Here is a 113227-nt window from a genome sequence, read left to right on the forward strand (position 1 = left end):
TGGAGACGTCGAACACCAGTTCCATGCTGTGGCCCGGCAGTTTGGCTTCTGTCGGGTGGGTACGGCAGCATACCTTGGTGTTGTTGAGCGAGACAAATACCAGGGTGTCCGGCCCGGTGGGTTCGATCACGTCGATATGGCAGGCCATCACCGGCAGCCCTTCGCGGTAGGCGGTGCGGGCGTCGGTGATTTGCTCCGGGCGGATGCCGAAGATGACTTCGCGGCCCAGCCACGGCTGCATTTTGTCCTGGGCATGCGGCAGCGGCAGGATGACGCAACCCTGGTCGTCGCAGATTTTCACCCCCAGCACCCCGGCGGATTCCACCACCTGCGCCGGGATGAAGTTCATCGACGGCGAGCCGATGAAGCTGGCGACAAACAGGTTGGCCGGGTTGTCGTAGATGTCCTGCGGGCTGCCAAACTGCTGCACGATGCCGTCCTTCATCACCGCAATGCGGTCGCCCAGCGTCATGGCTTCGATCTGGTCGTGGGTGACGTACACAATGGTGGATTTCAGCCGCTGGTGCATCAGCTTGATTTCGGTGCGCATTTCCACCCGCAGCTTGGCGTCCAGATTGGACAGTGGCTCGTCAAACAGGAAGATGGACGGGTTGCGCGCCAAGGCTCGGCCCATGGCCACGCGCTGACGCTGACCGCCGGACAGCTGCGAGGGCTTGCGGTCCAAGAGGTGAGTCATTTGCAGCATCTGTGCCACGCGTTCGACGGTGGCGTCGATTTCGCCTTGCGGCATCTTGCGGATTTCCAGGCCGAAGCTGATGTTCTTGCGCACGCTCATCGACGGGTAGAGCGCATAGCTCTGGAACACCATGGCAATGTCGCGGTCCTTGGGCGACAGGTCGTTCACCCGTTTGCCGCCAATTTCGATATCGCCGCTGGAAATGTCATCCAGCCCGGCAATCATGTTGAGCAGCGTGGATTTGCCGCAGCCGGAAGGGCCCACCAGAATCAGGAACTGACCGTCCTCGATGGCGATGTCGATGCCCTTGAGCACGTCGGTGCCGTTGGCGTAAGTCTTGCAAACATTATTGATGGAGAGAGCAGCCATCGTTCAACCTTTCACAGCACCGGCTGTCAGGCCACGCACAAAGTAGCGGCCGGCAACCATGTAAACGAACAGGGTGGGCAGGGCGGCAATGATGGCCGCTGCCATGTCCACGTTGTATTCCTTCACCCCGGTAGAGGTGTTCACCAGATTGTTCAGCGCCACGGTAATGGGCTGTGATTCGCCGGAGGCAAACACCACGCCGAACAGGAAGTCATTCCAGATCTGAGTGAACTGCCAGATCACGCACACCATGAAAATGGGGCCGGAAATGGGCAGCAGGATGCGGAAAAAGATGGTCCAGAAACCGGCACCGTCAATGCGCGCGGCCTTTACCAGCTCGTCCGGGATGGTGACGAAGAAGTTACGGAAGAACAGCGTGGTAAAGGCCAGGCCGTAAATCACGTGCACCAGGATCAGCCCGCTGGTGGTATTGGCAATGCCCAGCTCGCCCAACAGGCGCGCCATCGGCAACAGCACCACTTGGAAGGGAATGAAACAGCCCACCAGCAGCAGGGTGAACAGCACGTCCGAGCCACGGAAGCGCCACATCGACACCACATAGCCGTTGACCGCACCAATCAGGGTGGAAATCAGCACCGACGGCACCGCCATCTTCACCGAGTTCCAGAAAAAGCCTTTCATGCCGCCACATTCCACGCCGGTACAGGCGCTGGACCAGGCCTTGCTCCAGGCATCAAAGGTGATGGATTGCGGCAGGGCGATCAGGTTGCCACCACGGATGTCATCCAGGGTTTTCACCGAGGTGGACAGCATCACGTACAAGGGCAGCAGGTAGTAAATGGCCATCAGCACCAGTGCGGCATACAGCACGATGCGGCCGGGAGTGAGGTGTTTAGCCACGTTTGGCGCTCCTTGTTTCCATATACATCAGCGGCACCAGTACGGCGACGATGGTCATCAGCATCATCATGGCCGAGGCCGCCCCCAGGCCCAGCTGGCCACGGGTAAAGGCAAACTGGTACATGAAGATGGCCGGTACGTCCGAGGCCGTGCCGGGGCCGCCACCGGTCAGTGCCATTACCAGGTCGAAGCTCTTGATGGCAATGTGCGACAGAATCAGCAATACGCTGAAAAACACCGGGCGCAGGCTGGGGATGATGATGCGCCAGTAGATGACCGGCAGGCTGGCCCCATCCACCTGGGCAGCCTTGATGATGGAGTCGTCGATGCCACGCAGACCGGCCAAAAACAGCGCCATCACAAAGCCGGACGACTGCCACACCCCGGCAATCACCACGGTGTAAATGGCCTTGTCCGGGTCCACCAGCCAGTCGAAGGTAAAGTTGGGAAAGCCCCAGTCATTGATGACTTTTTGCAGGCCCATGTCGGGGTTGAGCATCCATTTCCAGGCGGTGCCGGTCACGATGAAGGACAGCGCCATCGGGTACAGGTAAATGGTGCGCAGTGTGCCTTCGGCGCGGATTTTCTGATCCAGCAATACCGCCAGGAACAGGCCGACCGCCAGCGTGCAGCCGATGAACAGGCCGCCGAAAATGCCCAGATTGGCCACGGCAGTCCACCAGCGGTCATTCTCGAACAGGGCCTGATACTGGATCAGCCCGGCAAAATCCATCTGCGGCAGCAGGCGCGACTCGGTCAGCGACAACCAGCCGGTCCAGGCGATAAAGCCGTAAACAAACACCAGGCTGATCAGCAAGGTGGGCGACAGCACCAGCTTGGGTAGCCAGCGGTCTGCCAGCGCGGACAGGCTGGCTTGTGATCGGGATGAGGACATGATCAATCCTTCATGCAACCGTGGCGTGCTGGCGCAGGCGCGCAGCAGTAACCGTCCATGGCCGCTGTAGCGACATGGAACGAGACGGCATGCATGGTTTGCTTCGGAGTGGGACAGACAACCACCAGGCAGGCGGGCTGCTGGCAGTTGTCCACGGCACAGCGCCACCGGGCGGTCAGCCCGGGGTATGTTGCTGCTCGCTTAACGTACCTTGCCAGCCTTGGCCAGGCGTTCGGTGGCGGTTTTCGGGCTCATGGAGGAGTTCATGAACTGCGAAATCACGTCGTCCATTGCACCTTCGGTGGCCGATGCCATGGCCATCTTGTGGGCAAAGCTGGGCACCAGGCCACCGCTCTTGGAGGCGGCGGTCAGGTCGGCCTTGGACTTCTTGGCACAGTCGTCAAACTTGTCCATCGGCGTGTCCAGGCGGGCCGGGATGGAGCCCTTGTTCAGGTTGAACACTTCCTGGAAGTTCTTGCTCATCACGGTTTCGGCCAGGTCGGCCTGGGCCTTCTGCGCGGCCGGGTCCTTCTGCTTGAACATGGCCAGGCTGTCGATGTTGAAGGTGAAGCTGCCCGCCGTGCCCGGTGCGGCTACGCACAGGAAGTCCTTGCCCGGCTTTTTGCCAGCGGCAGTGAATTCACCCTTGGCCCAGTCACCCATGAACTGCATGCCAGCCTTGCCGTTGATCACCATGGCGGTGGCCAGGTTCCAGTCACGGCCTGCTGCGCCCTTGTCGATATAACCCTTCACTTTTTGCAGGGTTTCAAACACTTTCAGGGTGGTGGGGCCAGCCAGCGTGGCCTGATCCAGCTGCACGAAGGCCTTCTTGTAATAGGCCGGGCCACCTACGCCGAGCGCCACCGATTCAAACAGGGTGGCGTCCTGCCACGGTTGACCGCCGTGGGCAATCGGCTGGATACCGGCTTTTTTCAGCTTTTCGGCAGCGTCAAAGAATTCCGGCCAGGTGGTCGGCACCTTGGCTCCGGCCTTCTTGAAGGCATCCGGGTTCACCCACAGCCAGTTCACGCGGTGTACATTCACCGGGGCGGCTACGTACTGGCCTTTGTACTTCATTACCTGGCTGACGACCGGCGGCAGCTGCTTGTCCCAGCCTTCGGCCTTGGCCACGGCATCAATATTGGCCAGCACGCCTTCGGCACCCCATTCCTGGATGGCCGGGCCCTTGATCTGGGCGGCGGTCGGCGGGTTGCCGGATACCACGCGGGTTTTCAGTGCGGTCATGGCATTGTCGCCACCACCACCGGCCACGGCGAAGTCTTTCCAGGTATCACCCTTGGCGGTCATCATTTTCTTGAGTTCGGCCACGGACTTGGCCTCGCCACCGGAAGTCCACCAGTGCAGTACTTCCACTTCACCGGCAAATACGCTGGCCGGCAGCAGGGCAGCGGCCAGCAGGGCGGCGCTCAGTTGCTTGCGTTTCATTCTCTTGTCTCCGTTTTGTAGCGTTGCATTTCGATTTTTATGTTTCATCCCTTGGCTTCCGGTTAATGGCCGGGATGGGATGTGCAAGAACTATAGCGGCAGATTGTAAGTTTTGTGTAAGGTTTGATCATTATTGCTGTAAGAAAATGACAAAAAACCAGATGCAATGCATCATGACATTTGGAATTTATCAAGTCTGACAAGGCGGTACGCTGCTGCTGCTGTGCAGCAAAATGGTGTGGCGTAGTGTGTCAACTACACTACTTTTCTGGTTTTTCCATGCCGTCTTCTGGTTTGAATAACAGGCTGGCGCACAGGCCATGGGGGATGTTGTCGCTCAGTTCCACCCGGGTGTGATGGCGACGGGCAATCTCCTGCACGATGGCCAGCCCCAGGCCGCACCCCCTGCCGCCGGGCTGGTGGTCAACCCGGTAAAAGCGCTGAAACACCTTGTCACGTTCGGCAGCCGCAATGCCGGGGCCATTATCACGCACGGCTAGGCGCAGCTGCTTGTGCTGGCGATGCAGTTCGACGGTGATTTCGCCCCCGGCCGGGGTGTACTGGATGGCATTGTCCAGCAGATTGGCCAGCAGCTCGCGCAGCAGGCCAGCATGGCCTAGTACCGGCATTTTCTCGTCGCCACTGTCCAGGCCCAGGTCCAGGCCACGCGCCAGCGCGCGCGGTACGGCCTCGGCGGTGACTTCGCGCGTCAGCTGGTTCAGGTCCAGCACGCTGCGTTGCAGGCCGCTTTCTGGTTCTGCCCGCGCCAGCGCCAGCAGCTGGTTCACCAGGTGGATGGAGCGCGCCACGCTGGTTTCCACTTGTTCCAGTTGGCGGCAGGCGCGCGGGATGTCCGGCGTCTGGCCTTGTAGTTCGGCCTTTACCAGCTCGGTTTGCGATTTCAGCCCAGCCAGCGGCGTGCGTAATTGATGCGCGGCATCGCCGATAAAGCGTCGCTGCTGGTCAACCTGTTTGTTGACCTCTTCCAGCAGGCTGTTGATGGCGGCGGTAAGAGTACGCACTTCGGAGGGGGCGTTATTGACTTCAATGGGGGCCATGTCGCGTGGCGAGCGGTTTTCCACCACCCGGCGCAGGCGGCGCAGTGGCGACAGGCCACGGCTGATGCCGGCCCAGACCAACAGGCTGGTGAGCAGCATCAGCCCCAGCAGTGGCAAGCCCATGTCCAGCAGGATCTTGCGGGTGAGTTCGGTACTCAAGGCGCGGCTTTTGGCCACTTGCACCAGCATCAGCTGCGGTTGCTCGGGGCTGCCAGCCTGCAGGTACAGCGCCGCTACCCGCACGTCCTGCCCCTTCATGCTGGCGTTGTAGAAGTAGCTGTTACCGGCCTTGGCCAGCAGATTGCCTGGCGGGCGCGGCATGGCCGGTTCGCCCAGTAAAAATGCGGCTGGTGGCGAACTGACCATGTAATACACCCGGTCGCTGGGGTCTTCTTCCAGGATTTCGCGTGCGGCACGGGGGAAGTCGACATAAAAACCATTGCCAAACGGTTTGACCTGCCGCGCCAGCGCCCGCGAGGTTTGCGCCAGCGTCTGGTCGATGACTTCATTGGTGTAGCGCACTGCCATGGCATGCGCCAGCATGGCGGCAGCCAGCCACAATACCAGCTGCGGCAATAGCAACCACAGCAGCAACTGGCGGCGCAGCGACAGCTGGCGCGGGCGAGAAGCGGCGGGCTCAGCCATAGTCAGCCAGCGTTAGCAGATAACCCAGCCCGCGCACCGCACGGATGCCGGCCCCGCTGCCATCCAGCTTTTTGCGCAGGCGGTGCACATACACTTCCACCGCATTGCTGCCGATTTCCTCGCCCTGACCGGAGAGTTCGCTGGAAATCTGCTCCTTGGTCAGCACTTTTTCCGCCTGGCTCATCAGGATGAACAGCAGTTCCAGTTCGCGGGCGGACAGGTCCAGCGGCTGCGCGCCGGCCCAGGCGCGCTGGGCGCTACGGTCCAGGCGCAAGGGGCCGAAGTGTAGCGCGTCACGTGGCTGGTCGTTAGCGCGGTGACGGCGCAACAGGGCGCGGATGCGGGCTTCCAGCTCGGGAAACTCAAAGGGTTTGACCAGATAGTCATCGGCACCGGCATCCAGTCCGGCCACGCGGTCTTCCATACTGTCCAGTGCGGTCAGCAGCAGAATGGGCAGGGCAGGCCGGTGCACGCGCACATTGCGCAACACTTTCAGGCCGTCCTGGCCGGGCAGGCCGATGTCCAGGATTACTGCATCGAAGTGCTCTGCCAGCAGTAGTTGCTGGGCGTCCAGGCCATTGTCGCAATGGCTGACTTCAAAGCCCAACTGGCTCAGCCGGGTGAGCAGGGCATCGGCCAGTACGGCATCATCTTCGGCCAGAAACAGTTTCATGAGCGGCTGTATCGAAAAATGAAGGCTTGATGGTAGTGCAGATTAGCTGGGCTGTGCCATTGCCGTACGGTGTGCGCTGCAACAAAAAAGCCCGCACATGGCGGGCTTTGTCAGGGCAACCGAGGGCTTATTGCGCCAGCGCACTGGCTTGTTTGGCCAGTTCGGTGATGCGTGCCCAGTCGCGGTTGGCGATGGCGTCTTCCGGGGTCAGCCAGCTGCCGCCAACGGCCAGTACGTTTTGCAGGGCCAGGTAGTCCTTGGCCTTGGCCAGATCAATACCGCCGGTGGGGCAGAAGCGCAGGTCCGGCAGCGGGCCGGCCAGCGATTTGAGCAGCTTGATGCCGCCCACGGCTTCAGCCGGAAACAGCTTGAGGATGTCAAAACCTTCGTCCTGCGCGCGCATGGCTTCCGATGCGGTGGCTACGCCGGGCAGCAGGGTGAGGTTGGCATTACGGGCTGCCGAGGCCAGCTCCGGGGTCAGGCCGGGGCTGACACCAAACTGGGCGCCAGCGTCCAGCGCGGCTTCCAGCTGGGCGCGGTTGCGCAGTGTACCGGCACCCACGATGGCGCCAGGCACTTCATCACGCATGCGGCGCATGGCAGCCAGGGCCGCCTTGGTGCGCAGGGTGACTTCCAACACGCGGATGCCACCATCTACCAGCGCGCGCGCCAGGTCTACCGCCACAGCGGCGTCATTTACCACGATGACCGGTACTACCGGTCCCTGGCGCAACAGGGTCAAAGCGTCCATATCAGTTTCTCCACAGCGGGTGATGGAAGCTCATGGCACCAGCTTCCGCAGCGTCGGCGGATTCGCGGAATACCGCGAACAATTCACGTCCCACGCCAAATTGATTGTGTGTAAGGTCGGTGCTGGCCAGCTCACGTGCCGCCCATTCTGCTGCCGGCACTTTGACTTCCAGCGTGCCAGCCACCGCGTCCAGTTTCACGATGTCGCCAGCGCGAACCTTGCCGATACTACCGCCCAATACTGCCTCCGGCGAGACGTGGATGGCGGCCGGCACTTTGCCGGATGCGCCGGACATGCGGCCATCGGTTACCAGAGCCACGGCAAAGCCGCGTTCTTGCAGGATGGACAGGGCCGGAGTCAGCTTGTGCAGTTCCGGCATGCCATTGGCGCGCGGGCCCTGGAAGCGGATGACGGCGACAAAGTCGCGTTCCAGCTCGCCGCGCTTGAAGGCAGCCAGCATGTCGTTCTGATCGTTGAATACAATGGCCGGTGCTTCCACGATGCGGTGTTCCGGCTTGACGGCGGACACCTTGATCACGGCGCGGCCCAGATTGCCGGATACCACGCGCAGGCCGCCATCGGCGCTAAACGGGTCGGCCACGGTGCGCAGCACGCTGTCGTCGCCGCTTACGGCCGGAGCCGGACGCCATTTCAGCGCGCCATTGTCCAGCCAGGGTTCGTTGGCATAAGCCGACAGGCCACGGCCAACGATGGTGTTCACGTCTTCATGCAGCAGACCGGCAGCCAGCAGCTCGCGGATGACAAAGCCCATGCCGCCAGCGGCGTGGAAATGGTTTACGTCGGCCTTGCCGTTGGGGTAAACGCGGGTCAGCGACGGGATGATGGCCGACAGCTCGTCGAAATCATCCCAGTTGATATCGATGCCAGCGGCGCGGGCAATGGCCACCAGATGCAGGGTATGGTTGGTGGAGCCGCCGGTGGCCAGCAGGCCGATAATGGCGTTGACGATGGATTTCTCATCAATCATGCGGCCAACCGGGGTGAAATTGTCGCCCTGGGCGGCAATATGCGCAGCCTGACGGGCCGCAGCGCGGGTCAGTGCCTCGCGCAGCGGGGTACCCGGATTGACGAAGGCGGTACCCGGCAGATGCAGGCCCATGATTTCCATCATCATCTGGTTGGAGTTGGCCGTGCCGTAGAAGGTACAGGTGCCGGGGCCGTGGTAGGACTGACACTCGGAATCCAGCAGCACGTCCCTTCCCACCTTGCCTTCGGCGAACAACTGGCGCACCTTCGCCTTGTCGTCGTTGGCAATGCCGGTGGTCATCGGTCCGGCGGGTACAAATACCGCTGGCAGATGGCCAAAGGTCAGCGCACCAATCAGCAGGCCGGGGACGATCTTGTCACACACGCCCAGGTACAGGCTGGCGTCGAACATCTGGTGCGACAGCGCCACGGCGGTGCTCATGGCAATCACGTCGCGCGAGAACAAAGAGAGCTCCATGCCCGGCTGGCCCTGGGTCACGCCGTCGCACATGGCGGGTACGCCGCCGGCAAACTGGGCAGTGGCACCAGCCTTGAGGGCTTCTTCCTTGATCCAGGCCGGGTAGGCTTCCAGCGGCTGGTGAGCGGACAGCATGTCGTTGTAGGCGGACACGATGGCCAGATTGGGGCGGTGCGCTTCTTTCAGGTGAATCTTGATATTGTCCGGCATCGCCGCAAAGGCGTGAGCCTGGTTGGTGCAGGACAGCTGGGCGCGCTCCACCTTGCCCTGCTGGGCAGCAGCATGAAGGTGATCCAGATAAGCGGCGCGCTTGGCGCGGCTGCGATCTATGATGCGCTGGGTAACGGTGTGTAGTACCGGGTGCAGGGCCATGGCAGTTCCCGTGATGAATATGGGTAAATGGTAGTTTTACTACACTTAAATTGCAAGAATTCAGCCGTTGGCTGATCGTGACATATTGGAGGTGATTGGCATGAAAGTCTCTCCAGTAAAGGATTTCATTATTTTATGCCCGATTGGACAGGTGTTGCTTTCTGCGGATTGTCCTGGCCGCACGCATGGACATGACAAAATCGGGTGGTAATATAACTACATTGCAAATGCACAAGACGGAAGATCATCATGGATAACCGTAGCACGGCCACCCCGGCCTTCGATATGGTGCTGTTCGGTGGCACCGGCGACCTGGTAATGCGCAAGCTGTTGCCTTCCCTGTATCAGGCCCATGCAGCCAGCCTGCTCAATCAGCAAGGCCGCTTGCTGGCGCTGGGTCGCAAGGCGATGAGCCGCGACGATTACCTGGCGCTGGTGGAAAAAAACGCCCGCCAGCATATCAAGGAACATTTCGATGCGGCGGCGTGGGAATCCTTTCGTACGCGTATTGATTACCTGCAGGTGGATGCCGGTGAAGCCGCCCACTATCCGGCACTGGCCGAAGCCGTCGGCCAGCATCCGGAACGGGTGGTAGTGTGTTATCTGGCCACCGCACCCAATCTGTTTGCCGGCATTTGCGAAAACCTGGCTGCCGTGGGACTTAACCGCCCCAATGTGCGCGTGGTGCTGGAGAAGCCGCTGGGCATCGATCTGGATTCGTCCAACGAAATCAACGATGCCGTGGCCCACTTCTTCAAGGAAGAACAGCTGTACCGTATCGACCACTACCTGGGCAAGGAGTCGGTGCAGAACCTGATGGCCATCCGCTTTGCCAATGCGCTGTTCGAGCCGCTGTGGCGGCGCGAGTGGATTCACGATGTACAGATCACCATTGCCGAAGACCTGGGCGTGGGTACCCGTGGTGACTTCTACGATGGTACCGGCGCGCTGCGCGATATGGTGCAGAACCATCTGCTGCAGCTGCTGTGTATTGTAGCGATGGAACCGCCGGCCAATATGGAAGCCGACGCGGTGCGCGACGAAAAGCTCAAAGTGCTAAAGGCATTGCGCCCGTTCAGCGAGCATGACGTAGCCAACAAGACCGTGCGCGGCCAGTACAAGGCCGGTGCGGTGGCCGGTCAGCCGGTGGTGGGCTACTTGCAAGAGCAAGGCATTCCGGCCGACAGCCAGACCGAGACCTTTGTCGCCATCAAGGCGGAAATCGACAACTGGCGCTGGGCTGGCGTGCCTTTCTTCCTGCGTACTGGCAAGCGCATGCAGGAGCGGCTGGCAGAAATCGTCATCAACTTCCGCGACGTGCCGCACCAGTTGTTCTCCGGCCCCTTGAGCGGCAGCCACACCGCCAACCGGCTGGTGATCCAGCTGCAGCCGGAAGAAAGCATCCGTCTGTACTTCCTGGCCAAGGAGCCGGGCGACACCATGCGTTTGCAACCGGCCTATCTGGACCTGGACTTCTACAAGGCCTTCAAAGTGCGCCGTGCCGATGCCTACGAGCGCCTGCTGCTGGATGTGATTCGCGGCAAGCTGGCCTTGTTCATGCGCCGTGACGAGCTGGTGGAAGCCTGGCGCTGGGTGATGCCCATCATGGAATGCTGGCAGAACAGCAGCAATACCCCGCCCAAGCAATACACCGCAGGCACCTGGGGCCCGGCGGCTTCCAGCGCGTTGCTCAGCCGTGACGGCATCAGCTGGCACGAAGAAAGCTGACCAAGCTGACCCGTCCGGGTCGCCAGTGCGGCGGCGCGGGCCGGACAATTCATAACAAGCCGGCCAGCACGAGCGGCAATCACCCGTTGTGATGCACTGACAATGGCGGGTGCCAGGTGAGGATGACATGCATGCAGTGGTTTGAATTTTCTGATGCACCGGCCGCTGCCGCCGCACTGGCGGCAACTGTGGCACAACGGCTGTCCGTTGCCATCCGCCGTGATGGACATGCAGTACTGGCCGTTTCCGGTGGCAAATCGCCGGTTCCCTTCTTTCACGCGCTGCGCAGCCAGCCGCTGGACTGGTCGCGTGTGCTGATCACGCTGGTGGACGAACGCTTCGTCCCGGCAGATCACCCGGACAGCAATGCCGCGCTGGTGCGCGAGCATTTGCTGCAGGATGCCGCCGCTGCCGCCCGTTTCCTGCCGCTGGTGGGTGATGCCAGTGATGAGCTAGCCGAACTGGCCGCTGCCAACGCCGCCTACCAACGCCCGACTGTTGCCGTATTGGGCATGGGTGAAGACGGCCACACCGCCTCGCTGTTTCCCGGCGCGACGGCCCTGGCGGATGGGCTGGACATGGGCCGCAGCCTGCCCTTGCTGGCGGTGCAGCCGCTCACCGCGCCGCATTTGCGCTTCAGCATGAGCAAGGCTGCCCTGCTGGCATGCGACAGCCTCATCCTGTCCATTCAGGGCGCGGGCAAACGTCAGGTGTTCGATCAGGCCGTACAAGGCATCAACAACAGCCTGCCCATCAGCCATTTCCTGTTGCAGACGGAGTGCCCCATCGATGTCTACTGGACTGCCTAATACCTGGCCGCGCTTGCTGGCCGACATTGGTGGCACCAATGCCCGCTTTGCGCTGGAAACCGGCCCTGGCGTGCTGGAGGACATCATCGTCCTGCCCTGTGCCAGTCACCCTACGCTGGAAGCCGCCATGCGCAGCTATCTGGCCGAGGTGGGCAGCCATGCGGTGGCCCATGCCGCCATCGGCATTGCCAACCCGGTGACCGGCGACTGGGTGCAGATGACCAATCACCACTGGGCGTTTTCCATCGAAGCCACCCGGCAGGCGCTGGGGCTGACTTCGCTGATTGTCATCAACGATTTCACCGCGCTGGCCTTGTCGCTGCCGCAGCTGCCACGCAAGGAGCTGGTGCAAGTGGGTGGTGGCGAGGCGGTCAGCGGCAGCCCGTTGGCCTTGATCGGCCCTGGCACCGGCCTGGGCGTGTCTGCGCTGATGCCTTATCCCGGTGGCTATATGCCGCTGGCGGGTGAGGGTGGCCATGTCAGCTTTGCCCCGTTTGATGAGCGCGAGGCGGCTATCTGGCGCTATGCGCGTGACCGTCACGGCCATGTGTCTGCCGAGCGGCTGCTGTCCGGCCCCGGCCTGGTGTTGATTTACCATGCGCTGGCAGCCCTGGCTGGCGAGCCTGAGCAGGACTTGTCCGCCGCCGACATCACCGCGCGCGGCCTGTCGGGTGACTGTCCGCGCTGCCGCGAAACGCTGGATGCCTTCTGCGCCATGCTGGGTACGGCGGCGGCCAATCTGGCGCTCACGCTCGGCGCCCGTGGCGGGGTATACCTTGGCGGTGGTATCGTTCCACGTTTGATCGACTACTTCAAAACGTCGCCATTCCGCCCGCGCTTCGAAGACAAGGGCCGTTTTTCTGCTTATCTGGCGGGAATTCCGGTGTTTGTCATCAACAGCCGTTACCCTGCGCTGATCGGCGCGTCGGCAGCGCTGGCGGCGCACCTGGAGCACTGACCCATGCTGGAAAGAATCAAGTCTCAGCTAGAAGCCCTGTCTTCGGCCGAACGCAAGGTGGCCGAACTGGTGCTGGAGCAGCCCTATACCATGATGCAGGCTGCGGTGGCGGATATCGCCCGCAATGCTGGCGTCAGCCAGCCCACGGTGATCCGCTTCTGCCGCTCCATGGGCTGCTCCGGCCTGCCCGATTTCAAGCTGAAACTGGCCGGCAGCCTGGTAACTGGCGTGCCTTATGTGCACTCCAGCGTCCGCCCGGAAGACCCGACTTCGGAAATCGTGGCCAAGGTGTTCGACAACACCGTCACCGCCCTGCTCAAAAGCCGTAACGACGTCAACCCGCAGGCCATCGAAGCAGCCATCGAGGCCATTTCCCGTGCGCGGCGGGTGGAATTTTACGGCTTGGGCAACTCCGGCATCACCGCCGCCGATGCCCAGCACAAGTTCTTCCGCTTCGGCATTTCCACCGTGGCCTATGCCGACACCCACATTCAGATGATGGCGGCCTCGGTACTGAATGCCGACGATGTACTGGTGGCCATTTCCAGCTCCGGCCGCTCGCGCGAGCTGCTGGACGCGGTGGAAGAAGCCACTGCCTCCGGTGCCACCGTGGTAGCCATTACCGCCAGTGGCTCGCCCTTGGCCCGTGCCGCCACCATCGCCCTGATGGCGGACACTCAGGAAGACAATGAAACCTACAGCCCGATGATTTCCCGCATCATCCACCTGGTGCTCATCGACGTGCTGGCTGTGGGCGTGGCCTTGCGCCGTGGCCCAGGTGTAATCGGACAACTAGAAAAAACCAAGCACAGTCTCAAAGCAAAGAGACTGGCCGAACGGACAGAAGAGGATTAATCATCATGAGCGAACTGACCCAACTTCCCGCCTGGCAAACCCTGTGGGACCACTTTGCCGATGCCAAGCAGCTGCACATGCGTGAGCTGTTCCAGAGCGACCCGGAGCGGGCCGAACGTTATGGCCTGGAAGTGGGCGGCTTGTTCCTCGATTACTCCAAAAACCGCATCACCGACGAAACCCTGAAGGGCCTGATGCAGCTGGCGCGCGAAGCCGGGCTGCCGGAACGCATCAAGGCCATGTTCAAGGGGGAAAAGATCAACAGCACGGAAAACCGCGCCGTGCTGCATGTGGCCCTGCGCAACCGCACCAATTCGCCTATTTTTGTTGATGGCGAAGACGTGATGCCCAAGGTGAATTCCGTGCTGGAACGCATGGGCAAGTTTGCCCACGCCGTGCGCTCCGGCGAATGGCTGGGTTATACCAACCAGCCCATCACCGACATCGTCAACATCGGCATTGGCGGCTCGGACCTGGGCCCGCTGATGGTGTGCAGCGCGCTGCGCCCGTTTGGTCACCCGCGCATGAACATGCACTTTGTGTCCAATGTGGACGGTGCCCAGCTGAAGGAAACCCTGAAGAAGGTGCATTCGGAAACCACCTTGTTTGTGGTGGAATCCAAAACCTTTACCACCCAGGAAACCCTCACCAATGCGCTGACTGCGCGTGACTGGTTCCTGCAGCGCGCCCGTGACGAAAAAGCGGTGGCCAAGCACTTTGTTGCCGTGTCCACCAACCAGAAAGCCGTGGCAGATTTCGGCATCGACCCGTCAAACATGTTTGAATTCTGGGACTGGGTAGGTGGCCGCTACAGCCTGTGGTCGGCCATCGGCCTGCCCATCATGCTGTATCTGGGTGAGGAAAACTTCACCGAGCTGCTCAACGGCGCGCACATCATGGACCAGCATTTCCGCAATGCACCGTTCGAGCAGAACATGCCGGTGCTGCTGGCGATGATCGGCATCTGGTACATCAACTACTTTGGCGGCGGCAGCCATGTGATTGCGCCGTACGACCAGTATCTGCATCGCCTGCCGGCTTTTATCCAGCAGCTGGATATGGAGTCCAACGGCAAGCAGACCCAGATCAATGGCAACCCGGTCAACTTCGAAACAGCGCCCATCATCTGGGGCGAAACCGGCATCAACGGCCAGCACGCCTTCTTCCAGTTACTGCATCAGGGCACGCATATTTCGCCGATCGATCTGATTGCCTCGCTGGAAAGCCGTGGCAGCCTGCCCGGTCACCATGAAATTTTGCTGGCCAACGTGTTTGCCCAGGCCGAGGCCTTCATGCGTGGCAAGACCGCCGAGGAAGTGCGTGAAGAACTGGCCGCACAGGGCATGAAGGGCGACGCGCTGGAAACGCTGGTACCGCACAAGGTATTTGCCGGCAACCGGCCTACCAATACCTTGCTGATGAGCTTCCTCGACCCGCGCAATCTGGGCTCGCTGATTGCCGCTTACGAGCACAAGATTTTTGTACAAGGGGTGATCTGGGGCATCAACAGTTTCGACCAGTGGGGGGTGGAACTGGGCAAGCAACTGGCCAAGACCATCCACGGCGAGCTAACCGGCAAGCTGAAAACGGCGGAACACGACAGCTCCACCCGCCGCCTGATCCAGCTGTATCGTCAGGCCAACAAGAGCAAGTAAGCCCGATTTACATTAAATCCCTCTCTCGCTTTCCGGAAGGAAAGCGAGGCTCCCTTTCCGGGAAAGGGCGGGGGGATAGGGAATAGACGGAAGGCTGCGGAATCAGTCTTTTAGTCGAAAGGCCGGGCTTTGCCGGGTCCTGTGTCATCGCACCAAATTACATAGTCAGCAGCCTGGCGCCTCCGGATGGAGGCGTTTTGCATGTGTGCGCGGACAGATCAGAAATTGTACTTGGCGCTGTAGATCACGGCGTTCTGGTACTCGGCCGAGCCCAGCTTCTGGTCGGCATAGCGGTATTGCACGCCGGTGGTAAAGCGCTTGTTCACATTCCACCACAGCGCGATGGCACCGTTTTCGCCGGTGTTGTGCTTGTAATTGGCCACAAATTCGTGCTTGCGGGCGAATTCGGTTTCATGCCACTGGGTCACCAGGAAGGACTGACCGAAGGCGCTGAACGGGTACAGCAGCACGTAGCCGGCCATCCAGCCGTTATAGCCGGAGCCGATGCCGAAGGAGTCCAGCTCGTTGTGCGCGCCAATGAAAGGCTTGATGGTCAGGTCGCCGTACTTCAGTTCGGTGCTCAGGCCCAGCACGCGGTTCTGGCTGAAGAAGTTGTTGCCACGGGTGTCGTAGATGTGGGCATACAGCTGTACCGGTACGTTGCCAAGCTGGGTCAGGTTGAAGCGGCCAATGGCCTTGGTGGTGTAGCGGCGGTCGTAGCCGTTCAGGCCATCACCACTCTTGCCCGGGTTTTCCAGGTCGAAGAAGCCATAGACATCCCCCCAGTTGCCACCCATGCCGCCTTCGGCCTCCAGATAGCCAAAGTCTTTCTTGCCGCTTTGCGCGGTGGTGCGCGACGACCAGTCGAGGTAGTTGGCACTGACATTGGCAAAAGACCAGTTGTCGGCATGCGCCAGGGTGGAGCCGCTGATCAGAGACAGGGCCAGCAGCAGTTTGCGAGCTTTCATTTTTTCCGCCTAAGTGAACTTTTTTTATGTAAAACCCGCAGGTCAGGCCATACGGGGGCGCGCAGGGTAGCGCACAACTCTCTACATTGAAAAGTTTCAGTTCAAGCGACGTAACATTTCAGCAACATGATGCAAACGGGCTGTAGTGCTGTTGGACAATATGCAGCAAATGTCACCATCAGCGGACATTGGCTGGCAAGTAGGCGCTATCCGGCCAGCCATAACGCAACAGGCTGATGCTGCCGCTGGCGGAAAACTCGATGCCTTCCTGCTCCAGCAGCACGCGCTGCCAGTCGGCTTGCTCGGTGCCGGGGCGGGACAAGCGGCCAGCGCTGTTTACTACCCGGTGCCAGGGCAGGCCGTGGCCGTCGGGCAGGCTGCCCAGCAATTTGCCGACATGGCGGGCATGGCGCGGGAAACCGGCCTGTGCCGCCAGCACGCCATAGCTGCTGACCCGGCCAGCGGGTATCTGCCGTACCAGCGCCAGCACCGCCAGTTCAAAGGCGGGCGACATCAGCGGAAGCGGGCGTCGGCCACAAAGGGATTGTGGCGCTTTTCGTCGCCAATGGTGGTGAGCGGACCGTGGCCGGGAATCACCACGGTGTCGTCCGGCAACAGGAACAGCTTTTGCTGGATGGCATCAATCAGCTGCTGGTGATTGCCCATCGGGAAGTCGGTACGACCGATGGAACCCTGAAACAGCACGTCTCCGGCTACCAGCACCCCGGCGGCGGCGCTGTAGAACACCACATGGCCGGGCGTATGGCCCGGGCAGTGAATCACCTGCAGCGTTTCCTGGCCGATGCTGACCGTATCGCCCTCGTTCAGCCAGCGCTCAGGGGTGAGCGCCGGGCTGGAGGGAAAGCCGAACATGCGGCCCTGATTGGGCAGCTGGTCCAGCCAGAAGCTTTCGCTTTGTTCCGGGCCCTCAATCTCTACGCCCAGCTGCGCGGCCAGCTCACCGGCACCACCGGCATGGTCGATATGGCCGTGGGTCAGCAGCAGCTTGGTGACGCTCAGGCCTTGTTGCACGACCCAGCCACGGATGCGGTCGATATCGCCACCGGCATCGACAATGGCGGCTTCGCGGCTGACATCGCACCACAGCACGCTGCAGTTCTGGGCAAAAGGGGTAACCGGAATCAGGTGATACTGCAGGGACATGGCGGTGCTCGGTGCAATTGGGATGGCAAATTGTGGCATGGCAGGCTGCTGCGGCCAAGCTTGTCGGGGCGGGGCGGCTGAAACTGGTAAAATCGCGCCATTCCCGCTTTACCGGAGGCCAAGATGAGCCTGATTCCCGAAATCAAACCGCAGCAGTCGCTGGAGTTGCTCAAAGAACTGCATATTCTCACCCGCGACGGCAAGATCAACCAGGACACCCGCCGCAAGCTCAAGCAGGTGTATCACCTGTACCAGTTCATCGAGCCCTTGATGCAGGACGTGCTGCAAAGCAAAGGGGACGTTACGCTGGCCGACCACGGTGCGGGCAAGTCCTATCTGGGCTTCATCCTGTACGACCTGTTTTTGAAGGACAAGGAAGCTGGTCGGGTGTTCGGTATTGAAACCCGGCCCGAGCTGGTCAGCCGCTCGGAAGAGCTGGCCGAACGCCTGGGCTTTGACCGCATGGGTTTTCTCAACCTGACGGTGGAGCAGTCCATCACTTCCGAGCAGTTGCCGGCTCAGGTGGACATCATCACCGCGCTACATGCCTGCAATACCGCCACCGACGACGCCATCCGCTTTGCGCTGGCCAAGGACGCCAAGTACATCGTGCTGGTGCCGTGCTGCCAGGCCGAGGTGGCCGCCGTGCTGCGCCAGAAGAAGAACGAAACCTTTGGCAAGACGCCACTATCCGAACTGTGGCGTCATCCCATCCATACCCGCGAGTTTGGCAGCCAGCTGACCAATGTGCTGCGTTGCCTGCAGCTGGAAGCCCGTGGCTACCAGCTGACGGTGACCGAGCTGGTGGGTTGGGAGCACTCAATGAAGAACGAGCTGATCATTGCCAAGAAAACCGGCAAGGGCAAACAGAGTGCGCGCGAGCGGCAGGAAGCCATTTTGCACGAGCTGAATCTGGACGAGCTGCGCGAACGCTTTGTTTACTGAGTGATGTCGGGCGGGGCGGTGTGTGCCGCCAGCCAGTTATCCAGGTTGCCGTGTGCCACCAGTTGGCGCTTGGCGGCAGCGGACAGACGCTTGAGAGCGTGTTCCGCCTTCAGCGCCTGTGACTTGTTGGCAAAAGCATGCACCAGCGCAATGCGCTGCGGTGGATTAAGGCGGGTGTAACGTGCGCCCTTGCCGGCGCAGTGGGCGGCATAGCGCCGCGCCACGTCATTGCTGATGCCGGTGTACAGCGCGCCGTCCCGGCATTCCAGTATGTACAGATACCAGCAGCCCACCGGGGCCGGACTGCTGCTGACTTCAGTCTTGCTCATTGTCCAGCTTGGGTAATGGACGGATGCTGACCCGCTCGGTACGGTTGCCCTTTTGCTCGGTCACCACAATGTCCCAGCCCGCTTCGCGAATGCTGTCGCCCTGGCGCGGAATGCGTTCCAGCCGGTGCATCAGCAGGCCTGCCACGGTGTGGAAGCCCTCTTCTTCGTAATTGCCCAGCTCGATGTATTGCTCCAGCGTCACCAGCTCGGTGCTGCCTTCCACATCCAGGCTGCCATCCTCGCCTTGTACCAGCGCCGGTTGTTCATGGCGTTCATGTTCTTCCGGGAAGTCACCGGCAATGGCTTCCATCAGGTCTTTCTGGGTGACGATGCCTTCCAGGCTGCCAAATTCGTTCACCACAAAGGCCATGTCAGCGGCTTGCTGACGGAAGGCTTCCATCGCTTTCAGTACCGTCATGCCTTCGGGCAATACCAGCGGCTGGCGCAGCGCAGCCATCACGTCCAGCGTCTGGCCGTCCAGCAGCTGGGCCAGCAAGTCCTTGCGCGCCACGATGCCCAGCGGCTCGTCAATGCGGCCTGCGCCCACCACCAGCAGGCGGGAGTAGGGGCTGTCCCGCAACACCTTGCGCTGCTGCTCGGCATCCTGGCTGATGTCCAGGCGGTGGATGTCCGAGCGCGGGGTGGCAATCACCCGGATCGGCCGTTCTGCCAGGGTCAGTACGCTGTGGATCATTGCCCGTTCGTTGTGGGCAAAGGCTTCTTCCGACTCTTCGTGCGGGCCTTCTTCGTGTTCCTGTTCGCTATGGTTGCCGTGTTGCAGCGGTGCATTGCCCAACAGGCGCAGCACGGTGTCGGCGGTGCGGGAGCGGAAGGTATTGCGGCTGTTCAGATAGCGCTGATGGTTGACGTTGGCAATCTGGTTGAACATTTCGATCAGCACCGAGAAACCGATGGCGGCGTACAGATAACCCTTGGGGATATGGAAGCCAAAACCGTCGGCAATCAGGCTAAAGCCGATCATCAGCAAAAAGCCCAGGCACAGCATCACCACGGTGGGGTGAGCGTTGACGAAGCGGGTAAGCGGCTTGCTGGCCATGATCATCATGCTCATGGCAATCACCACCGCCAGCATCATGATGCCCAGGTGTTCTGACATCCCGATGGCGGTGACGACGGAATCGATGGAAAACACCGCATCCAGCACCAGAATCTGCACCACGACGGTGGCAAAGGCGGCATAAGCTTTCTGGCCGTTGCCCTCGCTGTGCTCCACGCCTTCCAGCCGTTCGTGCAGCTCCATGGTGGCCTTGAACAGCAGGAACAGGCCGCCGCCCAGCATGATGAGGTCGCGACCGGAAAAACTCTGGTCCAGTACCGAAAACAGCGGTTCGGTGAGTTTCACCAGCCAGCTGATGCCCGCCAGCATGAACAGGCGCATGATCAGCGCTAGCGACAGGCCCAGCACACGGGCGCGGTCACGCTGATGGGGTGGGAGCTTTTCGGCCAGGATGGCCACGAAAATCAGGTTGTCGACGCCGAGCACCACCTCCAGCACGATCAGGGTGAGGAGGCCGAGCAGGGCATAAGGGTCAGACAGCCAGGATAAATCCATGATGTAAAAACGGGGTCCTTGAAAAGAAACAGTCAACACAATAACAAACCACGGCCTTCTTGTCCGTGGTGCAGGCAAAGCAAAGCCCCGGCGATGCTGCAGGCCGGGGCTGGTTGTGGGTTACAGGCCGCCGTAGGAATGCAGGCCGGTCAGATACATGTTCACCCCGAGGAAGGCGAAGGTGGTGACCAGCAAACCAATCACCGCCCACCAGGCCAGCGGCTTGCCACGCCAGCCCTTCACCAGCCGGATATGCAGCCAGGCGGCGTAGTTCAGCCACACGATCAGCGCCCAGGTTTCCTTCGGGTCCCAGCTCCAGTAGCCACCCCAGGCATCGGCTGCCCACATTGCGCCCAGAATGGTGGCAATGGTAAAGAACAGGAAGCCGATGGAAATGGCCTTGTACATCATTTCGTCTAGCACCTCGGCGCTGGGCAGGCGGTCTTTCAGCACCCCCTTGAGCACCAGCAGTTCGGCCACGCCCAGCATGGCCGACATGGCAAAGGCACCATAGCCGACAAAGTTTGCTGGAACATGAATCTTCATCCACCACGATTGCAGGGCAGGAATCAACGGCTGGATTTCATGTGCCTGGCGGTCGAAGCTGTACCACAGGATGAAGCCGACCGCAGCGGAGATCACCAGCAGTACAAAAGCACCAGCCTGACGGGTGGCAAAGCGTGCTTCGTAGTACAGATACATCAGCGCGGTGATCAGCGAAAACAGGATGAAGACTTCATACAGGTTGGATACCGGAATATGGCCGACATCACTGCCAATCAGATAACTTTCGTACCAGCGCACGAATAGCCCGGCGGCCCCCATTACTGCCGCCGCCCAGGTCAGGCCGCTGCCCATGCGGGACAGCATGGCCGAGCGGCTGATCAGGCCGGCCCAGTACACCAGGGTGGCCAGGAAGAACAGCGTGCACATCCACATGATGGCGGATTGGCTGGATAGCAGAAATTTCAGCCAGAACGCCGTCTGGCCACGTGCCAGCTGGCCGTGGTACAGGCTGATGCCGGCCAGTGCCACACAGGCGGACAGCGGGAAGAACCAGCGCCAGGCTTTCCAGAACCAGCCAAGGGCTACCAGGCCGATGGCTGAGCCAGCCAGAATGGCCTGTTCATAGCCGTCCATGAAAGGGTTGTACAAGCGCCAGGCTTGGCCGGCGGCCACCAGAATCAGCACGGCGTATAGCCAGTCTGCGGTTTTCAGGCGCTTGTACAGCGGTTGTTCGACAAAGGATTGAGCCAGTTCCATCACTTACCTCGTACCAACTGTTGAATTGCTTCGCTGTGGCGACGGAAGTCCGCATCCAGATCACGGTTGTGCCGGTTGGAACTCATGGCCACCCTGACGCTGCCGGGTGCGCAGCGTATCCACAGGCGGATTTCCCGGATATAGAACATCAGTACGATGCCGATTACCAGCATCAGCGAACCAAGATACACCAGGATCTTGCCCGGTGAGCGGGTCAATTGCAGGCCGGAAGCCTGTACCTGATCAAAACCCTGCAGCTGCAGGAACACCGGTGCGTTGTAATCATGCAGCGCGCTGATGCCAACCAGGCTGTCCAGCAAGAAGCGGTAACGCTTGCCGTCCATGGCCACCGGTTTGATCCCGGCTTTGGCATCGGCGACATCCATCACGTCTACCACTGCGCCTTGCAGAATCTTGACATAAGTCTGGGCCACGGCCTGGCGCTTGTCCTGCGGTACTTTTTCATCCAGAAACTGCTCCAGGGCCACAAAGCCACCCTGAGCAAAGCGGGCCAGAATCCATTTCACGCTATTGGTAAACTGCTGCTGCATGGCCGGACTGATGGCCGAACCCTGCATGGCCTTGGCCGTCGTGCGCTTGGCGATTTCATCATAGAGCGCCGGATTCATGAATGCTGTGCGCAATCGCATGAAACTGTCCAGCGACATGCTGTCGTCCAGCGGCAGGCGCAGGTACTGGAAGGGTTCCGATACCTTGTTGCGTACACCGGCAACCAGGTAGCTGGCGCCATCTTGCTGAATCGGCGCCATGTAATGGTGGAACTCCACCGCCTGACCCTGTTTGTCACGCAGCTTGAAGGTGACGGACGGGCCGATGTTCTTCAGCTGTTTCTCGTGTTTCACCTCGCGGGCATCCTGCATGCGCTGGGACAGGGTCTTGTCGCCGCCATCCGCATTCTTGCCGCCCATGTTCTCGATATTGAACACCCGCAGCTCGCCGAATTCCAAGCTGTAATCCTTGCCGTTGGCACGCAGCGGCTGGCCGGCCATGGAAATTCCCTTGATGGCTACCGGGGCCATTTGCGGGGCGTCCAGGTTCCATGCCTTGAAGCTCATCGGTGAACCACCATCGCCAAAGCTGGCCTGGTAGATGGCAACACCATCCACGATCAGCGGGTGATTGACCTTGACCTGCGCTTCGGTCACCTTGCCTGTGGCCTTGTCGGTGACGACGATGTCACTGGCAAACAGCTTGGGCATGCCATTGCTGTAGTAGTCGACATAGAACTTCTTCAGCGTCACGGTAAAGGGCAGGTCCTGCACCAGATAGCCGTTGCCGGAATTCAGGAAGATCACGTCGCCGCTTTTGCCTTCGGCGATAGTGACATTGCCACGGAAAGACAGGTTGGAAGTGGAAAGCCGGCTTTGCGGCGGAATCTGGCTTTGTGGAATGTCACGGGTTTCCGGTACCACACGGCCCACCATCTCAGCCAGTTTCAGTGGCAGGTTGCCATCCATCAGGCCGCCAATGCAGATCACCACCAGCGCAATGTGGGCAAAGAAATAGCCCAGCTTGCTGGCAGCGCCCTTTTTAGCGGCCAGTACCAGACTGCCGTCTTCGCGCTGGTGCTCACGCCAGCGCCAGCCCTGGCCACGCAAATAGGCACGCAGGATGGTGGGGTCGCTGCTGGCGGCATCGATTTCAACACTGTGCTTCATTGCCGCCAGCGAGTTGTCCGATGCTTTTTCGCGGTAGGCCTTCATGTCCTTGATGAAGCCCGGACCATTGCGCACGATGCACAAGGTGGTAGACAGCACCAGGAAGGCCAGGATGGTCAGAAACCAGCCGGAATGGTAGACATCGTACAGGCCAAGTTGCTCGAACACGGCAAACCAGTACTGGCCGAATTCGAAGGCATAGTTGGGGTAGGGTTCATTTTGCTTGAGTACGGTGCCAATGATCGAGGCAATGGCCAGAATGGTCAGCAGACCAATGGCAAAGCGCATGGAACTGAACAGCTCGTACAGCTTGTAAACAGCGGTGTGGCGGGAGTTTTTAGTCATCTTGGTGCCGAACACAAAAAGGGAAGCCTGTTATGGCTTCCCTTTTGAACAAGGCTATCCGCAAAAGTTGCGATTAGCGCAGACCCGAAATGTATTCGGCCACGGCCTTCATTTCGGCATCAGTCATGCGGGAAGCCACATCAGTCATGGTCACGTTCTTGCGATCGGTAGCCGCCTTGAAATCACTCAGCTGCTTGGCGATATAGGCAGCGTGCTGGCTGCCAAGGCGCGGGAACTGGTCCGGGATGCCCTTGCCCGCCGGGCCATGGCAAGCCATACAGGCCGGGACGTGGGTAACCGGATTGCCGACACGGTAGATCTTGGCACCCAGCGGAATCAGCTCCTTGTTGGCCGCTTCGCGCGCCTTGGGGTTTTGCTGGCTGAGGTAGGAGGCCACATTGCGCATGTCGTTGTCAGACAACGCCGATGCCATGCCCAGCATGATCGGATTCTTGCGATCGCCCTTCTTGAAGGCTTGCAGCTGGTTGTAGATATACACCTCATGCTGGCCGGCCAAGGTCGGGTTTGCCGACGCTACGCTGTTGCCATCAGCACCGTGACAGGCGGCACATACCGTGTCAACGATCTGCTTGCCCTTTACCGGGTCTCCCTTGGCAATGCCTTCTGCCCATGCACTTCCAGCCAGGGTTGCCGCAGCTACAGCCAACAGCATCATCCGTTTCATGATCGCTCCTTGTGAGGAATTCTTAAATATCTGTAAAAGTGGCAATTTCAAACCTGTTATTCTATACCAACTGAAATCAACCTTACTACTATGTCGATTTTTAAAAACGCCACTTTTTATACCACCGTCAACCATTTGAAGGACCTGCCGCCCACGCGGGCCGAGGTTGCCTTCGTGGGACGGTCCAATGCCGGCAAGTCCAGCGCCATCAATACCCTGGCCAACCGGACCCGGCTGGCGTATGTCTCCAAGACTCCGGGTCGTACCCAGCATATCAACTTCTTTGATCTGGGCCAGGAGCGCTTCATGGTGGATTTGCCTGGTTACGGCTATGCCGAGGTTCCGGAAGCCGTGCGGGTCCACTGGGTGCAATTGCTGGGACGCTACCTGCAAACCCGCGACAGCTTGGTCGGGCTAATTCTGATCATGGATTCGCGCCGCCCGTTGCTGGAGCTGGACCGCAAGATGCTTAACTTCTTTCGCGATACAGGCCGGCCAGTACATATTCTGCTATCCAAGTCTGACAAATTATCGCGTAGCGACCAGCAGCAGACCTTGACCATGGTCAGGCGCGAGCTGGCAGATTACCCTGCGGTATCGGTGCAGTTGTTTTCCAGCCTCAAGAAGACTGGCTGCGAGCAGGTTGAGCAGGTTGTCGAAGGCTGGTTTGATGCTGTACTGAAAGAACAGGATTCGCTGCCGGACAGCGAATGATGGAACTTTGCCGGCACAGGCCCTACTAACCGTGCAGGTGCTTTGGCACCTCCCGCTTGCCTCCCTGAGCGGGAGCCTTACGCTGACAATTAAGGCCTTTACCCCGGCGCTTTGTGCGCCGGGTTTTTTATTGCCTGCCGCCGCGCACATCAGACAGAAATAAAAAAAGCGAGAGCATGGTGCTCTCGCTTGCGATCCTGCCCCATCCCGCACGGTATGGCGGGAGGGTGCATCAGTCCTTCATTACCACATTTTCCACTTTCAGGCTTTCCGCAGCACTGCGTACGGCAGCATCGTTCGGAAAGGGCCCCAGGCGGACCTTGTAGTTGCCCTGCTGGTTGATGATGCCCAGTTTGGCGTCGTAATGATCATCCATCTCGTCCAGCATCTTCTTCAACAGCGCTTCTGCATTGGCCAGCTTGTTGAAGGAGCCCAGTTGCAGGAAGCGCGGATTGTCTTCCTTGCGGATTTCCGGGCTATTGCTGGCAACAGCTTCACCACCGGCTACCGGCCATACACGTTCGATGCTGACACGGGCGCTGCCTTGCTTGACGAAGCCAAGCTTGTAGGCGGCAGCATAGGACAAGTCCATGGCACGATTCCGGTGGAAAGGACCACGGTCGTTGATGCGAACGATCACCGACTTGCCATTGGACGCATTGGTCACCCGTACATAGCTGGGAATCGGCAGGGTCGGATGGGCCGCTGTCATGGCGAACATGTCGTAACGTTCACCAGAAGTGGTTTTCCGGCCTTGAAACTGTTTGCCATACCAGGAGGCCACGCCAGTGGCCTTGAATGGCTTTTCACTAGTGTCAGGGCGGAAACTCATGCCCATCGCCGAATACGGCAGGTTGGCTGACTTGATCAGCGGTTCTGACTGGGGTACTGCATCCGGTACCAGATTCAGGTTGACCGGGATATGGTCGGCAGGGCCATCTTTTTGAAAATAGGCACCGCCCTTGTTGTTGGCTACGGTGGGCTTATTGGTCGGCTTGGCCGACTGGCTGGTGGCGCTCGCCGTCTTCACGGTGGAGCAGGCCACGAGTACGAGACTGACAAAAACAAGCCACAGCCATCGGAGTACTGGTTGCATAGACCTCCCTTATGCTGTTGGGCACATCAAAAAACGTCGGCGGATACTGCCCTTGCGGGCGATACCCCCTGCCTTCGCGTACATGGACTGCTTGCCTGCTGCCTGTGCCGTGACTGGCTCAGGTTCGGCATGCCGTCCGCTTCACTTCAGGCATCAACATTTCTTGCTGGCCCGTTAGTGTTGGCCGGCCTGTGAACTGTTAGCTTCCTCCTGCAAAACCGAGCTGCCGCCACGCTTCGAACACCGTGATCGCGACGGCGTTGGAAAGGTTCAGGCTTCTCGATTCGGGACGCATGGGCAAACGAATCCTCTGTGTGGAAGGAAAATCCTCCAGCACTTCTGGCGGCAAGCCGCGGGATTCGGGACCGAACAGCAATACGTCCCCAGATTGGAAAGAAATCTGGTCATGGCGCGTGGCGCCTTTGGTTGTTGCAGCGAAAATCCGCCGTCCTTGCAGGGCCTGCTGGCAGGCAGCCCAGTTTTCATGGACAACGACACGGGCATATTCGTGGTAATCAAGCCCCGCGCGTCGCAACTTGGCATCCTCCATGGGAAAACCCATGGGTTTGACCAGATGCAGTTCACAGCCGGTGTTGGCACATAAACGAATCACATTGCCCGTATTGGGCGGGATTTCCGGCTGAAAAAGAACAACGGTGAACATCGTTGGCTGGCTGGATTGTTCCAAAGAATCAAAATCTTGGTCAAGTTTTTAGGAAAGATGCCCTGCAGAGCACCCACGTATCGACCCGTTTTGCCCCCTGTTTTTTGAGCTTTTCAGCCAGGGCAGACAGGGTTGCTCCACTGGTTGCCACATCATCCACAATGGTGATGGAAAGCCCGTCAATGCGTTGTTTTACGCCAAATGCATTGCGGACATTTCGGCTTCTTTCGGCACGTCCGAGAGAGGCTTGCGGCACAGTGTTGCGTTTTCGCCAACACAGTGTGGCAGAAAAACGGCTTTGCATTGTAGCAGCGATTGCCTGGGCCAGTGGAATGCTCTGATTAAAGCCGCGTTCTGCAAGTCGTTCTTTTGACAAGGGAACGGGGATGACCAGATCGCTGTATACCGGGGTTTTTTCGGCAAATTCTGCCATTAGTCTGGCTAGTGTTCCGGTCATTTCCAGCCGCTTTCCGTACTTCACTGCATAAATAATTGCATTCAGGGGGTAGCCAAACAGGTATGGAGTGTGTATGGCATCGAAAGCCGGTGGGTGGCGCAGGCAAAAGCCGCAGATATCCCGCGTCAGTGCTGGTTCTGCGCAAACTGGGCAATGAATGGCTGGCAAGGGCGGCAAGCTGGCTTTGCAGCCGGCACACAGCCCGATGGGGCAGTTTGGGTGATTACACAACAAACAGTTCTGATTAAATATTGAGCAATTGTCAATAAATTTTCTTTTGATATTTGACAGCATGGGAAGCCCTCTGCAAGACTGCGGCCAGACACTCTCAGGCATGCTGTTTTTTTCTTAAATTATCCATTTGTTCAGTTGTAATTTGGCAATAAATACAATTGGCATTTTTGTTGCAAAGAAAGCGCATTATGACCACGCAATCTATCCAGTTTTCCCGTCCGGCCACGCCCCATCCGGAGAGCAATGTCTGGTCGGTAGCAGAAATTGAAGCCCTGCTGGACCTGCCCTTTATGGAGGTGGTTTTCCGGGCGGCCGAGATTCACCGCCAGTTTTTTGATCCGGCCAAGGTTCAGCTGTCTACGCTGATTTCTATCAAGACCGGTGGCTGTCCGGAAGATTGCGGCTACTGCCCGCAGTCGGTTCATCACGATACCCCGGTGGAAAACCAGCCAATGATGACGGTGGATGAGGTGATTGATGCTGCACGCACCGCCAAGGCCAATGGTGCCGGTCGCTTCTGCATGGGTGCCGCCTGGCGCGGCCCGAAGGATGCGGACCTGGAGCAGACCCTGCGCATGGTCAGTGAAGTGAAATCGCTTGGTTTGGAAACCTGTGCCACTTTTGGTTTGCTGAAAGACGGCCAGGCGGAAAAGCTGAAACAGGCTGGTTTGGATTATTACAACCATAATCTGGATACCGCACCGGAAAAGTATGGTGACATCATCCATACCCGCGAGTACGAAGACCGCCTGGACACGCTGGGCAAGGTGCGCGGTGCTGGCTTGTCGGTATGTTGTGGCGGTATTGTTGGCATGAATGAAACCCGTCAGGATCGAGCCGGCCTGATTGCACAGCTGGCCAATCTGGAGCCGCAGCCGGAGTCGGTGCCGATCAACAATCTGGTGAAGGTGGGTGGCACACCGCTGGAAGGGGCCGACCCGCTGGATTGGACCGAATTTGTGCGTACCATCGCGGTTACCCGCATCACCATGCCCAGAAGTTATGTGCGCTTGTCGGCAGGTCGTCGCGAAATGCCCGAGGCAATGCAGGCGCTGTGCTTTCTGGCCGGTGCTAACTCGATTTTCTATGGCGACAAACTGCTGACGACAGGAAATCCTGACGTTGATGCCGACCGCGCCCTGATGGAAAAACTGGACTTGTCACCGCTGTAAATCTTCTGGTTTTACCGTGTCAATTCGGTCGGATTTTTGCAATGTATATATAAGGAATACTTTTGCCCGAATCCGGCCTGTTTTAGCCCAATTTTCCGGAAAGCCCCATGCGAGCCCAAGATATCCCCGGCGCACTGCAGGAATTGCAACAGCAACACCAGTTCCGGCAGCGTCACATTCTGGAAACGCCACAGTCCTGCCAAGTGGTCATCGAGGGTAAAAGCTATGTGGCATTTGCCAGCAACGACTATCTGGGGCTGGCCAATCACCCGGCGCTCATTGCCGCTACGCAGCAGGCGCTGGGTCGCTGGGGGGTAGGGGGCGGCGCCTCACATCTGGTGGCAGGACACTTTGCCGTACACGAGGAGGCTGAGCAGGCGCTGGCCGCATTTTGTGGCAGTGAAGCTGCCCTGTTGTTTAGCTCTGGCTATGCGGCCAATCAGGCGGTAATCACCAGTCTGGTGGGACGGGGAGATGCCGTGTTTGCCGACAAGCTGAACCATGCATCGCTGAATGATGCCTGCCAACTGTCGCGCGCAAGTTTTCGTCGCTTTCGCCACAATGATCTGGCGCAACTGGAGCACCTGCTGGCCACCACGCCAGCCAGAACACGGCTGATCGCTGTGGATGCGGTGTACAGCATGGACGGCGATGAAGCACCACTAAAGAAACTGCAGCAGCTGGCCGATAAATACGATGCCTGGCTTTATATCGATGATGCGCACGGGTTTGGCGTGCTTGGTGAGGGGCGTGGTTCGGCTGTGGAAAACGGCCTGCACAGCGAGCGGCTGATCTACATGGCTACACTGGGCAAAGCGGCTGGCGTGGCGGGTGCCTTTGTTGCCGCTAGCCAGCCATTGGTGCAATGGCTGGTCAACAGCGCCCGGACCTATATCTTTACCACTGCCCAGCCACCTGCCCTGGCGGCTGCCGTACTGGCCAGCCTGCAGCTGATTGCTAACGAGCCCTGGCGCCGCCAGCGTCTGCAGCAGCATGTACGCCGAGTGCGGGAAAGACTCGCTGACGTAAATTTTCAGCTGATGTCATCGCGAACGCCGATACAGCCGATTATCATAGGCAGGAACGAGCAGGCAATGTTGCTGGCTGCACGATTGAAGGAGCGTGGATATTGGGTGCCTGCAATACGGCCACCCACCGTACCTGAGGGGACGGCTCGTCTGCGGATCACTTTGACGGCGGCCCACACGGCGGACCAGCTGGAGGGTTTGCTGGATTGCGTGGTGTCGGCAACACAGCCATAGGGGATGGCTGCGTCTGTTTCGTGGCATGACCGGATTTTCCGGCTAACTCATACTACGATAATGACATGAAGAGTACGGCTGATTACCTGTCTACACAGCAAGAGGCTGCCAATATCGCCCTGGCACTGATCCAGCGTTCGGACGAGCTTGTTGCTGCTGCGGTCTGGGCACTGGTGGGCACAAGCTGGCAATGTCTGGCTACCCTGGGCGCGGCGGACAACCTGACCCCTGCTTCGGCATTGGCGGCCGGGCGGCTTCCCGGACCGGATGGCGGCGCGCTGCCCTTGATGCAGCATGGCGAAACCGTTGGCTGGTTGGTTTGGCGCGGCAAGATTGCCGACAATGTGGCTGCAGTAGCCACATTGCTGACCGGGCATTTGCAGAGCGCGAGACTGCATTCTGCCCAGTCCCGTGCCCGGGTCATGAACGAGACCCTGCTGGAAATCAGCCAGCTGCCCAGTGAATGCGCCACCCTGGATGAAATGCTGCCCAAGCTGCACCGGCTGCTGATGCGGCTGATGGATGCCAGCAATTTCTATATTGCCCTCTACGACGAGCAGGCCAGCAGCCTGCACTACCCCTTTTATACCGATCAGCTCGACCCGGCCCCACCGGAACCGGAAGAAATGTTTTCCGGGGAGCAGAACGATCGTTCGCTCACTGCCTGGCTGATGCGCATGGGCAAACCGCTGGTACTGACACGCGAACGCCTGCAGGAAATCTGCCAGCAGGAAAAGCTGCTACGGAACGGGCCGGTACCGGAGCTGTGGATGGGTGTGCCGCTGAGCAATGCCAATAATGCGGTGATCGGTGCTGCCGTCTTGCAGTTTTACGCCAGCCAGGAGCCATGCACCTCGGCTGAGCAAGCCTTGTTCCTGTTTGTCACCCGGCATATTGGTTATGCGCTGGACCGCATGCTGTACCGCAGCCAGCTGGAGCGGCAGGTATGGCTGCGCACCTGCGAGCTGGAGGGCGTGAACGCAAGGCTGCGGTCGGAAATTTCCGAGCGACAGCGGGCCGAGCGGTTTCAGGATGTGCTGTATCGCATTGCCGACCTGTCCAATACCAGCCTGTCGCTGGAGGCTTTTCTGGCCGGCGTGCACCGCTTGCTGATGGAGCTGGTGGCCGCACGCAATTGTCAGGTGGCCCTATACAATATGGACAGCGACTTGCTCAGCTTTCCCTATTGCTCGGATGACTACCTGCAGGTCAGCAAGTCGCGCCGACCCGGCAAGGGACAACTGGAGCAGGTGCTGCACAGCGGACGGCCATTGTTGCTGGACCGCGTTCCTGCTATTCCGTCCTTGCCGGACACGCCGAATGTGCCGGCCATGCACAGCTGGCTGGGGGTGCCGCTGTATTGCGGACATGAATTGCTGGGTGTGCTGTCAGTACACAGCTATCAGGAAGACGTGGTCTATAGCTACCGTGACCAGGAAGTCATGGAGTTTGTTGCCAACAATATCGGCACGGCACTGGCACGTGTACGGGCCATGCAGGAATTGCAGAACGCCTACGCCGAGCTGGAAGAGCGGGTGCGAGAACGCACCAGCGAGCTGGATGCCGTCAATGCGCAGCTGGAATTCGACAGCCTGCACGACCCGCTGACCAAGCTGCCCAACCGCAACTATTTTGCCAAAACCCTGCGTCGTGCCTGGGATGGCTATCTGGCAGGCACCGGTGCCCGCTTCAGCGTCATCTTTATCGACCTGGACCGCTTCAAGCTGGTGAACGATACCCTGGGTCATCTGGCGGGGGATCATCTGCTGTTTGAAGCGGGTGCCCGCATCCGCTCTTGCTTGCGTCACTATGACTTCCTGGCACGGCTGGGGGGCGATGAATTTGCCATCCTGCTGTTTGGCACCGAGATGCTGGAAGGCTGCGAAATGATTGCGCGGCGCATTGTCAGCGAGTTCGAACGCCCGGTCATTCTGGCTGGCCGCGAGGTGTTTTCCACGGCCAGTGTTGGTGTGGTGCTGGCTGACCGCGACCACTATCACAAGGCGGAAGAACTGCTGCGCGATGCCGATCATGCCATGTACTGCACCAAGCAGCAGGGGCGGCAGGGCTATACCGTGTTCAATCATCAGCTGCGCATCAATCAGGCCGACCAACTGGCACTGGAGAGCGAGCTGCGGCGGGCGCTGGAAGTGGACGACCAGCTACAGCCTTATTTCCAGCCCTTTATCGATGCACGCACTGGTGAGCTGGTTGGCTTTGAATCCCTGGTGCGTTGGCTGCACCCGGTGCGCGGCCTGATTTCACCGGCGCTGTTTCTGCCGGTGGCCGAAGAAAGTGGCCTGATTACGCGGGTAGACCGCTACATGATTAATGCCGCTTGCCGTCAGCTGCGGCAGTGGCTGGATGAAAACCGGGTATCGCGTGACATCGCGCTGCACATCAATCTGTCGTCGGCCAATTTCCACGATCCGGAACTGGTCAGCTGGATGCGCGGCATTATTGAAAGTTATCAGCTGCCAGCTGCGATCCTACATCTGGAAATCACCGAAAGCGCACTGATTGACGTGCCGGAAATCGCCGCCACCGTCATGCATGCCCTGCACGACCTGGGTGTCAAACTGGCGCTGGATGACTTCGGCACCGGCTACTCGGCGCTGTCCTACCTGCACCGTTACCGCTTTGATGTGCTGAAGATAGACCAGAGCTTTGTGCTGGATGTGGATCGCAAAGAAGAATCGGCCGCCATTGTGCGCGCCATTCTGGCACTGGCGCAGGCATTGGGGCTGGATGTGGTGGCCGAGGGAGTGGAAACCGCTGAGCAGCTGGCCCGGCTGCAGGAAATGGGCTGTGCCAAATTGCAGGGCTATTATTTTGCGGCACCCATGTTGGCCAATGCCATTGATTGGGAACGGCTGGCCCGTTTCGTCCAGGAATTCCGCCATGCAGCCTGAGCCAGCGGCAATCCGCCGTGTTGTCCGGCCAGGTGCTGGCGGTTTTCTTTTCATCCCGCTACTTGCGAAAATTGCCACGGCCCCCCATTTAACTGCCCATGAATCTGTTTGTTGAAAGCCGTGGCCGTGGCCCGGATGTGGTCATGCTGCACGGCTGGGGCCTGCATGGCGGCGTGTTCGACCGTGTCGCCAGCCAGTTGGCTGACCGTTTCTGCGTGCATCTGGTCGATCTGCCCGGTCATGGCGCATCTGCCCCCTTGGCGCGCTTTGACGCTGACGCCGTGGCCGACCTGGTCGATGCCCAATTCCCCTTTCCGGTACAAGTTGTCGGCTGGTCGCTGGGCGGGCTGATTGCCCAGCACTGGGCGGCCCGTCATCCGGATAAGGTTAAAAGTCTGGCACTGATTTCCACCAGTCCGCGCTTTGTGCGTGATGACAGCTGGCCGCATGCCCAGCAGCGTGCTGCCATCGAGGCGGTGGGTGCCAGCCTGGATAGCGCCTTCGAACAGACGCTGGAGCGCTTTCTGGCGCTGCAGATGATGGGCGCCCCGGCGGCGCGCGACACCGTCAAGGCCGTGCGCGAGCAGCTGTTTGCCCATGGCCGCCCACAGGGGCTGTTACCCGCATTGCAACTGCTGCTGGAGGCGGACGCCCGTGCGCTGGCCGGGCAGATTCAGTGCCCAGTAGCGCTGTTTTACGGTGTGCGCGATGCCATCACCCCCATTGGCGCGGGCCGCTGGCTGCAAGCCGCACTGGCCGACGCCACCTTGCATGAATTCACCCAGGCTTCGCATGCGCCATTTTTGTCCCATCAGGACGAGTTTGTCGCCAAGCTGGCCCAGCATCTGGAAGCCTCTGCATGAGCGAAGCGTTTTACACCGACAAAGACCGTATCCGTGCCTCATTCGAGCGCGCGGCCACCAGTTATGACGCTGCCGCCGTCTTGCAGCGTGAAGTATCCGACCGCATGGCCGAGCGCCTGTCCTACATCAAGCACCAGCCGCAGGTGATTCTGGATGCTGGCACCGGCACCGGTTATGGTGCTGCCCAGCTGCGTGCCCAATACCCGGACGCCCAGGTGCTGGAGCTGGATCTGGCCCATGCCATGCTGTGTGCCTCGCGCGAGCGCCAACGCGCTGGTGATGGCCTGCTGAAAAAACTGTTCAAGCGCAGCCAGCCCTGGCAAGTGTGTGCCGATGTAGAAAAACTGCCGCTGGCGGATAACAGCGTGGACATGATCTGGTCCAATCTCACCATTCAATGGGTGAACATTCCGGACAGCGTGTTCAGCGAATTCGAGCGCGTGCTCAAGCCGGACGGTATGCTGATGTTTTCCACCCTGGGCCCCGACACCCTGTTCGAGCTGCGCGAAGCCTTTGGTGGTGTGGACCATGCCACCCACGTCAACCAGTTCATCGACATGCACGACCTGGGCGATGCCCTGATGCGCGTGGGTTTTGCCGAGCCGGTGATGGACATGGACAAGATTGTGCTCACCTACGACAAGGTGCGCGACGTGATGCACGACCTGAAAGCCATCGGGGCGCACAACGCCACCCGCGAGCGCAGCCGTGGCCTGATGGGCAAGCAGGCCTGGCAGCGGGTGGAAGCCGCCTACGAAGCCCGCCGCCGCGACGACAAGCTGCCGGCCACCTATGAAGTGGTGTATGGCCATGCCTGGAAAAGCACGCTGAAGAAAAAGGGCAATACCCTGCCGGATGGCCGTCAGGTGATCGAGTTCGTCAAACCTGGCAGCTGGCCGGGCAAGGCCTGAGCGCTTTGATGTCGTATGCCCTGCGCGACAGCCGGCACCGAATCCACCCGGTGTCTGGCGCTGTGCGCAGGCATGATTTCCTGAGCACGACCGGGAACCATGTTGCACCGCAGTAATCGAATGATCCCATTACGCATTCAACCCCGTCACTACCCGTACCCGCTATCATGATGCTCCTACGCCGCCTGATGCCGGCCAGCCTGCTGGTCCTGCTGGCCGCCTGTACCATTACCCAACCCAAAACTGAAATCACCGCTCCGAAAGTCCCGGTCAAGCCGCGCGTTGCGCTGGCACTGGGGGGCGGGGCAGCCAAGGGCTTTGCTCACATCGGCGTCATCAAGGTGCTGGAAGCCAACGGCATCGTACCGGACATCATCACCGGCACCAGCGCTGGCAGCGTGGTGGGCAGCCTGTATGCCTCCGGCCTCAACGGCATGCAGCTGCAGGCCAAGGCCATGCAGCTGGATGAATCCGAACTGACTGACTGGACGCTGTCCACCAAGGGCTTCCTCAAGGGTGAGAAGCTGGAGAACTACATCAATACCCAGCTGGGCAACCGGCCCATCGAAAAGCTGCCGCGCCGCTTGGGCATCGTTTCTACCGAGCTGGATTCTGGTCAGAAAGTGGTGTTCCGTACCGGGAATACCGGCCAGGCGGTGCGGGCCTCGGCCAGTATTCCCAATGTCTTCCTGCCGGTGGTGATTGGCGGCAAACGCTATGTTGATGGCGGCCTGGTCAGCCCGGTGCCGGTATCCGCCGCGCGCGAGATGGGGGCCGATTTTGTCATTGCGGTGGATATTTCCGCCAAACCCAAGGCTGGCAAGGCCACCGGCCTGTTCTCCATGCTGGACCAGAGCTTCAACATCATGAGCGGCCCCACGCTGGCCGCCGAGCTGAAACAGGCCGACCTGGTGATTCGTCCCAATGTGCTGAATATTGGCTCGGCTGACTTTGAAGCCCGCCATCAGGCTATTCTGGAAGGCGAAAAGGCCGCGCAGCAGCTGATGCCACTGCTACGCAGCCGCTTGCAGCAAAAGGCGCTGGCCCTGGCCCGCTAAACCCGGCCCGGCTGGCCGTCGCCCTGAAAGATGGCATAATGCAGGCGTTGTCGGTCAAGGCGGCCTGACAACGCCTGTTTTGCCATGCGCCACGTACGGTACGGCGCAAAGCATCCATATTCATTTCAGGGCAGAGCCCGCAAGGAAATCCGCATGATCAAGCTCTACGGCGTGCCGCTGTCTGCCTACTACAACAAGGTAAAAATTGCCTTGCTGGAGAAGGGTGTCAACTTCCAGGAAGTATCGCTGCGCCCGTCGCAGGAACCGGCCATGCTGGAACAAAGCCCGATGGGCAAGATTCCCTATGTCGATATCAACGGTCATGCCCTGTCAGAATCCACGGTGATTCTGGAGTGGCTGGAAGATGCCTACCCCACCGCCGCGCTGCTACCGCCCACCCCGAATGGCCGTGCCAGCGCCCGCGAGCTGATGACCATACTGGATTTGTACCTGATGCCGGCAGTCGGCCCGCTGTATCGTCACCTGCTGTTTGGTACCGCGCTGGATGACGCCGCCAAGGCCAGTGCCCGCGCGGCAATCGAGCGCAGCCTGCTGGCTGTATCGCGCCTGGTGCAGTACGGCCCGTGGCTGGCCGGCGAGTATTTCAGCTTTGCCGATATCTCCGCCGCCTGTGTGCTGCCGCTGGTGGCCTCGTCCACCCGTGAAATCTACGGCGAAGATCTGACCACCATCATTCCGGGTATTGCAGACTACCTGCTCTTGCTGGGCAAGCGTCCCAGTGTGGCCCGCATGTGGCAGGACAGCGCCGCTGCCCGTGCTGCCTATTTGGAAGCCCGCCAGCAGTAAGCCTGTCTACAATTCAAACAGCGGTAATTGCTGTGGCTGGTCGGCCTCGTCGGCCAGCCTTACTCCCACCCCCACCAGCCGTACCGGTCGCTGGCCGCGTTCGAAGGCGATACTCAACAGCTCGGTATAGGCCGCCGCTGTCAATTGTCGGCCAGTCTGCTCGGCGGTGGTCTGGCTGAAGTCGGCAAACTTCAGTTTCACGCTCAGTCCCTTGAATGGCGGATTTTCTGCCCGTGCAATCCGGCCTTGCAGTTTGAGCATCAGCTCCGGCAGTTTGCCCAGGCAGGCTGCAAGGTCTGGCAGATCCTGCACATAGGTTTCTTCCACGCTGATGGATTTGCGGCTGCGGTCGGTGCTGACCGGCCTCTCATCTTCGCCACGTGCCAGCGCGTACAGCCGCTCGCCAAAACGACCGAAATGCCGTATCAGGTCCACCGCCTCCCACCGGCGCAAATCGCTACAGCGGTGAATGCCCAGTTTTTTCAGATGGGCTGCCGTGACTTTGCCCACGCCATGAATTTTTTCCACCGGCAGTTGCAGCACGAAGGCGTCGACATCTTGCGGGCGAATCACGAACTGCCCGTCCGGCTTGTTCCAGTCGCTGGCAATCTTGGCCAGAAACTTGTTGGGGGCAATGCCGGCAGAGGCGGTAATGCCTACTTCGGCCTGAATCTGACGGCGGATGGCAGATGCCATGCGGGTGGCGCTGCCCTGCTCATGCGGCTGGGTGCTGACATCCAGATAGGCCTCATCCAGCGATAGCGGCTCGATCAGCGGGGTGTAGCGCTCATAGATGGCCATGATCTGCTGGCTGGCCGCGCGATAGCGGGCCATGTCCGGCGGCAGAATCAGCAACGGCGGACACAGGCGCAGTGCCCGCGCCGACGACATGGCGCTGTGCACGCCAAAGCGGCGGGCGATGTAGTTGCAGGTGGCAATCACGCCACGGCTGTCCGGCTGCCCACCCACCGCCAGCGGGATATCGCGCAGCGCCGGGTTATCGCGCATTTCGATGGCGGCATAAAAGCAGTCGCAATCGACGTGGATGATCTTGCGTTGGCCGGTCATGCGTATGGGTGATTAGTCGGCAGGGCGCTCGCTGTGGCCCAGTGACTTGTCCGGTGCCACCCGGTCGCGCACCAGTTGCTTGAGCTGCTTGATGTCGGGGAAGCCGCCGTCTTGCTTGCGGTCCCAGATTTGCTCGCCATCCACACAGACCCGGAATACCCCGCCGCTTCCCGGGCGCAGGGCCACTTCCGCCAGTTCTTTTTCAAAGGTGGTGAGCAGCTCTTGCGCCATCCAGGCGGCACGCAACATCCAGCGGCAACCGGTGCAGTATTCGATGCTGATACGGGGTAATGCAGAGGGGGAATGCGTGGTGGCGGTCATGGCAGGCTGGCAATAGAAGAATGCCGGATAGCATAACGCAGAATGAGGAAAAATCCGCCGGTTCCCTGAGTCGATCTATTTATTTGACGGGCCTTGCTGTGCAAGGTCCGCTCCTCCATCGTGTTGACTCTTTTGGTGCAGACTTGGCGCTTACTACTGTTAGGGTAACCGGCGGACTGAGCAGTACAGAGCGTTGTTCAACTCAATTTCCGGACGCCAGTTTGCCCAAGCTTGGTGCATCGGTAAAGCGAATACTCTAATAAGGGCCATATGCTGCATTGCACGATGTCACATTGGCGCAACGCCAGGCAGAAAAATGCCCGCTTTTGCGGGCATGTGAATGATTTGGCCAGAAAATTCACTACTCCAGCAGTGAATTTCACTGGCTGCAGCCTTAGTGGCCACTGTGTTCCATTGCGGTCGGAGTATCTTTTTCAACCTGCACGTCCACGGTGATGCTGCCGGACTTGGCAAATTTCAGCGTCAGCGGGAAATGCTCGCCCGCCTTGAGCGGCTGCTTCAGGCCCATCAGCATGATGTGGTAGCCACCGGGGGCAAATTTCACTTCACTCCCCGCTGCCACGGCCACGCCGCCGCTGACTTCACGCATGCGCATCACACCGTTGTCGTTGAGATGGACATGCAGTTCGGCCTTGTCGGCGCGCGGTGTGCTGGCAGACAGCAGGGTGTCGGCTTGTTTGCCGGTGTTCTTGATACTCAGGTAGGCCGCGCCGGTGGGGCTGGCTTCCGGCATGGCCCGGCTCCAGGGATGGCCCAGTTCCAGTGCGCCCAGAGTGAAACTGTGGGCAGACACGGTTGCCGCCAGCAGCAGGCTGGACAGCAGGGTAAGCAGACGGGGCAGGGTCATGGACATCTCCGGTGTTGGGTTGCGGGCAAATTAGCATAGTTCAGACCCGGTTGCCTGCGGCAAAGTGCCGCAGACGGCGGATTGCCGGGATGCGACATCGCGCAGGCACAGGCACGACGCCGGGCTATCATTTACCCGGCAGATAATTATAATCGTTAGCTTATATTTAATGGTTTTGTCATCATGCTGGAAACCCTGTCGCTGAAGTTTCTGTTTGGTGGTCTGCTCAGTCTGATCACCATTACCAACCCGCTGTCCAAGATTCCGCTGTTTATCTCGCTAACCCAGGACATGAGCGAGGCGGGGCGGGCCAATCAGGCGCGCCGGGCCTGCCTGTTTGCCGCAGCCATCATGCTGGTCAGTCTGCTGGCCGGTAACCTGATCATGGCCGCCTTCGGTATTTCCTATGGTGCGCTGCGCATTGCCGGCGGGCTGGTGGTGGCGGTGCTGGGCTACCGCATGTTGTTCTTGTCACAGGACCCGGGCATGGCCCCGAAAACCGGCGAACGTGAGGACTATGCCTTTTTCCCGCTGGCCATGCCCGGCATCAGCGGGCCTGGCACCATTGCGGTGGTGATCGGCATTTCCACTGAAATTGCCGAGTTGGCTGGCTGGCCGGCCAAGGCGCTGGCCTTTGGCATGACCTTTGTCGCCATTGCCGCCACCAGCCTGGGCATGTGGTTGGTATTGCGCTCGTCGGTAATCATTTCCGCCCGTTTGGGGCGTGGCGGACGTGAGGTAACCACCCGGCTGATGGGCTTTTTGCTGATTTGCGTTGGTGTGCAGTTTGTCGGTTCCGGCATTCGCACCTTTATGGCCGGTTCCTGAGACGGCAAGATCGTTCAAGTTTTCAGCTGGTGGCTGTGCCAGAATAAGCGGGACGCTGTCTGTCCCGGTTTCCTGCCATGTCCGAATCTGAATACTCCCGTTTTTTCCGCGCCGACGATATCGCGCCGCTGGAATGCCTGGATGCCTTTTACCGGGAACAGGTATTCGCACCGCATTTTCACGAAGAATATGTGGTGAATGCGTTGCTGGCCGGGGCGCAGGCTTATCGGCATCGCGGCGGCAACCATATTGCCGGGGTGGGTGCGCTGGTGTTGATGAACCCTGGCGAGGTGCATACCGGAGAGTGCGCTCACCAGCAGGGCTGGGCCTATCGCGGTTTTTATCCTTCCTCTATCCTGATCTGCCAGTTGGCGGCAGAGATCAGCGGCCAGCCGGGTGTCACCCCCTATTTTCGCGAAACCGTGGTGTTCGACCCACCCTTGGCAGCGCAATTGAACCAGCTGCACCAGGTGCTACGCGACAGCCGTGATGTCTTGCAGCGCGAATCGGCCCTCTATGCCGTGTTCAGTCAGGTGGTGCAGCGGCACATGCTGATTAGCGAGCGGCGGCAGCGCCCGTGGCCGCAGGCGGTGGAGCGGGCCCGGCAGATGCTGGCCGACTGTGTGGCAGACAATCTGTCGCTGGCCACCCTGGCGGCGGCGGTTGGGCTGTCGCCCTGGCAGCTTAACCGGCAGTTTTCCCGTTACCTGGGCCTGCCGCCGGTGGCCTGGCGCAATCAGTTGCGCGTGGTACGCGCCCGGCAAATGCTGGCTGGGGGGCATAGCCCGGCGGCTGCGGCGCAGGCACTGGGCTTTGCCGACCAGCCCCATCTCACCCGCATATTCCGTCTGGCGCTGGGCATCACCCCGGCGGCTTACCAGCGCAGCCTCCGGCGCTGAGCGCAAGATCGTTCAAGCTGGCAAGCCATTGGCATGGTAGGGTAGAACTGTTCCCAATCATGATTCCCTGCCCATGTCTTATACCGGCTCCTGTCATTGCGGTGCAGTACGTTTTCGTCTGCATGCCGAACCCGAAGAACTCACTACCTGCGATTGTTCCTTGTGCGTGAAGAAAAACGCACTGATGACGCGGGTGCATGAAAGCCAGCTGGAGATCCTGTCCGGTACCGATGCGCTGAGCGAGTACCGCTGGAATACCGGCATTGCCCGTCACTTCTTCTGCCAGCATTGCGGCATTTATACCTTCCATCGCAAGCGTGCGATGCCGGATTACTATGGCGTGAATATTCACTGTCTGGACGATTTCGATCACCGCACGCTGCCGGTCCGTGCTACCGAAGGGGCCAATATGAGCCTGCATGGCGACAGCCTGCGTGAAGTCTGGCCCGGCCCACGGGAGGCATCATGAGTGGGGCCTTGTCGCGCCGTGCGCTGCTGCTGGAGGGCGCACGCGATACCGTGCCCATGCTGGTGGGCGCAGCCCCGTTCGGGGTGATCTTCGGCACGTTGTCGGTGGCCTCCGGCCTGTCCGCCACCGCCAGTCTGGGTATGTCCTTGCTGGTGTTTGCCGGCTCTTCGCAATTTATTGGTGTCAGCCTGATTGGTGCCGGTACGGCCTTGCCGGTGTTGTGGCTTACCACCTTTGTGGTGAATCTGCGCCATGCACTGTACAGCGCCACCTTGCTGCCCTTTGCCCGCGACTGGCCCTTGCATTGGCGCTGGCCGCTGGCGTTCTGGCTGACCGATGAAACCTTTGCCGTGGTGGAGCACCGCTTTCGCACCAAGGGGGCAGAGGGCGGTCAGTGGTACTGGCTGGCATCCTCGCTGGCCATGTATGGCAACTGGGTGTTGTGGACGGCGCTGGGGGTGAGTTTGGGGCAATCGCTGCCCGGCCTGGCCAACCTGGGGCTGGACTTTGCCATGGGGGCGACATTCGCCGCCATCGTGGCACCGCAGCTCAAACGACGCCCGGCGCTGGGCGCTGCCGTAGCTGCCAGTGTGGTGGCCATGCTGGCGCGCGGCCTGCCCTACAAGCTGGACCTGATGCTGGCGGCGGTAGTGGGGGTGGCAACGGGTCTGCTGCTGGAAGAATGGAACAAGCGCAAGGAGCGGACAGTATGAATCATTGGCTTGCCATTGGCGGCATGATGCTGCTGACCGTGCTGATTCGCGCCAGCTTTCTGGTGTTTGGCCAGCGCTTGGCTTTTCCGGACTGGCTGAACCGCGCCCTGCACTATGTGCCGCCGGCTGTGTTGTCGGCGCTGGTGGTGCCGATGGCGCTGGCACCGGCAGGCACGGTGGACATCAGCCTGCACAATGCCTATTTGCCGGGCATCATCGTGGCGGCATTGGTGGCATGGAAAAGCGGCAAGACCCTGCTGGCGATTGTGATCAGCTTTGTGGTGTACGGTGTGTGGCGCTGGGGGCTGGGTCTTTAAGACCTGCTAACACCCCCCCGGCTCCTGCGTTGCGCCTTCTTGTCGTACTCGCTGTTCAGTCTGCATCGGCGCGCCTTGGCCCGGATTCTCGACGCGGCTTTGTCAGTAGCGCCAAGGACCGCGTGATGGCCAGACCGGTGTGGACGGTCTGGCGACAGCTTAGCGGCGGGCGTTGCCTATGCTCATCAGCATGCCCATGCCGACAAACAGGGTGACGGTGGCAGTACCGCCGTAGGACACAAAAGGCAGCGGCACGCCCACCACCGGCAGAATGCCCGCCACCATGCCCATATTGACGAAAGCATAGACAAAGAAGGACAGGGTGATGGCGCCAGCCATGGCGCGGCCATACAGGGTTTGCGCACCAGCGGTAATCAGCATGGCGCGGCTGAGCACCAAGGTGTAGAGAATGACCAGAATGATATTGCCCACCAGGCCGAATTCCTCGGAATACACGGCAAAGATGAAGTCGGTGGTGCGTTCCGGGATGTAGTCCAGATGGGTCTGGGTGCCATTGAGCCAGCCCTTGCCCCAGGGGCCGCCGGAGCCGATGGCGATCATGGACTGGATGATGTGATAACCGGCACCCAGCGGGTCTTCCATCGGGTCGATCATGGTCATCACCCGACGGCGCTGATAGTCGTGCAGCATGTTCCACACCACCGGCATGCAGGCCCCCGCAGCCACCATGCCGCCCAGAATCACCTTCCACGGCAGGCCAACAAAAAACAGCACAAAGAAGCCGGAAGCGGCAATCAGCATGGTGGTGCCAAGATCAGGCTGCTTGAGTACCAGCGCGCAGGGGATGGCAATCATCACCGCCGCCACCAGATAGTGCCACCAGCGCATCGACAGTTCGTATTTCTGGAAGAACCAGGCCAGCATCATCGGCAGGGCAATCTTCATGATCTCCGAAGGCTGGATGCGGGTGATGCCCAGCTCCAGCCAGCGGGTGGAGCCGTTTACCGTCACCCCCTTGAAATGCACCGCCAGCAACAACACCACGCCGATGCCGTAAATCGGCGGGGCAAAGTTCATGATACTTTGTGGTCGGCTGCGTGCCAGCAGCCACATGATGGTGAGCGACAGCAGGGTATAAACCAGCTTGTTGTCGATCTTGTCCAGGCCCTGGTTGTTGGCGGAGTACAGCACCACCAGGCTGAGGGCGAATATCAGGCCCAGGAACAGCATCAGCGGGCCATCCAGCGGGGCCTTGATGGTTAGCCACAGGCGTTTAATCAGATGTGGCTGCAGCGTCATCGGCAGTATCCATTGGCATGGTCTTCATGTCTCCGCTGATGGAGCTGGGGACCTTGCCGGTGATGTAAAAGTCGAACAGGCCACGCGCAATTGGCGCCGCCGCAGCCGCGCCGAAACCGGCGTTTTCCACAATGACCGCAACGGCAATGCGTGGCTTGTCCACCGGGGCAAAAGCCACGAACCAGGAGTGGTCACGGTACTGCTCGGCTAGGGCAGAGGCGTTGTACTTGGCCCCCTGCTTGATGGCCACCACCTGTGCAGTACCGGTTTTACCAGCCATGGTGTAGGGCAGGCCTATGCCCAGCCGCCAGGCGGTGCCGCCCGGTTTCAGTACCGATTGCATGGCGGCCTTCACATACTCGAAGTTTTCCTTCTTGAACGGCAGCGTGCGATCCGGCTTGGCTTCGATCAGGCGACTCTTGCCAGTTTTTGCATCCACCACCTCCTGCACCAGGTGCGGCTTGTATGCCACGCCATCATTGGCCAGGATGGCCACGCCATTGGCCATTTGCAGCGGGGTGTAGGCATTAAAGCCCTGGCCGATGCCGATGCTCACCACGTCGGCCGGATACCAGCGGCGGAATTCTTCCTTGAAGCGGGCAAAGCGCTTGGCTTTCCATTCCTTGGTGGGCAGCACGCCGCTGGCTTCGCCATCCAGATCGATGCCGGTAGGACGGCCCAGACCAAACTGGCCGACGGTGGGGGCAATCTTGTCGATGCCCATGTCCCAGGCCAGCTTGTAGAAAAAGGTATCACTGGAGACCTGGATGGCCTTGGCCAGATTGGCCGAGCCGTTACCGTTCTTGTTGCTGTCGCGAAACTGATGGCTGGAACCGGGCAGCGTGAAGAAGGCCGGTGCCGGGCGCACGTCGTGCATGCCGATGGAGTGGGTTTCCAGCGCCGCCATCGACATGAAGGGTTTGAAGGTGGAGCCGGGCGGGTAGGTGCCGCGCAGCGCACGGTTGATCATCGGCTTTTGCCAGTCACTGTTGAGCGCAGCCCAGCTTTGGCTGTCGATGCCATCGATAAACAGATTGGGGTCGAAACCCGGCTTGGACAGAAAGGCCAGCACGCCACCGGTTTGCGGGTCGATGGCCACCAGGGCACCGCGACGGTTGCCAAACAGCTTGTCGGCCACTTCCTGCAAGCGGATATCCAGCGCCAGTTTCAGATTATTGCCATTGACGGGCGGGGTACGGCGCAAGCTGCGGATGGCGCGGCCGCCGGAGTCGGTTTCCACTTCCTCGAAGCCCACCTGGCCGTGCAGATCATCCTCGTACACCGCTTCCAGGCCGGTCTTGCCGATGTAGTTGGTGCCCTTGTAATTGGTGGTCTTGTCCTCGTCGTCCAGCTGCTCCTGGTCTTTCTGGTTGATGCGGCCGATATAGCCCAGCACGTGGCTGGTGAGTTCCTTGTAGGGATAGTCGCGGAACAAGCGCGCCTTAACCTGCACTCCGGGAAAGCGCCAGGCATTGGCGGCCACGCGGGCGGCTTCTTCCTCGGACAGCTTGACCTTGAGCGGGATGGATTCGAAATCCTTGGATTCGCCCTGCAGTTTCTTGAACAGCTTTTCGTCACGCGGGGTGATGTTGACCAGTTTTTTCAGCTCGGCAACGGTGGCGTTCATGTCCGGCATCTTGCTGGGTACCAGTTCCAGCGTATAGGCAGAATAGTTCTGCGCCAGAATCACCCCGTTACGGTCCATGATCAGCCCACGGTTGGGCAGGATGGGCAGCAGAGAAATGCGGTTGTTCTGTGCCAGCGTGGAAAAGTGCTCGTACTGGTACACCTGCAGCCAAACAAAACGGGCAATCAGGATGCAGAACATCAGCAGCATGAACACGTAAGCCACGATGAGCCGGAGCTGGAATTGGCCGTCTTCAGCCTGCGAATTCTTGAAACGGGTGGGACGCACGACTTACACCGAGTGATGACGGTAGGGCAGCAGCAGCAGCTTGGTCAGCAGCGGCCATAGCAAGGCACCGATCAGGGGCGGCAGGAAATAGCTCCAGCCGACAAAGGCAGAGCCGGTGAGCATGCGCGCCACCACCATGATGCTCTGGTTACACAGCATCAGCCCCAGCACACTGAGTGCCTGCTGACCCAGATTGAACATGATCAGTTGGCGCTGACGGCTTAGTGCCAGATACGAGGTGGCGGAGTAAGCCAGTGCGTGCTGTCCCAGCATGCCAGCGGTGGCGATGTCGGCCACCAGTCCCATCAGGAAGGCAATGCCCACATTCACCCGGCGTGGCTGGTTGATCACCCAGTACAGTAGTACCAGGCTGATGAAGTCGGGCAGCCAGCGGGTGGAGCCATGCGGCAGCGGAATCATTTCCACCAGCACCGCCAGCAGCAGGGTCATGAAAATGAAGCGGCGCTTGACCGGCTTGAGCAATTCCTTGGGGCGGTCGAACGACATGCTTACTCCGAATCGGCGGGCTTCTTGCCCTTGGTCTTTTTCACGGGCACAACCGGCTCGGCCGGACGCGGCGGTGTCTGGCCCTTTTGCTGTAATACCAGTACATAACGGGTTTGTTGCACCCCGGCCAGCGGCTCGGTGGTGATGCGGCTGAAGGCCGCGCCGGCATTGCGTTCCACCTTGCTGACCCGCGCCACCGGCGTACCTTCCTGGTACAGGCCGTCAATGCCGGAGGTGACAATGCTGTCGCCTTCACGCACGTCAGCATGCAGCGGCAAATAGCGGATTTCCACGCCGCCGCCATAGCCATACAAAATGGCGCGCTCGCCGGTACGGGCAATCATCACCGGCACCATCTGGTTCTTGTCGATAATCAGCGACACTTCGGCAGTCAGCGGCTGTACCCGGGTAATCTGCCCCAGCAGGCCGCGTGCATCCACCACCGGCTGGCCCGGCTGCAGATTGGCATCGGCACCCTTGTCGATGATGATCTTGTAGGAGAAGGGGTCGCGACCGGTGTACAGGATTTCTGCCAGTTGGGCAGCATCGCTGCGACCAGCCTTGATGGCATTCAGGCCGCGTAGTTCGGTTAGTTCACGCTCTACGGTTTCCAGCCTGGCCAGCCGGGCGGACATTTCCAGCTGGCGGGTGCGCAACTGGTCGTTTTCGCTTTTGAGGTCGGCCTGCACGGTGAAGTAGTCACCAAAATGGCGCACCATGCCCAGCGGCATGTTGACCACACGCTGCAGGGGATAGAGCACCAGCGACATACCATCGCGGGCCTGTTCCATCAGTCCGTAGCGGCTATCGCCCACCAGAAGCGCGATAGAGGCCAGCACGCACAGAAACAGGCGTGTGCCGGGCTTGGGCCCGGAACGGAAAAAACTGGGGGTGTTGGCGAAGTCCATCAGGCGGTATGCCGCCCCTTGACGGGGCGGCAGCAACTCCGTTTAGGCAGCAATCAGGGTACGTTGGTGAAGATGGTGCCGATCTTGTCCATCTTTTCCAGCGCCTTGCCCGAACCACGCACCACGCAGGTGAGCGGCTCCTCGGCCACGAATACCGGCAGGCCGGTTTCTTCGGCCAGCAAGCGGTCGATGTCCTTGAGCAGCGCACCGCCACCGGTCAGCACCATGCCCTTGTCGGCAATATCGGCACCCAGTTCCGGCGGAGTTTGTTCCAGTGCAATCTTCACGGCAGACACGATCTGGTTCAAGGGCTCGGTCAGTGCTTCCAGGATTTCATTGGAAGAAACGGTGAACGCGCGCGGAATGCCTTCGGCCAGGTTGCGGCCCTTGACTTCCATTTCACGCACTTCGGCACCGGGGAAAGCCGAGCCGATGGTCTTCTTGATTTCTTCGGCGGTGGTTTCGCCAATCAGCATGCCGTAGTTGCGGCGAATGTAGTTGATGATGGCTTCGTCAAACTTGTCGCCACCTACGCGTACCGAGTTGGAGTACACCACACCACCTAGCGAGATCACACCTACTTCGGTGGTGCCACCACCGATGTCCACCACCATGGAGCCGGTGGGCTCCTCTACCGGCAGGCCGGCACCGATGGCAGCGGCCATCGGTTCTTCGATCAGTTCCACACGGCGCGCACCGGCAGCCAGGGCCGAGTCGCGGATTGCCTTGCGTTCCACCTGGGTAGAACCGCAGGGTACGCAGATGACGATGCGCGGGCTGGCTGCAAAGAAGCGGTTGGGGTTCACCTTTTTGATGAACTGCTTGAGCATCTGTTCGGTGACGGTGAAGTCGGCGATCACGCCGTCTTTCATCGGGCGAATGGCCTGGATGGAGCCCGGAGTACGTCCCAGCATGCGCTTTGCTTCCAGGCCGACGGCCAGGATGGATTTTTTGTTGGTGGGTACATCGCTGTGAATGGCGACCACGGATGGTTCGTCAAGCACGATGCCCTTGCCACGCATGTAAATGAGAGTGTTGGCCGTGCCAAGGTCGATGGCAAGGTCGTTGGAGAAGTATCCGGTGAGCGAACGAAACATTGGGCGGTCCTGGTTCAGTTTCCGTCAGTCGGGCGCGATGCGCGTCCGGCAAAATCTTAGCATGGGCTTGGCTTCCCGGTTTCCGACACGGCGCAGTTTTTCAGGCTAAGCTGGCGCTGCGGGCGGCGGCTCCCCGGGGGGACATCATTGTTGCATTGCAGCGAAGAAATAAACAGCGTTATAACAGGCAGATAACCCTGTTGCCGCATGCGCCTTTCCTGTTGCGATGTGTGATGTCGATCTTGGGAGAATCAAACCCCTTATGATACCCTATAAAGCTTGAAATATTAAAGGTTTTAACGAGGACGCCATGTCTCTGACGCACCAGGATGTCGCGCGGATTGCCAAGCTTGCCCGCATCAACGTAAACGATGAAGAAATCGCGGCAGTTGGCAACCAGCTTAACAATATTTTTGGCCTGATCGAGAAGATGCAGGCCGTCAACACCGATGGCATCGAACCGATGGCGCATCCGCAGGATGTAAGCCTGCGCCTGCGTGAAGACATCGTGACCCAGACCAACCAGCGCGAGGCATTTCAAGCGCTTGCCCCGCAGGTGGAAAAGGGTCTGTTCCTCGTTCCCAAGGTGATCGAGTGAGTTTCAGAGCAGCATGATTTCGGATGGTTCCCGCTTGGGAATGGCTTTTTCCGGATATATGCTGCCGGCCTGCCGTGGCAGGCGCACCCGCTCATCGATCCCAGCTTAACCGGATATCAAGACAAAATGACGAACGCCACCCTCAAGCAACTGTCGCAACAACTGGCGGCGGGTGCGGTGTCGAGCGTGGAATTGGCCACGCACTACCTCGACCGCATCGAGGCGCTGAACCCGCAGCTGAATGCCTTCATTACCGTAGACCGCGCCCGCACCCTGGCCGATGCCGCCGCAGCGGATGCCGCCCGCGCCGCCGGCCAGGCTGGCCTGCTTACCGGTGTGCCCATGGTGCACAAGGATATTTTCTGCCAGCAGGGCTGGAAAACCAGCTGCGGCTCCAAGATGCTGGACAACTTCATCTCGCCCTACAACGCCCATGTGGTGGAGCAGTGCAATGCCGCCGGACTGGTGACGCTGGGTCGCGCCAATATGGACGAATTTGCCATGGGCTCGTCCAATGAAAACAGCTACTACGGCGCAGTGAAAAACCCGTGGGATTTGAACGCCATTCCGGGCGGCTCCTCCGGTGGTTCGGCTGCTGCCGTGGCAGCGCGCCTGACGCCGGTGGCCACCGCCACCGATACCGGCGGCTCCATCCGCCAGCCGGCCAGCCATTGTGGCGTCACCGGCATCAAGCCCACTTACGGCGTGGTGTCGCGCTACGGCATGGTGGCTTTTGCCTCCTCGCTGGACCAGGGCGGCCCGATCGCCCAGACCGCCGAAGACTGCGCGCTGATGCTGAACGTGATGGCCGGTTTTGACGAGCGCGACTCCACCAGCCTGGAGCGTGCCCGCGAAGACTACACCCGCGATCTCAACCAGCCGCTGGCCGGATTGCGTGTTGGCCTGCCGCGCGAGTACTTTGCCGACGGCCTGGATGCCGACGTGGCCAAGATCATCGAAGATGCGGTAGCCGCGCTGAAAAAGCAGGGCGCCCAGGTGGTGGACATCAGCCTGCCCAATACCGAGCTGTCCATCCCGGCTTACTACGTGATTGCCCCGGCAGAGGCCTCCACCAACCTGTCGCGTTACGACGGCGTGCGTTACGGCCATCGTGCGGCAGAGTACAAAGACCTGGTGGACATGTATGAGAAGACCCGCGCCGAAGGCTTCGGCGACGAGGTGAAGCGCCGCATCCTGGTGGGCAGCTATGTGTTGTCGCACGGCTATTACGATGCCTACTATCTGAAGGCGCAGAAGATCCGCCGTCTGATTGCCAATGACTTCACCGCTGCCTTTGCGCAATGTGATGTCATCCTGGGGCCGGTCGCCCCGACGGCAGCCTTTGATCTGGGCCAGATGTCGTCGGACCCGGTACAGATGTACCTGTCCGACATCTACACCCTGTCGGTCAACCTGGCAGGCCTGCCAGGCATGAGCGTGCCGGCTGGTTTCGACCGCCGTGGCCGCCCGGTGGGTTTGCAGATCATCGGCAATTATTTTGGCGAAGCAAAAATGCTGAATGTGGCGCACCAGTTCCAGTTGGCTACCGACTGGCACACCCGCGCACCCGCCCTGTAATCAAGACCGAACAGGGGCGGCAACGCGCCAGCCCCTGTCGGCATAGCTAAAGGATTTCTCCGCGATGAAATGGGAAGTCGTCATCGGTCTTGAGGTGCATGTGCAGCTCAACACCGCTACCAAGATTTTTTCCGGCACCAGCACCGCCTTTGGTGCCGAGCCCAACACCCAGGCCTCGGCTGTGGAACTGGCCTTCCCCGGCGTACTGCCGGTGATGAACAAGGCGGTGGTGGAAAAAGCCATCCGCCTGGGCCTGGCACTGGGTTCCAAGATCAACCAGAAGAACGTGTTTGCGCGCAAAAACTACTTCTATCCTGATCTGCCGAAGGGCTACCAGATCAGCCAGATGGAGCTGCCGATTGTCGAAGGCGGCGTATTGCCGATTCTGGTGGGCGAGGAAGAAAAGCTGGTCAAGCTGACCCGCGCCCATATGGAAGAAGATGCCGGCAAATCGCTGCATGAAGACTTCAGCGGCATGACCGGTATCGACCTCAACCGTGCCGGCACCCCGCTGCTGGAAGTGGTGTCCGAGCCGGACATGCGTTCGCCGGAAGAGGCGGTGGCTTATGCCCGCGCCCTGCACAGCCTGGTAATGTGGCTGGGTATTTGCGACGGCAATATGCAGGAAGGCAGCTTCCGTGTGGATGCCAACGTCTCGGTGCGCCCGTTTGGCCAGCAAGAGTACGGTACCCGCCGCGAAATCAAGAACCTCAACTCCTTCCGCTTCCTGGAGCAGGCCATCAAGTATGAAATCCAGTGGCAGATCGATACCCTGGAAGATGGCGGCCGCGTAGAGCAAGCCACCGTGCTGTTCGACCCGGATAGCGGCGAAACCCGCATGATGCGTAGCAAGGAAGACGCGCACGACTACCGCTACTTCCCCGACCCGGACTTGCTGCCGGTACGCATCAGCGACGAGCAGATTGCCCGTATCCGCAGCGAAATGCCGGAACTGCCCGCCGCCATGAAGGCGCGCTTTGTCGAGGCTTTCGGCGTGTCGTCTTACGATGCTGCGCTGCTGACCGGTAGCCGCGCCACGGCAGAATACTTCGAAGCCGTGGCCCAGGCCTCTGGTCAGGGCAAACTGGCGGCCAACTGGGTGAATGGCGAAATTGCCGCTCGCCTGAACCGCGACGGCAAGGATATCGGCGACTGCCCGATTTCCGCCGAACGCCTCACCGGACTGATCCTGCGCATTGCCGACAACACCCTGTCCAGCAAACTGGCCAAGCAAGTGTTCGATGCCTTGTGGGAAAGCGATCTGCCCGCCGATGCCATCATCGAGCGTGACGGCCTGAAACAAGTGTCCGACGTGGGTGCCATCGAAAAAATGGTGGAAGAAGCCATTGCCGCCAACCCCAAGGCGGTGGAGGAATTCCGTGCCGGCAAGGAAAAGGCACTGAACGCGCTGGCCGGTCAGGTGATGAAAGCCTCCAAAGGCAAGGCCAATCCGGCCCAGGTGCAGGACATCCTGAAGCAGAAACTGGCTGGATAACCGGCTAAAACGCTGCCCGGTACAGCGTTTTCACGAACGGCATGCTGCGGCATGCCGTTCTGTTTTTGCATGCCCAGGCTTTCATGGCGGCTGGGATGTTGCGTAGTTGCTAATCTTTAATGTGCATGTCATTAAAAATCATTGTGTTGTCTTCCTGCACCATTCCAGTTCATAGCTCACTTTGACTGCTGTCATTAACTCCCTGATTTGACACGGAAAGCACATTTTCACCCTACCGCTAAGTCATTGTCGCAAAAGGTGAATTAGTGTCGAGCGATGTTGACCATGGTGAAGTTCTTTCTTATAGTGGCGGAAAGTGGGGTGAAGTGGGTAAAAGTGGGGCGACGGCCCCTCAACTTTCAGCGGTGGTGTCCAAGTCATGATTGGTGGAGTCAGCATTGTCTCTCTTGATAGCAAGGGTCGTTTGGCCATTCCGGCCAAGCACCGTGAGACACTGCTGTCCGCGTTTGGCCACAAGCTGGTTGTCACTCTCGAATCCCCCGACCATCTGCTGATTTATCCCGAACCTAACTGGCGTCCGGTCGAAGCCCGCCTTCTCGCCCTTCCCACCGGCAATCCCACGCTGAAACGCTACCAGCGCCTCGTGCTAGGCCACGCAGAAACGCTGGAAATGGACAGTGCCGGACGCATCCTGCTGCCTTCCCGCCTGCGCGAACTGGTCGGTCTCGACAAGGACGTGTCCCTGGTGGGCATGGGTAACCGCTTCGAGTTGTGGAATGCCGAGGAATGGGACAGCCAGACCACGGAAGCACTGGCGATAGACCAAGCCGATCTGGCACAACATCTTGGAGATTTTACGCTGTGAGTCCCACCCCGTACGTGCACCGCACGGTTCTGCTTGCCGAGGCTGTCGCCGCGCTCGCCATCAAACCTGATGGCGTGTATGTCGATTGCACCTTCGGTCGAGGTGGCCATAGCCGGTTGATCCTGTCGCAGTTAGGCCCGCAAGGCCGCCTGATTGCCTTTGACAAGGATCCGGAAGCCATTGCCGAGGCCGACAGGCTGGCGGCAGAAGACGCACGCTTCACCATCGTCCACAACGGTTTCGAGACCCTGGGTCAGGAACTGGCCCGTCTGGGCGTGACGGTGGTGAATGGCGTGCTGATGGATCTGGGCGTGTCCTCACCCCAGATTGACGATGGCCGTCGCGGCTTCAGTTTCCGCTTCGACGCGCCGCTGGACATGCGCATGGACACCACGCGCGGCATAACCGCCGCCCAGTGGCTGGCCACTGCGGAAGAAGACGAAATCAAAGAGGTCATTAAGACTTATGGTGAAGAGCGGTTTGCTCGCAAGATCGCAGCAGCCATTGTTGCGCAACGGGAGCTCGCTCCCATCCAGACCACGCGTGAGCTCGCCTTGCTCGTTGGGCAAAACGTCCGTACTCGGGAACCGGGTCAGGACCCAGCCACGCGTACCTTCCAGGCGATCCGGATCTTTGTGAACCGCGAGCTGGACGAGCTGAAGGCGGTTCTGCCGCAGGCAGCACGCCATCTGGCGGAAGATGGCCGGCTGGCCATCATCAGCTTCCACTCACTGGAAGACCGTATCGTCAAACAATACCTGCGCGATGCCAGCAGCGTGGAAAAGCTGCCCAGCTGGGTGATGGTGCGTGCCGAAGACATGGCCAGGCCACCGCTGGAAACCGTGGGCAAGCCGGTGCGTGCTTCGGAAGAAGAAGTGCGTGACAACGCCCGTTCGCGCAGCGCCATCATGCGTATTGCCCAACGCACCGCTGCACCGTGGCGCGAGGGGGATGCATGAACCGTCTGTGCGCGATCCTTCTGGTGCTTGTGGTGGTGTCCGCCTGGTCGGTGGTCACCTCGCAGCACGTATCGCGCAGGCTGTACAGCGACCTGCAGAAAGAGCAGAAATCTGCCCAGCAGCTGGAGGTCGAGTACGGCCAGCTTCAGCTGGAGCAAAGTACCTGGGGAGCGCATGCGGTGATTGAAAAGGCCGCTGGCACCCGTTTGGGCATGCATACCCCGGATCCCCGCCAGATCCAGGTGATTTCACCACGGGGAGGTGCCTGATGCGCACCAGCTATTCAGCCCACCAGCGTGAACGTATCGCCGACGCCAGCCCTGCCCTGAAAATGACGGCAGGGCGTGTGCGTTTTGTACTGTTGATGCTGGGCCTGCTGTTTTTGGCGCTGATTGGTCGGGCCATTTATCTGCAAGTGGTGCAGCAGGATTTCCTGCAAGGCCAGGGCGAGGCGCGTTTCCGTCGCGCCATGACGCTGGAAGCTAACCGTGGCGTGATTACCGATCGCAATGGCGAACCGCTGGCCATCAGCTCGCCGGTGCAAACCATCTGGGCCAGCCCGGCTGATATGGAGCCGGTCCCGCCGGCCAAGCTGCGCGAACTGGGCAGCCTGCTGGACATGTCGCCGGAAGAACTGGCCACCAAGCTGTCTGATCGCAAAAAAGAATTTGTCTACATCAAGCGCCAGATCAACCCGGAAATCGCCGACAAGGTGATGGCGCTGGGTATTCCTGGCATTGCCAAACAGCAGGAATACCGCCGTTTTTACCCCGCTGGCGAAATCATCTCCCACATCATCGGTTTCACCGGGGTGGATGGCAAAGGCCAGGAAGGCGTGGAGCTGGCGCGCGAGAAGATGCTGGCTGGCAAGGATGGTCGCCGCGTGGTGATCAAGGACCGCCGTGGCCATATCATCGAAGACGTAGCCGCCATCGAGCCGCCCAAGGATGGGCAGACCCTGGCTCTGGCGGTGGATCATCGCATTCAGTACCTGGCTTACCGCGAAATCAAGGCGGCAGTGGAAGAGAACAAGGCCAAGGCTGGCAGTGTGGTGGTGCTGGATGCCAAGTCCGGCGAGCTGCTGGCGCTGGCCAACTATCCTTCGTTCAACCCCAACAACCGCGTTGGCACCACGCCGGAAATGCTGCGTAACCGCGCGGTGATCGACCTGTTCGAGCCGGGCTCCACCATGAAGCCGCTGTCGATTTCGCTGGCGCTGGAACACGGCAAGGCCACGGTCAACACCGTGCTGGACACCCACAGCTACATGATCGGCCCGGCTACCATTCGCGACGTATCGGCCCAGCCCAGCCTGAATATTCTCGGCATCATCCAGAAGTCGTCCAATGTTGGCACCAGCAAGCTGGCGCTGATGAACAGCCCGCAGGATTTCTGGACTTATTACGACTCGCTGGGCTTTGGCCGCCCACCGAATACCGGCTTTCCCGGCGAGGCCGCAGGCCGCCTGCGCGACTGGAAAAACTGGCGGCCCATCGAGCAGGCCACCATGTCCTTCGGTTATGGCGTGTCGGTCAGCCTGCTCCAGATGGCGCGGGCTTACACCATTTTTACCAATGATGGCGTGATGTTGCCCATCTCGCTGTACAAAACCAGCAATCCGATGCCTGGCAAGCGGGTGCTGAGCGAAAAAACCGCCCATGAAATGCACGACCTGCTGGTGGCCAACAGCGAACCGGGCGGCGGTGCCGTTGGCGGTCGCATCATCGGTTACAGCATCGGCGGCAAGAGCGGTACCGCGCGCAAGCTGGAGGGCCGCACCTATGTGGCCAACAAGCACCGCGCCCTGTTCATGGGCTTTGCCCCTGGCAAGAACCCCAAACTCATCGTGGCCGTGATGATTGATGAACCCACGGCTGGCAAATACTACGGTGGCGCTATTTCTGCGCCAGTGTTTTCCCAGGTGGCTGGCGGCGCGCTGCGCGTGCTGAATGTGCAGCCGGACGAGCCGTCCAACAACAGCTTGCTGCCGGATTCCACCCCGGTCCCTGCGGATTTTTGAAGAAACAGAACATGAAAAGTCGCCTGACAAGCTTGCCGGACTGGGATCCGGCACAACTGAACCAGCTGGGCTTCCCCATCAAACGGGTTGAAGCTGACAGCCGCCGTGTATTGCCCGGCGATGTCTTCCTGGCCTGCCATGGCGAATATGCCGATGGCCGTGACTTTATTGCTGCTGCGCTGGAAAAGGGCGCGGCTGCGGTGCTGTGGGATGCAGCCGATGGATTTGTCTGGAATCCGGACTGGAATCTGCCCAACCTGCCGGTCCCGGCACTGCGCGAGCGTGCCGGCATGGTGGCGGCGCATGTCTATGGCCAGCCCAGCCAGGCGATGACGGTGATTGGCATTACCGGCACCAATGGCAAGACCTCCATTTCCCACTGGCTGGCACAGGCGTTCTCTCTGCTGGGTCAGAAAGCCGCCTTGATCGGTACCGTGGGCAATGGTTTTTATGGCGAGCTGACTCAAACCACCCACACCACGCCGGACCCGGTGACCGTACAGCAAAAGCTGGCCGAATACCGCCGCCAGGGTGCGCATGTGGTCACCATGGAAGTATCCAGCCACGGGCTGGACCAAGCGCGCGTCAATGGCGTCAGCTTTGCTACCGCCGTGTTTACCAATCTTACCCGCGATCATCTGGACTACCACGGCAGCATGGAAGCCTACGGTGCGGCCAAGGCCAAGCTGTTCCACTGGGAAGGCCTCAAGCATGCGGTCATCAATGTGGATGATCCGTTTGGCCGCCAGCTGGTGCAGGACATCGATGCCAGCCAGACCAAGGTAGTGAGCTATGGCCTGACCCAGGGCGATGTCCGTCCGCTCAGCCTGACCGCCAATCTGGATGGTCTGCATTTGCAGGTGACCACCCCGTGGGGCGATGTGGAGGTGCGCACCGGCTTGGTGGGCCGTTTCAATGCCAGCAACTTGCTGGCCTGTCTGGCCACCTTGTGCGTCAACGGCATCAGCCTGACCGATGCGGCTGCCGTGATGGCGCGTATCCAGCCCGCGCGTGGCCGTATGCAGAGTATTGGTGGCAGCCACGAACCTCTGGTGGTGATTGACTACGCCCACACGCCGGACGCGCTGGAAAAGGCGCTGGCCACGCTGGCCGACATTCGTCCGGCAGGCAGCAAGCTGTATTGCGTGTTCGGTTGCGGTGGCGACCGCGATCCGGGCAAGCGACCGATGATGGGTGACATCGCCGAGCGCATCGCCGATGTAGCGGTGGTGACCAGCGACAATCCACGCACCGAAAACCCGCAAACCATCATCGACCACATTCTGGCCGGCATGAGCCATCCCGGCCATGTCGAGGCCGACCGTGCCGCCGCCATTCACTGGGCGGTGGCCCAGGCGCGGGCTGGCGATATCGTACTTGTCGCTGGCAAGGGCCATGAGGAATACCAGGATATCGCCGGGGTCAAGCACCCGTTCTCCGACTTCCGCATTGCCGAAGAGGCACTGACGGCCTGGGGGGACAAGGCATGATGACCCTGCAGCAGGCGGCGCAACTGGCGGTCGGCACCCTGGTGGGTGGCGATGCCCAGGCACGCCTTGCCCGCGTGGTGACCGACAGCCGTGCCGTACAGCCCGGCGATTTGTTTGTCGCGCTCAAGGGCGAGCGTTTTGATGCCCACGATTTCGTGGCCGATGTATTGGCCCGTGGTGCGGTAGCCGCGCTGGTGGCAGAAGATTTTGCACTGGAAAACGCCTGCTTGATCCGGGTGGACGACACCCGGCTGGCATTGGGGCGTCTGGCTTCATCCTGGGCTGCGCTGCAGCCTGCGGTACGGGTGGGCATTACCGGCTCCAACGGCAAGACCACGGTCAAGGAAATGCTGACCGCCATTCTCAAGGCCCATGCCGGAGAGCAGGCGGTACATGCCACCGCTGGCAACTTCAACAACGACATCGGCTTGCCGCTGACCTTGTTGGGGCTGACCGCATCCCACCGCTATGCGGTGCTGGAAATGGGGATGAACCACCATGGCGAGCTGACTTACCTGACCGGTTTGGCCCGCCCGCAAGTGGCACTGGTCAACAATGCCATGCGTGCGCATTTTGGCTATTTCGCAGACACCACGGATGTGGCGCGAGCCAAGGCGGAAATCTTCCTTGGCCTGCCGGAAGACGGCGTGGCCATCGTCAATGCCGATGATGCCAATGTGGCGCTGTTCCGCAGCGCCGCTGGCAAGCACCGTGTATGCAGCTTCGGCCTGCAACAGTCGGCCGACATCACGGCGCGCGATATCCACCTGCAGGCGCTGGATAGCAGTTTTACCCTGTGCAGCCCGCATGGTGAGCAAGCCATCAGCCTGCCGGCTCCGGGTGAACACAATGTGCGCAATGCGCTGGCCGCTGCGGCCATGGCCTTGGCGCTGGACGTACCGCTGGCCGCTATTGCAGCGGGTCTGGCTGTCTTTGGCAATGCCAAGGGCCGCCTGCAACAGAAAACCGGCCGTCACGGCGGCGTGGTGATTGACGACAGCTACAACGCCAATCCGGATTCGATGAAAGCCGGTATCGACGTACTGGCCCGCCTGCCGGGGCCGCACTGCTTTGTCATGGGAGATATCGGCGAGCTGGGCGAAACCGCGCCCCAGTTGCATGCCGAAGTGGGCGAACACGCCCGCCTGCGTGGCATTGCGCAGTTGGTGACGCTGGGTGAACTCAGCCGTCACGCCGCTGCTGCCTATGGTGATGGCGCACACAGTTTTGATGATTTCGCGGCGTTGGCCAGCTGGCTGGACGCCAATTTGCAAGCGGGAGCTTCCGTGCTGGTGAAAGGCTCGCGCTTCATGCGTATGGAACGGGTGGTGGAACACCTGACGACCGCAAAACAACAAGAAGAGGGAGTGTAAGGTGCTGCTCTGGCTAGCCGATCTGCTGGGTTCTCATATCCGGACTTTCAACGTTGTCTACTACGTCACCCTGCGCGCGGTGATGGCGGCGCTTACCTCGCTGACCATCTCGCTGCTGATGGGGCCGTGGGTGATCCGCAAGCTGACCGAGCTGAAAGTCGGTCAGGCCGTGCGTAACGACGGTCCGCAAAGCCATCTGGTCAAGGCCGGTACGCCGACCATGGGTGGTTCGCTGATCATGCTGTCCATCACCATTACCACCCTGCTGTGGGCTGATCTGTCCAACAAATACGTCTGGCTGCTGCTGGCGGTGATGCTGGGCACTGGCGCGCTGGGCTTTTACGACGACTGGCGCAAGGTGGTGTACAAGGACCCGAAAGGGGTGTCGGCCAAGTTCAAGATGGCTTGGCAATCCACCATTGCCATTGCCGCAGGCATCTTCCTGATTGCCACCGCCAAACTGCCGGCATCCACCGAATTCATCGTGCCCTTCTTCAAGACCGTGGCCTATCCGCTGGGCGTGGTGGGCTTTTGCGTACTGACTTATCTGGTGATTGTCGGTACCTCCAATGCGGTCAATCTGACTGACGGCCTGGACGGCCTGGCGGCGCTGCCGGTGGTGATGGTGGCCTCCGGCCTGTCCATCTTTGCTTACGTGGCCGGCCACGTGGTGTTTTCCCGCTATCTGGGCCTGCCTTTCATTCCGGGCGCGCATGAGGTGGTGGTGTTCTGTGCCGCCATTTGCGGGGCTTGCCTGGGCTTTTTGTGGTTTAACGCCTACCCGGCGCAGGTATTCATGGGTGACGTCGGTGCGCTGGCACTGGGCGCGGCACTGGGTACCGTGGCGGTGATTGTGCGTCAGGAAATCGTGCTGTTCATCATGGGCGGCCTGTTCGTGATGGAAGCCTTGTCGGTGATGATCCAGGTGGCGTCGTTCAAGCTTACCGGCAAGCGGGTGTTCCGCATGGCACCGCTGCATCACCACTACGAATTGAAGGGCTGGAAGGAAACCCAGGTGGTGGTGCGCTTCTGGATTGTCACCATGATGCTGGTGCTCGCTGGCCTGGCTTCGTTGAAATTGCGTTAAGGATTAGGGCTCATGGACTTTGCTGATCGACACATCGCGGTAGTGGGGCTGGGAGGCTCGGGGCTGGCTGCCGCGCGCTATCTGGCGGCCCACGGCGCACGCGTGGTGGTGGCCGATAGCAAGCCCGCGCCCGAGCGCGTGGCCGAATTGCAGCGCCATGTGCCGGGTGCCGAACTGCGCGTCGGCGCATTCGATGCCAGCACCTTTGCCGGTGTCGACATGCTGGTGCTCAGCCCCGGCGTGCCGCTGAAAAACCCCGCCGTGGATGCTTTCCGCCGCGCCGGTGGCGAAGTGGTGGGCGATGTGGAACTGCTGGCCCGCGCCATCAAGGGTAATGCCAGCAAGGTGATTGCCATCACCGGTTCCAATGGCAAGACCACGGTCACCAGTCTGGTGGGCCATCTGTGCCAGCAGGCCGGGCTGGATACCATCGTGGCCGGCAATATCGGCCTGGCGGTGCTGGAAGCTCTGCTGGAACGCGAACAATCCGGCAAGCAGCCAGACGTGTGGGTGTTGGAATTGTCCAGCTTCCAGCTGGAAACCACGTACAGCCTCAACGCCGATGCCGCGACGGTGCTGAATATTTCCGAAGACCACCTGGACCGCTACAACGATCTGCTGGACTACGCTCACGCCAAGACTGCCGTGTTCAACGGCCTGGGCGTGCAGGTGCTGAACCGCGACGACATCCTGGCCCCGGCCATGGTGCGCCCCGGTCATCAGGTCAAATGGTTCTCGCTCAAGCAGCCGGTGGAATACAGCCTGAGCCAGCAGGATGGCGAATACTGGCTGAGCGCGCAGGGCGAGCCGGTACTGCCGCAAGCCAAGCTGCAGCTGCAAGGCCTGCACAATGCCGCCAATGCACTGGCCGCGCTGGCTTTGTGCGACAGCATTGGTCTGGATCGTGTAGCCCTGTTGCAGGGTTTGCAGAGTTTTGAAGGTCTGGCCCACCGCGTGGAGCTGGTAGACGAATTTGGCGGCATCGCCTGGATTGATGACTCCAAAGGCACCAATGTCGGCGCCACCGAAGCCGCCCTCAATGGCATGACCCGCCAGGTAGTGCTGATTGCCGGTGGCGATGGCAAAGGCCAGGATTTCAGCCCGCTGGCCCCGGCCTGCCAGCGCATTGCCCGCGCCGTATTGCTGATTGGCCGTGATGCTGGCCGTATCCGTGCCGCCCTGGCCGATAGCGCCGTGCCGCTGCAGGACTGCGCCACGCTGGAAGAGGCCACCCGCGCCGCCGCCCAACTGGCCCAGCCGGGTGATGTGGTGCTGCTGTCGCCGGCCTGCGCCAGCCTGGACATGTTCCGTAATTACGCCCATCGCGCCCAGGTGTTTATCGATACCGTGGCAGAAATCAAGGCCGCTGCGGTCGGAAAGGGGCAGCCATGATCGTGCACTCGGCGCGCCGCTACACCGCCATCAAACCGTTTGACGAGGCATTGGCCTGGGCCCTGGCCCTGCTGCTGTCCATCAGTCTGGTGATGGTGTACTCGGCGTCGATTGCCTATGCCGAGGCCGATGCCGCCACGCAGAACCGCTATTTCTACTTGATCCGCCACATTATTTTTATGGTGATCGGCCTCTCCGCGTCCTACGTGATGTTTCAGGTGCCCACCCGCATCTGGCAGAAGTATTCCGGCAAGCTGTTCCTGCTGGGCATCGTGCTGCTGGTGCTGGTGCTGATTCCTGGCATTGGCCGGGTGGTGAACGGCTCGCGCCGCTGGATCAACCTGTTCGTGCTGAATTTGCAGCCGTCCGAGATCATGAAATTCGCCACGGTGATTTATGCCGCCGACTACACCGTACGCAAAACCCACAAGCTGCACAGCCTGAAAGAAGGTTTTGCGCCGATGTTTGCCGCCATGGTGATGGTGGCCTTCTTGCTGCTGCGCGAGCCGGACTTCGGTGCCTTGATGGTGGTGATGTCCATTGCCATGGGGGTGTTGTTCCTGGGCGGCATCAATATGCGCATTTTCTCCGGGCTGGCCGTGATGGCGGTGGTGGCCATCGTGTTGCTGATCATCTCTTCGCCGTATCGCCTGAAGCGGGTGCTGGGTTTCATGGACCCGTGGGACGACCCCTATGGCAAGGGTTACCAGCTGTCGCACTCGCTGATCGCCATCGGTCGTGGTGAGTGGTATGGCGTGGGTCTGGGCTCCAGCATTGAAAAGCTGTTTTACCTGCCCGAAGCCCATACCGACTTCATCATGGCGGTGATCTCGGAAGAGTTCGGCTTTGTCGGCATCTGTGTGGTGATTGGTTTGTATGCCTGGATCGTGCGGCGTGCGTTTCACATCGGCGTGGAATCGAAAAAGCTGGAACGCTTTTTCCAGGCGCTGGTGGCGCAGGGCATGGGCATCTGGCTGGGCATTCAGGTGTTTTTCAACATCGGCGTAAACATGGGCCTGTTGCCCACCAAGGGCCTGACCCTGCCGCTGATGTCGTTTGGTGGTTCGGCCATGCTGATGAATCTGGTGGCGATGGCCGTGCTGCTGCGGGTGGATTATGAAAACCGCCGCATCATGCGCGGCTACAAAGTGTAGTCGCGCAGGACAAGCGCCGACAGGCGTGCGAGGGCGAAGCCCCGTGGTGGCGGTTTCTGCGAGGCCGCAGGACGAAGCAAAAATCAGCGCATCATGCGCGGCTACAAGGTTTGATGAAGATGACGAACAGAACGGTCATGGTGATGGCGGCAGGTACGGGTGGACACATCGTCCCCGGCCTCGCCGTGGCCAAAGAGCTACAAGCGCGCGGCTGGAAAGTGGTGTGGCTGGGTACTGAGCGCGGCATGGAAAACAAGCTGGTACCGCCCACCGGCATTCCGCTGGAGCGGCTGGCGTTTCACGGCGTGCGTGGCAAGGGCCTGCTGGGTTCGCTCAAGGGCGTGCTGCAACTAGGCGCGGCTTTTGTGCGCGCAGCACAGCTGTTGTTTCGCCATCGTCCGGATGTGGTACTCGGCATGGGCGGCTATGTCTGCCTGCCCGGCGGGGTGATGAGCGGCCTGCTGTGGAAGCCGCTGGTGCTGGTGAATGCTGATGCCAGCCTGCTGCTGAGCAATAAGGCGCTGCTGCCGTTTGCTCGCAAGCTGGTGTGTGGTTTTGACGGTAGCGCAGCCAAGAGCGGGGCGAAGGCGCTGGTAACCGGCAACCCGGTACGGCGTGAAATCGAAGCCCTGCCAGCCCCGGCACAGCGCATGGCTGGGCGTAGCGGCCCGCTGCGGGTGTTGGTGGTGGGTGGCAGCCTGGGTGCGCGGGTACTGAATCAGACTTTGCCGCAGGCAATGGCGCTGTTGTCGGCCGAGCAACGACCGCAACTGACCCACCAGACTGGCGAGGCCAATTTTGCCGAAGTGCAGGCTGCCTACAGGGCTGCGGGGCTGGAACACGATGTAACGCTGTTGCCGTTTATTGATGACATGCCCAGCCGCCTGGCCGATTGCGACCTGATCATCTGCCGCGCCGGTGCCATTACGGTGAGCGAGCTGTGCGCTGCTGGCGTGGCCAGCATTCTGGTGCCGCTGGTGGTATCCACCACCGCCCACCAGCGCGACAACGCCAAGTGGATGGCAGCGGAAGGTGCGGCGATTCATCTGCCGCAGCAGGAAATGACAGCACAAAAGCTGGCAGACGTTCTGGCTGGTCTTGACCGGCCCGGTCTGCTGGAACTTGCCAGCCATGCCCATGCATTGGCCCGCCCCGGCGCAGCGGCCCGGGTGGCCGATCTGTGTGTGGCACTGGCAGACGAACAGTAATACGGCAGCCACAAGCGGCCAGAAGCAACGAGAAAGAACATGAAACACAGGGTCAAACACATTCACTTCGTCGGCATCGGTGGTGTCGGCATGTGCGGCATCGCCGAGGTTCTGCTGAACCTGGGCTACACCGTGTCCGGTTCGGACATGGCCGATGGTGCCGCCACCCAGCGCCTGGCAAGCCAGGGCGCACGCGTGTTCTTTGGCCATGACGCCACCTATATGGAAGGTGCCGACGTGGTGGTGACCTCCACCGCAGTGAAGGCTGACAACCCGGAAGTGCTGTGCGCGCGTGAACGCCGCATTCCGGTGATTCCGCGCGCCATGATGCTGGCCGAGCTGATGCGCTTCAAGCAAGGCATCGCCATTGCCGGCACCCACGGCAAAACCACCACCACCAGCCTGACGGCCTCGGTGCTGGCGGCAGCCGGGCTGGACCCCACGTTTGTGATCGGCGGCAAGCTGACCGCCGCTGGCACCAATGCCAAGCTGGGTTCGGGTGAATTCCTGGTGGCCGAGGCTGACGAATCGGACGCGTCCTTCCTGCACCTGACGCCGGTGATGGCGGTGATCACCAATATCGACGCCGATCACATGGACACCTACGACCACAGCTTTGACAAGCTCAAACAGGCTTTTGTCGACTTCCTGCACCGCCTGCCCTTCTATGGCCGTGCCGTGCTGTGCGTGGACGACCCGAACGTGCGCGAAATTCGCAGCCGCATTACCAAGCCGGTGACGACTTACGGTCTGGACGATTCTGCCGACATCTATGCCACCAATGTGCTTGCTGCCGGTGGCCAGATGCATTTTGACGTGGTGATCAACAACGACAGCCAGCAGCGCTTCCCGGTTGTGCTCAATCTGCCGGGCCGTCACAACGTATTGAATGCGCTGTCGGCCATTGCCATCGGCCTGGAATGCGGCGCAGATATCGCCTCCATCCAGCGCGGGCTGGCCGAGTTTGCCGGTGTGGGCCGCCGCTTCCAGCGTTATGGCGAAGTGGCGCTGCCGGCAGGCGGCAGCTTCACCCTGGTGGACGACTACGGCCATCACCCGGTGGAAATGGCCGCCACGCTGTCTGCCGTGCGCGGTGCCTTCCCGGACAAGCGCCTGGTGCTGGCCTTCCAGCCGCACCGTTACAGCCGTACCCGTGATTTGTTTGAAGATTTTGTCAAAGTGCTGAACGGCGTGGATGCCCTGCTGTTGTCCGAAGTGTATGCCGCTGGCGAAGCGCCTATCGTGGCCGCCGATGGCCGTGCGCTGGCACGGGCGGTACGCGTGTCGGGCAAGGTGGAGCCGCTGTTCGTGGAACAGATTGCCGACATGCCGCGCACCATCATGGACATCGCCCGTGATGGCGATGTGGTGATCACCATGGGCGCCGGTTCCATCGGTGCGGTGCCGGGCAAACTGGTGGCCGGCAAGCTGTAACTAGCAGGCGAATTTTGGCGGGAGGGGACAGGCCCTCCCAGTAAGGAAATGAAATGAAGCAGTACGGCAAAGTGGCAGTGATGATGGGCGGTAGCTCCGCCGAGCGGGAAATCTCGCTGATGAGCGGCAACGGCGTGTTGAACGCCCTGCTGTCGCGTGGCGTGGATGCCCATGCCTTCGACCCGGCGGAAAAACCGCTGGCAGCGCTGAAAGCAGAAGGTTTCGACCGTGTATTCATCATTCTGCACGGCCCGTTTGGCGAAGACGGCACCCTGCAGGGCGCGTTGGAAACCCTGGGTATTCCGTATACCGGCTGTGGCGTGATGGCATCGGCCATCTGCATGGACAAATGGCGCACCAAGCTGCTGTGGCGCGGGGCTGGCTTGCCGATTCCGGAGTTCGAACTGCTGGACGAAAACAGCGACTTTGCCGCCGTGGAAGCACGGCTGGGCCTGCCGCTGTTTGTGAAACCGGCGACCGAAGGCTCCAGCATTGGCGTCACCAAGGTAAAACAGCCGGGCGAACTGAAAGCTGCGTTTGAAGAAGCCCGCAAGTACGACCCGCTGGTACTGGCCGAGCGCTTTGTCGGTGGTGGCGAATACACCTGTGCCGTGATTGATGGCCAGGCCTATCCCACCATCAAGATCGAACCGGCTACCGAGTATTACGACTATCAGGCCAAGTATTTCCGCGACGACACCGTATACCGCTGCCCGTCCGGCCTGAGCGAAGAAACCGAACAGCGCGCGCGCGCCCTGTGTCTGCAAGCCTTCCAGGTACTGGGTGGCCAGGGCTGGGGCCGGGTGGATTTCCTGATGGATGAGGATGGTGGCATCAATCTGCTGGAAGTGAATACCAATCCGGGCATGACCAGCCACAGCCTGGTGCCGATGGCCGCACGTGCCCAGGGCATCAGCTATGAGGACCTCTGCCTGAACGTGCTGGATATGGTGCATGTGGGATAACCATCAGCTGCTGAAAGGCCTGGCCAATTTCCTGCTGGGTGCCTCGCTGCTGATGTTGCTGTACGCAGGTGGATTCTGGGTCACGCATGCGCCGGTGTTTCCGGTGAAGAAGATCCAGATTCAGGGACAGATGAAAAGAGTGACGCCGGAACAGCTGCGCTTCATTGCCGAGCACGAGCTGACCGGAACCTTCTTCACGCTGGACATCGACAAGACGCGGGCCGCATTCGGCAAGCTGCCCTGGGTGCGGGACGCCCAGGTGCGGCGGCGCTGGCCGGATGCGCTGGAAATTGCAGTGGAAGAACACGTGGCGCTGGCGCGCTGGGGCGAAAACGGGCTGGTGGACAGCCACGGCGACCGCTTCGATGCTGCCAGTGATCAGCAACTGCCGGTGTTTTACGGCCCGGCAGGGGCGGAAAAGGACATGACAGCCATGCTGGCGCGTTTGCGCCAGGGCCTGAAACCGACGGGGCTGGCCCCCAAGGACATCTGGCTGTCGCCACGTCGGGCCTGGCAGGTAGGGCTGGACAACGACATCAAGCTGGATCTGGGTCGTGGCGACGTGGAATTGCGGGTGGAGCGATTCGCCCTGTACTGGAAAGACAAGCTGGCAGCGCTGCCGTACCACATTGATTACGTGGATATGCGCTACCCCAATGGATTTGCCGTGCGGATGCCTGATTACAAGGCACCTCCGGCACAAGTGAAAAAGTAATACCTAGCTGGAGCGACAGGTGAGCAAACCTAAGGAAAGCAAGAACATGCTGGTCGGCCTGGACATCGGTACGTCCAAGATCGTGGCGATTGTCGCGGAGGTCCTGGATGACGGCCAGCTCAACATCATCGGCATGGGCCAAACCCCGTCACGCGGGCTGAAGCGCGGCATGGTGGTGAATATCGAATCCACCGTGCAGGCCATCCAGCGCGCGCTGGAAGAAGCCGAACTGATGGCCGACTGCAAGATTCATGAAGTGTTTGCCGGCATTGCCGGTTCACACATCAAGAGCATCAACTCGCACGGCATGGTGGCAATCAAGGACCGCGAAGTCACCCAGATGGACATCGACCGGGTGATTGAAACCGCCCGCGCCGTCACCATCCCGCCGGACCATCAGGTGCTGCACATCCTCACCCAGGAATACAGCATCGACGGCCAGGAAGGTGTACGCGAACCGCTGGGTATGAGCGGCGTGCGGCTGGAAGCCAAGGTGCACATCGTCAGCGGTGCCGTGTCCGCCGCGCAGAACGTCACCAAATGCGTGCGCCGCTGCGGACTGGAAGTGTCCGACCTGGTGCTGCAGCCGATGGCCTCGGCCATTGCCGTGCTGTCGGAAGACGAAAAAGACCTGGGCGTATGCCTGATCGACATCGGTGGCGGTACCACCGACATCGCGGTGTATGCCAACGGTGCCATCCGCCATACCGCAGTGATTCCGATTGCTGGTGACCAGATCACCAACGATATCGCCATGGCACTGCGCACGCCTACCAAGGAAGCGGAAGACATCAAGATCCAGCACGCGGTGGCGCTGGTCACCATGGCCGATCCGGGCCAGATGATCGAAGTGCCGGGCGTGGGCGAGCGTGGTCCGCGCCAGATGTCGCGCGCCACCCTGGCCGAAGTGGTGGAGCCGCGCGTGGAAGAACTCTTCCAGCTGGTACAGCAGGAACTGCGTCGCAGCGGCTTCGAGGACCTGCTGTCCTCCGGCATCGTGCTGACCGGTGGCGCCAGCCTGATGCCGGGCATGGTGGAACTGGCGGAAGAAGTGTTCCACATGCCGGTGCGCGTGGGCGTACCCAAGTATGTAGGCGGGCTGGCTGAGGTGGTGAAGACACCACGTTTCTCGACCGGTGTCGGTCTGCTGTTGTACGGCAAGGACCAGATCCAGACCCATAGCGGACCCAAAGTGGAAAGCGCGGGTGTGGGCCAGCTGTTTGGCCGCATGAAGGCCTGGTTCGCCGGTAATTTCTAAGCAGTAACGGCCGGGTGGCCGTTGCTGTGAGTCGTTGTTTTTCGGGCAGCAGTAAATATTTGGAATGCAAGCTCATCTTAAACTTGAGGAGAGGCAAATGAGCGGAATGGTTTTTGAAGTAATGCAAGAGACCGCCAATGCGGCCGTGATCAAAGTCATCGGCGTGGGCGGCGGCGGCTGCAATGCCATCGACAACATGATCAGCAGCCATGTGCATGGTGTTGAATTCATCTGCGCCAATACCGATGCGCAATCCCTGCAGCGCAACAAGTCGCCGCAAAAACTGCAACTGGGTAACAACCTCACCCGTGGTCTGGGTGCCGGTGCCAACCCGGAAGTAGGCCGCAGCGCCGCACTGGAAGACCGCGAACGCATTGCCGACGCCCTGCGTGGCGCCAACATGGTGTTCGTGACTGCCGGCATGGGTGGTGGTACCGGTACCGGTGCCGCCCCGGTGGTGGCTGAAGTGGCCAAGGAACTGGGCATCCTGACCGTAGGTGTGGTCACCCGTCCGTTCGACCACGAAGGCAAGCGCCTGAAAGTGGCACAAAGCGGTATCGAAGACCTGAAAAAGCATGTTGACTCGCTGATCGTCATTCCCAACGAAAAGCTGATGGAAGTGCTGGGCGACGACGTCACCATGCGTGAAGCCTTCCGCGCTGCCGACGACGTGCTCAAGGGCGCGGTAGCCGGTATTGCCGAAGTGATCACCTGCCCCGGCCTGATCAACGTCGACTTTGCCGACGTACGCACCGTGATGGGTGAAATGGGCCTGGCGATGATGGGTTCTGCCTACGCTTCCGGCATCGACCGCGCCCGCGTGGCCGCCGAGCAAGCCGTGGCCAGCCCGCTGCTGGACAACATCACCCTGGAAGGCGCACGTGGCGTGCTGGTGAACATTTCCACCGCACCGGGTTGCCTGAAGATGAGCGAATACCGCGAAATCATGGGCATCATCCGTCAGTACGCCGATGAAGATGCGCAGATCAAGTTTGGTACTGCCGAAGTGGAAGACATGCCGGAAGACACCATCCGTGTCACCCTGATCGCCACCGGCCTGGGCCAGCAAAAGCCGGTACGTGAAGAGCGTCCGGAATACATCAAGATCGTCAAGACCGGCACCGACGACCGTGCCGTCGAAGTGATCAACTACGACGATTTCGATACCCCGGCCATCATGCGTCAGGGCCGTCGCCGTGCCGCGCCGTCCACCGACTTCTCCAATCCGGAAGTCAGCGACAGCTATGACATTCCGGCCTTCCTGCGCAAGCAGGCCGATTGAGAAAGGGCTGTTTGGTAAAATAGTTAAAAACTATTTATCTGTGACAAGCAATCAATAAAGCATGGCAACTGCCTGTGCTAGAATCGGGTTTTCCCGATTGCCTGAGAGCTTCACATGATATTTCAGCGCACGCTAAAACAAGCGATCAGCGCCACAGGTGTCGGCTTGCATTCTGGCGAGCGGGTGAAACTCACCCTGCTGCCGGCAGCACCCGACACCGGGATCGTCTTTCGCCGCACCGACTTGCCCGAGCCGGTGGATGTGAAAGTCGAGCCCGCGCTCGTCAACGACACGCGCCTCTCCTCCACGCTGGTGACAGACACCGGCGTGCGTGTCGGCACGATCGAGCATTTGATGTCAGCCTTTGCCGGCTTTGGCATCGACAACCTTGTGGTCGAGGTGACGGCGGCGGAAATACCCATCATGGATGGCTCCGCCGCCCCCTTCATTTACCTGCTGCAAAGTGCAGGCGTGGTTGAACAAACCGTGGCCAAGCGCTTCATCCGGGTGAAGCAGCCACTGGAAATCATCGAAGGCGACAAATGGGTCCGGCTGGATCCGATGGATGGTTTCAAAATCACCCTGTCCATCGAGTTCAATCACCCGGCTTTCAATCTGGCACCGCAGAAAGTCGAAATCGACTTTGCCAACAGTTCCTATCTGGATGAAATCAGCCGCGCCCGCACCTTCGGTTTCATGCACGAAGTGGAATACATGCGCCAGCACGGACTGGGACTGGGCGGCAGCCTGGATAACGCCATCGTGATTGATGACGAATACGTGCTCAATCCGGAAGGCCTGCGTTTCCCCGACGAATTCGTACGACACAAGATTCTGGACGCCATCGGTGACCTCTACATCATCGGCCACCCGCTGATTGCGGCTTTCTCCGGCCACAAGTCCGGCCACGCGATGAATAACAAGCTGTTGCGCAAGCTGCTGGAAACGCCGGACGCCTGGGAGTACGTCAGCTTCGTCGACCCGCTGGATGCGCCCTCCAGCTTTCATCGCCTGCCCGAGGTGGTGTAAGCATGCTGTGGTGGCGGCTGTGGGCGATCGTCATCATCCTGGCGTTTGGCTGGAGTGCCATCAGCTATGCGCTCACCCGTAATCCACGCTATCTGGCGCTCAGCCTGCGGCTATGCAAATGGACCGGTGGCTTGGGCTTGCTGCTCTCCCTCTTCTGGCTGATTGCCAGGCTGATCCGCTAGCGGCACACTGCCAGCCATCTTTATCTGATGGCAGCCCACGGCTGCCGCTTGCGGGAGGTTTTCATGTCCGGATTAACCCATTTCGATGCTAGCGGCCAGGCCCATATGGTGGATGTCGGCGACAAACAGTTCACCCGCCGCCGTGCCGTGGCCCAGGGCAGCATCCGCATGCTGCCCGCCACCTTGGCGCTGATTCGTGATGGCAATCATAAAAAGGGCGACGTGCTGGGCATTGCCCGCATCGCCGCCATCATGGCCTCCAAGCGCACTGCCGACCTGATTCCGCTGTGCCACCCCATCGCTCTCACCCGTGTGGCTGTTGAATTTGCGCTGGACGAAGCCGCCAGTAGCGTCAGCATCAACGTGACTGCCGAGTGTAGCGGTCAGACCGGGGTGGAAATGGAAGCGCTCACTGCCGCCAGTGTCGGCCTGCTCACCATCTACGATATGTGCAAGGCGGTGGACCGTGGCATGGTGATATCTGCCGTGCAGCTGCAGGAAAAAGAAGGCGGCAAGAGCGGCCACTGGCAGCGGGAAAACTAAGTCATTGATTTGCTCTAATCATGCAGCTCGGTCAGTTGCACCTGCTCTGGCCGCGCCTCACGGCTGATCAGGATGACGGCGGACAGGATCATCCCGCCGCCCAGCGCCTGGCTCCAGCCCAGCGGTTCACCCAGCAGCAGCCAGGCCAGCAGGATGGTGACCACCGGTTCGGCGGTGGAAATCAGCGAGGCCTGGGTGGCACCGGTTTCGGCCAGCCCGGACAGGAACAGCGCCAACGCCGCCACCGTGCCAAAGCAGGCAATCCCCAAGACTGACAGCCAGCCATGCAAGCTGGCCGGGCCGTGAAACCCGGTAGCGGCCAGATACACGCCATAGCAGCTGGCAGCAGAAAACACCACCACACAGGCGGAAGTCAGTGGATTGCAATCCGCTGCATAACGGCTGCCGGCCAGAATATACAGCGAGTAGATCAGCGCCGAGGCCAGACCCAGCAGCAAGCCCAGCGGCTGAGCGGTCAGCTCCAGCCCGATGGTGATGGCCAACCCGCCAATCGCCAGCGCCAGTGCCAGCATGCGTCGGCTGCTAAAACGCTCTCCCAGCAGCAGGGTGGACAGTACCAGTACGATGGCGGGAAACAGGTAGAGCAGCAGGGCGATGGTGCCGGCGCTGGCATAGTGCAGGCCGGAGAAATAGCAGGCGGCCATGCCGGCATAGCCGAGGCTGCCCATGCCCATTAATACCAGCAGTGCGCGCCCGCGTGGCCACGGTAGTTTCTTCCACAGCACCCAGGGCAGCAGTAATAATCCAGCCAGGAAAAAGCGCAGAAACAGCAAGCTGGGCGTGGACACCCCGTCGGCATAGGCAAAGCGCGCCAGAATGGCCATGCTGCCAAAACCGATGGCGGAAAGCAGAATCTTGAGCTGGGCCAGTGCGAGTGCACGGCGTGGGGCGGCAGGGCTGGAAGACATGAGGCAGGCAAGGACGGAGGAAAGCCTTATTGATACCGCAAATTCAGCTGTTTGTCATGATTGCTGCACCAGGATAGTGCAAGTGCTGCGCGGGCAGTGACCGGAGGGTGTATCCACCGTTGTCCGCGCAGCAAAGGGCGGCTTAGCGCCAGGGGACGGCACGCAGCAATTTGACGGCCTGTTCGGCGGATTTCGGTGCGGTCTTGTCTACGCACAGGTCTTCACGCAGGGCGCGGCGGGCCTTGTCATCGTATTCAATCTTGCGCCATTCCTCGCGCATGGATGCAATCCAGCGTTTGTTGATGCTGTCGCCAAAAGCGTAGCTGCGGTAGGTGTTGGCGCTGCACTGGATGCCCTCCACGCTGAGGTTCTCGGCACCGGCCGGGCTTTGTACGCGCAGGATCAGCCGCACCACGCCATCTTCACCCACGGTCAGACTCTTGCTGTCGGCAAAGTATTTGTTGGCCACTTCCGGGCCAACGTAAAAGCCAATCCAGTCAGGTGCCGCCGGAAAATCGGGCAGGGTGTATTTGCCTTCTTCCCAGGGTTTGACGTCTTCCATGGCGTAATTGGTGTTGTTGAAGCCCTTGTTGTATTCGCTGGCCTGGGCACCCAGTGCCAGTAACAGTCCGGCCAGGGCCAGACCAAATCGGGACAGTTTCACGCACATCTCCTGCTCAAGACTTGGCCGGGTGCTGAATCTGCCCCGGCCTGATGGTGTAACGGCGGCGGCCGGCTTCACGGCCAGCCAGCCCCCAGGAAAGTTCGGACAAGCTTACATCACCCCGTGCCGATACGTTGAGCAGCATCGACGCCCGAGTGCCGTAGTCGCGGCCCTGGATGAAGACCGGCGACAGGGTTTTTTCCAGTGCGAGGCCCACCCCGGTATTGGGCAACTGGCCGGGGCCTGCAGCGGTGGCATCGGCCAGCCAGCCAAAGGCTTCGTCTTCGCCTGGCGGGCGACGCAGGCCGCGCAGGTGTTCGGCCAGTCGTTCGCTTTTGAACCACGGGGTGTCCAGTGTGGCATTGGACAGTGTGTGCACTCCGGGGGTGACACGGGCAATGCGCGCGCCACGGCTGTGAAAGTGGAACAGGTCGTCCACCTTGCCGTACAGCAGATTGAACGGTGCATAGTGCTGGTGGTTATCGCGCAGCCAGTCGGCAAAGGTGAAGGGATCATCCTCGCCGGTGACAAAGCGCTGGACCAGCTCCCCGCGCGAGCGTTCCCCGCTCTTGCCATAGCCTTCGCGGAAATTGGTGAGCGCGGCAAAGCGGCCTCGGCCATCCACCATCAGCCAGCTGCCACCGGCCTGCAGATCACGCCCGCCCAAGGTGTCGGTGTATTCATCCCACCAATCCAGCGCAGCAGCCGGGCGGGCATAGTATTCGTCGCGATTGGCCAGCAAAACCAGCTGACCCAGGCCGGGCATCTTGTAGGCAAAAGCGATCACGCACATGGCGGGGATTCCGATTTGGGAAGGGCTTGACGGGTGGCGTACACTAGTCGGACGGATAGCCGGTAGAATACCGCCTTCACCTGGCATTGTAACGTAAAGACTGAGCGACACACCCGATGACTCCCGACCGCCTGATTGACCTGTCCGGCCTCAACTGCCCCTTGCCCATCCTGCGCGCCAAGAAGGCGCTGGCCGATATGGCAAGCGGCACCGTACTGGAAGTGATTGCCACCGATGCCGGTGCCCCCAAGGATTTTGAAGCCTTTTGCCGCCAGACCGGCAACGCGCTGCTGGAATCCACCACCACGGCGGAAGGCAAGTTCCGCATGGTGTTGCGCCGCAAGTAAGCCTGGGGCCTGATCCGACACTGCCTGCCCCGATATTGAGACCAGACAACGAGCCCAAGCGCATGACGACACTGACCCTGATCCGCCCCGACGACTGGCACCTGCACCTGCGCGATGGCGCAGCCCTGACCGCCGTGCTGCCTGATACCGCACGCCAGATGGGCCGTGCCATCATCATGCCTAACCTGAAGCCGCCGGTAACCACCGTGGAAGCCGCCGCCGCCTATCGCGAACGCATTCTGGCCGCGCTGCCCGCTGGTAGCCGTTTCGAGCCGCTGATGACGCTTTATCTCACCGACAACACCAGTGCCGAAGAAGTGCGCAAGGCACGCGCCAGCGGTTTCGTGCATGGCATCAAGTTGTATCCGGCCGGTGCCACCACCAATTCCGACTTTGGCGTCAGCAGCATTGATAAAGCCATGCCGGCGCTGGAAGCCATGGCCGACTGTGGCATGCCGCTGCTGGTGCATGGTGAGGTGACGGATTCCGCCATCGATATCTTCGACCGCGAAGCGGTGTTCATCGAACAGGTATTCCAGCCGCTCTTGGCCCGCCTGCCGTCCTTGCGCGTGGTGTTCGAACACATCACCACCAAGGATGCCGCCGAATACGTGGCCAGCGCGCCGGACAATATTGCCGCCACCATCACCGCGCATCACCTGCTGATGAACCGCAATGCCATCTTCGTGGGTGGTATCCGCCCGCATCACTACTGCCTGCCGGTACTCAAGCGCGAGCTGCACCGCCAGGCGCTGGTGCAGGCTGCCACCTCCGGTTCGGCCAAGTTCTTCCTGGGTACCGACAGCGCGCCGCATGCGCGCCATGCCAAGGAAGCCGCCTGTGGTTGTGCTGGCATGTACACCGCCAATGCCGCCATCGAGCTGTATGCCGAAGCCTTCGACGCCGCCGGTGCGCTGGACAAGCTGGAAGCCTTTGCCAGCCTGAACGGCCCGGCCTTCTACGGCCTGGCTCCCAATGCCGACACCATCACGCTGCTGAAGGAAAGCTGGACCGTGCCCGCCGAACTGGCATACGGCGACGATGTGCTGGTACCGCTACGCGCTGGCGAAGCCATCCACTGGCGCATGCAGGACTAAACCCGGCCCAGCCTGGGCCGTACTGAAAAAGCTCCCGCAAGGGAGCTTTTTTTATGGTGGCTGCCTGCTGGTCTGGTAGTCGGTCGCGATGCGATATCCGGCCCATGGCGATACCTGATGTGCATTCGCACCATGATTGACCGGTCTGCTGCAAATAAGCCATGACGGGATGAAATGGGTTAAATGCAAATCCATGGCCAGAAACATGCTGCCAGAGTGAAATGGCCAGTCGGCAGCACAAATGAGGTCGTGCCTGCGATTTAAATAGGGAACGCATGCAAGATATTAATGGCAGCCAATATAAATACTCATGATTGGTGGGAAAAATGTTGCCGGGCTGTGGATTTTTCTGTGAATAAATGGCGGGAAAATAGGGATCGTCGTTGAAATGACACGGAATTTGCAAAACGCTTGTCATATTGTTCTGAATCAGACTTGAGGATTTCAAAAACGCCAGCGCATAATGGCCCGGCCCGTTTCCGACAGTTAAACGGAAAAATGCCGGACAAGATTCGGACCAAAAAATTTACGCACCCGCAAAAAGTGGGGCATTACAGAACAGGAGAATAGGCGAATGAAACACCATAAATCGCTCCGCGTGGCTGCTGCAGCCGTCGCCCTGGCCTTGGCAGGCAGTGCTGCCCTGGCTGCCCAGGTACCGGCTGGTGTCAAACTGGCTGCCAAGCAGGACCTCACCCGCAATACCGGCTCCGAGCCCGAGTCGCTGGACCCGGTGCTGGCTGAATCGGTACCGGCCAATACCATTACCATGGATCTGTTTGAAGGCCTCACCGCCACCGACAGCTTTGGCAAAGTGGTGCCGGGGGTGGCCGAATCCTGGAAGCAAACCAGCCCCACCACCTGGGTATTCAAGCTGCGCAAGAATGCCAAGTGGTCGGATGGTTCTGCGGTGACCGCGAGCGATTTCGTCTATGGCTGGCAGCGTTTTGTCGAGCCCAAGACCGCCTCTCCCTATGCCTCTACCTACGGCATCTTCATCCTCAACGGCAAGGAAATCACCGAAGGCAAGAAGCCCGCTTCTGCGCTGGGCGTGAAGGCCGTGGACAAGTACACGCTGGAAGTACAAACCCCGTACCCGGTACCGTTCATGCCGTCGCTGGTAGCTAACACCCAGCTGGCACCGCTGCCCAAGGCCACCATCGACAAGTTTGGCAAGGACTGGACCAAGCCGGGCAAGATGGTCTCCAACGGCGCGTTTGCGCTGAAAGACTGGCAGGTCAACAGCAAGATCGTGGTGGAAAAGAACCCGCAGTACTGGGATCTGAAAAACGTGCAGCTGGGCAAGATTACCTATCTGCCGATCGAAGACCACAACGCCGATGTGAAGCTGTATGAGTCGGGCGAAAACGATTGGGTGCTGGAACTGCCGTCCGGCACCTACGACAAGTACAAGACCCAGTACCCCAAGGAAATCCGCAATGCGCCTTTCCTGGGTCTGCGTTACTACTCGCTGAACAACAAGGACCCGCTGCTCAAAGACGTGCGCGTGCGCAAGGCACTGTCCATGGTGATCGACCGTGACATCCTGGCCAAGAAAGTGACTGCCGATGGTCAGTCGCCGGCGTATAGCGTCATCGTGGCCGGTACCGCCGGTGCCGATGTTACCAGCTACGACTGGGTAAAATGGCCGATGGCCAAGCGGGTGGAAGAGGCCAAGAAGCTGCTGGCTCAGGCTGGCGTGAAGCCGGGCACCAAGCTGAAGTTTGCCTACAACACCAGTGACTACCACAAGAAGATGGCCATCTTTGCCGCTTCCGAGTGGAAATCCAAGCTGGGCCTGAACACCGAGCTGGAAAGCCTGGAATTCAAGGTGCTGCTGAAGAAGCGCCACGATGCCGATTACCAGATCGCCCGTAATGGCTGGAATGCCGACTACAACGATGCCACCACCTTCCTGGCGCTGGTGCAGTGTGACAACGACCAGAACGACAACAAGAACTGCAATGCCAAGGCCGAAGCGCTGATCAAGCAGGGTAGCGATACCACCGATCAGGCCAAGCGCAAGCAACTGTTCACCCAGGCAGTGAAGATGATCATGGATGACTATCCGATGATTCCGCTGCTGCAATACACCGCACCGCGTCTGGTGAAGTCCTATGTGGGTGGCTACGGCAAAAACCCGATGGACCGCTACCGTGGCAAGGACCTCTACATCATTCAGCACTGAGCCTGAAGAAACAATGCAAGAGGCGGGGGCTGCGGCCCCCGGTTGAACAGAGGCCGGATGTCCGCCAGACGGACATCCGGCTTGTGATGTAGCGCATCATGCCGGCGTGCTTTGCCGTACAGCCATGTTCACAATACGTGTGCTGCGCTGGCGGACGACCCCGGCTGGAGTATCCCCATGTGGTCCTATACTTTCCGACGCGTGCTGGCGACCATTCCCACACTGCTGGCCGTCATTACCGTTTGCTATCTGCTGCTGCACCTGACGCCGGGCGGCCCGTTTGACGGGGAACGCAAGGTGTCTGCGGCCGTGCTGGCCAATCTGCAGGCCAAATACCATCTCGATCTGCCCTTGTGGCAGCAATACCTGTATTACATCAAGAGCCTGTTGCAGGGTGATCTGGGCGCGTCCTTCCGTTATGCCGACTGGAGCGTAAACGACCTGGTGGGCAAGGCGCTGCCGGTATCCGCTGCCATTGGTGGTGGTGCCATCGTCATTTCGCTGTTTATCGGCGTGGCGCTGGGCATTGTGGCCGCGCTGCGCCAGAACAGCATCATCGATTATCTGGTGATGCTGCTGGGCAATATCGGCGGTGCTTTTCCGTCCTTCGTGCTGGGCCCGGTGCTGGTGATGGTGTTTGCCATCGGCCTGGAATGGTTGCCCGCTGGCGGCTGGGATGACTTCGCCCCGCGCTACATGGTGCTGCCGATGGCCCTGCTGGTGTTCATCAATATTTCCACCATTGGCCGCGTGATGCGCGGCAGCATGATCGAGATACTGGGCAGCAACTTCATCCGCACCGCCCGCGCCAAGGGTTTGCCGATGCGCACCATCGTGCTGCGTCATGCGCTCAAGCCCGCGCTGATGCCGGTGGTGTCGGTGATCGGCCCGCTGGCCATTTCCTCCATCACCGCTGCCGTGGTGACCGAAACCGTGTTTGGCCTGCCGGGCCTGGGCAAGCTCATCGTCAATGGTGCCGCCAACCGCGACTACACCCTGGTACTGGGGCTGGTGGTGTTGGTGACGGTGATTACCGTTGTTCTCAACCTGCTCGTGGATCTGGCCTATGCGCTGCTGGACCCGAAGATTCGCTACTGAGCGGGAGCAAAAATCATGATGCAAAGCAAACAAAAAGCCATGACAGCGGCGCTGGACAATGGCCTTACCGATGCCGCCGTAGAAGGCCGCAGCCTGTGGCGTGATGCGCGCTTGCGCTTCTTCCGCAACAAGGCGGCGGTCATCAGCCTGATCGTGCTGGCCTTCATCACCCTGGCCTGTGTGTTCGGGCCGATGCTGCTGCCGCACACTTATGAAGACACTGACTGGGATGCAATGGGCATCGCCCCGACGCTGGTGAATACCCACTGGTTCGGCACCGATGCGCTGGGGCGCGACCTGCTGGTGCGCTGCCTGATTGGCGGGCGCATTTCGCTGATGGTGGGCGCGCTGGCCACCATCGCCTCGGTGGCACTGGGCATTGTCTGGGGCGCTACTGCCGGTTTCATGGGCGGCAAGGTGGATGCGCTGATGATGCGTATCGTCGACATGATGTACGCCGTGCCCTACCTGCTGATTGCCATCCTGATGGTGACGCTGCTGGGCCGCGACTTCTACCTGGTGGTGCTCACCATTACCGTGTTCTCCTGGATGGACATGGCGCGGGTGGTGCGTGGCCAGACACTGGCAATCAAGTCCAAGGAATATGTCGAGGCGGCCCACGCCATCGGCGTGTCCACCCCCAAGATCATCTTCCGCCACATCGTGCCCAATCTGCTGGGCATCGTTGTGATCTACACCACCGTCACCGTGCCGGGCGTGATCCTCACCGAATCGGTGTTGTCCTTCCTCGGCCTGGGGGTGCAGGAGCCGATGACCAGCTGGGGCGTGCTGATTCAGGACGGAGCCGGGGTGATGGATGCCAGCCCGTGGATTCTGCTGTTCCCGGCCGGCCTGCTGTCGGTCACCTTGTACTGCGCCAACTATATCGGCGACGGCCTGCGCGATGCGCTCGATCCGAAAGATCGTTGAGGTAGCAACAGATGAGTCTATTGAAAGTAAGTAATCTGGGCGTTCAGTTCCAGACCAACGACGGTGTGGTCAGCGCCGTCAACGGCGTCAGCTTTGCGCTGGAAAAGGGCCAGACCCTGGGCATCGTCGGCGAATCTGGCTCTGGCAAGAGCCAGACCGTGCTGGCCATGATGGGCCTGCTGGCGCGTAACGGCAAAACCACGGGCGAGGCGCTGTATCAGGGCCAAAACCTGCTGGCGATGAGCCCGTCCGAGCTCAACCGCATTCGCGGCGACCGGCTGGCGATGATCTTCCAGGACCCGATGACCTCGCTCAACCCCTATCTGACAGTAGAGCGCCAGATGACCGAGGTGCTGGAGCTGCACAAGGGCTGCAGCCGTCGTGATGCCAGAAAACGTGCCATCGAGCTGCTGGATGCGGTGCGCATTCCGGAAGCCGCCCGCCGCATCAATATGTATCCGCACGAGTTCTCCGGCGGCATGCGCCAGCGGGTGATGATTGCCATGGCCCTGCTGTGCGAGCCGGAAGTGCTGATTGCCGACGAACCCACCACCGCGCTGGACGTGACGGTGCAGGCGCAGATTCTCACCCTGCTCAAAGACCTGCAGCGTGATTTCGGCACCTCCATCGTGATGATCACCCACGACCTGGGCGTAGTAGCAGGCCTGTGCGAAAACGTGATGGTGATGTACGGCGGCCGCGTCATGGAATACGGCACCGCTGACAATATTTTCTATCAGCCCAGCCATCCCTACACCATCGGTCTGCTGGGCGCCTTGCCGCGACTGGACCACGACGGCAGCGAGCTGGTGAGCATTCCGGGCAATCCGCCCAATATGGCGCACATGCCCAAGGGCTGCCCGTTCTCCGAGCGTTGCACCCATGCCAGCAGCCGCTGTGCCGACGAACTGCCGGCGCTGGCCGCCAGCAGTGTCAATCCGCAGGTGCTGCGCGCCTGCCACAAGCCGGTAGCTGAATTGCAGCAGGCAGCACAGGAGGTGGCCCATGTCTGAACAAGCCAAGCAGCCGATTCTGTCGGTGCGCAATGTCAAAGTGCACTTCCAGGTGAAAGGCGACGGCAGCTGGCCGTGGAGCGCCAAACGCACGCTGAAGGCGGTGGACGGGGTCAGTTTCGATCTGTACGCCGGTGAAACCCTGGGCGTGGTGGGCGAATCCGGCTGTGGCAAATCCACCCTGTCGCGCGCCATCCTCAATCTGATTCCGGCCACCGCTGGCGAAATCGTGTGGATGGGCAAGGACCTGACCCGTGGCACCGATAAGGACTGGCACGCGGTGCGCAAGGATATCCAGATGATCTTCCAGGATCCGCTGGCCTCGCTTAATCCGCGCATGACGGTGGCGCACATCATTGGCGAGCCGCTGCGGGTACACAAGCCGGAGCTGCCGGAAGCCGAAGTGATGAAACGGGTACGCGCCATGATGGCGCGGGTGGGCTTGCGCGAGCAGATGATCAACCGCTATCCGCACGAATTCTCCGGCGGCCAGTGCCAGCGTATCGGCATTGCCCGTGCACTGATTCTGGAGCCCAAGCTGATCATCTGCGACGAACCGGTGTCGGCGCTGGATGTATCGATTCAGGCGCAGATCATCAACCTGCTGAAACAGCTGCAACGCGAGATGGGTCTGGCGCTGATCTTCATCGCCCACGACCTGGCGGTGGTGAAGCATATTTCCGACCGCATCCTGGTGATGTATCTGGGCCGCGAGATGGAACTGGCGCAAAAGCATGCCTTGTACGATGCGCCTGCCCACCCGTATACCCGCGCCTTGCTGTCGGCCATCCCCATCCCTGACCCCAAGCTGGAAAAGGGCAAGGTGATCCAGATTCTGCAAGGCGACTTGCCCAGCCCGATCAACCCGCCGTCCGGCTGCGTGTTCCGCACCCGCTGTCCGCAGGCCGAAGCACGTTGCAGCACGGAGAAAATCCAGCTGCGCCAGATCAGCGCGCAGAGCCAGAGTTCCTGCCTGCTGGCCTGATTCTGCCCCTGTCTGCTACCCGGCCCCACATTGTTTATGTGGGGCTTTTTTCATTTCTGTAGGCCGCTGGTGCTCTCATGACTGTTAAATACTGAAAAATTACGTTAGCATCATTGCGCTTTTTAAAAAGGAATTTTGAAATGAAAAAACTGCCCCTCGTTCTCGTTTTGGCATTCTCCCTGGCGGGTTCCGCCCAAGCTTTTGATCTCAATGGCATGCTTAGCTCCGGTAGCGACCTGCTCAAGGCCGCCACCCTGAGTGATGCCGATGTAAAGAGCCTGGCCGCTGAATCCAGCGCTGCCATGGATAAGAAAAACAAGGTTGCCGCACCTTCCAGCGCTTATGGCAAGCGTCTGGCCAAGATCGTCAAGGGTCTGGACAGCGAAGACGGCACCAAGCTGAACTTCAAGGTTTACCAGACCAAGGAAGTCAACGCCTTCGCCATGGCTGATGGCACCGTGCGTGTGTACAGCGGCCTGCTGGACAAGATGGATGACGACCAAGTGCGCTTCGTCATCGGCCATGAAATCGGCCACGTCAAGCTGGGTCACAGCAAGAAGGCCATGCAACTGGCTTACGCTGCCTCCGGTGCGCGCAAGGCTGCTGGCAGCAGTGGTAACAGCACGGCTGCAGCGCTGAGCGAATCCGATCTGGGCAACTTTGCCGAAGCTATTGTCAACGCCCAGTTCTCGCAGTCGCAGGAAAGCGATGCCGATGCTTACGGCGTAGGCTTCCTCAAGCGCCACAACTACAATGTGCAAGGCGCACCGTCGGCCCTGCGCAAGCTGGCCGAGCTGTACGGCAACGACAGCAGCATGCTGGCCAGCCACCCGGCACCGGGCGAACGCGCTGCCAAGGTGGAAAAGCTGATCGCCAACTGATTAGCGTTGTAAATAGAAAAGGCCTCTTGTGAGGCCTTTTTTGCGTTGGTAGCAGACTCAGCGTTTTTTGGCGGGCTTGGCCAGCTGCTTCAGCGCATGGGAAACCGCCACCAGCCCGAAGCTGGCTGTCACCACCATGCCTGCGCCAAAGCCGGCACAAGACAGGCCTTGCGGGCCACGTGCGCTGTCGGCATCGCAGCTTTGCGTGTCGGGATAAACCAGCTGTTCGGTGGAGAACACGCAGGGAACCTGCAGCTTCTTGCCGGCATCGCGCGGGAAACCGTGATAACGGCGCAGGTTATAACGCAGCTTGGACAAGAGCGGGTCGTAAGTTACTTCACCCAGATCGGCCAGCTTGATCTTGGTGGGGTCCATCTGGCCACCGGCCCCGCCGGACACGATAAACGGCTGACGACGACGCACGCACCAGGCGGCCATGGCGGTTTTGACGCGCAGATTGTCGATGCAGTCGATAATGAAATCAAAATCCTGGCCCAGCATGGCATCCAGATTGTCTTCGGTGACGAAATCCTCGATTTCCTGCACCACGCAGGCCGGGTTGATGGCACGTACGCGCTCGGCCAGTGCGGTCACCTTGGCCATGCCGTAATGCGGGTCCAGCGCCGGTAATTGGCGGTTGGTGTTGGATTCGGCAATATTGTCCAGATCAATCAGCGTCAGGCGGCCAATGGCGCTGCGCGCCAGCGCCTCCACCGCCCAGGAGCCCACCCCGCCCACGCCCACCACGCAGACATGCGCTGCCTGAAAGCGGCTGAGTGCATCGGGGCCATACAGGCGGCCAATACCGCCAAAGCGGCGGTCAAGATCTGCATCGTGCGACATCTGCTGTATATCCGGAACCAAAAAACGGCCAAGCATAACCAAGAGCGCCGGGGCTGACCAGTGTTTGCCCGGAAAAAAGCAAGCAGCTGATTTACTGGAACTTTCCGCATGCTTTCCTATTCTTCTGCATAGGTCCGTCACGAATGCATGTCGGCATTCCTCTGATCCGGGCCGGCCTGAGTGATCTCAAGGGAGTTCCCCATGAAGCACCCGAGTTTTGATATCGATCTGGACAAGCATTACAACGCCACCGTGGTGATTGCCTGCGTGGAATGCGGCCATGAAAACCGCCATCATCTGAAATCCCTTTCCCCCGACCACAGCCTGCGCTGCCAGTGCGGCAGCGATATTTCAATGACGCATACCGCGATGCAGGCAGCCCAGCGACGTGTCAGCGCATTGAAGCAGGCTTATCGAATAAGTTGATGGTGTGACTCCGACAATCTGCGTATCACCCCTGGCAAGCAGTTTGCTGGCACAATCAGGCAAGGCCTGATCTGGCATTTCCCTACACGGCGGCCCATGTGGCCGCCGGTTTCATTTGCAGGAGCACAGCATGCAGTGGATTGATATGCGCAGCGATACCGTTACCCAACCCACCCCGGCCATGCGCCAGGCCATGGCGGATGCCGTGGTGGGAGACGATGTTTACGGCGACGACCCGACGGTCACCGAACTGGAAACCCTGGCCGCCCGCCTGCTGGGCAAGGAGGCCGCCTTGTTTGTGCCCACCGGCAACTTTGGCAACCAGCTGGCCATCTTCACCCACTGCCAGCGCGGCAACGAGGTGATTCTGGGCGATGACTGCCATATCGTCTGGCACGAAACCGGCGGTGCAGCAGTGATTGCCGGGGTGCAGTTGCGCACCATTGTGGGCAACAAGGGCGTGATGGATCCGGATGAAATTGAAGCGCGCATCCGGGTGGGCCAGGATGTCCACTGGCCGCAAACCGGGCTGATTTGCCTGGAAAACGCGCACAGCAATGGCCGGGTGATTCCGCTGGACATCATGCAGCGTACTGCGGACATCGCCCGCCGCCATGGCGTGCCGGTGCATCTGGATGGCGCACGGATATTCAATGCGGCAACACATCTGGGCTGTGACGTACAAGACATCACCCGTCATGCCGATACGGTGATGTGCTGCCTGTCCAAGGGCCTGGCCGCGCCGGTGGGGTCTATCCTGGCCGGTTCGGCCGATTTCATCGCCCGCGCCCGTTACAAGCGCAAGCTGCTGGGTGGCGGCTGGCGTCAGGCTGGCGTGCTGGCGGCACCGGGCATTCTGGCACTCACCGAGATGACACAGCGGCTGGGCGAGGACCATGCCAATGCCCGCTATCTGGCCGAGCGTCTGCACGGTATGCCGTGTGTTGAAGTTGAGCTGGATGATGTTCACATCAATATGGTGTGGTTCCGTTTTCTGGCTGATATTGATGTCAGCGAGTTGATGGCCGCGCTCACTGCCGCTGGCATCAAGGTCAACCCGCCTGAGGGTGGCCGCATGCGGCTGGTGACGCACTGGCAGATCAGTCGTAGCGACATTGACCGCGTGCTGGAGGTGTTCCAGCGGGTATTGAGCGACTGACAGACCGCGACGGGTGCTGCTGGCAAAACAGGGAAGACAACATGAAAACGGTATTGAGCTTGTTGTTGGCATTGTGCTGCGGCAGGGCGCTGGCCGATGAGCAGGTACTCACGCTCACCACCCGTCCCGGAGTGACGCAGCGCTTGTTGTTGCTGGAGCCGGCCGGCAAACCGGTGGCCAGTCTGATTCTGTTTACCGGTGGTGACGGCGTGCTCAAGCTGGGTGATGACGGCCAGCTGCATGCCGGGGCCGGTAATTTTCTGGTGCGTACCCGCCAGCGCTGGGCTGAGCAAGGTTTTCAGGTTGCCGTGGTGGATGCGCCATCCGGCCACCCGGACAATCTCAACCGTGCAGATTTCCGCAGCAGCGCCGAACACGCACAGGACATTGCGCAGGTCATCGACAGCTTGCGCCAGCGAGCCGCGGTGCCGGTATGGCTGGTGGGTACCAGCCGTGGCACCACCTCGGCCGCATCCGTGGCCATTCGCTTGCAGGGCAAAGTGGACGGCGTGGTACTCACCTCAACCATCAACCGCGAGCGTGGCAGCGTGGTGGACCTGGCTTTGCCACAGCTGACTCAGCCGGTACTGGTGGTGCAGCACCAGCATGACCAGTGCAAGGTGACGCTTTACCAGAATGTTCAGCCGGTGATGGAAGGTTTGCAGTCTGCGCGCAGCAAGGAGTTGCTGCTGGTGGACGGCGGGCTGGACAAGGGCGACCCGTGCCAGCCGTGGGCGGCGCATGGGTATAACGGTATCGAGGCAGACGTAGTGCAAAAGGTTTCGCACTGGATCCGGCAGCACTGACTGGCAAACAGAGCCTGCACCAAGCGGGAGGGCAGGCTGGTCTGATCAGCATGTTTCATGGGGTGCGCTCAGTAATACACAACAGTCACCATGCGTCTGATCGGCTCGTTGCGGATATCCGCACTGTGATCTTCGGTGGTGACAATCCGGCTGATCTGTACCGATTGGGTTGCCGTCGCATCCGCGCAATAGGGGGTGGGGGATGCCTGACGTGCCATCCGGTAGCTGGCAGGCGTTTGCGCATAGCTAACCCAGGTTGCAGCCGGGATTGGGCAGGGGGCTTTGACAATGGCACCCCGGAAGTTGATGGTGCCGGAGCTGGCGAATGCAGCTTGCACAAGCAGCAGGGTGGCCAAGGCGTTGGCAGCGATGATTTTTTTCATGATGAGCTCCTGGCTAAGATGTTTTCCTGATCAATTCAGAAATTTCTATCTAATTTATAAGACCAATCCAGGAGGTAACGCAAAAATAGGTTTTAAACAAAATACGTAAAAAAAAGAAATTATTTTTAATTAAAATGCTAATTTTTAATTTATTGATAATATTTGTGCTATTTCAAGTTAGATAAATCGTTAATTTTAAACTGATTACTGTGTAATAAAGCGCACGCGCCATTGCATATAGCCATTATTTGATTGATCGCTACCGTCCAAAAGATAGATAGCCTCTTGCTGTCATCCTGCGCGGTGCTGATGAAGACCGGGCTGGCGATGCTAAGCTGTGCGCCTATTTGCATTCCTGGTGCTGTCATGTCTCATCTTCCCGATTCCCACCTGTGGCTGGAAAGCCTGGATGACCCTGCCGTCGATGGCTGGGTGGCTGCGCAAAACAGCCATACCCGTAACGTGCTGGATAGCGATGCGCGCTATGCGCCGCTGCAGCAGGATATCCTGGCGCACCTGCGCGATACCCGGCAGATTCCCTTCTTTTCCGAACACGCCGGTTGGCTGTACAACTTTCATCAGGATGAACACCACCCGCGTGGCATCTATCGGCGCACCACGCTGGCGGACTATCAGGCGGCAACCCAACAGTGGCAAACCGTGCTGGATGTGGACGCCATCGCCGCCGACGCTGGCAAGGATTGGTATCTGGATGGGGTGGCGCACTGCACGGTGCAGCCGACGCGGGTGCTGGTGCACCTGAGCGAGGGCGGTGGCGATGCCAGCCTGGCCTGGGAGTACGATCTGGAATCGGCCAGCTGGCTGGAGCAGGGTTTCCGCTTTCCGCATGGTAAAAACCATATCGCCTGGCGCGACCCGGACAGTGTGCTGGTGTGCCCCGGCTGGAAAGGTGCGCCGCTAACCCGCTCCGGCTATCCCAGTGAGGTATGGTTGGTAGAACGCGGTGCAGATGGCCAGCACCAGTGGCAGCAGCTGTTTGTGGCACCGCAGGATGCCATGATGGTGGCCGCCTGGCGCTATCTGGATGGGCCGGATGGTGTTCTGGATCTGATAGAGGCGGCCGATGGTTTCTACAGTAAAACCTATCACCTGATCGACGCCAGCTTGCAGACCCATCCCTTGCCCTTGCCGCCCAGGGCGGATATCGAGGCTTATCTGCACGGTCAGTTCATCGTCAAGCTGGCGGAAGACTGGGACTGGCAGGGCGAACACCATGCTGCCGGCAGCCTGCTGGCCGTCCCGCTGACACAGCTACTGGGCGGGGCCGGCCAGGTGCAGCAGTTGGTGGCCCCGGCAGACCGGCTGGCGGTGGAGTCGGTGGAAACCACACGCAGCAGCGTGGTGGTTAACCTGATCGACAATGTCAGAAGCCGTCTGCTGGCCTTTGACTGGGTGGATGGCAATTGGCAGCCGCGCAGCCTGCCGGTGCCGGATTCCGGCGTCATCGAATTTGCCGACCAGCCGTGGAACAGCAATGTACTGTGCTACAGCTTCAGTGACTTTCTGACCCCTACCGGACTTTATCGTCTGGACGTGGCTAGCGGCGAGCAACACTGCCTGCGTCAGCAGCCTGCCGCCTTTGATGCCAGCCGTTTTGTGGCCGAGCAGTGCTGGGCGACGGCACCGGATGGGGTGGCGATTCCCTATTTCGTGGTGCGTGCCCGCGATGTGGTGCAGGATGGCCGTACTCCCACCCTGCTGTACGGCTATGGCGGTTTTGAAGTGCCGATGATGCCGTACTACGTGGAAAACTTTGGCGCCCATTGGCTGGAGCAGGGCGGGGCCTTTGTGCTGGCCTGCATTCGTGGCGGGGGTGAATTCGGCCCCGGCTGGCATCAGGCCGCGCAGGGCGTCAAGCGTCCGGTCTCCTTTGATGATTTCTGCAGCGTGGCCGAAGCGCTGATCGCCAGCGGGCTGACCGCGCCGGACAAACTGGGCATCGAAGGCGGCAGCAATGGCGGCCTGCTGGTGGCCGCCTGCATGGTGCGTCGGCCCGAGTTGTTCAAGGCCGTGGTGTGCGAAGTGCCATTGCTGGATATGCTGCGCTATGCCGAGCTGTTGGCCGGCGCCAGCTGGATAGACGAATACGGCGATCCGGCCAATCCGGACGAGGCGGCGGCCTTGCTGGCCTATTCGCCTTACCACCAGCTGCGGGCTGATGTGCGCTACCCCTTGCCACTGTTTACCACCAGCACACGCGATGACCGCGTCCACCCCGGTCATGCGCGCAAGATGGTGGCACGCATGCAGCAGCTGGGCCATGCCGCACTGCTGCTGGAAACCGATGCTGGCGGCCATACCGGCAATGCCGGTCAGGAGCAAACTGCAGCCGAACTGGCACGGGTGCTGGTCTACTTGTACCAGCAACTGATGGACTGAAACCATCGTCATCCGGCATGGGCAATGCTAGTCTGGGCGTTTCCTGCCAGGGAGATGCCCTTGATTACCCTATATGCCTTCGGGCCAGCCTTTGGCCTACCCGACCCCAGCCCCTTTGTGCTCAAGGCCGAGATGCTGCTCAAGCTGTCCGGCCTGCCCTACCGCAAGCAGCGTGGCAGCATGCGTACCGCGCCCAGGGGCAAGTTGCCCTATATCGATGACGACGGCACCCTGGTGCCGGACTCCACGCTGATCCGCCTGCATTTGGCCGAGCGGCATGGCATCACGCTGGATGAGGGGCTGTCCGCTGCCGACCAGGCGCTGGCCTGGAGTGTGGAGTGCCTGTGCAGCGACCATCTGTACTGGTGCATCGTCCATGAACGCTGGATGGACGATGCGATTTTTGCGCGCGGGCCGGGCGTGTTTTTCCGGCGGCTGCCCTTCTTGCTGCGCGGCATTGCCACGCGCATGATCCGGCGCAAGGTACGCGGCAGTCTGCACAGCCAGGGTCTGGGCCGCTTCAGCTCGGCGGAACGCCAGCGCCTGCTGCAACTGGATATCGCCAGCCTGTCCACCCTGCTGGCGGACAAACCGTACATATTGGGCAGGGCCCCCAGCTGGCTGGACGCCACCGTGTTTGCCTTCCTTGCCTCGGCCCTGCTGGCCAATATGGGCGATACCCCCAGCCGACAGCTGGCCAGCCAGCATCCCAATCTGCAGGCCTACGTCGACAGACTGCGGCAACAGTTTTTCCCCGACTGGGTGCTTCGTGCATGACTGGCGCACTTCTTGCAAGCATCAGCGCTTTGCCCCTGCCAGAAGGCATTGCCATGAGCCAAGACATCCAGATCCGCCCCGCCACCGCGCAAGATGCCGCCGCCATGGCCGCCATCTACCGGCCCTATGTGCTGGACAGCACCATCAGCTTTGAAGAGCAGGAAGTCAGTGCGGAAGAAATGGCTGAGCGTGTGGCCAAGGTGCAGCAGCAAGGTTTGCCCTGGCTGGTGGTGGAGCTGCATGGCGAGTTGCTAGGCTATGCCTATGCCACGCGCTGGCGTGTGCGCCATGCCTATCGTTATTCGGTGGAAACCTCGATCTACTTTGCGGCGGCGGCGCGAGGGCAAGGACTGGGCAGTCGCTTGTATCGCAAACTATTGCAGCAATTGCGTGATCTGGGCGTGCACCTGGCCATTGCCGGTATTGCCCTGCCCAATCCGCCCAGCATTGCCCTGCATGAAGGCCTGGGATTCCAGCAGGTGGCCACTTTTCACGAAGTCGGCTGGAAGGCAGGACGTTGGCTAGATGTCGGCTATTGGGAGTTGCGGCTGAACGAGGGTGTGCCTGCTGCCGAGGAAAATGCATGAGGCCTGCCCCGGCCAGATCAGGCATTCACCAGTCTGGTGCATGCAAGATTTGCCGGCTTCCCCTGTTTTGTGCGAAATTTGATCAAATAAAACCGGAGGAATCGATATGACCCAGGCTAGCGACATCATTGTCTTTCAACGCAACCCGGTGCGGCTGGAGCAATTTACCGCACCGGACGAGCGCCGCATCGAAGGGGAATGCGCCCAGACGGTGGAGAACCACTATTCCGATCCCAGCGGCCAGTTTCATGCCGGTATCTGGAGCGGCCGCTGCGGCAGCTGGCGCGTGAAATACCATGAGCACGAGTTCTGCACCCTGCTGGAAGGCTATGTGCGCCTGACCGATAGGCAGGGCGACAGTGTAGAGCTGTATGCCGGCGACCATTTTGTCATTCCCGCCGGATTCGAGGGCGTATGGGAAGTGCTGGAGCCCGCCCGCAAGACTTACGCCATCTTCGAGGCCAAGTAGTTTTGCCTTGCAGCACATAAGCAAGCCCCGCATTGGCGGGGCTTGCTTATGACGGACCAACAGGAGGGCTTATTCGCCCAGGCTGTGTTCCAGTTGTTGCAAGCGGGTTTTGAGCGCGGCTACCTCGGCTTCCAGTGCGGCTACGCGCCCGGTCAGGCCGACATCAATCACTGCCGCCGCCGTGGTTTCGCTCAGAACCGGTTCGCCACTGAGCAGATGGCACCAGCGGGCCTCGCGCTCGCCGGGTTGGCGCGGCAGCTTCAGTACCAGTGGCGGATATTTGTCTGCCAGTGCCTCCAGTGCGGTTTCCACTTCCTCTACGCTGGCAAAGCTGTAGATGCGGCCCGCGCGGGTGCGGATTTCGGCACTGGTTTGCGGCCCGCGCAACATCAGCAGAGCCAGAGCGGCCAGACGAGCGCCGTCGATATTCCATTCATAGTTCAGCCGGTGTTCGTACTTGGCCACCCGGCTACCGGCAGGCAGGCGCTCGGCAATCAGTTTTCTGCTCAGCAGGCTGTCCAGGGCCGCGCTCAGGTCGGCATCGGATAGCTGCATGACCGGCTCACGGCTGGTCAACTGATTGCAGGCGGAGGACAGGCTGTTGAGCGTCAGCGGATAGGCGTCCGGCATGAGCGCCTGTTTCTCGATCAGTGCGCCCAGCACACGGACTTCTGCTGCGTCCAGTTGGTGTGTGTCCATCGTTGGCTCCTTGTTGCAATGCCCACATCATCGCACCAAGCGGGGCAGGCTACCAAGCCTTGTCATCAGGGTAGTGGCGGCAGGTAGTCAGGGATGGCTGCATGGCATGGCGCTTGACAGGCAGCAACGGACTGGCCACCCTGTCGCCTTTTGAAATGCAAGCAAGGAAATGGCGATGAAGCGGGTGGATCTTCTGTTGGTGGAACAAGGACTTGCCACTTCGCGCACGGCTGCCCAATTTCTGCTCGAATCCGGGCGGGTCAGCCTCAACGGCCAGGTTATCAGCAAGGCCAGCAGCAAGTTTCCTGCCGGTACGCCGCTGGAAGTCCGGCCTGACCCATCCGACCGCTTTGTCTCGCGCGGCGGCCAGAAGCTGGATGCCGCCTTGCAGGAAGCCGGGCTGGATATCCAGGGATGGCGGGTGCTGGATGTGGGCCAGTCCACCGGCGGTTTCACCGATTGCGTGCTGCAGGCCGGAGCCGCGCATGTGGTCGGCGTGGATGTGGGGCATGACCAGCTGCATCCACGGCTGTGGGATGATCCGCGCATACGCTGTCTTGAAGGTGTGAATGCGCGTGAACTGGATAGGCAGCGCCTGTTGCAGGCCAATGATGGTTTGCCATTTGACCTGATGGTGTGCGACGTGTCCTTTATTTCGCTCACCCTGATCCTGCCAGCGGCCCTGCCTTTACTCGGTGACAACGGCTGCCTGCTTGGCCTGGTCAAACCGCAGTTTGAAGTCGGGCGCGGTGCTCTGGGCCATGGTGGCATCGTGCGGGACGAGAGTCTGTTTGACGGGGTAAAGGACAAGATTGCCGATTGTCTGGACGATCTGGACTGGCGGGTAGAGCGCTGGATTGAAAGCCCGATCACCGGGGCCGATGGCAACCGGGAATTTTTTGTGCTGGCACGCCCGCTGTTCTGAGCGGATAAAGAAAATCCGCAGAGGCATCGCACTCTGCGGATGGTGCCCGCCACCTAGCCTGCGGTGTTGCGGTGCGTTGGGATGACAGGGGGGGCGCTTAGTCCTCGCTGCCTCGCACCACCAGCAGCGGGCAATGTGTCTTGCGCATGACATTTTCGGCAAAGCTGCCCAGCAGCAGGTGCGCCAAGCCGCTACGGCCATGGGTGCCAATGACGATGAGTTCGGCATGGCGGCTGTCAGCAAAGCGGATCAGCGCTTCCGCCATGTCCTTGCCACCTTCCCAGCTTTCCGCAATATGACAGTCTACCCGGCTGATACCTTCATTGATGGCCCGCTTTTCCGCCTTGTCCAGCAAGTCGCGCGCCTGGCGAAAGGCTAGGTCATGCAACTGGTGGGTATCCAGCGCACCCACGCCTTCAATGGCCATATCACGCAAGCTGGCGACATGTACCAGGGAAATTCCTGAATCCGCAATTTTTGCGATCCTAATCGCCTCATCTAGTGCTTTTTCTGCGGTCTTGCTACCATCAACAGCAATCACGATATGTTGATACATGGCACACTCCTCGTAAAACCATCATGTCTGCCAGCCAGATACAGGCCAGCGCTGTCTGGCGCCTGGCATGATTGCCGTCAGAAGGGGCGCGACAGAATGTTATCTTTAGTTTTTAGCATACTAGCCAGGCGAGGCTGGCTTCCCGAACTATTTGTGGACTGCTTGATCTATAACAAATTCAACTAAACAGCGACGCCATTTAATGCCATTATGGCAAATTGTAGTATGCTTTTGTCTTATACCAAGCCACCTAGGGAGACTGGTTTTACATCATGATGATTTTTGCTTTACTGTGTTTGCTGGCTATTGTGCTTGTTCTGGCCTGGAGCATACAGTCCAGGAGGCAAAAAAAAACCCAGCAAATGGCAGATAGTCGTATCTATGCGGCACATACCCAGTCGCGCCCGCTGGAGCCGCTGGAACATAGCACTGGCCGCGCCTTTGGGCTGCTGTTGAAAGCCGCGCGGGGTGATCGCTCGGTGGTGGAAAAATGGATTACCAGCGAGCAGCACCAGTATGGCCAACCGCTTAGCCGTGAAGGTGCCATCGAGCAACTGGCCCGTCGCCTGCAGGCTTCGCGCCGTTAAGACGGCTTAGTCTCCCAGTACTACTCCCTCGCGGCGGGGGTCAGCCCCGCCAGCATAGCCATGTGTAGTCCGGACAATGGCAGACAGACCGCTGGTCATCTCCACTTCCTGTACCGTATGGCCCAGTGCGCGTAATGCCGCCATTGACGATGCCAGCCCACGATTTATTTCCAGTTCGGTTACGCCGTTGCGATTGCCATAATGCGGCAGGCTGACCGCTTGCTGTGGGTCCTGCTGCCAGTCCAGCATGGCCAGCAGAGCCTGGCTGACATAGCCGATGATCTGGCTGCCGCCTGGCGAGCCGGTGGCCAGCACAAACTGACCACGGTCATTGAATACCAAGGTGGGTGACATGCTGCTGCGCGGGCGCTTGCGTGCTTCCACCCGGTTGGCAACCGGCGTGCCATCCTCATCGGGCCGGAACGAGAAGTCGGTCAGCTGATTGTTGAGCAGGAAGCCTTTTACCAGCAGCCGGCTGCCAAACTGGTCTTCGATGGAGCTGGTCATGCTGACCACCCGCCCGGCGCGATCCACAATATTGAGGTGCGAGGTTGATGGCCACTCCGGGGCGTTATCCCTGCCGTAGTCCGATCGCTTGAAACCGGCCGGCTCACCCGCCGTGGCGCGTCCCATGCTGTGGGTCGGGTCGATCAGCCGACTGCGCTGCTGCAGGTAGTCGCGGCTGATCAGTGCTGCACTGGGTACGGTGACAAAGTCCGGGTCAGCCAGGTAGCGGTTGCGGTCGGCAAAGGCCAGTTTGTTTGCCTCGGCAAACAGATGGATGGTGCTGCTGCCGGTGGGCGACATCTGCGTCAGCGGGAAGCGCTGCAATATGCCCAGCATCTGCAATACGGCCACGCCGCCAGAGCTGGGTGCCGCCATGCCACACACTTGCCAGCTGCGATAGGGGCCGCACAAGGGTTTGCGCTCGATGGCCTGGTAGGCCGCCATGTCTGCCGCCAGCATGCGGCCGGGGTTAACCGGGTGATGGTTGACGGCTTCCACTATCGCCCGGCCGATTTCTCCCTGATAGAACGCTGCCGGGCCTTGTTTGGCCAGCAGTTCCAGCGTGGTGGCGTAGGCCGGGTTTTTCAGCAGGTGGCCAACCGGCAGTGGGCTGCCATCCGCCTGATAAAAATATGCCCGCGCCTGTGGGTCCTGTTGCAAGAAGCGTTCCGTCCCCAGCAAGGCGTGCAGGCGTGGTGACACGGCAAAGCCATTGCGTGCCAGCGCAATGGCTGGCTGGAACAGGCTGGCCCAGGAGAGCTTGCCACCGCGCTGATGCGCCAGTTTCAGCATGGCAACCACGCCGGGTACGCCAACCGAACGGCCACCCACCACGGCGCGGTAAAAATCCATCGGCTGGCCATTGTTCTGCAGAAACAGCTTGGCGTCAGCAGTGGCAGGCGCGGTTTCCCTGCCGTCAAAGCTGGTGAGCTTGCGGCCATCAAAATACAACATGAAAGCACCACCGCCGATGCCGGAAGATTGTGGCTCGGTTAGCCCCAGCACCAGTTGCGCGGCAATGGCTGCGTCAATGGCACTGCCGCCACGACGCAAGATATCGCGTGCGGCCTGGCTGGCGTAGGGATTGGCCGTACTAACCATGCTGTGGCGGCTGTAAACGGCGGGACGGGTGTGAAAGCCGCTGGCCGCTTCCGGCGCTGCGGTATCGGCCAGCGCGCACAACGGCACCAGCAACAAGAGCAGGGCAGTAAAACGCATGTCATTCCTCGGGGACAGGGTTGGCAGTCTGGTCCTGACAGGACAACAGCATGGTGGCTCAGGCGCGTGGCAGGGTCAATCCAGCGTGGTTGGCATGAAAAAAGCTGCCAGTCGCAACGGGGCGGCTGACAGCTTGATACGCAGGGTGAAGGTCAGGCCAGCGTGGTCAGGTACTGGCGTTCCCAGGCGGTGATCTGGTTGTGGAAGTGGCTTAGCTCGATATCCTTCACCGCCAGATAGGCGGCAGTGAATTCATGGCCGAACAGGCGTTCTGCCGTGTCGTGTGCGGCCATCAGAGCGCAGGCAGCATCCAGCGTGTTGGGCAGGGTGGCGGCGTCGTCATTGTTGAAGACATTGCCGACAGCGGCTTCACTCGGACTGCGTTTTTCTTCCACGCCCAACAGGCCCGCACCCAAGCTGGCGGCCAGTGACAGGTAGGGGTTGGCATCGCAGCCGGGCAGGCGGTTTTCCACGCGGCGCGCGGCCGGGCCGGATACCGGTACGCGGATGCCGACCGAGCGGTTGTCTACTCCCCAGCTGACATTGACCGGCGCGGCCAATCCCTTGACGAAGCGGCGGAAGGAGTTGGGGCTGGGACAGAACAGCGGCATCAGGTGCGGCAGGTATTGCTGCAGGCCGCCGATATAGTGGAAGAAATCCGGGCTGGCCTCGCCATCGGCCAGGCTGAACACATTGTTACCCCGGCCATCCACCACGCTCTGGTGCAGGTGCATGGAGCTGCCGGGCTGACCGGATAGCGGTTTGGCCATGCACACCACGTTCAGGCCGTGCTGGTAGCCGATTTCCTTCAGCGCGTACTTGAACAGGAAGGTCTGGTCGGCCAGCGCCAGCGCATTACCGTGCTTGAGGTTGATCTCGAACTGGCTGGGGCCCATTTCGTGGACATAAGTATCGGTGTCGATGCCCAGTTGTTCGCAGGCGCGGTAAAGATCGTCGAAGAAGGGTTCCAGGTCGTTGAGCGTGGAGAAGCTGAAGGCATCAAAGCCACTTTCACGACGGCCGGTACGCAGCGCCGGGGCCTGGTAGGGCTGATCGGCATCGGCATGGGCGGCAAAAATGTAGAACTCCAGTTCCGGAGCCACTACCGGGGTCCAGCCTCGGGCTTGATAACGCGCCAGAATGTTTTGCAGTGCAGAGCGCGGGGCTAGCGGCGACAGGCTGCCATCGTGGTCGATGTTGTCGCACACCACCATGGCGCGCGGGGTCTTGGCCCATGGCACCGGGTAGAGGGTGGCAAAGTCGGGACGTAGCACCACGTCCGGGTCGTTTTCGCCGTAGAAACGGTAATCGGGAAATTCGCCCACGCAGGTCTGAATGGCTACGGCGCGGGCAATGCGCAATTCCTGGCCCTTGATCAGGGCCTGTGCGGGCAGGGTCTTGCCGCGCGGAAATCCGCTGACATCGGCAAAGGCAAGTTCAACGTCACGGACGTTATGTTTGGTCAGCCATTCGGCTTGTGCAGCCGTGATGGAATGCTGGGACATGCAGGTCTCCCCTGGAGCGTTCTCGATTGTTTCATCTATTTGCCTGTCTGTCGGTGAATCATTTTTTTTGGTTTTGCGGGCTGAGCCCTGTGGGCATTATGCCACTGGCAGTCCGAAGGGCAAGCCTGGTGTCGCCTTGCTGGCCGTGAATGGCTCAAATGCAGCGGCCCCGCGCACTGGCGGGGCCGGGTGTGTGCTGCCTTGCTGACGGTGTCAGAGGCGGAAGCGTGAGACGGATTCGTGCAGCTGGCGGGCGTGGTTGTCGATATTGCGCATGGCCGCTACTGCCAGTTGTACGGAGGACTGGGTTTCTTCCACCACCCCGGCAACCTGTTCCACGCTGACGGCGATATTGGCCCCGGCCTGGCTTTGCTCGGTCATGGCGCTGACGACGGCATGCAGGCTTTCCAATGCAGACTGGGTTTGACGGCTGATGGTATCCAGCGTTTGCGCTGCCTGGTTGGCCTTGCCCACGCCCAGTTGCACGGCGGGGCGGATTTCTTCCATCCGTCCGGCGACGGTGCCGGTTTCCGTAACCACAGCCTGCACAATATGGGTGATTTCGTCGGTGGCACTGGCGGTACGCTCGGCCAGCTTGCGTACCTCATCGGCCACGACGGCAAAGCCACGGCCCATTTCGCCAGCGCGGGCGGCTTCGATGGCGGCATTGAGCGCCAGCAGATTGGTCTGGTTGGCAATGTCGCGAATGGTTTCGGCAATGCCACTGATATTGCGGGTCCGCTCGGCCAGGCTGCCTACCATGTCGCTGACATCACCCACCTGAGAGGCAATGGATTCGATACCGCTGGCAGCTTCCTTGGCGACTTCTTCGCCTTCGCGGGCCAGTTGGCTGGAGCGGCGCGCACCGTCTTCCGACCCACTGGCATTGTCCTTGACGTGGTCAATGCTGACCGACAGCTGTTCGATGGACGCGGCTGCCGATGCGGTGGAGTTGCTGGCAATGCCGGATACCTCGTCCACTTTTTGCATCTGTTCGGACAACTGCTGACCCGCATGGCCGATGTCGTCGGTGGACTCGCGAATCTGGCTGATCATCTCGCGCAGCTTTTGCTGCATCTCCTGCATGGCTGCCAGCAGGCTTTGCGGCGGGCCATTGACTTCGATGTTTTCAGTGAGGTTGCCCTGGGCAATCTGGCGCACCACCTGGGCGGCATAGACCGGCTCGCCTCCTAGCGAGCGGATGATGCTGCGCGACATGGCGGCACCCAGCAGGACCAGTGCCACAACGGCCACTGCGCTGAGAATCAGCAATACCGTGCCTTGTTTCCAGAACAGCGCATCGATGTCGTCAATGAAAAAGCCTGTGCCGATAGTCCAGCCCCAGGGGTCGAAGCGCACCACGCCGTTGAGCTTGGGCAACTGCTCCTTGCTGTCACCACGCGAGGTCAGGATGGTGACGATGCCGTAGTGGTCTTTTTGCAGCGCCTCGTCATATACCGCGACGGTGGTGCGGCCATCCGGCACTGTACTGCCCATATCCACCTTGCCTTCGCGCTCGGTTTTAGGGTGCAGCACCAGGCGGTTGTCCTTGTCGCGGGCAAAGAAGTAAATATCGTTTACCTTCAGTGCCTTGAGCGATTTGCGCGCCATGTCCTGTGCCTGCGGGCGGGTCAGCTTGCCGCTGGCCTCTTGCTTGGCATAGTAATCAAGGGTGTTTTCCGCCATGCGTAGCAGCAGCGTGATCTGCTCGCGCTTTTCACTTTGCAGCGTGCTGCGGGTGATATACAGCGACGTGGCGGCCAGCGCGATCAGGGCAATCAGGCTGGCGGCAATGATGATGATGAGGCGGGTATTGACTCGCACAGTAGGGTTCCCGTTAGCTGGAGATGTTTTTATTAAGTGGCATAGGTAAATATACCGAAGCATTATTAATACTAAATGTAGTCGTGCCGGAGAAAATACTGCTGAAAACCCCAACACTCCCACATGCTTGTGGCAATTTATCTACTTATAGCTCCTGTTGGGCCAAGGCGGCAGTAAAAACAGCAAAATCACGTTTAACCTGATCCGCATAGGCCAGTGCATAGCTGGCAATGGCTAGGTCGAATTTATCAGATTGCCCGATATAGCCTGCCAGTTCGGCAGCTTGCCCGCCGGACTTGGCGTGCGCGCGTGCGAGCGCCCAGGCGCAGGCTTGGCCAAAGGTGCTCAGGCTTTCGTTGCTGGCAAACGACTCCAGGGTTGGTGCTGCCTTCATATCGCGCAGTTGGCGCACGTAGAAGTGCCGGTCGCCAGGGCCGGTGGTCCAGCCCAGAAACAGGTCGCTGGCTGCCTGCATCAGCCGCTGGCCAAACACCACCCGCTTGCCCTGATGGCCATGGACGCACTGCTGGGTATAGGGTTCCAGCACCGAATTGCGTGCTTCCTTCAGTTGCAGGAACAAGGGCTGGTCGTAGCTGTCTTGTAGCAGCATCACCAGGCAGCGGGTACCGACGCTGCCCACACCAACGACCTTGAAGGCTGCATCGACCAGGCGGAACCTGTCCAGCAAGGCGCGGCGGTCTTCCTTCAGCGTATTGCTGTACCGGGATAGCATGGGCTGCAGCAGTTCCTGGTACTGTTCGTCACCCAGCCAGTGTTCGTCATTGCCCCATACCTGATCTTGCTGCTGCATGTGAAAGATCACCGGCGGATCATCACGCAGGCGCAGGTTGCCGTTTTCCAGCACCGTCATTTTCGGCAGCAGTTTTTCCTGGGTCTGCCCCCTGGCTTTGTCGGCCAGCTTGAGCAGTTGCTGGCGGATGATGTCGTTGGGTGCGCGCGCCAGCAGTTGTTCAAAGCCCACCTTGCTGTACCACAATTCCAGTTGGCTGATGCGGGCGTAGTCCTGCATGCGCCGGCGGTAGGTGCCAACCAGCTGGCTGACTGCACGCGATGCCGCGTCATCGTTGAAACCGCGCTCACGCGAGGCCAGCACCACACTGACGGCCAGGCGTTTCAAATCCCATTCCCACGGGCCGTGATGGGTCTCGTCGAAATCGTTGATATCGAACATCAGCTGGCGTTCGGGCGAAGCGAAAAAACCGTAATTCATCAGATGGGCATCACCGCACACTTGCAGGTGGATGCCGCTGTCGGGGCCGGCGGCCAGGTCGGCAGCCTGAATCATGGCCATGCCACGGAAAAAGGTAAACGGGGATGCCTGCATGCGCTGATAGCGTAGCGGCACCAGTCCTGGCACACGGCCAGCAGATGTCTGGCGCAGCATAGCCACCACATCGCGATGCGGACTAAGCACACATTCGGCCTGACGCGTGCGTGGGCAATGCTCCCGGCGCGCCCTGCCGGCGGCAAGGCGATCTTCATACTGGCGATGGGCGATGGTAGCCATGGGGAGGTTCCAGAAATTGACTTTAGCCCCAGTGTAATCGTTCGGTCATGAAAATTTGATGATGTGATGGCGTGCTTGGGCCGCCGCAGGATATCGGCATACTGGAACTGGTGATGACGAACAGATATTGCTGATGCGGCAGTTAACTGGCCGTCCCCATACTTATGCACAGAATAATGCACAGGCTATGCACACTATCCACCATGCAGCGTGGGGAAGATTAAGTTGTGCACAGGGAACTGTGTCCTCCCTGCAAGCCCTTGTCACACATTGCGGGCAGGAAGCGATGGGTTATGCACAGCTTGTTCAGTTTTTATCCCTGTTTTCCACAGGTGAGTGTTGGTTTGGCTATTTATCCACAGCATTTATTCGGCACAGCGTTTGATCAGTCGTTGCCAGGGAGGGGTGAGTGGAATGCCGTTTTGGTCCGCCTGCAGCTGGCTGCCTTCCCCTTGTGGGCGGATAGCCACTTGCAGGCTGGTTTTGTTACTGACCGGGTTGAGCAGGCGGATGGATTCTGTCTTGTCCGCAGCGGTATCCCGCTTGACGTAGTCATCCGGAATCTTCAGACGGCGAATGCCTTGCTGCAGGCAATCGGCTACCAGGGCTGGGGATTTGTCCGATGGCAGTTGCAGCGCGCTGTCGGCGTGAGCGGCTAGGCTGATGCCCAGCAGAATGGCAAGGAGCAGGCCGCGCAAAAACAGGGAGGCTGGCTGTGGTGGCATGGTAATGACTCCGGCAGGTAATGAGCCGATGGAGAGGAGAGATGGTCTGCTGGTTCCTGCTGACCGGCCCGGCAGATGTTAAGGAGTGTTGAACAGCCCGGATTGCAGTGCGGTGGAAATCACCAGAATCAGCAGCAGTACAAGCAGCTGGCGTTTGCTGTGGCGTACCAGCACGCTGCGGATTTCCTCGGTCGGCAAGCGTCCACGTTCCAGCCGTTGCCGGCATTGGCGTATCAGTGGACGGCTGCGCCATTCCTGCAGCAGCAACAGGATGAGGCCCAGCAGCTTGGCCATGGCCAGCGGCACCGGCCTGCCTTGCGACCACAGCAGAGGGAGATGGCTGGCGGCCAGTACGCTGCCACTGGCTATCCACAGCAGCAGGGACAGGCACCACCAGTTGTCGGCACGCAGGCTGCGCTGCACGGCGGGCGCATCGGGTGTGGATGCCAGATTGCGACCGCGTGCGGCAATGGCACCCAGGCCGCAGCCCAGGGCCAGCAAATGTAGCGTGGCGAACAGCCATTGCAGCATGATTACCCCCCGGCCAATCTGGTTTGCCTACACTAGTGAAGCTGTCGGTGGCTGGCAAGTTGTGGCGGGTATTTCGCTGGCATGAAAGCGGCACTGTGGGAAATTTGCCATGCACGCTGCCTGCCAGGTTACACGGCAGGGCGAATGGGCATGAAAAAACCGGCCGGAGCCGGTTTCATCTTTCCTCATGCAGTTGCTGCGCTTCAGCCGCGTACCTGACCGTCACCCAGTACCACCCATTTCTGGCTGGTCAGCCCTTCCAGGCCTACTGGGCCACGGGCGTGGATCTTGTCGGTGGAAATGCCGATTTCCGCGCCCAGGCCATATTCGAAGCCGTCGGCAAAGCGGGTGCTGGCATTCACCATCACGCTGGACGAGTCCACCTCGCGCAGGAAGCGACGGGCACGGCCGTAGTCTTCGCTGACGATGGCATCCGTGTGATGACTGCCGTAGTGGTTGATGTGCTCGATGGCTTCGTCCAGGTCTTTCACCACCTTGATGGCCAGAATCGGGGCGGAATATTCGGTGAACCAGTCTTCTTCTGTCGCTGCCACTACCTTGTTGCCCAGGATGGCACGGGTGCGTTCGCAGCCGCGTAGTTCCACGTCCTTTTCCCAGTAGGCTTCAGCCAGACGCGGCAGGATGAATTCGGCAAATGCGCTGTGCACCAGCAGGGTTTCCATGGTGTTGCACGGGGCATAGCGCTGGGTTTTGGCGTTCATGGCGATATTGAAGGCCTTGTCCGGATTGGCGGTGTCGTCGATATAGACATGACAGTTGCCATCCAGATGCTTGATCACCGGCACGCGTGCTTCTGCGCTGATGCGGGCAATCAGGCTTTTGCCGCCACGCGGCACAATCACATCGACAAATTGTTGCATGGTGATCAACTCGCCCACGGCGGCGCGGTCGGTGGTCTCCACCACTTGCACCACTTCGGCGGGCAGACCGGCCACACGCAGGCCCTCGCTGACGCAGGCGGCAATGGCCTGGTTGCTGTGGAAGGCTTCCGAGCCGCCACGCAAAATGGTGGCATTGCCGGATTTCAGGCACAGGCCGGCAGCGTCGGCGGTGACATTGGGGCGGGCTTCGTAAATGATGCCCACCACGCCCAGCGGTACGCGCATCTTGCCCAGCTGGATGCCGGACGGACGGTAGCAGAAGTCGTCCATTTCCCCTACCGGGTCCGGCAGGGTGGCAATCTGGCGCAGGCCCTCGGCCATGCTGGCCACAGTGGCTTCAGAGAGGGCAAGGCGGTCGATGAAGGCGGCATCCAGCCCGGCGGCGCGGGCGGCGTCCAGGTCTTGCTGGTTGGCGGCCAGCAATTTGGCGCTGTCTCGCACGATGGCATCGGCCATGGCATTGAGCGCCTGGTTTTTCTGGCGGGTATCGGCCTTGGCAATGGCGCGGCTGGCTTTGCGCGCCGCCTGGCCGACGCGCTGCATGTAGTCCTTCACATTCATGGCAGATGTCCTGAAACAGATCACGATGGGGTAGTCGGCCAGATTACCCCAAAACCTGCTGCGGCATCCAGTCAGCTGCCAGATGGATATTGTCGGACAGCTGCTTATTCCACCAGGGCGCAGGGATTGAAATCCAGTGCAGTGAAGTCGTCGGCTACTTCCTGACCGAATTCCAGAATGGTTTCGTCGTCCTCGATGTAGTGCCAGTTGAGGGTGACGTAATTGCCTGCCACTGCTGCGTCGTTGAACAGGCTGAACAACTCCAGCAGCACCTTGGTGCTGGAACTGTTGAAGTAGGCTAGTTGAACATCCACCGTCACCTGGGTGGATTGCAGGGTGGGCAGGTAGGCATTGATGGCCTGCATGATGGGGCCGAAGAAGGCGTGGGCGTTTTCCGGATAGCTCTCGCCACGCAGGCTCAACTGGTGTCGGTCAAACTGGAAGTGCACTTCCGGCGTGGACGAAGTGGGCGCGATATACAGGTTTTGCATGATGGCTGCTTTTAGATGGTGGCTTTGAGATAGAAAGTGGTGAAGGGGCTGTGGCTACCGGCTTCTTCCACAAAGTCGAATTCGATGGGGTTGCTGGAGTCCCGAGCCACGGTGAGAAAGCCAAGACCAGCCCCCTTGCTGCCGGCTTCGCCTTCGGCGCGCAGTTTTTCCTTGAAGCGTGCCTTGATTTCATCGTTGGTCATGGTGCGCAGCGGTTCGAGCTTGGCGCGGATGTGCTCTACACCTTCCTGGGTGATGGGGTTGGCGCACACCACATAGAACTGGCCGTCTGCTGCGCCTACCCACAGCGAACCCATGCGGATTTCGTGGTCGGCGGCGGCGTTGGCGCTCAAGTGATCGGCGGAGTAGTGGACTACGTTCTGCGCCATTTCCACGAACACTGAAAACAGCTTGCGGCGCGCGGTCTGGCTGGCATCCAGGCTGGCCAGCCGCAGGCGCAGCGAGTCGCCCATGGCGGTGACGATGCTCTGGGAGAAGTAGCCGGTGTAATAAAACACCACGTTTTCCTGGCGGGCCAGTTCCTTGAAACGGTGAAAGTCGGTCAGGCTCATGCTTTGTTTTCCGGGTTCGAATGGGCTTCAGGCAAGGTGGACGCCAAACAGGCTGACGTCATCGCGACGGCTGTTTTCACCCTGCCATTTGAGAAAAGCGTCAATCAGCAGCTTTTGTTGCTGCTGCATTGGTTTGCTGGCGTGTTTGAGAATGTTTTCTTTCAGGCGCTTTTTGCCAAAGCAGATGCGCTTGGGGCCGCCAATCTGGTCGATGATGCCGTCGGTGCTGATATACAGCCGGCTACCCGGCGGCAGTTGCACTTGATGGTTGTCCCAGTGGTAATCCAGCGGGGTGCCGACATAACCCACGCCTTTTTTGTTGCCATCCAGGGTGTCCACTTCGTCCTGGCCTGGTGCCAGTACAAACAGCGGGGTTTTGGCCGAGGCATAGGTGAGGGTGCGGCTGGTGGTGTCAAACCAGCAGAAGGCGCCGTCCATGCCGTCGTCGGAATTCAGTTCCGGGTGATCGGCCTGGCCGGCTTCCTCCGGGGTGAGCTGGCCCAGCGACTGCTTTACCTGCTGGTTGATGGCGCGTAGCAGGGCGGCCGGGTTGTGCAGATCGTGGCTGCTCAGGACTTGCTTCAGCGTGGAGGCCATGATCAGTGTCATGAAGGCGCCGGGAACGCCGTGGCCGGTGCAGTCGATGACGGCCACAAAGAAGCCGTCCGGCCGTTTGACAAAGTAGTAGTAGTCGCCACCGACGATGTCGCGTGGGGCCCACACCATAAAGTAATCCTCCAGCGCGGCAGCCATGTCGCGGCGCGAACTTTGCAGGAAGGACTGCTGGATCACACTGGCGTAGTTGATGCTCTCCATCATCTGGCGGTGTTTTTCTGCCTGCTGATCGGCCAGTGCCTGCATCAGCGATACGCCTTGACCCATGCCGGCATAAGCATTGTCCAGATTGATCAGAAAACCGTCGGACAGCACTTTGCGGTCGGCTTCCAGCGCCATGAAGGATAGCTCGGTAATGGGCGTCAGGTAGTCCACGATCAGCGGGCTGGCATTCATGAACGCCGTGCAGGGCTTGCGGCCGAAGATTTCGCGGTGGAAGGGCCGTGCCAGCGTGCTCATGAAGGTGTTGCGGTTGATGATGCCAACGGCGCGTTGCTGGTCTACCACCGGAATATTGGCCAACGATTCATCCTGCGAAAACAGCTCCAGCACGTGGTAGTTGTTGTCGACAGGGCAGACGGTGGGCGGAGTTTGCAGCAGGTGGCCTGCCATCGAAGGGGAGTGACCGGCCTGGGGCGTGCTGTCTAGCGGCATGGTGTTTCTCGGCAAGAAGTAACTGGCCGCAGTCTAGAAGCCCAGCATGATGATTCGGTTACCGGCCCATGAAATTTGGCTTATCGCTAATAAAAATCGCCAATATTAGTAAGTAATATTGATAAGTGAAGTTAAGTGTATTTTGCTATGCACGCTGTTGTTTCCGGTCCACCCGCCTGGAAGCAGAAGCAGATCTGTCGGCGATGAAACTTGACCCTGTGCGGCAAAGGGCTTATTTTGTTAATCTAGCAACCGCTTGGTTGATAAATAAAACAATGAACTAGCCTACATCCTCGGGAGACTGCATGAGCGCCTATCAAGAATTTCACCGCCGTTCCATCGAGCAGCCAGATGTCTTCTGGGGTGCCGAGGCACAGCGGATTTACTGGCACAAGCCCTGTACGCAGGTGCTGCAATACGACAATCCGCCGTTTCGCCAATGGTTTGCCGGTGGTGAGACCAACCTCTGTTACAACGCGGTAGACCGCCACCTGGAAACCCGGCCCGACCAGGCCGCGCTGATCCATGTTTCCAGCGAAACCGGTGCCGAACAAACCTATACCTACCGCCAGCTGCATGAAGAAGTCAGCCGCTTTGCCGCCATCATGCAAGCCCAGGGCGTGGGCAAGGGCGACCGGGTACTGATTTACATGCCGATGATTCCCGAAGCCGTGTTTGCCATGTTGGCCACGGTGCGGCTGGGGGCGATTCACTCGGTGGTGTTTGGCGGCTTTGCCTCGGCCAGCCTGGCCACGCGTATTGAAGACGCTGCGCCCAAACTGCTGGTGACCGCCGATGCCGGTATGCGCGGCGGCAAGGTGATTGCCTACAAACCGCTGGTGGACGAGGCGATGGAACTGGCAGGTGCTGCGGCACCGCCCAAGGTGATTCTGGTTAACCGGGGCCTGGCGGAAGCGCCGATGATGAAACCGGGGCGCGATCTGGATTACGCCAGCTTGCGTCAGCAGCATCTGGACGATCGTGCCGAGGTGGTGTGGGTGGAATCCAATCACCCCAGCTACATCCTGTACACCTCCGGCACCACCGGCAAGCCCAAGGGCGTGCAGCGTGATACCGGCGGCTATGCGGTGGCGCTGGCTTCTAGCATGGAATACATCTACGGCGGCAAGCCGGGTGAAACCTTCTTCTCCACCTCGGACATCGGCTGGGTGGTGGGCCATTCCTACATCGTGTACGCCCCGCTGATCTGCGGCATGGCTACGCTGGTGTACGAAGGTCTGCCGATCCGTCCCGATCCGGGCATCTGGTGGCAGTTGGTGGAAAAATACCGCGCCACGGTGATGTTCTCCGCGCCCACGGCGTTGCGGGTGCTGAAAAAGCAAGACCCGGAATGGTTGCACAAGTACGATTTATCCAGCCTGCGGGCCTTGTTCCTGGCGGGCGAGCCGCTGGACGAACCCACTGCCAGCTGGATTTCCGAAGAACTGAAAATCCCGGTGCTGGACAACTACTGGCAGACCGAAACCGGCTGGCCGATGCTGACCGTATGCAACGGCGTAGAAGCTTTGCCCACCAAGCTGGGCAGCCCCGGCCTGCCAGTGTATGGCTATAACGTGAAGCTGCTGGACGAGGCTACCGGCGCAGAAGTGCCGGCGGGCGAGAAGGGCGTGATTGCGGTGATTCCGCCGCTGCCGCCGGGCTGCATGAGCACGGTGTGGGGCCAGGACGAGCGCTTTGTGAACACCTATTTCAGCCTGTTCCAGGACCGCAAGGTGTATTCCTCGTTTGACTGGGGTATTCGCGATGCCGACGGCTACTTCACCATTCTTGGCCGTACCGATGACGTGATCAATGTGGCTGGCCACCGTCTGGGCACGCGGGAAATTGAAGAAGCCGTGTCTGGTCACTCTGCCATTGCCGAAGTGGCGGTGGTGGGTGTGCATGACACCCTGAAGGGTCAGGTGCCGCAGGCTTTTGCCGTGCTGCGCGACCCGTCGGTACTGAAAGACCCGGAAAAGAAGGCCGCACTGGAAAAGGAAGTGATTGCCAAGGTGGCATCGCAACTGGGGGCGATTGCTAACCCGGCACGGGTGTATTTCGTCAATCAGTTGCCCAAGACCCGTTCCGGCAAGGTGCTGCGCCGTTCGATACAGGCGCTGGCCGAGGGGCGCGATCCGGGCGACCTGACCACGCTGGACGACCCGACCGGGCTGGAGCAAGTGCGCGAGGCGGTACAGTCCTAGCGGAACAATTGATTGGGTGGAAGCAGCCGGTGCGGGTCAGTTACCGGCTGTGGGTTCAGCCGCATCCTTTGCCGGATGCGGTTTTTTTATGACAGTCAGGCGCGGAACACACCAACGGCAGTATTCAGTGCCTTGGCATGGCTGTTGAGCTGGTCCGATGCGGCCGCAGAGGCTTCCACCGTAGCCTGATTGGATTCGGTCATGCTGGCCACTACTTCAATGCGCTGAGCCATGTCGCCCATGGCGCTCTGCTGCTCGCGCAGTGCCATGCTGATGCCCTGGATGTGCTGGGCGATCTGGACGGTATTCTGCCGGATGCTGCTGATGGCGTCTCTGGCCTTGTGGGTTTGTTCAACCCCGTGGTTGGACGCCGCCACACTGCCTTGCATCACGCCGACAACGCCACCCATCCCTTGGCGGATGGTGTCAATCTGGCTGGAAATTTCCACCGTGGCCACGCCCGTGCGTTCAGCCAGTTTGCGTACTTCATCGGCCACCACCGCAAAGCCACGACCCATCTCGCCTGCCCGTGCCGCTTCGATGGCTGCATTGAGCGCCAGCAGATTGGTTTGGTCGGCAATCTCGTGAATGGTACGGGTAATGGAGGCAATGGCATCGGTCTGCTTGTTCAGCGCGTCGATGGCGTTGGCGGCGCTGCCAATGCGCTCGGCAATATGACTGATGTCCCCGGCAGTGGCATGAATCAGCTGCTCGCAATCGCTGACCATCGCTCCGGCACTGCCGGCCTCCTGCCCGACGTTTTCGCTTTGGTTGCCCAACTGCTGGATACTTTGCTGCACTTCCTCTACCGCCACGCTCATCAAGCGGGTGGACTCGCTTTGCACCATGCTGCTTTGCTGCAGATTGTGAGCCGCCGTGCTCATGCTGCCGGCGCTACTATCCAGCTCGCTGGACAGGCTGCGAATATTGCTGGTGATATCGCGCAGCTGGCGCTGCATGGCTGCCAGGCTATCCAGCAGGCTACCCTGGCTGGCCGCTGACAGTTCGATGTGCTGGCTCAGGTCGCCGCTGGCAATGCGGTTTGCCACCTCCATGGCCAGGGCCGGCTCGCCGCCCAGCACGCCAAATACGCGGCGGTACAGCAGAGCACCGCCTAGCAACACCACAATGACCAAGAGGGCAGTCAGGGCCAGCATCATCGTGCGTAGATCCGCTGCAGTCTGGTTCATGGCCGTATAGGCTGAACTATCGCGTTGCTGGATTTCCGCGTGTAGTGCTTCTACTTGCCTGGTGAGTGTTTCAGCCCGGTCATCAAAGCCACTGCCCTTCTCTTTCATCAGCACATTACCGGCTGCGCGTCCGCCATCGACATAGGCCTTGGCCATGCGTTTGCCCACCGCATAAAACTGGCTCAGCGACTGTTGTATGCCCGCTACCTGGCTGTTCAGCTGCGGTTCCAGGCGGAGGATGGTGGGCAGGATTTTCAGCAGGGCCTGATAGTGTTCTTCCGCGTCCTTGTAGCCATCAGCCTCGCCGGTGGCGCTGACATCGGTAAGAAATTGCTGGATCTGCACCACGTGGTAGCGTACCTCGGCCATGTTCCGTACCAGCGCGTTGGTGATGTCCAATTCGTAATGGGCAGCCTTGTCTATGCGTTGCAGACTAAACAGCATGATGCCGCCAAGAGTCAGTAACAGTGCGATGACAACGGCAATGAACCCGGTGAGAACGGGTTTGAGCTTTTGGTTTTGATGGGACATGGTGAGTAACCGCGCAGTGGGTGGGGGCTGAAGTCTGCTGTTGTAGCGAAGTCGCTGATTTCATTCAATTGCCCGTACAGACAGGGGAAAGCTGCCGTAACGGGTGGGGAGACGTATCTGGAGTGGGTGCGAATTGACTGTGGAAAGGCTAGTTAAAAGCTGAAATGAGGGCGGTTTTTTCCCTGTAGTATTTATTTACTGACAATAAGAATAGTGAATAACCGGATGATTCTGAGCCGCTGTCGCTTTGCCTGGCAGTGCGCGGTGTTGTCATGCAAAAGAGCCGGACTACGCAATATAGGCCGGCTCCGGAAGCTGCTGTGTGCTGCTTTCTGTTACAGCTCCTTGTGTCCGCTTCCCAGCGAGGCTTTCAGTTTATGCATGCTGAACCACACCAGCAGCGCCACCAGCGGAATGGCAATGCCGGTGAGCAGTTCCACGTTCAGATGTACGCCGACCGACTCCACCGCCGCCAGCAGATGGTGCAGCAGGCTCACCATGTAATAAGTCAGCACGCCCACCGATAGTCCTTCCACCGTTTCCTGCAAGCGCAGTTGCAATGCTGCGCGGCGGTCCATGCTGGCCAGCAAGGCCCGGTTCTGTTCTTCGTGCAGTACTTCCACCCGAGTGCGCAGCAGCGCGGTGGTACGTTGCAGGCGGGCGGTAATGCGGTCTTGCCGTCGCAGCACGGTGTCACAGGTATTCATCGCCGGGGACAGTCGCCGTTCCATGAATTCGCGGAAAGGCTGCATGCCGGAGATGCGCTGTTCGCGCAACTCGCCAATGCGGGCTTCCACCAGGCGGTAGTAGGCCTGGGAGGCGGAAAAACGATACTGACTTTCTGAAATCAGCTGTTCCACCCGGGTGGCAAGGCCGGTTAGTTCGGACAGTAGTTGCGCGTCCGAGCCATTGCCGTCGCCACTGGCCATGCGCTCGGTGATGGCGCGCAGCTCAATGCCCAGATTATCCAGATCACGCATTTGCTTCTTGGCAATCGGCAGCGCCAGCAAGGTGAGCATGCGGTAGGTTTCCAGCTCGAACAGCCGTTGCAGCATGCGGCCTGACTGATTCGGCCCCATGGCGCGGTCCACCACCACATAACGGGAGAAGCCTTCAGCCAGGCGGGCATCGGGGTGCAGGCGCAGGTCGGTATACGCCGCGCCATTGCCATCGCCGATTTCGGCACCAATCAGCTCGCGGCCGCCAAACCAGCGGCTGGACATGTCGGCCAGCTCGGTTTCGCGCTCGGCTGGCAGCAGCACGGCATGCAATGCCACCAGCACCACGCCGGGCAGGTCGCGCAGCCAGGCCGAGGGGATGCGGTCCAGCGGGGTGCGCTCGAACGGGTCGTTGCAATCGCCACTGACAATAAAGGTGTAGCGGGCAAATTCGGCATGCAGCGACCAGCGCACCATCAGGTCGCCGGCACTGGCCGAATAATAAGCCTGGCCCGGCAGCGGGGCGGGCAAGCCCATGCGCTGCGCCAGGTCGGCCAAGGCTGCGCGTTGTGGTGCATCGTCAAAGTCGTAATACAGGCTGAGTGAGGTCAGCCGGGCTGGCGAGGGAATGGCGGCATAGGGCCGGGCATGGGCCTCTTCGTTCAATTCACGGCGCAGGTGGTGCGGAGTGAGCGTGGTCATGGCGGGTCCTGAAAAGTAAACGGTTTCAGTGCTGAGGAGGCTGCCGGACCCGTCAGGACTCAAACCGCTTGCGCGCATCAGCATACCTGATCGCCACCCTTGCATACCATGCAATTACCACGCCAGCGCGTCTGGCCCGGCACTGAGCACCATTCAGCAAGGCTTGGCAGCGGTGGTGTGCGCTTCAGGGATGTCAGGCGGTGCTGGTTTTCAGACGACGGATATGGCCGAGTGGAAACTTGCTTGCCACCCGGCATGGTCTTATAGATTAATTTTGTATAAATGTAGGTAATAATATTATTAAATCGAATAAAGCTGTCGGGTTAGCATGGTGCATTCCCCCTATTCTGGAGTCCATCATGAAATTGCGCGCTTTTGCCGGTGTCTTGGCAGTATTGCTGTCCGCCCACGTGCTGGCTGATGTCAGCCTGCTGAACGTGTCCTACGACGTAATGCGTGATTTCTACAAGGACTACAACCCGGCCTTCCAGAAAGCCTACAAGGCCAAGACCGGTGAAACCGTCACCATCCAGCAGTCGCATGGCGGCTCCAGCAAGCAGGCCTTGTCGGTGGCCAATGGCCTGGCGGCGGATGTGATCACCATGAACCAGGCATCGGATATCGACCTGCTGGCCACGCGCGGCCTGATTCCGGCCAACTGGGCCAGCCGCCTGCCCAATGCCTCGGTGCCGTTTACTTCCACCACGGTGTTTCTGGTGCGCAAGGGCAATCCGCACAAGGTGCGTGACTGGAATGATCTGGCCAAGCCCGGCCTGCAGGTGATCATTCCCAATCCGAAAACCTCGGGTAATGGCCGCTACACCTATCTGGGGGCCTGGGGCTCCGGGCTGAAGCAGCCGGGCGGCAGCGAAGCCAAGGCGCGTGCGCTGGTGGCGGGCATCTTCAAGAATGTGCCGGTGCTGGATGGTGGTGGCCGTGCCGCCACCACCACCTTCATGCAGCGCCAGATCGGTGATGTGCTGGTGACCTTCGAAAACGAAGCCGAACTGATTGCCCGCGAGTTTGGCCGTGGCAGCTTTGAAATTGTCTACCCGCCGCTGTCGGTGCTGGCGGAAAACCCGGTGGCCATTGTCGACAAGGTGGTGGACAAGAAAGGTAGCCGCAAACAGGCCGAAGACTACCTGCGCTTCTTGTGGAGTACCGAAGGCCAGACCATTGCCGCACAAAACTATCTGCGTCCGCAGGACAAGGCGGTGGCGCAAAGATTTGATGCCCAGTTTCCCTATGTAAAAACCTTTACCGTGCAGAGCGTGTTCGGTTCCTGGGCGGCGGTCAACAAAAAGCACTTTGCCGATGGCGGCGTGTTTGACCAGATCTACAGCAAGCATTAAGCGGAGCCACCGTGAGCAATATTCTCAATCTGCGCCATAGTGTGCTGCCGGGTTTTCGGCTCAGCTTTGGCATTACTTTGTTCTGGCTGGCATTGATCGTGCTGCTGCCCTTTGCCGCGCTGGTGTATTCCACCATCGGCATGGGCTGGGACGGTTTTGCCGCCGCAGTGGGCAGCCCGCGTGTGCTGGCCTCCATCCGGCTGTCTTTCGCCACCGCCGGCCTGTCCGCCCTCATCAATCTGGTATTCGGCTTTTTGGTGGCCTGGGTGCTGGTACGTTATCCCTTCCCCGGTAAGCGGCTGGTGGATGCGCTGGTGGATCTGCCCTTTGCCCTGCCCACTGCCGTAGCCGGTATTGCGCTGACCACGCTGTATGCGCCCAATGGCTGGATCGGCCAGTATCTGGTGCCGCTGGGCATCAAGGTGTCGTTTACGCCGCTGGGCATCATCGTGGCGCTCACCTTTATCGGCCTGCCGTTTGTGGTGCGTACCGTGCAGCCGGTGCTGGAAGACCTGGAAAAAGAGCTGGAAGAAGCCGCCACCTGCCTGGGTGCCAGCCGCTGGGATATTTTCCGCCGGGTGATCTTTCCGGCCACGCTGCCCTCGCTGATTACCGGCGGCACCATGGCCTTTGCGCGCGCCACCGGCGAGTACGGCTCGGTCATCTTCATTGCCGGCAATATTCCCATGGTGTCGGAAATCGCCCCGCTGATCATCGTTTCCAAGCTGGACCAGTTCGACCAGCAAGGGGCCACGGCGGTGGCGCTGGTGATGCTGGGCATTTCCTTTGTCTTCCTGTTGGCAATCAACCTGATCCAGTGGTGGGCCGCACGCCGCCACGGTGCGCGCTAAGGGGTAAACATGGCCACTCTGACCACTGAAAGCCGCCCGGTACGTTATGCCCTGACCACCGTGGCGCTGCTGTTCTTGTTCCTGTTTTTGCTGTTGCCATTGATTGGCGTGTTCTGGGAGGCGCTGCACAAGGGCTGGCAGCTGTACCTGACGGCGCTGGTGGAGCCCGAAGCGCTGTCCGCCATCAAGCTGACGCTGATTTCCGCCGCCATTGCGGTGCCGCTCAACCTGGTGTTTGGCGTGTCCGCCGCCTGGGCGATTGCGCGCTTTGATTTTCGCGGCAAAAGCCTGCTCACCACGTTGATCGACCTGCCGTTTGCCGTGTCGCCGGTGGTGGCCGGGCTGATGTTCATCCTGCTGTTCGGTGCCAATACGGCAGTGGGCGGCTGGCTGCAAGACCACGGCCTGCAGGTGATTTTTGCCGTGCCGGGCATCGTGCTGGCCACGGTATTCGTCACCTTTCCTTTTGTTGCCCGTGAGCTGATTCCGCTGATGCAGTCGCAAGGTGCGGATGAAGAACAAGCCGCCATCGTGCTGGGTGCCAGCGGCTGGCAGACCTTCCGCAAGGTGACGCTGCCCAATATCAAGTGGGGCCTCTTGTACGGGGTGATCCTCACCAATGCCCGCGCCATGGGTGAGTTTGGCGCAGTCAGCGTGGTGTCCGGCCATATCCGGGGGGAAACCAACACCATCCCGCTGCATGTGGAGATTCTGTACAACGAGTACAACTTTGTTGGCGCCTTTGCCTGCGCCTCGCTGCTGGCCTTGCTGGCGCTGATCACCCTGTTGGTGAAGTCACTGGTGGAGTGGAGGCTGCACCGTCAGCAACTGGCTTCTACCCTGCGTACCGCCCAAGCCCGCCTGCAAGCCCAGGCCGCGCAACTCTGAACCGAATGATGTGCACCGCTGCCAGGGGCGGCGGCTGGAGAACCACAATGAGCATTGAAATCCGCAATATCCGCAAACAGTTTGGCCAGTTCACCGCACTGGATAATGTCAGTCTTGATGTCGCGTCCGGCGAGTTGCTGGCCTTGCTGGGGCCATCCGGCTGCGGCAAAACCACCTTGTTGCGCATCATTGCCGGGCTGGAAAAGCCCGATGCTGGTCAGGTGCTGTTTGGTGGTGCTGACGCCACCAACACCCATGTGGCAGAGCGCCAGGTGGGCTTTGTGTTCCAGCATTACGCGCTGTTCCGCCATATGACGGTATTCGACAATGTGGCCTTCGGCCTGTCGGTGAAGCCGCGCCGCCAACGCCCGTCGCAAGAAGAAATCCGCGAGCGAGTGATGAAGTTGCTGAAGATGGTGCAGCTGGACTGGCTGGCCGATGCCTATCCCGGCCAGTTGTCCGGCGGCCAGCGCCAGCGTATCGCCCTGGCCCGTTCGCTGGCGGTGGAACCCAAAGTCCTGCTGCTGGACGAACCCTTCGGCGCACTGGATGCCAAGGTGCGCAAGGATTTGCGCCGCTGGCTGCGCGACCTGCACAACGACATGCACATCACCAGCGTGTTCGTCACCCACGATCAGGAAGAGGCGCTGGAAGTGTCCGACCGCGTGGTGGTGATGGATCACGGCCATATCGAGCAAGTGGGCCGCCCGGATGATATCTACGAACATCCGGCCACGCCATTTGTCACGCAGTTCCTGGGCGATGTGAACCTGTTCCATGGCCGGGTGGATGCCGGCCAACTCACCATCGGCAATTACGAGCAGGCACTGAGCCAGCATCAGGATGCCGACGGCGACGCCGCCGTGGCCTATGTGCGGCCGCATGATCTGGACCTCAGCCTGCAAGGCGACGGTGCATTGGCGCAAGGCCGGGTTGAGCACATTCACGCTGTCGGGCCGGTGGTGCGGGTGGAGCTGCAGCAGGACGATGGCCAGACCATTGAGGCCGCAGTCAGCAAGGAGCGCTTCCGCGCACTGGGCATCGTGCCGGGCGATACGGTCTACGTCACCCCGCGCAAGCTGGCGGTGTTCCTGCAAGATGCCTCCGGACAGCAGGACTATGTGATCTGACCCTGACTGGTCGATCTGAATGCAACAGGCCGCAGCCCTTTAGGGATGCGGCCTGTTTTCATGGCGGGCTTGTGCTCAGGAACGAGACTTGTGGTGGGCAATCAGCCGCGCCAGTGCCGCGCTCACCAGCGGGTTGCTCACCTGCTGGGCACCGGCTTCGATCTCGGCCA

At 60.2% G+C, this 113227-nt stretch carries 109 protein-coding genes (2 of these 109 running past the window's edge); 62 read left to right on the forward strand and 47 right to left on the reverse strand.

Features of this window, described 5'->3' with window-relative positions:
* The 8 genes from ACODR9_RS05135 to edd all read right to left on the reverse strand — a co-directional run.
* A protein-coding gene (locus ACODR9_RS05135; RefSeq protein ID WP_488807981.1) for an ABC transporter ATP-binding protein crosses the window boundary here: on the reverse strand, positions 1–1066 show its 5' portion. Its footprint begins 44 nt before the window's first position; 1066 of the gene's 1110 nt are visible here — the first part of the coding sequence; its start codon is at positions 1064–1066; its stop codon lies off the left edge, out of view.
* Positions 1067–1069: 3 nt separating this feature from the next.
* Complete coding sequence (locus ACODR9_RS05140) at positions 1070–1927, reverse strand: carbohydrate ABC transporter permease (RefSeq protein ID WP_488807983.1); 858 nt, start codon at positions 1925–1927, stop codon at positions 1070–1072.
* The gene (locus ACODR9_RS05145) at positions 1920–2822 is read right to left on the reverse strand and encodes a carbohydrate ABC transporter permease (protein ID WP_488807984.1); all 903 of its coding nucleotides are present in this window, start codon (positions 2820–2822) and stop codon (positions 1920–1922) included. The genes ACODR9_RS05140 and ACODR9_RS05145 overlap by 8 nt, the downstream gene beginning before the upstream one ends.
* A gap of 201 nt (positions 2823–3023) precedes the next feature.
* On the reverse strand, positions 3024–4268 hold the full coding sequence (locus ACODR9_RS05150) for an ABC transporter substrate-binding protein (RefSeq protein ID WP_488807985.1): 1245 nt from the start codon (positions 4266–4268) through the stop codon (positions 3024–3026).
* A gap of 260 nt (positions 4269–4528) precedes the next feature.
* Positions 4529–5971, reverse strand: coding sequence for a sensor histidine kinase (locus ACODR9_RS05155; RefSeq protein ID WP_488807986.1), 1443 nt, complete (start codon positions 5969–5971; stop codon positions 4529–4531).
* Entirely contained in the window at positions 5964–6644 is a 681-nt protein-coding gene (locus ACODR9_RS05160) for a response regulator transcription factor (protein ID WP_488807987.1), read from the reverse strand. Before ACODR9_RS05160 ends, ACODR9_RS05155 begins: the two co-directional genes overlap by 8 nt.
* A gap of 127 nt (positions 6645–6771) precedes the next feature.
* Complete coding sequence (locus tag ACODR9_RS05165; RefSeq protein ID WP_089082976.1) at positions 6772–7395, reverse strand: bifunctional 4-hydroxy-2-oxoglutarate aldolase/2-dehydro-3-deoxy-phosphogluconate aldolase; 624 nt, start codon at positions 7393–7395, stop codon at positions 6772–6774.
* A gap of 1 nt (position 7396) precedes the next feature.
* A complete protein-coding gene (gene edd, locus ACODR9_RS05170) occupies positions 7397–9232 on the reverse strand; it encodes a phosphogluconate dehydratase (protein WP_488807989.1) in 1836 nt (611 codons plus the stop codon).
* Between the two features lie 249 nt (positions 9233–9481).
* Here edd and zwf point away from each other — a divergent pair, with 249 nt between their 5' ends.
* From zwf to pgi, 5 genes are all read left to right on the forward strand, one after another.
* The gene (gene zwf, locus ACODR9_RS05175; protein ID WP_488807990.1) at positions 9482–10960 is read left to right on the forward strand and encodes a glucose-6-phosphate dehydrogenase; all 1479 of its coding nucleotides are present in this window, start codon (positions 9482–9484) and stop codon (positions 10958–10960) included.
* Between the two features lie 131 nt (positions 10961–11091).
* Entirely contained in the window at positions 11092–11769 is a 678-nt protein-coding gene (gene pgl, locus ACODR9_RS05180) for a 6-phosphogluconolactonase (protein ID WP_488807991.1), read from the forward strand.
* Positions 11750–12727 carry a glucokinase gene (locus ACODR9_RS05185; protein ID WP_488807992.1) on the forward strand — a complete coding sequence of 326 codons (978 nt, stop codon included), beginning with the start codon at positions 11750–11752 and terminating at the stop codon, positions 12725–12727. Before pgl ends, ACODR9_RS05185 begins: the two co-directional genes overlap by 20 nt.
* A gap of 3 nt (positions 12728–12730) precedes the next feature.
* On the forward strand, positions 12731–13582 hold the full coding sequence (gene hexR, locus ACODR9_RS05190) for a transcriptional regulator HexR (protein WP_103523703.1): 852 nt from the start codon (positions 12731–12733) through the stop codon (positions 13580–13582).
* Between the two features lie 5 nt (positions 13583–13587).
* Entirely contained in the window at positions 13588–15237 is a 1650-nt protein-coding gene (pgi, locus tag ACODR9_RS05195) for a glucose-6-phosphate isomerase (RefSeq protein WP_488807994.1), read from the forward strand.
* Between the two features lie 218 nt (positions 15238–15455).
* Here the strand turns inward: pgi and ACODR9_RS05200 are convergent, their stop codons facing one another.
* From ACODR9_RS05200 to ACODR9_RS05210, 3 genes are all read right to left on the reverse strand, one after another.
* Entirely contained in the window at positions 15456–16205 is a 750-nt protein-coding gene (locus tag ACODR9_RS05200; protein WP_488807995.1) for an outer membrane protein OmpK, read from the reverse strand.
* Between the two features lie 178 nt (positions 16206–16383).
* The gene (locus ACODR9_RS05205; protein WP_488807997.1) at positions 16384–16719 is read right to left on the reverse strand and encodes an MGMT family protein; all 336 of its coding nucleotides are present in this window, start codon (positions 16717–16719) and stop codon (positions 16384–16386) included.
* Positions 16719–17369, reverse strand: coding sequence for an MBL fold metallo-hydrolase (locus ACODR9_RS05210; RefSeq protein ID WP_488808170.1), 651 nt, complete (start codon positions 17367–17369; stop codon positions 16719–16721). The genes ACODR9_RS05205 and ACODR9_RS05210 overlap by 1 nt, the downstream gene beginning before the upstream one ends.
* 123 nt (positions 17370–17492) lie before the next feature.
* Here ACODR9_RS05210 and ACODR9_RS05215 point away from each other — a divergent pair, with 123 nt between their 5' ends.
* Positions 17493–18314, forward strand: coding sequence for a class I SAM-dependent methyltransferase (locus tag ACODR9_RS05215; protein ID WP_488807999.1), 822 nt, complete (start codon positions 17493–17495; stop codon positions 18312–18314).
* Here ACODR9_RS05215 and ACODR9_RS05220 read toward each other — a convergent pair.
* The 5 genes from ACODR9_RS05220 to ACODR9_RS05240 all read right to left on the reverse strand — a co-directional run bounded on the left by ACODR9_RS05220 (position 18308) and on the right by ACODR9_RS05240 (position 24188).
* Positions 18308–18643, reverse strand: a complete 336-nt coding sequence (locus ACODR9_RS05220; protein ID WP_488808000.1) for a GIY-YIG nuclease family protein — start codon at positions 18641–18643, stop codon at positions 18308–18310. The two genes, ACODR9_RS05215 and ACODR9_RS05220, sit on opposite strands and share 7 nt — an antisense overlap.
* The gene (locus ACODR9_RS05225; protein WP_488808001.1) at positions 18630–20216 is read right to left on the reverse strand and encodes a TerC family protein; all 1587 of its coding nucleotides are present in this window, start codon (positions 20214–20216) and stop codon (positions 18630–18632) included. The genes ACODR9_RS05220 and ACODR9_RS05225 overlap by 14 nt, the downstream gene beginning before the upstream one ends.
* Positions 20217–20336: 120 nt before the next feature.
* Positions 20337–21479, reverse strand: a complete 1143-nt coding sequence (gene ccsB / locus ACODR9_RS05230; protein WP_488808003.1) for a c-type cytochrome biogenesis protein CcsB — start codon at positions 21477–21479, stop codon at positions 20337–20339.
* Positions 21479–23503 (reverse strand): cytochrome c biogenesis protein ResB, encoded by a 2025-nt coding sequence (locus ACODR9_RS05235; protein WP_488808004.1) that lies wholly within the window; start codon positions 23501–23503, stop codon positions 21479–21481. The genes ccsB and ACODR9_RS05235 overlap by 1 nt, the downstream gene beginning before the upstream one ends.
* Positions 23504–23576: 73 nt before the next feature.
* Positions 23577–24188, reverse strand: a complete 612-nt coding sequence (locus ACODR9_RS05240; RefSeq protein WP_488808006.1) for a c-type cytochrome — start codon at positions 24186–24188, stop codon at positions 23577–23579.
* Between the two features lie 90 nt (positions 24189–24278).
* Between ACODR9_RS05240 and yihA the strand changes: the two genes are divergently transcribed.
* On the forward strand, positions 24279–24902 hold the full coding sequence (yihA, locus tag ACODR9_RS05245) for a ribosome biogenesis GTP-binding protein YihA/YsxC (RefSeq protein ID WP_488808007.1): 624 nt from the start codon (positions 24279–24281) through the stop codon (positions 24900–24902).
* 232 nt (positions 24903–25134) lie between these two features.
* On the opposite strand, the gene ACODR9_RS05250 is transcribed toward yihA, so the two are convergent.
* The 3 genes from ACODR9_RS05250 to ACODR9_RS05260 all read right to left on the reverse strand — a co-directional run bounded on the left by ACODR9_RS05250 (position 25135) and on the right by ACODR9_RS05260 (position 27413).
* On the reverse strand, positions 25135–25998 hold the full coding sequence (locus ACODR9_RS05250; RefSeq protein ID WP_488808008.1) for a septal ring lytic transglycosylase RlpA family protein: 864 nt from the start codon (positions 25996–25998) through the stop codon (positions 25135–25137).
* 199 nt (positions 25999–26197) lie between these two features.
* The gene (gene trmL / locus ACODR9_RS05255) at positions 26198–26662 is read right to left on the reverse strand and encodes a tRNA (uridine(34)/cytosine(34)/5-carboxymethylaminomethyluridine(34)-2'-O)-methyltransferase TrmL (protein ID WP_488808172.1); all 465 of its coding nucleotides are present in this window, start codon (positions 26660–26662) and stop codon (positions 26198–26200) included.
* Between the two features lie 40 nt (positions 26663–26702).
* A complete protein-coding gene (locus ACODR9_RS05260) occupies positions 26703–27413 on the reverse strand; it encodes a ComFC family protein (protein WP_488808009.1) in 711 nt (236 codons plus the stop codon).
* Positions 27414–27541: 128 nt separating this feature from the next.
* On the opposite strand from ACODR9_RS05260, the gene bioB reads away from it, so the two are divergent.
* The 7 genes from bioB to ACODR9_RS05295 all read left to right on the forward strand — a co-directional run bounded on the left by bioB (position 27542) and on the right by ACODR9_RS05295 (position 36338).
* On the forward strand, positions 27542–28525 hold the full coding sequence (bioB, locus tag ACODR9_RS05265; RefSeq protein WP_488808011.1) for a biotin synthase BioB: 984 nt from the start codon (positions 27542–27544) through the stop codon (positions 28523–28525).
* A 107-nt stretch (positions 28526–28632) separates the two neighbouring features.
* The gene (gene bioF / locus ACODR9_RS05270; RefSeq protein WP_488808013.1) at positions 28633–29787 is read left to right on the forward strand and encodes an 8-amino-7-oxononanoate synthase; all 1155 of its coding nucleotides are present in this window, start codon (positions 28633–28635) and stop codon (positions 29785–29787) included.
* A 65-nt stretch (positions 29788–29852) separates the two neighbouring features.
* A complete protein-coding gene (locus ACODR9_RS05275) occupies positions 29853–32699 on the forward strand; it encodes a putative bifunctional diguanylate cyclase/phosphodiesterase (RefSeq protein WP_488808014.1) in 2847 nt (948 codons plus the stop codon).
* Positions 32700–32797: 98 nt separating this feature from the next.
* The gene (bioH, locus tag ACODR9_RS05280) at positions 32798–33562 is read left to right on the forward strand and encodes a pimeloyl-ACP methyl ester esterase BioH (protein ID WP_488808015.1); all 765 of its coding nucleotides are present in this window, start codon (positions 32798–32800) and stop codon (positions 33560–33562) included.
* Positions 33559–34473, forward strand: a complete 915-nt coding sequence (gene bioC, locus ACODR9_RS05285; protein ID WP_488808016.1) for a malonyl-ACP O-methyltransferase BioC — start codon at positions 33559–33561, stop codon at positions 34471–34473. Before bioH ends, bioC begins: the two co-directional genes overlap by 4 nt.
* Before the next feature lie 167 nt (positions 34474–34640).
* Positions 34641–35531, forward strand: coding sequence for a patatin-like phospholipase family protein (locus tag ACODR9_RS05290; protein ID WP_488808017.1), 891 nt, complete (start codon positions 34641–34643; stop codon positions 35529–35531).
* 153 nt (positions 35532–35684) lie between these two features.
* Positions 35685–36338, forward strand: a complete 654-nt coding sequence (locus ACODR9_RS05295) for a glutathione S-transferase family protein (RefSeq protein WP_488808018.1) — start codon at positions 35685–35687, stop codon at positions 36336–36338.
* Positions 36339–36344: 6 nt separating this feature from the next.
* Here ACODR9_RS05295 and dinB read toward each other — a convergent pair whose 3' ends face one another.
* The 3 genes from dinB to ACODR9_RS05310 form a co-directional block, all read right to left on the reverse strand.
* Positions 36345–37406 carry a DNA polymerase IV gene (dinB, locus tag ACODR9_RS05300; protein WP_488808019.1) on the reverse strand — a complete coding sequence of 354 codons (1062 nt, stop codon included), beginning with the start codon at positions 37404–37406 and terminating at the stop codon, positions 36345–36347.
* Between the two features lie 12 nt (positions 37407–37418).
* Positions 37419–37727, reverse strand: coding sequence for an Rdx family protein (locus tag ACODR9_RS05305; RefSeq protein ID WP_488808020.1), 309 nt, complete (start codon positions 37725–37727; stop codon positions 37419–37421).
* 394 nt (positions 37728–38121) lie between these two features.
* On the reverse strand, positions 38122–38595 hold the full coding sequence (locus ACODR9_RS05310) for a copper chaperone PCu(A)C (protein ID WP_488808021.1): 474 nt from the start codon (positions 38593–38595) through the stop codon (positions 38122–38124).
* A gap of 183 nt (positions 38596–38778) precedes the next feature.
* Here ACODR9_RS05310 and ACODR9_RS05315 point away from each other — a divergent pair, with 183 nt between their 5' ends.
* The 5 genes from ACODR9_RS05315 (at position 38779) to ACODR9_RS05335 (ending at position 41821) form a co-directional block, all read left to right on the forward strand.
* Positions 38779–39423: a MarC family NAAT transporter gene (locus tag ACODR9_RS05315; protein ID WP_488808022.1), complete on the forward strand. Its 645-nt coding sequence runs from the start codon at positions 38779–38781 to the stop codon at positions 39421–39423.
* 77 nt (positions 39424–39500) lie between these two features.
* Positions 39501–40322, forward strand: a complete 822-nt coding sequence (locus ACODR9_RS05320; RefSeq protein WP_488808023.1) for an AraC family transcriptional regulator — start codon at positions 39501–39503, stop codon at positions 40320–40322.
* A 73-nt stretch (positions 40323–40395) separates the two neighbouring features.
* A complete protein-coding gene (locus ACODR9_RS05325) occupies positions 40396–40791 on the forward strand; it encodes a GFA family protein (RefSeq protein ID WP_488808024.1) in 396 nt (131 codons plus the stop codon).
* Positions 40788–41504 carry an AzlC family ABC transporter permease gene (locus tag ACODR9_RS05330; RefSeq protein WP_488808026.1) on the forward strand — a complete coding sequence of 239 codons (717 nt, stop codon included), beginning with the start codon at positions 40788–40790 and terminating at the stop codon, positions 41502–41504. The genes ACODR9_RS05325 and ACODR9_RS05330 overlap by 4 nt, the downstream gene beginning before the upstream one ends.
* On the forward strand, positions 41501–41821 hold the full coding sequence (locus ACODR9_RS05335) for an AzlD domain-containing protein (protein WP_488808027.1): 321 nt from the start codon (positions 41501–41503) through the stop codon (positions 41819–41821). The genes ACODR9_RS05330 and ACODR9_RS05335 overlap by 4 nt, the downstream gene beginning before the upstream one ends.
* A gap of 159 nt (positions 41822–41980) precedes the next feature.
* On the opposite strand, the gene rodA is transcribed toward ACODR9_RS05335, so the two are convergent.
* Genes rodA through ACODR9_RS05360 form a run of 5 tightly spaced genes read right to left on the reverse strand, consistent with a single transcriptional unit; the run spans position 41981 to position 47508 of the window.
* Positions 41981–43081 carry a rod shape-determining protein RodA gene (gene rodA / locus ACODR9_RS05340; RefSeq protein WP_488808028.1) on the reverse strand — a complete coding sequence of 367 codons (1101 nt, stop codon included), beginning with the start codon at positions 43079–43081 and terminating at the stop codon, positions 41981–41983.
* On the reverse strand, positions 43056–44996 hold the full coding sequence (gene mrdA, locus ACODR9_RS05345; RefSeq protein ID WP_488808029.1) for a penicillin-binding protein 2: 1941 nt from the start codon (positions 44994–44996) through the stop codon (positions 43056–43058). The genes rodA and mrdA overlap by 26 nt, the downstream gene beginning before the upstream one ends.
* 3 nt (positions 44997–44999) lie before the next feature.
* Positions 45000–45503 (reverse strand): rod shape-determining protein MreD, encoded by a 504-nt coding sequence (gene mreD / locus ACODR9_RS05350; RefSeq protein WP_159880240.1) that lies wholly within the window; start codon positions 45501–45503, stop codon positions 45000–45002.
* A gap of 2 nt (positions 45504–45505) precedes the next feature.
* Positions 45506–46411 carry a rod shape-determining protein MreC gene (mreC, locus tag ACODR9_RS05355; RefSeq protein ID WP_159880238.1) on the reverse strand — a complete coding sequence of 302 codons (906 nt, stop codon included), beginning with the start codon at positions 46409–46411 and terminating at the stop codon, positions 45506–45508.
* Between the two features lie 53 nt (positions 46412–46464).
* Positions 46465–47508 (reverse strand): rod shape-determining protein, encoded by a 1044-nt coding sequence (locus ACODR9_RS05360; protein ID WP_103522960.1) that lies wholly within the window; start codon positions 47506–47508, stop codon positions 46465–46467.
* 310 nt (positions 47509–47818) lie between these two features.
* Here ACODR9_RS05360 and gatC point away from each other — a divergent pair, with 310 nt between their 5' ends.
* The 21 genes from gatC (at position 47819) to moaC (ending at position 70096) form a co-directional block, all read left to right on the forward strand.
* Positions 47819–48106: an Asp-tRNA(Asn)/Glu-tRNA(Gln) amidotransferase subunit GatC gene (gatC, locus tag ACODR9_RS05365; RefSeq protein ID WP_488808031.1), complete on the forward strand. Its 288-nt coding sequence runs from the start codon at positions 47819–47821 to the stop codon at positions 48104–48106.
* Between the two features lie 126 nt (positions 48107–48232).
* On the forward strand, positions 48233–49684 hold the full coding sequence (gene gatA / locus ACODR9_RS05370; RefSeq protein ID WP_488808033.1) for an Asp-tRNA(Asn)/Glu-tRNA(Gln) amidotransferase subunit GatA: 1452 nt from the start codon (positions 48233–48235) through the stop codon (positions 49682–49684).
* Between the two features lie 64 nt (positions 49685–49748).
* Positions 49749–51179 (forward strand): Asp-tRNA(Asn)/Glu-tRNA(Gln) amidotransferase subunit GatB, encoded by a 1431-nt coding sequence (gatB, locus tag ACODR9_RS05375; RefSeq protein ID WP_488808035.1) that lies wholly within the window; start codon positions 49749–49751, stop codon positions 51177–51179.
* Positions 51180–51558: 379 nt separating this feature from the next.
* Entirely contained in the window at positions 51559–52005 is a 447-nt protein-coding gene (gene mraZ, locus ACODR9_RS05380; protein ID WP_159880230.1) for a division/cell wall cluster transcriptional repressor MraZ, read from the forward strand.
* Complete coding sequence (rsmH, locus tag ACODR9_RS05385; protein WP_488808038.1) at positions 52002–52964, forward strand: 16S rRNA (cytosine(1402)-N(4))-methyltransferase RsmH; 963 nt, start codon at positions 52002–52004, stop codon at positions 52962–52964. Before mraZ ends, rsmH begins: the two co-directional genes overlap by 4 nt.
* Positions 52961–53233: a cell division protein FtsL gene (gene ftsL / locus ACODR9_RS05390; protein WP_089082941.1), complete on the forward strand. Its 273-nt coding sequence runs from the start codon at positions 52961–52963 to the stop codon at positions 53231–53233. Before rsmH ends, ftsL begins: the two co-directional genes overlap by 4 nt.
* Complete coding sequence (locus tag ACODR9_RS05395) at positions 53233–54984, forward strand: peptidoglycan D,D-transpeptidase FtsI family protein (protein ID WP_488808040.1); 1752 nt, start codon at positions 53233–53235, stop codon at positions 54982–54984. Before ftsL ends, ACODR9_RS05395 begins: the two co-directional genes overlap by 1 nt.
* Before the next feature lie 11 nt (positions 54985–54995).
* On the forward strand, positions 54996–56474 hold the full coding sequence (locus tag ACODR9_RS05400; protein ID WP_488808041.1) for a UDP-N-acetylmuramoyl-L-alanyl-D-glutamate--2,6-diaminopimelate ligase: 1479 nt from the start codon (positions 54996–54998) through the stop codon (positions 56472–56474).
* Positions 56471–57847, forward strand: coding sequence for a UDP-N-acetylmuramoyl-tripeptide--D-alanyl-D-alanine ligase (locus tag ACODR9_RS05405; RefSeq protein WP_488808042.1), 1377 nt, complete (start codon positions 56471–56473; stop codon positions 57845–57847). The genes ACODR9_RS05400 and ACODR9_RS05405 overlap by 4 nt, the downstream gene beginning before the upstream one ends.
* Before the next feature lies 1 nt (position 57848).
* Positions 57849–58934 carry a phospho-N-acetylmuramoyl-pentapeptide-transferase gene (gene mraY / locus ACODR9_RS05410; protein ID WP_488808043.1) on the forward strand — a complete coding sequence of 362 codons (1086 nt, stop codon included), beginning with the start codon at positions 57849–57851 and terminating at the stop codon, positions 58932–58934.
* Between the two features lie 12 nt (positions 58935–58946).
* Positions 58947–60326, forward strand: a complete 1380-nt coding sequence (murD, locus tag ACODR9_RS05415) for a UDP-N-acetylmuramoyl-L-alanine--D-glutamate ligase (RefSeq protein WP_488808044.1) — start codon at positions 58947–58949, stop codon at positions 60324–60326.
* Entirely contained in the window at positions 60323–61480 is a 1158-nt protein-coding gene (ftsW, locus tag ACODR9_RS05420; protein WP_488808045.1) for a putative lipid II flippase FtsW, read from the forward strand. Before murD ends, ftsW begins: the two co-directional genes overlap by 4 nt.
* A 119-nt stretch (positions 61481–61599) precedes the next feature.
* Positions 61600–62688, forward strand: a complete 1089-nt coding sequence (murG, locus tag ACODR9_RS05425; protein WP_488808046.1) for an undecaprenyldiphospho-muramoylpentapeptide beta-N-acetylglucosaminyltransferase — start codon at positions 61600–61602, stop codon at positions 62686–62688.
* Positions 62689–62727: 39 nt separating this feature from the next.
* The gene (murC, locus tag ACODR9_RS05430; RefSeq protein ID WP_488808047.1) at positions 62728–64122 is read left to right on the forward strand and encodes a UDP-N-acetylmuramate--L-alanine ligase; all 1395 of its coding nucleotides are present in this window, start codon (positions 62728–62730) and stop codon (positions 64120–64122) included.
* Positions 64123–64175: 53 nt separating this feature from the next.
* Complete coding sequence (locus tag ACODR9_RS05435) at positions 64176–65087, forward strand: D-alanine--D-alanine ligase (protein ID WP_488808048.1); 912 nt, start codon at positions 64176–64178, stop codon at positions 65085–65087.
* Positions 65077–65802, forward strand: coding sequence for a cell division protein FtsQ/DivIB (locus tag ACODR9_RS05440; protein ID WP_159880208.1), 726 nt, complete (start codon positions 65077–65079; stop codon positions 65800–65802). Before ACODR9_RS05435 ends, ACODR9_RS05440 begins: the two co-directional genes overlap by 11 nt.
* 46 nt (positions 65803–65848) lie before the next feature.
* Positions 65849–67060 carry a cell division protein FtsA gene (gene ftsA / locus ACODR9_RS05445; protein WP_231960293.1) on the forward strand — a complete coding sequence of 404 codons (1212 nt, stop codon included), beginning with the start codon at positions 65849–65851 and terminating at the stop codon, positions 67058–67060.
* A gap of 97 nt (positions 67061–67157) precedes the next feature.
* On the forward strand, positions 67158–68342 hold the full coding sequence (gene ftsZ / locus ACODR9_RS05450; protein ID WP_488808049.1) for a cell division protein FtsZ: 1185 nt from the start codon (positions 67158–67160) through the stop codon (positions 68340–68342).
* A gap of 117 nt (positions 68343–68459) precedes the next feature.
* Entirely contained in the window at positions 68460–69371 is a 912-nt protein-coding gene (gene lpxC / locus ACODR9_RS05455; protein WP_488808173.1) for a UDP-3-O-acyl-N-acetylglucosamine deacetylase, read from the forward strand.
* A gap of 2 nt (positions 69372–69373) precedes the next feature.
* Entirely contained in the window at positions 69374–69553 is a 180-nt protein-coding gene (locus ACODR9_RS05460; protein WP_488808050.1) for a hypothetical protein, read from the forward strand.
* 63 nt (positions 69554–69616) lie between these two features.
* Positions 69617–70096: a cyclic pyranopterin monophosphate synthase MoaC gene (gene moaC, locus ACODR9_RS05465; RefSeq protein WP_488808051.1), complete on the forward strand. Its 480-nt coding sequence runs from the start codon at positions 69617–69619 to the stop codon at positions 70094–70096.
* Between the two features lie 14 nt (positions 70097–70110).
* Here moaC and ACODR9_RS05470 read toward each other — a convergent pair whose 3' ends face one another.
* The 3 genes from ACODR9_RS05470 to ACODR9_RS05480 all read right to left on the reverse strand — a co-directional run bounded on the left by ACODR9_RS05470 (position 70111) and on the right by ACODR9_RS05480 (position 72482).
* Positions 70111–71025 (reverse strand): DMT family transporter, encoded by a 915-nt coding sequence (locus ACODR9_RS05470; protein ID WP_488808052.1) that lies wholly within the window; start codon positions 71023–71025, stop codon positions 70111–70113.
* Between the two features lie 142 nt (positions 71026–71167).
* Positions 71168–71689, reverse strand: coding sequence for a CNP1-like family protein (locus tag ACODR9_RS05475; protein WP_488808053.1), 522 nt, complete (start codon positions 71687–71689; stop codon positions 71168–71170).
* Between the two features lie 13 nt (positions 71690–71702).
* A complete protein-coding gene (locus tag ACODR9_RS05480) occupies positions 71703–72482 on the reverse strand; it encodes an NRDE family protein (protein WP_488808054.1) in 780 nt (259 codons plus the stop codon).
* Between the two features lie 116 nt (positions 72483–72598).
* On the opposite strand from ACODR9_RS05480, the gene ACODR9_RS05485 reads away from it, so the two are divergent.
* From ACODR9_RS05485 to ACODR9_RS05520, 8 genes are all read left to right on the forward strand, one after another.
* A complete protein-coding gene (locus tag ACODR9_RS05485; RefSeq protein WP_045846478.1) occupies positions 72599–72829 on the forward strand; it encodes a sulfurtransferase TusA family protein in 231 nt (76 codons plus the stop codon).
* 62 nt (positions 72830–72891) lie between these two features.
* Positions 72892–73926, forward strand: a complete 1035-nt coding sequence (gene pyrC, locus ACODR9_RS05490; RefSeq protein ID WP_488808055.1) for a dihydroorotase — start codon at positions 72892–72894, stop codon at positions 73924–73926.
* Positions 73927–74500: 574 nt separating this feature from the next.
* A complete protein-coding gene (locus ACODR9_RS05495) occupies positions 74501–76114 on the forward strand; it encodes a peptide ABC transporter substrate-binding protein (RefSeq protein ID WP_488808057.1) in 1614 nt (537 codons plus the stop codon).
* Between the two features lie 177 nt (positions 76115–76291).
* Entirely contained in the window at positions 76292–77212 is a 921-nt protein-coding gene (oppB, locus tag ACODR9_RS05500; protein ID WP_488808058.1) for an oligopeptide ABC transporter permease OppB, read from the forward strand.
* 15 nt (positions 77213–77227) lie between these two features.
* Positions 77228–78142, forward strand: coding sequence for an ABC transporter permease subunit (locus ACODR9_RS05505; protein ID WP_488808059.1), 915 nt, complete (start codon positions 77228–77230; stop codon positions 78140–78142).
* An 11-nt stretch (positions 78143–78153) separates the two neighbouring features.
* Positions 78154–79155, forward strand: coding sequence for an oligopeptide/dipeptide ABC transporter ATP-binding protein (locus tag ACODR9_RS05510; protein WP_488808060.1), 1002 nt, complete (start codon positions 78154–78156; stop codon positions 79153–79155).
* On the forward strand, positions 79148–80140 hold the full coding sequence (gene oppF / locus ACODR9_RS05515) for a murein tripeptide/oligopeptide ABC transporter ATP binding protein OppF (RefSeq protein ID WP_488808061.1): 993 nt from the start codon (positions 79148–79150) through the stop codon (positions 80138–80140). The genes ACODR9_RS05510 and oppF overlap by 8 nt, the downstream gene beginning before the upstream one ends.
* 140 nt (positions 80141–80280) lie before the next feature.
* On the forward strand, positions 80281–81021 hold the full coding sequence (locus ACODR9_RS05520; protein WP_488808062.1) for a M48 family metallopeptidase: 741 nt from the start codon (positions 80281–80283) through the stop codon (positions 81019–81021).
* 57 nt (positions 81022–81078) lie between these two features.
* Here ACODR9_RS05520 and ACODR9_RS05525 read toward each other — a convergent pair whose 3' ends face one another.
* Positions 81079–81864, reverse strand: coding sequence for a tRNA threonylcarbamoyladenosine dehydratase (locus ACODR9_RS05525; RefSeq protein WP_488808063.1), 786 nt, complete (start codon positions 81862–81864; stop codon positions 81079–81081).
* Positions 81865–82065: 201 nt separating this feature from the next.
* Between ACODR9_RS05525 and ACODR9_RS05530 the strand changes: the two genes are divergently transcribed.
* The 3 genes from ACODR9_RS05530 (at position 82066) to ACODR9_RS05540 (ending at position 84255) form a co-directional block, all read left to right on the forward strand.
* Positions 82066–82290 (forward strand): hypothetical protein, encoded by a 225-nt coding sequence (locus ACODR9_RS05530; protein ID WP_488808064.1) that lies wholly within the window; start codon positions 82066–82068, stop codon positions 82288–82290.
* Between the two features lie 130 nt (positions 82291–82420).
* On the forward strand, positions 82421–83449 hold the full coding sequence (ltaE, locus tag ACODR9_RS05535; protein WP_488808065.1) for a low-specificity L-threonine aldolase: 1029 nt from the start codon (positions 82421–82423) through the stop codon (positions 83447–83449).
* A 41-nt stretch (positions 83450–83490) separates the two neighbouring features.
* Positions 83491–84255, forward strand: a complete 765-nt coding sequence (locus ACODR9_RS05540; RefSeq protein WP_488808066.1) for an alpha/beta hydrolase — start codon at positions 83491–83493, stop codon at positions 84253–84255.
* 68 nt (positions 84256–84323) lie between these two features.
* Here the strand turns inward: ACODR9_RS05540 and ACODR9_RS05545 are convergent, their stop codons facing one another.
* The gene (locus ACODR9_RS05545; protein ID WP_488808067.1) at positions 84324–84638 is read right to left on the reverse strand and encodes a hypothetical protein; all 315 of its coding nucleotides are present in this window, start codon (positions 84636–84638) and stop codon (positions 84324–84326) included.
* Between the two features lie 366 nt (positions 84639–85004).
* Here ACODR9_RS05545 and ACODR9_RS05550 point away from each other — a divergent pair, with 366 nt between their 5' ends.
* From ACODR9_RS05550 to ACODR9_RS05565, 4 genes are all read left to right on the forward strand, one after another.
* Positions 85005–87038: a prolyl oligopeptidase family serine peptidase gene (locus ACODR9_RS05550; RefSeq protein ID WP_488808068.1), complete on the forward strand. Its 2034-nt coding sequence runs from the start codon at positions 85005–85007 to the stop codon at positions 87036–87038.
* Between the two features lie 60 nt (positions 87039–87098).
* Positions 87099–87815 (forward strand): glutathione S-transferase family protein, encoded by a 717-nt coding sequence (locus ACODR9_RS05555; RefSeq protein ID WP_488808069.1) that lies wholly within the window; start codon positions 87099–87101, stop codon positions 87813–87815.
* A 53-nt stretch (positions 87816–87868) separates the two neighbouring features.
* Positions 87869–88402 (forward strand): arsinothricin resistance N-acetyltransferase ArsN1 family B, encoded by a 534-nt coding sequence (locus ACODR9_RS05560; protein WP_488808070.1) that lies wholly within the window; start codon positions 87869–87871, stop codon positions 88400–88402.
* Between the two features lie 106 nt (positions 88403–88508).
* Positions 88509–88871, forward strand: a complete 363-nt coding sequence (locus ACODR9_RS05565; RefSeq protein WP_488808071.1) for a cupin domain-containing protein — start codon at positions 88509–88511, stop codon at positions 88869–88871.
* A 69-nt stretch (positions 88872–88940) separates the two neighbouring features.
* Here the strand turns inward: ACODR9_RS05565 and ACODR9_RS05570 are convergent, their stop codons facing one another.
* Positions 88941–89570 (reverse strand): YceH family protein, encoded by a 630-nt coding sequence (locus ACODR9_RS05570; protein WP_488808072.1) that lies wholly within the window; start codon positions 89568–89570, stop codon positions 88941–88943.
* Between the two features lie 175 nt (positions 89571–89745).
* Here ACODR9_RS05570 and ACODR9_RS05575 point away from each other — a divergent pair, with 175 nt between their 5' ends.
* Positions 89746–90495, forward strand: a complete 750-nt coding sequence (locus ACODR9_RS05575) for a TlyA family RNA methyltransferase (RefSeq protein WP_488808073.1) — start codon at positions 89746–89748, stop codon at positions 90493–90495.
* Between the two features lie 97 nt (positions 90496–90592).
* On the opposite strand, the gene ACODR9_RS05580 is transcribed toward ACODR9_RS05575, so the two are convergent.
* Positions 90593–91051 (reverse strand): universal stress protein, encoded by a 459-nt coding sequence (locus ACODR9_RS05580; protein ID WP_488808074.1) that lies wholly within the window; start codon positions 91049–91051, stop codon positions 90593–90595.
* Positions 91052–91413: 362 nt separating this feature from the next.
* On the opposite strand from ACODR9_RS05580, the gene ACODR9_RS05585 reads away from it, so the two are divergent.
* Positions 91414–91638, forward strand: coding sequence for a hypothetical protein (locus ACODR9_RS05585; protein WP_488808075.1), 225 nt, complete (start codon positions 91414–91416; stop codon positions 91636–91638).
* Positions 91639–91644: 6 nt separating this feature from the next.
* On the opposite strand, the gene ggt is transcribed toward ACODR9_RS05585, so the two are convergent.
* From ggt to ACODR9_RS05635, 10 genes are all read right to left on the reverse strand, one after another.
* Complete coding sequence (gene ggt, locus ACODR9_RS05590) at positions 91645–93363, reverse strand: gamma-glutamyltransferase (RefSeq protein ID WP_488808076.1); 1719 nt, start codon at positions 93361–93363, stop codon at positions 91645–91647.
* A gap of 152 nt (positions 93364–93515) precedes the next feature.
* Positions 93516–94868 carry a glutamine synthetase family protein gene (locus tag ACODR9_RS05595; protein WP_488808077.1) on the reverse strand — a complete coding sequence of 451 codons (1353 nt, stop codon included), beginning with the start codon at positions 94866–94868 and terminating at the stop codon, positions 93516–93518.
* A 213-nt stretch (positions 94869–95081) separates the two neighbouring features.
* On the reverse strand, positions 95082–96692 hold the full coding sequence (locus ACODR9_RS05600) for a methyl-accepting chemotaxis protein (RefSeq protein WP_488808079.1): 1611 nt from the start codon (positions 96690–96692) through the stop codon (positions 95082–95084).
* Positions 96693–96837: 145 nt separating this feature from the next.
* Positions 96838–98220, reverse strand: coding sequence for a DUF2252 domain-containing protein (locus tag ACODR9_RS05605; RefSeq protein ID WP_488808080.1), 1383 nt, complete (start codon positions 98218–98220; stop codon positions 96838–96840).
* A gap of 365 nt (positions 98221–98585) precedes the next feature.
* A complete protein-coding gene (locus ACODR9_RS05610) occupies positions 98586–98945 on the reverse strand; it encodes a hypothetical protein (protein WP_488808081.1) in 360 nt (119 codons plus the stop codon).
* Between the two features lie 78 nt (positions 98946–99023).
* Positions 99024–99476 (reverse strand): DUF2214 family protein, encoded by a 453-nt coding sequence (locus tag ACODR9_RS05615; protein WP_488808082.1) that lies wholly within the window; start codon positions 99474–99476, stop codon positions 99024–99026.
* Positions 99477–99679: 203 nt separating this feature from the next.
* The gene (locus ACODR9_RS05620; protein WP_488808083.1) at positions 99680–100939 is read right to left on the reverse strand and encodes a glutamate-5-semialdehyde dehydrogenase; all 1260 of its coding nucleotides are present in this window, start codon (positions 100937–100939) and stop codon (positions 99680–99682) included.
* A 104-nt stretch (positions 100940–101043) separates the two neighbouring features.
* Entirely contained in the window at positions 101044–101430 is a 387-nt protein-coding gene (locus ACODR9_RS05625; RefSeq protein WP_488808084.1) for a DUF1987 domain-containing protein, read from the reverse strand.
* Between the two features lie 11 nt (positions 101431–101441).
* Complete coding sequence (locus ACODR9_RS05630; protein ID WP_488808085.1) at positions 101442–102002, reverse strand: SiaB family protein kinase; 561 nt, start codon at positions 102000–102002, stop codon at positions 101442–101444.
* 27 nt (positions 102003–102029) lie between these two features.
* Positions 102030–103271: a PP2C family protein-serine/threonine phosphatase gene (locus tag ACODR9_RS05635; RefSeq protein ID WP_488808086.1), complete on the reverse strand. Its 1242-nt coding sequence runs from the start codon at positions 103269–103271 to the stop codon at positions 102030–102032.
* Between the two features lie 305 nt (positions 103272–103576).
* Here ACODR9_RS05635 and ACODR9_RS05640 point away from each other — a divergent pair, with 305 nt between their 5' ends.
* Positions 103577–105475, forward strand: a complete 1899-nt coding sequence (locus ACODR9_RS05640; protein WP_488808087.1) for a propionate--CoA ligase — start codon at positions 103577–103579, stop codon at positions 105473–105475.
* 95 nt (positions 105476–105570) lie between these two features.
* On the opposite strand, the gene ACODR9_RS05645 is transcribed toward ACODR9_RS05640, so the two are convergent.
* Positions 105571–107196: a methyl-accepting chemotaxis protein gene (locus ACODR9_RS05645; protein WP_488808088.1), complete on the reverse strand. Its 1626-nt coding sequence runs from the start codon at positions 107194–107196 to the stop codon at positions 105571–105573.
* 335 nt (positions 107197–107531) lie between these two features.
* Positions 107532–108836, reverse strand: coding sequence for a DUF3422 family protein (locus ACODR9_RS05650; RefSeq protein WP_488808089.1), 1305 nt, complete (start codon positions 108834–108836; stop codon positions 107532–107534).
* 359 nt (positions 108837–109195) lie between these two features.
* Here ACODR9_RS05650 and ACODR9_RS05655 point away from each other — a divergent pair, with 359 nt between their 5' ends.
* The 4 genes from ACODR9_RS05655 to ACODR9_RS05670 are packed head-to-tail and all read left to right on the forward strand — an operon-like array spanning position 109196 to position 113057.
* The gene (locus ACODR9_RS05655) at positions 109196–110188 is read left to right on the forward strand and encodes a sulfate ABC transporter substrate-binding protein (RefSeq protein WP_488808090.1); all 993 of its coding nucleotides are present in this window, start codon (positions 109196–109198) and stop codon (positions 110186–110188) included.
* Positions 110189–110208: 20 nt separating this feature from the next.
* Positions 110209–111039 carry a sulfate ABC transporter permease subunit CysT gene (gene cysT / locus ACODR9_RS05660; protein WP_488808174.1) on the forward strand — a complete coding sequence of 277 codons (831 nt, stop codon included), beginning with the start codon at positions 110209–110211 and terminating at the stop codon, positions 111037–111039.
* 9 nt (positions 111040–111048) lie between these two features.
* Positions 111049–111927: a sulfate ABC transporter permease subunit CysW gene (cysW, locus tag ACODR9_RS05665; protein WP_488808091.1), complete on the forward strand. Its 879-nt coding sequence runs from the start codon at positions 111049–111051 to the stop codon at positions 111925–111927.
* Positions 111928–111974: 47 nt separating this feature from the next.
* Positions 111975–113057, forward strand: a complete 1083-nt coding sequence (locus tag ACODR9_RS05670; protein ID WP_488808093.1) for a sulfate/molybdate ABC transporter ATP-binding protein — start codon at positions 111975–111977, stop codon at positions 113055–113057.
* A 75-nt stretch (positions 113058–113132) separates the two neighbouring features.
* On the opposite strand, the gene ACODR9_RS05675 is transcribed toward ACODR9_RS05670, so the two are convergent.
* Positions 113133–113227, reverse strand: the final stretch of a protein-coding gene (locus ACODR9_RS05675; protein WP_089082893.1) for a DciA family protein. The gene runs 340 nt beyond the window's last position; 95 of the gene's 435 nt are visible here — the last part of the coding sequence; the start codon falls outside the window, past its right edge — the gene reads right to left on this strand; the stop codon is at positions 113133–113135.

It is taken from the genome of Aquitalea sp. FG25 (genome assembly GCF_057809375.1).

Coding starts and splice junctions, on each gene's coding strand:
- ACODR9_RS05620 (WP_488808083.1), bottom strand. CDS start 100,939: ATGAATGTGAAGGACTACATGCAGCGCGTCGGCCAGGCGGCGCGCAAA.
- ACODR9_RS05335 (WP_488808027.1), top strand. CDS start 41,501: ATGAATCATTGGCTTGCCATTGGCGGCATGATGCTGCTGACCGTGCTG.
- moaC (WP_488808051.1), top strand. CDS start 69,617: ATGTCCGGATTAACCCATTTCGATGCTAGCGGCCAGGCCCATATGGTG.
- ACODR9_RS05540 (WP_488808066.1), top strand. CDS start 83,491: ATGAAAACGGTATTGAGCTTGTTGTTGGCATTGTGCTGCGGCAGGGCG.
- gatC (WP_488808031.1), top strand. CDS start 47,819: ATGTCTCTGACGCACCAGGATGTCGCGCGGATTGCCAAGCTTGCCCGC.
- edd (WP_488807989.1), bottom strand. CDS start 9,232: ATGGCCCTGCACCCGGTACTACACACCGTTACCCAGCGCATCATAGAT.
- rodA (WP_488808028.1), bottom strand. CDS start 43,081: ATGACGCTGCAGCCACATCTGATTAAACGCCTGTGGCTAACCATCAAG.
- ACODR9_RS05275 (WP_488808014.1), top strand. CDS start 29,853: ATGAAGAGTACGGCTGATTACCTGTCTACACAGCAAGAGGCTGCCAAT.
- ACODR9_RS05520 (WP_488808062.1), top strand. CDS start 80,281: ATGAAAAAACTGCCCCTCGTTCTCGTTTTGGCATTCTCCCTGGCGGGT.
- bioC (WP_488808016.1), top strand. CDS start 33,559: ATGAGCGAAGCGTTTTACACCGACAAAGACCGTATCCGTGCCTCATTC.
- yihA (WP_488808007.1), top strand. CDS start 24,279: ATGTCGATTTTTAAAAACGCCACTTTTTATACCACCGTCAACCATTTG.
- ACODR9_RS05585 (WP_488808075.1), top strand. CDS start 91,414: ATGGCAGATAGTCGTATCTATGCGGCACATACCCAGTCGCGCCCGCTG.
- ACODR9_RS05310 (WP_488808021.1), bottom strand. CDS start 38,595: ATGACCCTGCCCCGTCTGCTTACCCTGCTGTCCAGCCTGCTGCTGGCG.
- mreC (WP_159880238.1), bottom strand. CDS start 46,411: ATGGACTTCGCCAACACCCCCAGTTTTTTCCGTTCCGGGCCCAAGCCC.
- zwf (WP_488807990.1), top strand. CDS start 9,482: ATGGATAACCGTAGCACGGCCACCCCGGCCTTCGATATGGTGCTGTTC.
- ACODR9_RS05605 (WP_488808080.1), bottom strand. CDS start 98,220: ATGGCTACCATCGCCCATCGCCAGTATGAAGATCGCCTTGCCGCCGGC.
- ACODR9_RS05320 (WP_488808023.1), top strand. CDS start 39,501: ATGTCCGAATCTGAATACTCCCGTTTTTTCCGCGCCGACGATATCGCG.
- ACODR9_RS05290 (WP_488808017.1), top strand. CDS start 34,641: ATGATGCTCCTACGCCGCCTGATGCCGGCCAGCCTGCTGGTCCTGCTG.
- ACODR9_RS05185 (WP_488807992.1), top strand. CDS start 11,750: ATGTCTACTGGACTGCCTAATACCTGGCCGCGCTTGCTGGCCGACATT.
- oppB (WP_488808058.1), top strand. CDS start 76,292: ATGTGGTCCTATACTTTCCGACGCGTGCTGGCGACCATTCCCACACTG.
- ACODR9_RS05260 (WP_488808009.1), bottom strand. CDS start 27,413: ATGCTGTCAAATATCAAAAGAAAATTTATTGACAATTGCTCAATATTT.
- ACODR9_RS05610 (WP_488808081.1), bottom strand. CDS start 98,945: ATGCCACCACAGCCAGCCTCCCTGTTTTTGCGCGGCCTGCTCCTTGCC.
- ACODR9_RS05575 (WP_488808073.1), top strand. CDS start 89,746: ATGAAGCGGGTGGATCTTCTGTTGGTGGAACAAGGACTTGCCACTTCG.
- murC (WP_488808047.1), top strand. CDS start 62,728: ATGAAACACAGGGTCAAACACATTCACTTCGTCGGCATCGGTGGTGTC.
- ACODR9_RS05560 (WP_488808070.1), top strand. CDS start 87,869: ATGAGCCAAGACATCCAGATCCGCCCCGCCACCGCGCAAGATGCCGCC.
- gatA (WP_488808033.1), top strand. CDS start 48,233: ATGACGAACGCCACCCTCAAGCAACTGTCGCAACAACTGGCGGCGGGT.
- bioB (WP_488808011.1), top strand. CDS start 27,542: ATGACCACGCAATCTATCCAGTTTTCCCGTCCGGCCACGCCCCATCCG.
- ACODR9_RS05615 (WP_488808082.1), bottom strand. CDS start 99,476: ATGCTGCAATGGCTGTTCGCCACGCTACATTTGCTGGCCCTGGGCTGC.
- murD (WP_488808044.1), top strand. CDS start 58,947: ATGGACTTTGCTGATCGACACATCGCGGTAGTGGGGCTGGGAGGCTCG.
- ACODR9_RS05485 (WP_045846478.1), top strand. CDS start 72,599: ATGACTCCCGACCGCCTGATTGACCTGTCCGGCCTCAACTGCCCCTTG.
- ACODR9_RS05525 (WP_488808063.1), bottom strand. CDS start 81,864: ATGTCGCACGATGCAGATCTTGACCGCCGCTTTGGCGGTATTGGCCGC.
- ACODR9_RS05495 (WP_488808057.1), top strand. CDS start 74,501: ATGAAACACCATAAATCGCTCCGCGTGGCTGCTGCAGCCGTCGCCCTG.
- ACODR9_RS05225 (WP_488808001.1), bottom strand. CDS start 20,216: ATGGATTTATCCTGGCTGTCTGACCCTTATGCCCTGCTCGGCCTCCTC.
- ACODR9_RS05580 (WP_488808074.1), bottom strand. CDS start 91,051: ATGTATCAACATATCGTGATTGCTGTTGATGGTAGCAAGACCGCAGAA.
- ACODR9_RS05145 (WP_488807984.1), bottom strand. CDS start 2,822: ATGTCCTCATCCCGATCACAAGCCAGCCTGTCCGCGCTGGCAGACCGC.
- cysW (WP_488808091.1), top strand. CDS start 111,049: ATGGCCACTCTGACCACTGAAAGCCGCCCGGTACGTTATGCCCTGACC.
- ACODR9_RS05480 (WP_488808054.1), bottom strand. CDS start 72,482: ATGTGCGTGATCGCTTTTGCCTACAAGATGCCCGGCCTGGGTCAGCTG.
- mraZ (WP_159880230.1), top strand. CDS start 51,559: ATGATTGGTGGAGTCAGCATTGTCTCTCTTGATAGCAAGGGTCGTTTG.
- ggt (WP_488808076.1), bottom strand. CDS start 93,363: ATGCGTTTTACTGCCCTGCTCTTGTTGCTGGTGCCGTTGTGCGCGCTG.
- ACODR9_RS05630 (WP_488808085.1), bottom strand. CDS start 102,002: ATGAGCCTGACCGACTTTCACCGTTTCAAGGAACTGGCCCGCCAGGAA.
- ACODR9_RS05440 (WP_159880208.1), top strand. CDS start 65,077: ATGTGGGATAACCATCAGCTGCTGAAAGGCCTGGCCAATTTCCTGCTG.
- ACODR9_RS05550 (WP_488808068.1), top strand. CDS start 85,005: ATGTCTCATCTTCCCGATTCCCACCTGTGGCTGGAAAGCCTGGATGAC.
- gatB (WP_488808035.1), top strand. CDS start 49,749: ATGAAATGGGAAGTCGTCATCGGTCTTGAGGTGCATGTGCAGCTCAAC.
- hexR (WP_103523703.1), top strand. CDS start 12,731: ATGCTGGAAAGAATCAAGTCTCAGCTAGAAGCCCTGTCTTCGGCCGAA.
- ftsW (WP_488808045.1), top strand. CDS start 60,323: ATGATCGTGCACTCGGCGCGCCGCTACACCGCCATCAAACCGTTTGAC.
- ACODR9_RS05160 (WP_488807987.1), bottom strand. CDS start 6,644: ATGAAACTGTTTCTGGCCGAAGATGATGCCGTACTGGCCGATGCCCTG.
- ACODR9_RS05315 (WP_488808022.1), top strand. CDS start 38,779: ATGCTGGAAACCCTGTCGCTGAAGTTTCTGTTTGGTGGTCTGCTCAGT.
- ACODR9_RS05435 (WP_488808048.1), top strand. CDS start 64,176: ATGAAGCAGTACGGCAAAGTGGCAGTGATGATGGGCGGTAGCTCCGCC.
- ACODR9_RS05505 (WP_488808059.1), top strand. CDS start 77,228: ATGATGCAAAGCAAACAAAAAGCCATGACAGCGGCGCTGGACAATGGC.
- ACODR9_RS05240 (WP_488808006.1), bottom strand. CDS start 24,188: ATGAAACGGATGATGCTGTTGGCTGTAGCTGCGGCAACCCTGGCTGGA.
- ACODR9_RS05640 (WP_488808087.1), top strand. CDS start 103,577: ATGAGCGCCTATCAAGAATTTCACCGCCGTTCCATCGAGCAGCCAGAT.
- ACODR9_RS05200 (WP_488807995.1), bottom strand. CDS start 16,205: ATGAAAGCTCGCAAACTGCTGCTGGCCCTGTCTCTGATCAGCGGCTCC.
- ACODR9_RS05235 (WP_488808004.1), bottom strand. CDS start 23,503: ATGACTAAAAACTCCCGCCACACCGCTGTTTACAAGCTGTACGAGCTG.
- ftsA (WP_231960293.1), top strand. CDS start 65,849: ATGCTGGTCGGCCTGGACATCGGTACGTCCAAGATCGTGGCGATTGTC.
- ACODR9_RS05220 (WP_488808000.1), bottom strand. CDS start 18,643: ATGAGCAAGACTGAAGTCAGCAGCAGTCCGGCCCCGGTGGGCTGCTGG.
- ACODR9_RS05325 (WP_488808024.1), top strand. CDS start 40,396: ATGTCTTATACCGGCTCCTGTCATTGCGGTGCAGTACGTTTTCGTCTG.
- ACODR9_RS05210 (WP_488808170.1), bottom strand. CDS start 17,369: ATGTCCCTGCAGTATCACCTGATTCCGGTTACCCCTTTTGCCCAGAAC.
- ACODR9_RS05295 (WP_488808018.1), top strand. CDS start 35,685: ATGATCAAGCTCTACGGCGTGCCGCTGTCTGCCTACTACAACAAGGTA.
- ACODR9_RS05570 (WP_488808072.1), bottom strand. CDS start 89,570: ATGGACACACACCAACTGGACGCAGCAGAAGTCCGTGTGCTGGGCGCA.
- bioH (WP_488808015.1), top strand. CDS start 32,798: ATGAATCTGTTTGTTGAAAGCCGTGGCCGTGGCCCGGATGTGGTCATG.
- trmL (WP_488808172.1), bottom strand. CDS start 26,662: ATGTTCACCGTTGTTCTTTTTCAGCCGGAAATCCCGCCCAATACGGGC.
- ACODR9_RS05595 (WP_488808077.1), bottom strand. CDS start 94,868: ATGTCCCAGCATTCCATCACGGCTGCACAAGCCGAATGGCTGACCAAA.
- ACODR9_RS05155 (WP_488807986.1), bottom strand. CDS start 5,971: ATGGCTGAGCCCGCCGCTTCTCGCCCGCGCCAGCTGTCGCTGCGCCGC.
- ACODR9_RS05150 (WP_488807985.1), bottom strand. CDS start 4,268: ATGAAACGCAAGCAACTGAGCGCCGCCCTGCTGGCCGCTGCCCTGCTG.
- ACODR9_RS05470 (WP_488808052.1), bottom strand. CDS start 71,025: ATGTCTTCCAGCCCTGCCGCCCCACGCCGTGCACTCGCACTGGCCCAG.
- ACODR9_RS05305 (WP_488808020.1), bottom strand. CDS start 37,727: ATGACCGCCACCACGCATTCCCCCTCTGCATTACCCCGTATCAGCATC.
- ACODR9_RS05395 (WP_488808040.1), top strand. CDS start 53,233: ATGCGCACCAGCTATTCAGCCCACCAGCGTGAACGTATCGCCGACGCC.
- ccsB (WP_488808003.1), bottom strand. CDS start 21,479: ATGGAACTGGCTCAATCCTTTGTCGAACAACCGCTGTACAAGCGCCTG.
- ACODR9_RS05635 (WP_488808086.1), bottom strand. CDS start 103,271: ATGCCGCTAGACAGCACGCCCCAGGCCGGTCACTCCCCTTCGATGGCA.
- dinB (WP_488808019.1), bottom strand. CDS start 37,406: ATGACCGGCCAACGCAAGATCATCCACGTCGATTGCGACTGCTTTTAT.
- ACODR9_RS05625 (WP_488808084.1), bottom strand. CDS start 101,430: ATGCAAAACCTGTATATCGCGCCCACTTCGTCCACGCCGGAAGTGCAC.
- ltaE (WP_488808065.1), top strand. CDS start 82,421: ATGCAGTGGATTGATATGCGCAGCGATACCGTTACCCAACCCACCCCG.
- ACODR9_RS05565 (WP_488808071.1), top strand. CDS start 88,509: ATGACCCAGGCTAGCGACATCATTGTCTTTCAACGCAACCCGGTGCGG.
- pyrC (WP_488808055.1), top strand. CDS start 72,892: ATGACGACACTGACCCTGATCCGCCCCGACGACTGGCACCTGCACCTG.
- murG (WP_488808046.1), top strand. CDS start 61,600: ATGACGAACAGAACGGTCATGGTGATGGCGGCAGGTACGGGTGGACAC.
- ACODR9_RS05650 (WP_488808089.1), bottom strand. CDS start 108,836: ATGACCACGCTCACTCCGCACCACCTGCGCCGTGAATTGAACGAAGAG.
- ACODR9_RS05530 (WP_488808064.1), top strand. CDS start 82,066: ATGAAGCACCCGAGTTTTGATATCGATCTGGACAAGCATTACAACGCC.
- ACODR9_RS05545 (WP_488808067.1), bottom strand. CDS start 84,638: ATGAAAAAAATCATCGCTGCCAACGCCTTGGCCACCCTGCTGCTTGTG.
- ACODR9_RS05400 (WP_488808041.1), top strand. CDS start 54,996: ATGAAAAGTCGCCTGACAAGCTTGCCGGACTGGGATCCGGCACAACTG.
- ACODR9_RS05205 (WP_488807997.1), bottom strand. CDS start 16,719: ATGTCGCCCGCCTTTGAACTGGCGGTGCTGGCGCTGGTACGGCAGATA.
- ACODR9_RS05655 (WP_488808090.1), top strand. CDS start 109,196: ATGAAATTGCGCGCTTTTGCCGGTGTCTTGGCAGTATTGCTGTCCGCC.
- pgi (WP_488807994.1), top strand. CDS start 13,588: ATGAGCGAACTGACCCAACTTCCCGCCTGGCAAACCCTGTGGGACCAC.
- ACODR9_RS05510 (WP_488808060.1), top strand. CDS start 78,154: ATGAGTCTATTGAAAGTAAGTAATCTGGGCGTTCAGTTCCAGACCAAC.
- mreD (WP_159880240.1), bottom strand. CDS start 45,503: ATGTCGTTCGACCGCCCCAAGGAATTGCTCAAGCCGGTCAAGCGCCGC.
- oppF (WP_488808061.1), top strand. CDS start 79,148: ATGTCTGAACAAGCCAAGCAGCCGATTCTGTCGGTGCGCAATGTCAAA.
- ACODR9_RS05330 (WP_488808026.1), top strand. CDS start 40,788: ATGAGTGGGGCCTTGTCGCGCCGTGCGCTGCTGCTGGAGGGCGCACGC.
- ACODR9_RS05215 (WP_488807999.1), top strand. CDS start 17,493: ATGAGCCTGATTCCCGAAATCAAACCGCAGCAGTCGCTGGAGTTGCTC.
- ACODR9_RS05165 (WP_089082976.1), bottom strand. CDS start 7,395: ATGGACGCTTTGACCCTGTTGCGCCAGGGACCGGTAGTACCGGTCATC.
- ftsL (WP_089082941.1), top strand. CDS start 52,961: ATGAACCGTCTGTGCGCGATCCTTCTGGTGCTTGTGGTGGTGTCCGCC.
- bioF (WP_488808013.1), top strand. CDS start 28,633: ATGCGAGCCCAAGATATCCCCGGCGCACTGCAGGAATTGCAACAGCAA.
- ACODR9_RS05460 (WP_488808050.1), top strand. CDS start 69,374: ATGCTGTGGTGGCGGCTGTGGGCGATCGTCATCATCCTGGCGTTTGGC.
- ACODR9_RS05250 (WP_488808008.1), bottom strand. CDS start 25,998: ATGCAACCAGTACTCCGATGGCTGTGGCTTGTTTTTGTCAGTCTCGTA.
- ftsZ (WP_488808049.1), top strand. CDS start 67,158: ATGAGCGGAATGGTTTTTGAAGTAATGCAAGAGACCGCCAATGCGGCC.
- ACODR9_RS05405 (WP_488808042.1), top strand. CDS start 56,471: ATGATGACCCTGCAGCAGGCGGCGCAACTGGCGGTCGGCACCCTGGTG.
- pgl (WP_488807991.1), top strand. CDS start 11,092: ATGCAGTGGTTTGAATTTTCTGATGCACCGGCCGCTGCCGCCGCACTG.
- ACODR9_RS05360 (WP_103522960.1), bottom strand. CDS start 47,508: ATGTTTCGTTCGCTCACCGGATACTTCTCCAACGACCTTGCCATCGAC.
- ACODR9_RS05670 (WP_488808093.1), top strand. CDS start 111,975: ATGAGCATTGAAATCCGCAATATCCGCAAACAGTTTGGCCAGTTCACC.
- ACODR9_RS05645 (WP_488808088.1), bottom strand. CDS start 107,196: ATGTCCCATCAAAACCAAAAGCTCAAACCCGTTCTCACCGGGTTCATT.